This is a genomic window from Micromonospora sp. NPDC050397 (assembly GCF_044901685.1).
In the GTDB taxonomy this organism is placed as follows: Bacteria; Actinomycetota; Actinomycetes; order Mycobacteriales; family Micromonosporaceae; genus Micromonospora_G.
In genome coordinates this window covers 1-115,343 of sequence record NZ_JBJDPS010000017.1, presented here as the reverse complement: position 1 = coordinate 115,343, position 115,343 = coordinate 1, and the positions used below count along the sequence as shown (strand labels likewise).

The following is a 115,343-nucleotide window of genomic DNA, read 5'->3' as shown; positions in this document are numbered from 1 at the left end:
GACGTACTCGGGCCCGGCCAGGTGGTGCTGCGCGTCCGGCGGAAAGTGCGGTGCGAACGCCGACTCGACCATCTCCCGGGCGAAGGCGACCAGCGCCATCGAGTGCGGGGTGGGCGAGTAAACGAACAGGTCCCCGCCGAAGAGCTTGCGCCGCCGCTCGTCGTCGGACATGGGAGAGTCGAAGTACACCACCGTCATAACGGCCTCCTGCGGCAACGGGATCCCAGCCGGGGGTCACGGTAAGCCGCGCCACCGGAATGCCGGAAGGACCTGAAGGCCGGACCCGGGCCGGTTGTCGACAATCCGACTTCGCCTGCCCCGGGCGGTGATGTCGGAGGCGTACCCGGGGCCCGCCCACCTAGAGTCGGGCGATGTCCACGCTCCCGTTCCGGTTCACCGCCTCGATGCCGCCGTTGAACCGTCCGGTGCCGCAGTGGCGCGACGAGATCCGCCGGATCGAGCAGCTCGGTTTCAGCTCGGTCTCCGTCTCCGACCACCTCACCGGCGGCTGGGCGATGGACCCGCTGGTCGCGATGACCGTGGCGGCCGAGGCGAGCAGCACGCTGCGGGTGCTCGGCATGGTCTTCTGCAACGACTTCCGGCACCCGGTGCTGCTGCACAAGTCGATGGCGAACCTCGACGTCTTCTCCGGCGGCCGGGTGGAGGTGGGGTTGGGGGCCGGATGGCTGCGCGACGACCACGACGCCGTCGGCCTGCCGTTCGATCCCGCCGGGGTACGGGTCGACCGGCTGGCCGAGGCGATCGACGTGATCACGGCCCTCTTCGGCGACAAGCCGGTCACCTACACCGGCCGGCACTACCAGCTCACCGAACTGGACGGCCTGCCGAAGCCGGTGCGGCGCCCCCGGCCGCCGTTGCTGGTCGGCGGGGGAAGCCGGCGGGTGCTCGAACTCGCCGGGCGCACCGCCGACATCGTCGGGGTGAACCCCCGGCTCGCGCCGGAGGTCGACCCGCTGGCCGCGGTGGCCGAGATGAGCCCGGAGCGGATGGACCGGAAGGTGGCCTGGGCCCGGGACGCCGCCCGGAACGCCGGCCGCGACCCGGCGGCGCTGGAGTTCCAGTTGCGCCTCTTCGACGTACGGGTGACCCACCGGGGCGTGGAGCACCGGTCAACCTCCAGTCACGCCGCGCTCGCCGACCCGGCCACCCTCGCCGCCTCCCCGTCGGTGCTGCACGGCGAGGTCGAGGAGTGCGTGGACCAGCTCTTCGCCCTGCGCGAGCGGTTCGGCATCAACTATCTGCACCTGGGCGGCAACCTGGAGGCCGCCGCCCCGATCGTGGCCCGGCTCGCCGGACGCTGAGCCCGGCCCGTCGGACGTCGAGCCCGGCCGTCGGACGTCGAGCCCGGCCGTCGGACGTCGAGCCCGGTCCGCCGACTCCGGCCCGCCGACACGGTGTGCCGGTATCCGGACGGACCTCCGCCAACGTCTATTCGGATCACTCGCCGATTGTCTTTCTGCCGGTTCGATCCAGGTCTATTCGCTCGTTCCGCTCTACTTCGGGAGTCGTTAGGACGTACGTCAGTAAAGAAGCGGCGACCGGTCCGCGTGACCGGCGGCGCGGCCGGCGCCGGCCCCCGGGAGCTGCCAAGATCACGCCAGGGTACGCCAGGCCGACCGGTCCTCGTTGACCATGTGAACGGCGCGTGATAACGCCGGTCAGCTCTTGCGGTGGACCCCGGTGTGTCTGCCAGTATGTCCCAATGCCCCAGCAGCAGTCCTCCCCTCTTACGTTCTTCGAGAACGCGAACTCACAGCCCGACTTCACGGTTGCCCTTCGTGGCTACGACCGCGAGCAGGTCAACGGCCACCTCGGGCGGCTGACCGCGGCGTTGGCCCAGTCCGAGCAGGCGCGCGCCGAGGCCGAGCAGCGGATGAACGACGCGCAGCGTCGGCTCCGCCAGGCCGAACAGCGCCTCGCCTCGGTCGAGCAGAAGCTCACCGACACCAACAAGCAGCTCGAAGAGAACAGCCGGCCCACCCTCTCCGGGCTCGGCACCCGGGTCGAGCAGATCCTCCGTCTCGCCGAGGAACAGGCCAACGACCACCGCAGCGAGGCCAAGCGGGAGTCGGAGGGCATCCTCTCCGCCGCCCGGCTCGAGGCGCGCGAGATCACCGACAAGGCACGGGCCGAGGCCGCCGCGATGAAGGCCACCGCCGAGCGGGAGGCGGGCACCGTCCGTACCACCGCCGAGCGGGAGGCGGCCGAGGTCCGGGTGCAGGCCCGTCGCGAGGCGGACACGCTGCGCGCCGACGCCGACCGGGAGACCAAGCAGTTGCGCACGGTCACCGCGCACGAGGTGGCCGAGCTGAAGTCCACGGTCGAGCGTGAGGTCGCCACCCTGCGCGCGACCGCCGAGCGTGAGATCACCCAGCAGCGCGCGAAGGCGGCCCGCGAGGCCGAGGAGAAGCGCGCCGAGGCGACCAAACTGCTCACCGACGCCCGGGACAAGCGCGACAAGGACCTGCAGGCGCTGGAGCTCCAGTTGGCCGAGCGCCGGGAGAAGTCCGAGCGCGAGGAGTCCGAGCGGCACGCCGCGCAGGTGGCGCAGACGCAGAAGCTGGTCGGCGAGGCCGAGCAGCGCGCGCGGGCCGCCCAGGACCGGGCCAAGGAAATCGAGCAGCGCGCCGAGGCGCGGCGGGTCGAGTCCGAGCGCACCGCGGCGGAGACGGTCGAGAAGGCCAAGGCTCTCGCCGACAAGACCCTGAACGAGGCACGGGCCGAGTCGAACCGTCTGCTCAACGAGGCGCGTACCGAGGCGGACCTCACCACGCAGGCGGCTCGCCGCGAGGTCGAGGACCTGACCCGGCAGAAGGACGCGGTCACCTCCCAGCTCGGGCAGATGCTGTCCGGCCTGGCCGGGATCGTGCCGACCGCGCCGGCCAAGCCGGAGGCCAAGAAGGACGACGCGGAGGAGCGGAAGACCGCCGACGCGGCGAGCTGACCGGACTTCTCCGGCCGTCGCCGGATTTTGTCGGGAGCTGTCGGCCCGGACCGTCCCGGATTCCGGGAGGATCCGCCGAACGGGGCAGGAGAGTACGTGGGGCCGTACCGGGTTTCGCCGGTACGGCCCTGCGGGCTGTCCGGGCACACCCTGCGAGCAGGCCGGCAAGCCGGGCCCACCCTACCGAAACGGGCAGACGGAACATTAAGCAAGTACGTACCTTCATCCCATCGGGCCGGACCGTATCGCCGCGAGACGCCACACCGCATGTGAGGATGGGGACATGTCGCACGGCGAGGAACTGTTTGCTCTTGGCGGGGAAGTGGCTACGGAGCCCAGCTTCGACACTGCCCTGCGGGGTTACGACAGACGACAGGTGGAGCGGTACGTCGTCCGCGCGGAGAACGAGATAACCACGCTCGCCGCCGAACGCGAACAGGCGTTCACGCAGATCCACAAGCTTGCCGGGCAGGTCGAGCAGTTGCAGCGCGAACTCACCGACATCCGGCGCCACTCCAACGAGGTGGATCCGGTCTCGCTGCGGCACCTCGGCCCGGCGGTCGGACAGATCTTGGCCCTCGCCGAGGACCAGGCCAAGGTCCACCTCTCGGAAGCGATGCGCACGGCCGAGATCCAGCGCAGCGAAGCCAACCAGATCCTGAACGAGGCCCGTGAGCACGCCGCCACGGCGCTGCGCGACTTCGAACTCGCCCTCGCCGCCCGCCGCCGCGAGGAGGAGCAGGCCGCGTTGGCCCGCAAGGCGAAGAGCGACGCGGAGCTGAAGGCCACGGCCGAGGAGTCCGCCCGCCTCCGCGAGGCCGGCAAGGCCGCACACGAGCAGGGCCACCGGGAGGGCGTACTGCTGCGCCAGGCCGGTGAGACGGCGCTGGCCCAGGCCCGTCAGGAGAGCGAGGCGACCCTGACCAGGGCCCGCAAGGAGAGCGAGGCGACCCGGGCGAAGGGCAAGCAGGACGGCGAGGCGGCGCTCGCCAAGGCCCGTCAGGAGAGCGAGGCGACCCTGACCAAGGCCCGCAAGGAGAGCGAGTCGATGCTGGCCAAGGCCCAGCAGGAGGCGACCCGGCTGCGCGACACCGCCCAGGCCACGCTCGCCAAGGCCAAGCAGGACAGCGAAGCCACGATGGCCAAGGCGCGCCAGGACGGCGAGACCATGCTGGCACAGGCCCGGCAGGAGGCGACCCGGCTGCGCGATGCCGCCCAGGCCACGCTGGCCAAGGCCAAGCAGGACAGCGAGGCCACCATCGCCAAGGCCAAGCAGGACAGCGACACCAGCCTGGCCAAGGCCCGGCAGCAGAGCCAGGCGATCCTGGCCAAGGCCCGGCAGGACGGCGAGGCGGCGCTCGCCGAGGCCCAGCGGCAGGCCGCACAGCACCGCGAGGCGGGCGAGGCGGCGCTGACCGGGGGCCGGCAGGAGGGTGCCCGGCTGCGGGAGGTCGGCGAGGCCGCGCTCGCCCAGGCGCAGCAGGAGGCGCAGCAGGTCACCGAGCAGACCGCCGAGATCGTCCGGCGTTCGCGGGTGGACGCGGACGCGTACGTGGAGCAGGTCCGCACCCAGACCCAGCGCGAGCTGGACGGTTGGCGGGCCAGCGTGGACCACGAGATCGAGCAGAAGCGGGCCACCATCGACGACGAGATCGCCGCTCGCTGGGGCGTCGCCGAGCAGGAGCTGACCGCCCGGCGGGCCGCCGCCGAGCAGGAGTTCACCCAGTGGCGTACGAGCATCGAGCAGCAGCACGCCGCGCAGCGGGCGGAGTTGGAGCGGGAGGCCGAGGAGATCCGCCGCCAGGCCGACGAGCACGCCGTACAGGTGCAGAAGCGGGCCGAGGAGCACCTGGCCACCGCGCAACGCGAGGCCGAGGAGCACGCGGCCGCCGCCCGCCGGCAGTTCGAGGAGTACACCGCCACCGCCCAGCAGCACCTCGCCAGCACCCAGCAGCACCTGGCCACCACCCAGCAGGAGGCGGCCGCCGGGCGGCAGCAGCTCGCCGAGGTGATGCAGGAGATCGCGAAGGCCCAGCAGCAGCTTGCCGACCTGCGGCAGGAGACGGTGGCCTCGCGGCACGAGTCGGACCAGATCCAGCGCCGGCTGGCCGAGGCACAGCAGCAGCTCGCGGGCGAGCAGCAGCGGCTGACCAGCACGCAACGCTCCGCCGAGCACGCCGAGCAACTGGTGGCGGAGGCCGGGGCGGAGGTGCAGCGGGCCGCGGACACCGCGGTGGACCGGCCCGCCCGGACCAGCCCGACCGCACCGGCCGACGCCCCGGTGAACCCGGACGCGATCACCACGGACGTGAACGGCGAGCCGACCGTGGCCGCGGTGCCCGGCGAGGGTGGGCGGGAGGCGACCGCCACCAAGATCACGAGCACCGGTGACAGCGGCAAGCTGAGCGCGAAGCCGACCACCGACGAGCGGAGCGCCAAGCCGACCACGGACGAGCGGAGCGCCAAGCCGACCACGGACGAGCGGAGCGCCAGCCCGAAGAAGGTCTCCGTCGACGCCGAGCAGAAGGTCTCGGTGGAGTCCGAGTAAGCAGTCGCGGGGCGGACCGGAGCGGCCCGGACCGCCGATGAGAGCCAGCGACAGGGCCGCGCTGGAGCGCGACCCGGAGGGCTCCCGCCGGGTCAGCCTCCTGGAACTCTTCTTCGACCTGGTGTACGTCGTCGCGCTGGCCCTGGTCTCGGGTCACCTCGCCGCGCACCCGCACTGGACCGGCGCGCTCCAGTCGATGCTGCTCCTGATGGCGATGTGGTGGGTCTGGTCGATCACCGCCTTCCTCACCGACCTCTACGACCCGCAGCAGATCTCGATCAAGCTCCTCACGATCACGGTGATGCTGGGCAGCCTGCTGATGGCGTCCGTCCTGCCCCGGGCCTTCGGCGAGTACGGCCTCGTCTTCGCCTGCGCGTACGTCGGCATCCACTTCAGTCGTGGACTCTTCCTCGTCCCGTTGCTGCACGGACAGCAGGCACAGACGCGGGCGATCCGGATCTTCTTCTGGTTCGCCCTCTCCGCCGTACCGTGGATCCTGGGCGGAATCCTGGACGGGCCGACGCTGCGGGCCGCGCTCTGGGCGCTGGCGCTCGCCATCGACTACGGCGCGTTCAGCCTCGGCTACCCCACCCCTTGGCTGGGCCGGCTGCCGAAGACGCAGTACAACGTCACCGCCGAGCACCTCGCCGAGCGCTACCAGCAGTTCATCATCGTCGCCCTCGGCGACGGGATCCTGGTCATCGGCCTGACCTTCAGCCGGACCGACTTCGACCTCGCGCGGTCCCTGGCCTTCCTCGTCTCGTTCACCAGTGCCCTGCTGCTCTGGCGGATCTACTCCCACCGGGCTGGCGAGGTGCTGCCGCTGGCCATCGACTCGGTGGTGGAGACCCGGCGGTTCTTCCGGGTGGCGCCGTACACCCACCTGGCCATGGTCGCCGGGATCGTGATCACCGCCGCGAGCTACGAGGTCATGCTCCGCAACCCGCTCGGCCACACCGGCTGGGGGATGGTGCTGATCCTGGCCGGCGGACCCGCGCTCTTCGTGGTCGGCCGCTCCCGGTTCGAGTACGAGGTGTTCGGGCGGGTCTCTCGGTCGAGGGTGGTCGCGTTGCTGCTGCTGCTCGCGCTCGTGCCGGTGATGATCCTGCTGCCGCCGTTGGCGATCGGTGCCGCCGCCACCCTGGTCCTGGCCGGCATGGCGGTGTCGGACACGGCTCGGAGTTGGGGACGGGCCCCGGAGGCCCCGGCGCCCCCGATCTGACCGACGCCCGCGACGGCGCCACCGCCGGGCGCGTCGGTGTGGGCGTACCCCGGTCGGCCCGGCCGCCCCGCGGTCGGGCCGCTACCGATAACCTGCCGGAACAGGAAGCGCGACGCGGGAGGGGCCGGTGACGGGCAGGGAGCCGGAGGCGGGGGCAGCCGAGGACGAGCAGTCGGCGTCGCCCCCGGCACAACGCCGGGTCGACGTGCCGGCGGGGACGGGTGCCCCGGGCGGGACCGCGCCCGGGGTCGACGGGTCGACGCCGACCGGTGGCGTGGAGCGGGACCCGGACGATCGGGACTACCCGACCGGCGGTCGCTTCGGGCAGCCCGGACGGCCACTGCGCCGCAGCCCCTTCCTGGTCGGCTTCACCGGCGGCCTGGGACTGCTGGTGGCGTACGCGACCTTCCTCGCCGTACGCGGCGCCGCCTCGATGTTGATCCTGATCTTCATCGCGCTCTTCCTCGCCATCGGGCTCAACCCCGCGGTGGACCGGCTGCGCCGCTGGGGGCTCGCGCACGGGTTCGCCGTGACGGTGGTCGCGCTGACCGTGCTGCTGGTGCTGGCCGGCGGGATCTTCGCACTGGTTCCGCCGGTGGTGACCCAGACCGGTCAGTTCCTCGAGCAGGTCCCCACGTACGTCGAGGAGCTGCGCCGCAACGCGACCGTGAACCACCTGGTCGAGCGGTACGACCTGATGGAACGGGCCCAGGCGGCGGCGAACCCGGAGACGATCGGACAGGCGGTCGGCGGGGTGTTCGGCGGCGCCCAGTTCATCTTCGGCGCCATCTTCAACGTGCTGACCGTACTGGTCCTGACCATCTACTTCATGTCCGCCTTCGACCGGTTGAAGACGCTCGGCTACGCGCTGGTGCCCGCGTCACGGCGGCACCGGGTCACCCTGATCACCGACGAGATCCTCGCCAAGGTGGGCGCGTACATGGTCGGCGCGCTGGCGATCGCGGTCCTCGCCGGGCTCTGTACGTTTGTCTTCGCCATCATCGTCGGGTTGGCGTACCCGTTCGCGCTCGCCGTCGTGGTGGCGGTCTGCGACCTCGTACCGCAGATCGGCGCGACCCTCGGCGCGGTGATCGTCAGCCTGGTGGGATTCGCCACGGATCTGCCGGCGGGAATCGCCTGTCTCGTCTTCTTCGTCATCTACCAGCAACTCGAGAATTACCTGATCTACCCCAAGGTGATGGAGCGGTCGGTCAAGGTGAACGACGTCGCGGCGATCGTCGCGGCCCTGGTGGGAGTGGCTCTCTTCGGCGTCATCGGCGCCCTGGTGGCGATTCCCGCGATGGCGGCGATCCAACTGATCCTGCGCGAGGTGGTACTGCCGCGTCAGCAGAGACGGTGACCGGATCGGGTCAGTCCGCAATTTGTCAGAACGAACAATTCCTCGCTTCCGTACCCACTTGTAGGATCATTCTTGATCTCTGAGGGGGGCATCGATGACCGGTGACGAATCGCTACCGCCGGCCACCCCGTCCACCCCCGACGAACCGGGCCTCGACGGCACCACCGACGCGGACGGCCCTTCCCCGGCCCGCGCGTCCCGGCGCCTGCTCGTGGTTGTCGTCGGCATCTGTCTGGCCGTGGTGGCCGGCGCCGGCTATCTCGTCGTGACCATTGCCGGACCCGGGCGGGACGGTCCACTGGTGATCGACGAACCGGACACGGTGGTCTGGGGACAGACGATCAACCGGCCGATCGAGATCGCCGCGGACCGCGTGACGCTGCGCCGGGTCACCGTCGCCACCGATGGCGACGCCGCCGTACGGATCCGGGCCGGGGTGCGCGACACGGTCATCGAGGACACCCAGATCGAGTGTGCCGACGACCAGACCGACGGCATCGTCCCCGGCGGCTACTCGGCACTCCGGGTCCGGGTGAACGGGTGCCGGCAGCCGTTCCGGCAGACCGCCGAGGCACCGGCCGACATCGTGGACTCCCGGGCGAACGGCCGTCCGTTCACGCCGGACCGCTCGGTGGCCGCCCTGCCGAGCCCGAAGGACTTCGGCACCGAGACACCGGCCGGCGAGCGCGCCGCCAGCGCGCCGACCCCGATGAGCTACTGGCCGGGCGCGCAGAGCACCGGCGTACCGCCCGGCACGCAGTTGCGGCCGTCCGGCTCGTTGGACCTGCGCGAGCCGGGCGCGGTGGTCAGCAACCTGGACATCGTCGGCTGCGTCACGGTACGGGCGAAGAACGTCACCATCCGCAACTCTCGGATCACCTGCGACAGCGCCACCTTCTCGATCCGTACCTACGAGTCGGTCCGCGACCTGGTGGTGGAGGACGTCGAGATCAACGGGATGGGCAAGAACTCGTCCGCGGTCTGCTGTGCCAACTACACGCTGCGGCGGGTGAACATCCACAACGTGATCGACGGCCCCCGGCTGAGCGCCAACACCACCGTGGTCGACTCCTGGATCCACGACCTCGCCCGGACGCCGGACTCGCACAACGACACCCTCCAGACCACCGGCGGGGACAACATCGTGGTACGCCACAACCGGCTCGAACCGCACAGGCCCGGCACCAGCGACCCGCTCAACGCCTGCCTGATGATCGGCTCCACCACCAGCGACTCCGTCACCAACCTGCTGGTGGAGGAGAACTACTGCGACGGCGGCAACTATTCGATCGGGGTCCGGGACGACCTGGTGGCGTCGAACATCGTGATTCGGGGCAACCGGTTCGGCCGTAACTTCCGCTACGGCGTCATCGCCCGCTCGGACCACGTCGGGATCACCTGGGACCGGGGCAGCAACGTCTGGTTCGACAGCGGCCAGCCGGTCGTCCGCTGACCCGGCCCGGGCGCGACGCACCCGCCGCCCGGTTCGCGCACCATCGCGCCCACCAGGGCCCGGCCGGCGGGTGGAGCGCCTATCCGCTGACCGAGCGGTCGTAGGGGGTGTCCCGGTACGGGGTCAGCACGGCCGGCTCACGCAGCCGCTTGCGCCTGATCCGGCGTACCGTACCGACCGTCGACTGGAGCTTCTCCCGGGTGGAGAGGTGCCGGAACCACATCCGGGCCATCGGCAACCGGCGCAGTCGCGGCGTCATCAGACCGGCCGCCCGCAGCGTGCTCATCCGACCCCAGACCGCACCCCGGGCCCGGAGCAGGTTCGGCTGCGACGCCGGCAGGATCCGCGCCGCCACCGGCTCCAGCACCAGCGCGCCGGCCGCGATCGCCGCCTCGATCAGGCGTACCCCGCGCTCGGTGCGGGCGAGCACGAGCGAACGCCCCGGGTCGTCACCGGTCGGCCGGTACCACGGGTCGCCGACCGCCACGTCGGCGAACTCGCCGGTGTGGTCGGCGCAGAGGTAACAGCGCCACTGCCGGTGTTTTTGCAGGATGTCGCCCCAGGACTGCTCGTAGGTGAGCGTGCGCGACTCCCCCGGCGGGTCGTCCACCGTACGGGTGCGGGCCAGTCCCGGCCAGCCGTTGCCCCGGTAGTGCACGGACTCCGCCCGGTCCGGGTCGGTCACCCCGAGTTGACGCATCATCTCCAGGGTGCCGGCGGTGCTCGGGGTGCCGGCGCAGAAGACCGCGATGGTCAGGCCGACCTTGGCGTCCAGCGCGGGGCGTACCCGACGGGCCATCCGTACCGCGGCGACGTCGCAGGGCTTGCCGATGAAGACACACGGGGACTCGGCCGACTCGATCAGGTCGAGCCGGTCGGCCGGGCTGGCCGGGGCGTACCGGGAGCCGGCGGCGGCCAGCAACTCGTCGCGGCCGCGCGACAACCGGGTCTCGTTCAGGTACGGCACGTCCGCTCGGGCACCGATGTGCAGCGCCCCGGTCATCCCCTCCCGCTCCAGGCAGTACGCGGCCAGCGCGGTGGCCACCCCGCCGCTGGAGCCGGCGAACCGGATCTCCGGGTCGGCGGCGTACCCCTCCCAGATCTTGCGGACCGGACCCCAGGCGGCCCGCAGCTCCGGGATCTCGCCCGGTGCCGGCGCACCCGTCTCGTGCTCCAGCTTGACCCCGGGGCAGCAGGCCAGCGCGGCGGCGGCGCCACCGGTGCCGCCACCGACCGGCGTGATCGGGATCGGGCGACGGCCCTGGTCGAGCACGTCGACCATCCGGATCTCGTCCGGGGCGAGGTAGGCGCAGACGCCACAGCCGGTGCAGAGCTTGTGCTCGGCGACGTCGTGCACGGTCCGCGGCCGGCTCATCGGCGTGCTCCCGCTCCGCGCCGGGCCCGCTCCGCGCGGGCCAGCGCGACAATCTCGTCCATCTGCTCCCCCGCGCGGGCGACCGCCACCGGGATCCGCTCGGCGAGTTCGACGGCGGTGGCCGCGCGCGAGGTCCACGAGGTCCAGAGCGCGTCGAGCAGGTCGTCGTCGGCGAGCTTGCGGGCATCCGCCACGTGCCGCTCCTGGCCGACGCTGGCGAACACACCACGTGCCTTCAGGCTGTACGCGATGTTCGCCACCGGCACGCCGGTGGAGAGGGCGGCGATGGTGGCGTGCATGCGCATGCCGCAGAACCAGGTGGTGCGGGCGATCACCCACTTGGTCTGGTGCGGGTCGAGGCCGGGCGGGCTGACCGTGATCCGGTCGCCGTAGCGCCCCACCAGGGCGGCGTGCAACCGCTCGCTCGCGGCGGTGTCGTCGTCGGTGCCCTGCGGCGTACGCACGTGCGGCACGATGATCACGCGGGTGTCCGGCTCGTCGAGCAGCCGCTCGCAGAGCCGGCGGGCCACCTCGGCACTGTCGGCGGCAAGACCGAACTGGGCCCTGCCCTCGGCCCGCGCCATCAGCCCGCTGACGTTGATCCCGACCACCGGGCCGGGCGCGGCGGCGAACCACCGCTCCAGCGTGTCCAGCGCCGGGGAGTCGGGTTGCCGCTGCTCCAGCGCGAACGCCACGTCGACCCCCTCGCGGTGCCGGGCCGGATCCAGGTCCGGGCCGAGCAGCTCGCCGAGGGCCAGGTAGCTCTCCGGGTCCCGGGCCCAGGCCATCGCGGCGCCCCGGGTGAGCGCCGCCGCCTCGGCCCGGATCCGGTCGGAGCGGAACGGCCCGTAGGTCTGCGGCAAGAGCACCAGCGGGCGGCGGCGGAGCAGGGTGAGCCGCTTCGGCCAGGCCACCGTACGGAACCGGTGCTCGCCGTAGATGTCGCTGAAGCTGTCCCCGCCGCTGACGTCGAGCACCACGTCGGCCCGGTCGATCCGGGCCACGCCGGAGTTACCGAGTCCCCCCAGAGCGGCACTGACCCGCATGTTCAGGTACGACTCGGGCCGGTGGTAGCGGCGGGAGTGGCGGGCTCCGGCGAGGGAGATCGACACCGGGCGACCGCCGACGAAGGCGTGCCCGGAGCGCTGGCCCCAGCCGTCGTCGAAGACGGTGACGTCGGCCTCCGGCTCCCGTGCCAGCAACCCGCCGAGCGTCGCCGCGCGCAACGCGCCCACCCCGAGGTTGAGGTGGGCGCCCGGTACGCCGAACAGGCAGGCGGAGAGCGCCTCGCCGCTCATCGGGCCGGCTCGCTGTGCTGGGTCATAGCTCGATTACCGCTTTCTCACACCGGAACGCCTCGGCGTACCGGGATCGGCATTCCATACCCCGCAACCGGGCCAGCCCGAGGAAGACCTCGTCGTCCCACCAGTCCCGGTCCTTCTGGGACGGGTAACTGGTGTGTAGCAACTCCACCTTGCGCCGGGCCTGCTCGTCGGTGAGCGGCAGGTAAAGGTTGCGCCGGCCCAGGTCACCGTCCCACTTCGGGATTTCATAGTGCAACACCGACGCGCGGCGAAACGAGGTGGGTACCAGTTCGGCCAGGGTGCGGTGGTCCTGGTGGGCATCGTCCGGCGTCGGAGCCAGCACCAGGTCGGGGTCGCTCGCGGCGGCGGCCGCGTCCACGGCTGCCTTGGCCCGCGCCCAGTGCGCCGGGACCCGCCCGTCGGGCAGGTCGTGCAGGTCGAAGTCGATCCGGGCGCCGGGCAGGAAGGCGGCCGCAGCGGCACGGGCCTCGGCCTGCCGGGCGGGGCTGCCGGTGAGCAGGAGGTAGCGCACCCGCAGCCCGGGGTTGGCCGCACCGAGCGCCAGCAGCAGTCCGCCGGCGCCGATCTCGATGTCGTCCGGGTGCGCCCCGACCAGAACCAGTGAGCGGACCCCGCTCAGCCGCAGCGACGCCATCAGTGGATCAGGGCCGGGACGTCGGTTCCGGTCGGGGGGTGGATGCCGACACCGAGCGGCGCGGGGATCGGCGCCCCGCTGTGCCGGTTGGCGTCCCAGAGCATCCACGGGCAGGAGGCGGAGTGGTAGAGCTGTTCCAGCTCGGCCCGGTCCTTAAAGGTGTCGGCGGCCCGCCAGAAGCCGGTGTAGCGCTGCGCCATCAGGCGCCGCTGCGGCAACAACCGGTCGAACGCGTGCGGCACCATGTCCTCGCCCTCGCGCAGCTCCTCGAAGATCTCCGGCCGGAGCACGAAGTAGCCGCCGTTCTCCCACTGCATCAGCTCGCGGATCGGCCGGACCCGGCTCACCTGGTCGGACTCGTCGATGTCGATCACGTGGTGGGTCGACTGCACCGGCACGGCGAGCAGGCTGGCCGTGGCGGTCGAGGCCCGGAACCGGTCGATCATCGCCGGCAGGGGCGCGTCGGTGAGCGTGTCGGCGTAGTTGGCGAGGAACATCTCCTCACCCTCGACGTGCCGGCGCACCCGCATCAGCCGCTCGCCGATGGTCGCACCGAGGCCGGTGTCGATGAAGGTGATGTTCCAGTCGGTGATGTCGGTGGCGAACAGGCGCACGTCCCGACCCCCCATGGTGAGGGTGAAGTCGTTGGAGAGCGTCTCGTCGTAGTGCAGGAAGTAGTCCTTGACGGCGGCGGCGCCGTAGCCGAGACAGAGGATGAAGTCTTTATGTCCGAAGTGGGCGTAATAGCGCATGACGTGCCAGAGCAGCGGCCGATCGCCGATCATGGCCATCGGTTTGGGCGCCGACGCGGCACCTTCCCGCATCCGCATTCCGAGTCCGCCGCAGAACAGGACGACCTTCATCAGACCACCTCTAGCTCCGGGATGGGGTAGACCAGCCGGCCGCCCCACTCGCGGACGTACGCCAACTGGGCGGAGATCTCGGTACGCAGGTTCCACGGCAGGACCAGCACGTAGTCCGGGCGGTCCTGGGCCAGCCGCTCGGGCTGGTGGATCGGGATGTGCGTACCGGGGAGGAACTTGCCCTGCTTGTACGGGCTCCGGTCAACCGTGTACGCCAGCAGGTCCGACCGGATGCCGCAGTGGTTGAGCAGCGTGTTGCCCTTGCCCGGGGCGCCGTACCCGACCACCCGCTTCCCCTCCGCCCGCGCGGTGAGCAGGAAGTCGAGCAGGTTGCGCTTGATCGTGAAGACCGCCTCGCTGAAGCCCCGGTGCCCGTCGAGCGTGTGCAACCCGGCCTCGGCCTCGGCCTCCAGCACCGACTTGACGTTGCTCGACGGTTCCCAGCCCAGGCTCGGTCCGGTCGGGTCGACGCCCACCGTCTCCGACCGACCCGGTTCGGTGCCGGCCACCGGCGCACCGACCGGGAGCGTCGCCGGCCGGGCGTGCACCCGCAGCGAGCCGCCGTGCGAGGAGAGTTCCTCGACGTCGGCCACGGCCAGGCCGGCGGTGGCCAGCGCCCGCTGCGCGGTGAGCAGGGAGAGGTACTGGTAGTGCTCGTGGTAGATGGTGTCGTACTGCCGGCGCTCGATCAGCCGGAGCAGGTGCGGGAACTCGAGCGTGACCAGGCCGGTCGGCTTCACCAGGGCGGCCAGGCCGGCGGTGAAGCCGATCAGGTCCGGGACGTGCGCGTAGACGTTGTTGCCGGCGACCAGGTCGGCCCGGCCGTACCGGGCGGCGAGCGTGGCCCCGGTCTCCGCCCCGAGGAACTCGGTCTCGGTCCGGATGCCCTTGGCCCGGGCCACCTCGGCGATGTTGGCGGCCGGCTCGACCCCGAGCACCGGGATCCCCCGGGCAACGAAGTGCTGCAACAGGTAGCCGTCGTTGCTGGCGACCTCGGTGACCAGACTCCCCGGCCCGAGACCGAGGGATTCGGTCATGGTGTCGGCGTACCGCTTGGCGTGCGCCACCCACGAATCGGAATAGGAGGAGAAATAGGCGTAGTCGGAAAAAATGTCCTCTCCGGGCACGTACGCCGGTAGTTGCACGAGCAGACAACGGGAACAGATCCGCACGTGCAACGGGTAGAACGTCTCGGCGCTGTCCAGGCGCTCGGCGGGCAGGTAACTCTCACAGAGCGGAGACATGCCCAGGTCGACGAACGTCTCGGTCAATCCCGTGCCACAGAGCCGACATTCCGCAATGGTCATGCCATCCACCCCGAATATTCGCCCACATCCGCGCGGCGCCCGCCGGCACGCTTCGGACACGCTAGTTCCGACGATTAAGGGCCGGGGTCTTCAGTAAAAAGTCCGACACTACTCGGCCCTGATCTACCGGCCCTCATAAACTCTGCTTCTCACCCCCGCGGACCCTCGGGAGCTTTGCCGTGCGCGTTCTCGTCACCGGTCATCACGGCTACCTCGGCAGCGTCCTGACGCCGCTGCTCCAGGCGGCGGGTCACCAGGTCACCGGACTCGACACCGACTTCTTCGCCGACTGCCTGCTCGGTCCGGCACCCGCCGAGGTGCCCACCCTCCGGCTGGACCTGCGCGACGTACGGCCGGAGCACCTCGCCGGTTTCGACGCGGTCTGCCACCTGGCGGCCCTCTGCAACGACCCGATCGGCAACCTCAACCCCGAGCTGACGTACGACATCAACCACCGGGCCACGGTGCGACTGGCCGAAGCGGCGAAGGCCGCCGGTGTGACCCGATTCCTCTTCTCCTCCTCGTGCAGCCTGTACGGCGCCGGGCTGGACGACCGGCCGCTGGACGAGAACGCCGGCTTCGCACCGGTCACCCCGTACGGCGAGTCGAAGATCTTCTCCGAGCAGGGGCTGGCCGCGCTCGCCGACGACAACTTCTCCCCGGTCTTCCTGCGCAACGCCACCGCGTACGGCTTCTCGCCCCGGCTCCGGGGCGACCTGGTGGTCAACGACCTCACCGCGAGTGCGCTGCTCACCGGTGAGGTGCGACTCCTCTCCGACGGCACCGCGTGGCGTCCGCTGGTGCACGCCGAGGACATCTGCGCCGCCTTCCTGGCCCTGCTCGAAGCGCCCCGCGAGCGGGTGCACGCCAAGGCGTACAACGTCGGGGTCAGCTCCGAGAACTACCTGATCCGGGACGTCGCCGAGCTGGTCGCCGAGGTGGTGGACGGGTCGACCGTGACGTTCGCCGGGGGCGCCTCGGCGGACTCGCGCAACTACCGGGTGAGCTGCGATCTGATCGCCGCCGAGGTGCCCGGGTTCCAGCCGCGCTGGACCGTGCGCAAGGGCATCGAGGAGCTGGTCGAGGCGTACCGCCGGCACGGGCTGACGATCGAGGTGTTCCGGGGTGAGCGGCACCAGCGGCTGCGCCGGATCCAGGCCCTCCAGGGGGCCGGGCGGCTCGACACCGGACTGCGCTGGACCGCTGGCGTCCCGGCGTGAGCCGGACCTGTGACGCGTGCGGCGACGCCGCGCTCGTCCCCTTCGCCGACCTGGGTCGGATCCCGGTCTTCTGCGGGGTGCACTGGGCCAGCCGGGAGGAGGCCCTCGCCTCGCCGCTCGGCGGGATGGAGCTGGCCTACTGCCCGGAGTGCGCGTACGTGCGCAACCTCGCCTTCGACCCGGCGGCGCTGGTCTACGACACCACCATGGACACCAATCTGCACCACTCCCCCGCGTTCCAGACCTTCTCCGCGGAGCTGGTCAAACACCTCGCGTCGCGCTATGCGCTGGCCGGCGCCACCGTGCTCGACGTCGGTTGCGGGCAGGGCGAGTTTCTCCGCGAGCTGTGCCACGTGGCCGGCTGTTCCGGGCACGGCTACGACGCGATGTACGCCGGCCCGCTCGGCCCCGACCCGTCCGGCGCGGTCTTCCACGCCGGGCACGCACCGCTGGACGAGCAGACCCCCGCCTTCGACTTCGTCACCTCCCGGCACTGGTTCGAGCATCTCGACGACCCGCACGGCTTCCTGGTGCGCCTGCGCGAACTGGCCGGCGACCGGCCGGTACGCGGCTACCTGGAGGTGCCGGACGCCTGCTACGACCTGGCCACCGCCGGCTGGGAGGTGATCTACCCGCACGTCTCCTACTTCGACGCGTACTCGCTGCGCCGGATCGTGGAGCGGGCCGGCTGGCAGGTGACCGACACCGGGCCGCTCTTCTCCGGCATGTTCCGGTTCGTGGAGATCGCGGTGAACGCGCCGGGAAGCGCCGCCCGACGGGAACTGCCCGGTCCGGCCGACCGGGACCGCCAGCTCGAATCGATCTCCGGGTTCGCCGCCCGGCACACGGCCGAGCGGGAACACTGGCGCTCCACCATCGACCGGTTGCTCGCCACCGGTGACCGACCGGTGCTCTGGGGGGCCGGCTCGCGCGGCGTACAGTTCCTGCACCTGGCGGACCCGGACGGCCGGCTCTCCGCCGTGGTGGACGTCAACCCGCGCAAATGGGGCAGATACCTACCGGTGACCGGACACCAGGTAGGCTCCCCTGCGAGCCTGACCGACCTGGGCACGCGTTCGGTGATCATCACCAATCCGGCCTATCGGGACGAGATCGGCGCCGCGCTCCGCGAGCTCGGTGTCGAGGCCGAGCTGATGGTCGCCTGAGGCGACGGGACATGCCCCCGACCGTCGCGCACCAACACCACACCAACATCCCTGTCCACGATCACTCCGAGCTGAGGAGAGTGATGGAAGGAGCGCCTCGGGTAAGTCTCGGCGTTCCCCTCTACAACGCCGAGCGGTATCTCGAAGGCTGCCTGGACGCGCTGCTCGCGCAGGACTACCAGGACTTCGAGATCATTGTGAGCGACAACGCCTCGACCGACCGCACCTGGGACATCTGCCAGCGCTATGCCGCGACCGACCCCCGGTTCCGGCTGTACCAGAACCCGCGCAACTTCGGTGGCCACGTCAACTACGCCCGGGTCGCGCAGCTCGCCCGGGGCGAACTGTTCAAGTGGGTCGCGTACGACGACGTCTGTCTCCCCTCGTTCCTGAGCACCTGCGTCGCCGCCCTGGACGCCGCGGGGCCACAGGCCGTGCTGGCCTATCCTCGTACCGTGCTGATCGACGAGGCGGGGACGGTGATCGGTCCGTACGCCGACCGGCTGGACCTGCGCGACCACCGTCCGTGGCGACGGGTGGCCGGGGTGGCCAGCAACATCAACCTCTGCCATGCCCACTTCGGCGTCTTCCGGCTGGCCGAGTTGCGGCGGACCGGGATGATCCGTCCCTTCCTCTCCTCCGACTACACCCTGGTCGCCGAGGTGGCCCGACTCGGCGAGATCCACGAGGTGAACCAGTCGCTGTTCCTGCGCCGGATGCACGGGGCGTCCAGCCGGCAGGCCAAGGACGCCACGGCCGCCTCCGCCCTCTCCTGGTACGCGCAGGAGAACGGCAAGGTCCGCGCGCCCCGCCAGCGGATGCTGCTGGAGACGTTCCGCACGCTGCTGACCGGGGACGACCCGCTCGGCACCCGGGTCAGCTCCGCCTGCGCCTTCCTCGGCGCCTGGTGGGCCCGGCGGGTGCGGGTCTTCCTCGGCCGGTGGCGTCGGCGGCTGAGCCGACGCTCGCGGACCAGCCCCGCCAAGGGGAACGCGTAGTGGTCGACACCACGTCAACCGAGACGACCGCCTCGCCCCCGGCACCGAGCCGGGGTCGGGTGCGTTCGGCGATCGGTTGGTCGTACCTGCTCACCGCCGGTCGGGTCGGCTCCTCCGTCATCGTCACCTTCCTGCTCGCGAAGCTGCTCGGGCCGAACGAGTTCGGGCTGGTGGCGATGGCGACGGTCTTCATCCTCATCGCCCAGACGATCATCCAGCAGGGCCTGGTCTCGGCGATCGTGCAGCGGGACAACCTCACCCCGGAACACCTCGACGCCGCGTTCGGCGTGACCCTGCTCGGCGGGCTCGGGGTCGGCGCGCTCACCGCGCTGGCGAGCCCACTCTGGTCGCTGGTCAACGGTCGCCCGGACGGGCTGACCGAGGTCTGCCTCGCGCTCTCCCCCCTGGTCCTGTTGCAGGGGCTGGCCATCGTGCCGGAGGCGGTGCTCCGGCGCGAGTTGCAGTTCCGCTCGGTCGCCATCCGTACGCTGCTGGCCGCCGCGATCAGCGGCGTCGTCGGCATCTCGCTCGCGCTGGCCGGAGCGGGCATCTGGGCCCTGGTGGCCCAGCAGCTCACCACCAGCGTGGTGAGCCTGATCGTGCTCTGGGTGGTCTGCCCGTGGCGCCCCAGCCGCCGCCCCCGGCTCGGCGCCATCCGTGACCTCTGGGCCTTCTCCGCCCACTCGGCCAACGCCGGCCTCGGGCTGATGCTGAGTTCGAAGGCCGACGTGATCTTCACCGGGATCTTCTTCGGCCCGGCCGCCACCGGCATCTACCGGCTCGCCTCCCGGCTGCCGGACATGCTGGTCGACGTCACGGTCCGTTCGCTGCAACAGGTCGCGCTGCCGTCGCTGTCCCGGTTGCAGGAGGAGCGGCGGGCGTTCGCCGTACACCTCACCAAGCTCCAGCACCTCGGCGCGATCGCCGGGCTGCCGGTGCTGGGCGTACTGGCGGCGACCGCGCACCCACTGGTCGGTTTCCTCGGCGACGACTGGGCCGGCACCGAGATCCCGTTGCGCCTGCTCTGCCTCTTCGGTGCGATCAACGTCTACGGCGTCCTGCTCGGTCCGGCGCTCCAGGCGATCGGGCAGCCCGCGAAGCTGGCCGCGATCCTCTGGACCCGGGGCATCCTCGGCGTGGCCACCCTGGCCGCCGTCGGCACCCTGCTCGACGGGCGCGACGACGTGACCGAGGCGAGCGCGGTGGCCATCGCCGGCATCGGCCTGCAACTCCTGGTGAACTCCATCTCGATCTGGGTGACCGTGCACAAGGCGGTCGGCGCCTCGGTGCTCCGCTTCCTCGCCCCGACCCTGCCCGCCCTGCTGGCGGCGGTCGCCGCCGCGCTCACCCCGCTGGCCACCGACCGACTCGGGGTGAACCGGCTCAACCCACTGATCGAGGTCTTCGTGCTCGGCGCCACCGCCGGTCTGGTCGCCGCGACCCTGCTGCTGGCTATCGACCGCCGCGCCCGCCAGCTCGTCCTGGACCGGCTCCGCCGCCGCCCCTGAGCCCCTGCGGCGAAAGGAAGGGCCCCTTATTAACGCATAGCGTTAATAAGGGGCCCTTCCTTTCACTCGGGGCGGAAGACGAGGGCTTTGCCGTTGCCCAGGACGGGCTGGTTGAGGGAGTGCTGGACGGCGGCCGTGCCGGCGGGGTTCTCGATCCCGACGGTGGCGCCGCCACCCAGTTCGGCCGGCTTGGTGGTGGCCAGGTCGGCGTAGTTGAACACGATCTCGCCGTTAGGCGAGAGGATCGCCTCCAGGGTGATCCGGGCCGACGACGAGCCGTACATCCCGATGTTGCGCCACTCGATGACAAATCTGCGGTCCGCCCCGGAGCCGGTGGTGGCGGTCCGGATCGTGGTGTCGGCGCGGATGACCAGGTCGTCCCAGAACGGGTAGAGCGCCGCGTTCGGCAGGCCGGCGTCCGGCAACCCGGTGTTGATCGGCTGGGCGCCGCCGGGGTTGACAAACGAGACAAACCCGTTGCTGGAGATCCAGGCCGAGTTCTGGTTCTGCCCGTAGAACGGGAAGGCGAACGGGAGCGTCACCTGCGCCACCGAGTCGTCCCCGGTCAACGGCACCAGCGTGCCCTCCACCGGGACGAACGCCCGGGTCTCGACCGACGTGGTGTAGTCACCGTCCCCGGGGGGTGGTTCCACCGGCGGCGCGGTCAGCGCCAGGTTGACGGTGTACGAGCCACCGGCCGCCACGGTCACCGAGGCCGACCCGGTCAGGTTGCCGGTGGCCGTACCGGCGACCGTGTAGCTGCCCGGGGCCAGGTCGCCCAGGGTGTAGGTCCCGTTCGCCGCGGTGGTCGCCGTACGTCCGCCGGGCGACAGGGTCACCGTCGCACCGGCGACCGGGGTACCGCCGGCCGCCCTGGTCACCGTGCCGCTCACGGTGCCGGTGGTCGGCGGCTGCGGCGGCTCCGTCGGGGGGCCACCGTTCGGCGGGGTGAAGACGATCGCCTTGTTGTTGGCCAGCAGCGGCTGGTTGATGCCGTACTGGGTGGCGACCGTGCCGGCGGCGTTCTCGATGCCGACCGTGGCGCCGCCGCCCAGCTCGGCCGGTTTGCTGGCGGCCAGGTCGAGGTAGTTGAAGGTGATGTGCCCGGTCTCGGAGATGATCGCCTCGAAGGTGACCCGGGCCGAGGAGGAGCCGTACATGCCGACGTTGCGCCACTCCACGACGTACCTGCGGTTCGGCGCGGTGCCGAGCACACCGGTACGGACACTGGAGTCGGCCCGCATCACCAGGTCGTCCCAGAACGGGTAGATCGAGGCGTTCGGCACCGTGGGGTCCGGGATCGGGGAGTTGACCCCCCAGGCCGGACCGGGATTGACAAACGAGATCTTGCCGTTCGTGTCGATCCAGGCGCTGGTGTAGCTCTGACCGTAGAACGGGACCGCGAACGGGAGCGTCACCTGGGTGATCGCGTCGTCCCCGGCCAGCGGCAACACCGTGTCGTCGACCCGTTCGAAGGCCCGGCCGGCGGCGGTGGCGCAGGTGTACCCGAAGGTGTCACCGCACTCTCCGCCGCCGTAGTCGGCCGTGTAGGTGGCGGTGTACGTGGTGGCGGTCGCCGGCGCGGTCACCACGTGGGTACGGGCCCCGCCGTCCGACCACCGGTCGAAGTCGAAGGTGGACGCCCCGACCGCCTGCGGTGTCGGTGCGCTCACCGTGTTGGTGGAGCCGACGATGACCTGCCTGGTCGCCGGGGTGGTGACGTCGGCGCCGTTGAGGTTGAGCCGCAGTCCGCTCGGGCTGCTGGCCAGGTTGAGGTTGACCGTACGCGGGTCGAGGCGTTTGGTCGTGCTGCTGGTGAGCCCGCCGCTGTCGGTGGCGGTCAGGGTCAGTTCCAGGTACGACGGGTACTCGTGGTCCGGTGCGACAAACGAGCCGGAGGCCACCCCGTCGAGGCTCTGCACCGGGTGGGTGTGGCAGTTGTCGGCCGCGTAGCAGTGCCGGTTGATCAGTTCCCAGTGCAGGGCCGACGGCGGCAGGTAACCCTCCTGCGGGTCGCTGGCCCGCCCGGAGAAGGTGACCGTCTCTCCGACCGACCAGTTGAACGAGGTGCCGGGTGTGTCGATCACCGGTTCTGGTGCGTTGGTACCGACCCTGATCTGCACCGTCCTGGTGTCGCTGGAGCCGCCGATGTCGGCGACCCGGAGTCGGGCGGTGTACGTGCCGACGCCCGTGTAGGTGAACGCGGCGGTGGCGCCGGTCGCGTCGACGGTGCCGTCGTTGGTGAAGTCCCACTGGTAGCTGAGGATGTCGCCGGGGTCGGGGTCGGTGGTGCCGGTGGCGTCGAAGGTCACCCGCAGCGGCGCGTTGCCGGAGACCGGGGTGGCGCTGATCGCCGCGACCGGCGGTTGGTTGCCCGCGCTGTAGTGGAAGCGGCGTACGGTGCCGCCGGTCAGGTCCACGTAGTAGAGGTCCTGGTCCGGTCCGACCTCCAGGTCCACCGGGCCGGAGACGGTGCTGGAGAACGGCATGATGCTGGCCGGGTCGGGGAGCCCGTTCGAGCCGGCGCGCATCGTCCAGATGCACTCCCGGGAGTAGTCGGCGAAGAAGAGCGCACCCGCGTACGCGGCCGGGTAGTTGCCGCCGCTGGCCGGGTAGAAGGCCACCCCCGAGGGCGCGGATCCACCGGTGGGGCAGCCGTCGCCGGGCGCCACCACCTGGCTGTGCGCGTACGTGTAGTAGGGCGGGGTGACGGTGCCGGCGGGCGCGCTGTAGAGGCTCTCGCAGAGCGTCAGGTTGGCCGAGTTGTAGCCGCTCTGCGGGTTGTTCCCCTCGTAGCAGGGCCAGCCGTAGTTGCGCAGCGGTCCGGCGGCCGGGTTGGTGATCCGGTTGATCTCCTCCCAGGTACGCCAGCCGACGTCACCGACCCAGATCTCGCTGGTGCCGGGGCGGAAGGTCCAGCGGGTCGGGTTGCGCAGCCCGTGCACCAGAATCCGCCGGTTGTTCGGGTCGCTGCTGGAGGCCAGCGGGTTGTCCGGCATGGCCGCACCGGTCGCCGGGTCGATCCGGATCAGGGTGCCGGAGAGCCCGGTCGGGTCGCCCGCGGTACGGATGTCCTGCGACCGCAGCGCGCCCCCCTCGGAGGTGGGCGGGGTCAGCGGGCCGCCGACCGGGGCCGGCGGGTCGCCGCACGGGTTGCTCGGATTGCCGGACTGGCCGTAGTCGGTGAAGGTGGCCGAGGCGCCCTCGCCACCGGTGACGTAGAGCGCGCCGTCCGGCCCGAAGTTGAGCTCGCCGATCGAGTGCGACTCGATCTGCTGGCACCAGTCGTGCAGCAGCACCTGTTCGCTGCCGGTCATCACGTTGCCGTCGGCCCGCAGCCGGGACACCCGGGCGCTGGACGGGCAGTTGCCGGTGACCGCGCAGGTGTCGTGGTACGTCGGCGCGCTGCCGCCGATCCTGCCGTCGTAGCTGTAGCTGACGTACACGTACGGGTCGGCCGGGAAGTTCGGGGCCAGGGCGAGGCCGATGAGGCCGAGGTCCTCGAAGTCGTAGACGTTCGCCCGGAGATCGGCGAATATCGTGGCGGTATTGTCGGAGAGGCTGTCGAAAACCTTTATCTGGCCGTTCTTCTGGGCGACGAACACCCGTCCGTCCGGCGAGAAGACCACTTTGGTCGGTCGGGTCAGTCCGGTGAAGACCACCTGTTCGGTAAAGCCGGCCGGAACGGCCGCGGCGGCCCTGTCGGTACGGGTCGACAAATCGGCGACCACCGGCAGACTCAGGGCCAGTGCGAGCACCATCGACAGTGCGCGCCGCAGTTGTTTGGGCATCACTGTTCTCCTAACTCACGGCGTGGTACCGAAATGCCGGTGGGACCTGCGCAAACGGAATCTGCGGGACTGATTCCGCAGTCAGGCTGCCAGTCCGGGGAGCGATACTCGCCCCCTTAGCGGCCCGTCTTGGCACCCGGTCAGCCGAACCGCATCACCCGATCGACGGTCATGGAAGGTCGGCCCACCTGGGACCGCGCCACTATAGCGGCACCGGTCCGTCCGATCAGGACAGTCGGAGGACCACTGAGCCACGACTCAAACTACTCACCGTGTTGCTGTTGACATGTTTCCGTGATGTCGGTTACCCCGAACCGCTCGGCCCCGAAACTTCGAAACCGCCCCGACCTCGGGTTTTGTGTATCCGACCGCGCGGACCAGCGTCACTGCCGGCCGCGCCGAATCACCGTGGCTCGCCCCATGCATCCACGTATGACGATTGTCCGGCGGTGGTCCCGCACCGCCGAAAATGGTGCCGTCCAAGAATTACCGGAACGCTTCCCGCCTGGCTGTCGGTTCGCCGACCGCCGGGGGCGGCCGACCGGGTCGACTTAACGACCGGTCAGCCGCCCACATCGGCCGATCAACCACCGTGGGTCGAGTGCCCGCTCAGGAGACCGGGTGGAAGATGATCGCCGTACCGTTGACCAGGGTGGGCTGGTCGAAGGAGTGCTGGACGGCGGCCGTACCGGCGGGATTCTCGACGCCGACCGTGGCTCCGCCACCCAGCTCGGCCGGCTTGGTGGTGGCCAGGTCGGCGTAGTTGAACGCGATCTCACCGTTGGCCGAGAGGATCGCCTCGACCGTGATCCGGGCCGAGGACGAGCCGTACATCCCGATGTTGCGCCACTCCACCACGAACTTCCGGTCCGCCCCGAAGCCGATCTCGGCGGTCCGGACCGTGGTGTCCGCCCGGATCACCAGGTCGTCCCAGAACGGGTAGATCGCGGCGTTCGGCGTGGCCGCGCCCGGCACCGCCGTGTTGATCGGTTGGGCGTCGCCGGGGTCGAGGAACGAGAGGAAACCGTTGCTGGAGATCCAGGCCGAGTCGTAGCCCTGGCCGTAGAAGGGGAACGTGAACGGCAGGGCCACCTGCGCCAACGACTCGTCCCCGGTCAACGGCACCAGCTCACCCTCGGCCGGGACGAACGCCCGGGGCTCGGTTGTCTTGGCATAACCCGGCTCCTCGGACGGGGGCAGGGTCAGCGCGAGGTTCGCGGTGTGCGTGCCACCGGCGGTGACGGTGGCCTCGGCCGAGCCGGTGAGCAGCCCGCCGAGCGCCGAACCGGTGACGGTGTAGCCGCCGGGCGTCACCGCGTTGAGGCTGTACGACCCGTCCAGGCCGGTCGTCGCGGTCCGGCCGCCCGGCGAGAGGGTGACCGTCGCCCCGACCACCGGCAGCCCGGTCGCCAGCGCCGTCACCACACCGGAGAGGGAACCGGTGGTCGGTGGCGGGGTGCCGCCGGGCGGGGTGAAGACCACCGAGGTGCCGTTGCGCAGCGCGGGCTGGTCGGTGGAGTAGCCCAGCGCCACCGCGCCCGTACCGTCCTCGATCCCCACCGTGGCCGAGTCGCCCTGCTCCCGACCGTTGCCGGCCAGGTCGGCGTAGCTGAAGGTGATCTCACCCTGCTCGCTGAGCACCGCCGCGAACGTGACCCGGGCCGACGAGGAGCCGTACAACCCGCTGTTGCGCCACTCCACCACGAACCGCCGGTTCGGCGCGGTGCCGACCACGTCGGTCCGTACGGTCGAGTCCGCGCGCTGGACGAGGTCGTCCCAGAACGGGTAGATCGCCGCGTTCGGCAGCTCGGCGCCGGGTATCGCCCCGTTGATCGGAGCCGCCGACGCCGGGTCGGTGAAGGAGAGGAAGCCGTTCGTGGAGATCCAGGCGGTGCCGTGCGTCTCGCCGTACAACGGGAAGCCGAACGGCAGGTTCACCTGCGCGACCCCCTCGTCGCCGGTGAGCGGCAGCACCGCCCCGTCGGCGGGCACGAACGGCCGCTCGGTGGTGGCGGCGCAGGTGTAGCCGAAGCTGTCGGAGCAGCCGGCGGTGCTGGTGTAGGTCGCCGTGTAGGTGGTCGGCGCCTCCGGCGCGGTGATCACGTGTGTCGCCGCACCCCCGTCGGACCAGCTCGCGAACGTGTGCGTGCTGGCGTTCGCGCTCTGCGGGCTGGGCGCGCTCACCGTGTTGGTCGAACCGACGATCACCGTACGGGTGAACGGCGTCGTCCCGGCGGTCGGCCCGACGCTGAGCTGGAGCCCGGCCGGGTCACTGGCGAAGGTCAGGTCGACCGTTCGCGGGTCCAACCGCCGGACCACCGTGTGCGACAGCCCGTCCGCGTCCCGCGCGGTCAGCTCCAGCTCCAGGTACGACGGGTACTCGTGGTCCGGTGCGACGAACGAGCCGGAGCCCACCCCGGTCCACTCCTGGAGCTGGTGGGTGTGGCAGTTGCCGACCGACTCGCAGTGCTCCATCCGCAGCCGCCAGGTCAACCCGCTCGCCGGCAGCGAGCCCTGCTGCGGGTCGCTGGCGTGCCCGCTGAAGCTGAGCGTGTCACCGACCTTCCAGGTGGTGCCGGCGACCGGGGCGTCGACCACCGCGGTCGGCGCGGTGTTGCCCGGTTGGACGGTGATGGTGGTGCTGGCGGAGACGCCGAGCGTGTCCGTCACGGTCAGTCGCGCCGTGTACGTGCCACCGGCGGCGTACGTGAAGCTCGCGGTCGGTGTGGTCGCGTCGACCGTGCCGTCGTCGGTGAAGTCCCACTTGTAGGTCAGTCGGCCCTCGTCCGCCGGGTCGGGGTCGGTCGAGCCGGTGCCGTCGAAGTCGACCGTCAACGGGGCGGTGCCGGTGGTCGGCTCGGCGTCGATCGACGCGGTCGGCGGCTGGTTGCCCGGGAAGTACCGGATCCGCCGGACCGTACCGCCGCCGAGGTCGACGTAGTAGAGCTCGGCGCCCGGCCCGACGGCGAGGTCGGTCGGGTTCGACGCGGCCTGGCCGAACGCCTGGATGTTGCCCGGACTCGGCAGCCCGCCGGGGGTGGTCGGGCGCACCGCGTAGATGCAGTTGCGCGAGTAGTCCGCGAAGAAGAGCGCACCGGCGTACGACGCCGGGTAGTTACCGCCGCTGGTCGGGTAGAACGCCAGCCCGGAGACGGCGTCCCCACCGGCCGAGCAGACCTCCCCGGGCACCACCTCGGCGCTGTGGTTGTACGTGAAGTACGGCGAGGTCTGGCCGGCGCCGCTGTAGAGCGTCTCGCAGAGGGTCAGGTTGGCGTTGTCGTAGCTCGACATCCGCCCCGCGCCCTCGTAACAGGGCCAGCCGAAGTTGGTCACGCCGCCGGTCGGGTTGGCCAACCGGTCGATCTCCTCCCAGACGTTCCAGCCCACGTCGCCGAGCCACACCTCGTTGGTGCCGGGACGCATGGTGAACCGGAACGGGTTCCGCAGGCCCTGCCCGACGATCCGGCGGGCGTTCAGGTCGGAGGAGCCGATCAGCGGGTTGCCCGGGGCGGCGGCGCCGGTGGCCGGGTTGAGCCGGATCACCGTACCGTCGAGCCCGGTCGGGTCCCCGGTGGTCCGTACGTCCTGGGAGCGCAGCGCGCCGCCCTGGGCCGACGGCGGGTTCATCGACCCGCCCGGCGGGTCGCCGCACGGGTTGTTGGGATTGCCGAGCTGGCCGTAGTCGACCGCGCTGAAGCTGGCGCCGTCACCGGCGCTGGCGTACAGCATGCCGTCGGCACCGAAGCGCAGGTCACCGACCGAGTGGCTGGGGTACTGCTGGCACCAGTCCTGGATCAGCACCTGCTCGGCGCCGGTCATCACGTTGCCGTTGGCCTGGAGCCGGGAGAGCCGGCCGGTCACCACGCACCGGCCGTTGTTGGCGTCGCCGCAGGTGTCGTTCCAGACCGGTGCGGTCCGGCCGGGCGGCGCGTCGTAGGTGTACAGCACGTACACCCACGGTGTGGTCGGGAAGTCGGGCGGCAGCGCCAGCCCGAGCAGGCCCCGGTCCCACTGGTTGTGCACGTTTGTCGAGAGGTCGGCGAAGACCGTCGGGGTGGGGTCGGCCAGGTCGTCGAAGACCTTGATCCGCCCGCCCTTCTCCGCCACGAACACCCGCCCGTCCGGGGCGAACTCGATGTTGGTCGGCTGGGAGAGACCGCTGTACACGATCTGCTCCTGGAACCCGCTGGGCAGCGTGACCGCCTCCGCCACGGTCGCCCGCAGCGGGGCCAGCACGCTGCCCAACAGGATCCCGGCCATGGTCACACGCATGATTCGACGCAGGCGCGTCATCGCACCCCTTCCCCACACCCCCACCGGGGTACGCGTGCCGCGTACCGCGCGCCACCGCCCGGTGCCAGCCGGCCGATCGCAGGCACAGGGTAGCCATCTCATCAACATTTACAAATGCCCCCGACTGACCTCGGACTGAACCCCACTGATCGGCCCTTTCGCGGCTCCGGACGTTTCAGCAGGCCGGGCCGGACAGGCTCGTGGAACTGCCAGTCAGGACGCAGGCCGTACGTACTGATGAAGTCCGGATGAACGCATGAAAGAGCAATCGGCCGATCGGCCTCCGCCTTGTAATTAAGTCGACATCACTCGCGAATCGCCGCTGCTTGCCCATCCCGCGTCGGTAAGGAAATGTCTTCGTAGAACAATGTCCCGGTACCCGGGAACCCTTCCGGTCGCGGCGCCCACGCGCCGCGATCTTCCATCGAAAACACTGTCCGAGCTGCGCGGATCGGAGTTGGGGATGGCCAGCCGACGTCCACATGTCGTCATCGTCGTGGTCAACCTGCCCGTCGAACGGGACCGCCGGGTGATCCGGGAATGCCTGGCACTGGAAGCCGCCGGCTACCGGGTCACCGTGATCTGCCCACGCGGCCCGGGGCGGCTGACCATGCTGCCCGGAACCGTCGACACCGCGATCCGGTCGTTCCCGCAACCACTCGCCGGCTCCGGGGTCCTCTCCTTCGCCGCCGAGTTCGCCTGGGCTCTGGTCGCGGTCACCACCCGGCTGCTTGGGATCATGCTGCGCGGCCGGGTCGACGCGGTGCAGGCGTGCAACCCGCCGGACGTCTTCTGGGTGGTCGCGCTCCTGATGCGGGCGCTCGGCCGCCCCTTCGTCTTCGACCACCACGATCTCAGCCCCGAGTTGTACGAGTGCAAGACAGATCGTCCGCGACCGGCCGTACTGCGCGTTCTGCGACTGTTCGAGAAACTCTCCTGGCGCTGCGCCTCGGCCGTGGTCTCCACCAACGAGTCGTACCGTGAACTGGCCATCTCCCGGGGCGGCTGCGATCCGGAACGGGTGGTGGTGGTCCGCAATGGACCCACACTGGCCGAAGTGGGACCGTCCAGGACAGAACAGGTCGGAACAGTTTCGGACTCACCGGAAACAAATCGGCAGACAATCGTTTACCTCGGCGTCATCAATCCGCAGGACCACGTCGACGCCGCGGTCCTGGCCGCCGAGCGCCTGGTCGGTCTGCGCGGCGGCGAGGACTGGCGCCTCGTCGTGGCCGGTGACGGGGAGTGCCTCCCCGAACTGCGCGAGCTTGCCGAGCAACGGGGCATCACCGACGTCGTGACGTTCACCGGCTGGCTCGAGGGCGACGAGGTCGACTCACTCCTGCGGTCGGCGTCGATCGCCATCCAGCCGGACCCACCGACCCGAATGGCCGAACTTTCCACGATGGCGAAGACCGTGGAGTACGTCGCCCGAGGGCTGCCGGTGGTCGCGGTCGACCTGCTGGAGACGCGACGTACCGCCGAGGACGCGGCCAGCTACGTGCCGAACGGCACCCCGGACGAGTTGGCCAAGGCGCTCGACCAGCTTCTCGGCGACGAGGCGGCGCGCAGCGCGATGAGCGTGGTGGCCCGGCGACGGTTCACCGAGCGACTAGCCTGGGACCACCAGGCCAAGGCGTACATCCGGCTCTGGGATCGACTGCTCCGGCGTGAACCAGGCGGTTACAACTCGGTTTCGGACGAAACCGGGACGGATGCCGCACGTCGGTCCAGCCCCCAGCATGGTACGAAAGAGGCGGTCCCGTGAGCCCGGACCGATCTCGCCACATCTCTGCCGCATCCGTTCGCGCACCTAAAGGGGTCGATCGATGGACCTTCTCGACCTGCTGAAACTCATGTTTCGGCGATGGTATGTCACGACGCCGGTCGTGGTCCTGACCCTCGCCGCCGCGTTCACGCTCGGTGCCGCGATCCAACCCGAATACAAGACCTCGGCGGCGGTCCTGCTGGTGCCGCCGACCACCAGCCCGGCCGCGCCCGCGCCGAACGCCAGCCCGCAACCGGGCAACCCGTGGCTGCGGGTCGGCGAGAACGCGATGGCCCAGGCCGTCCAGATCTCCATCTCCGCGCACGACGCCCGGGTCAAGGTGCAGGCGGCCGGCGGCAACACCGAGTACGAGGTCGGGCTGGTCAACCGCAGTCCCATCCTGACCATCGAGGTGACCGCCGCCAGCCACGGCGAGGCACTGGCCACGGTCACGTCGGTGACGAAGCTGATCGGCGAGGAGGTCGCCGGCAAGCAGGCCGAGTACAAGCCGAAGGCCGGCGAGCAGATCACCACGCAGGTGCTCGACCCGGGCCTGAACATCGTCCAGTCCCGGTCGAACGTACTCCGGGCCCAGATCGTGGTGGTCGCCATCGGCCTGCTGCTCGCCGCCGCCGCCGCGGTCGGATACGACGCGATCGTCCGTCGCCGCGACCGGGCCAAGCTGGCCGACCGGCACGGCGCCCGCACGTCGATGGCGTGGAACGCCGGGCAGGCGACGGTCGGTGGTGCCCGCCGGCCGATTCCCGGCCCGAAGGGGAGCGCCGACTCCGGCGACGCGACCCAGGTGGTCGGCAACCTCGGCGGCCCGACCGGGACCGGCCCGGCCTCCGGCACCGGCGAGCGGGCCGGCACCGCACCGCCGCAGATCTCGGCGGACTTCGTCCGCGCGCCGCAGTCCGACGACACGATCCTGCTCACCGCGGTCCGCCGTCCCGCCGACGACACGGGCAAATAGCCACGCCGCGATGACGTACCGACGGAGCGGATGACGTGCCCACCTACCTATCCTCGCGACGATCCGCCACCGTGTACGACGGGATCACTCCCGCCGTACGCCACTTCCCGGACGCCACCGCCGTACTGATCGCGTCGGTACTGCTGGCGTACCTGCTCCCCGCGCGGCTGATCTTCCCGCCGCTGACCACGCTCGGCCGGCCGGGCGTGATCGTCGGCTTCTTCCTGATCGTCTGGTGGAGCCTGACCCGCCTGCACCCGACCCTGGTCACCCGTGGTCAGCAGCCGATGCGCTGGGCACTGGCGCTCTACCTGGCCACCATCGGCGTGTCGTACATCGCCGGTGAGGCCCGGGGCATGTCGGTGCTGGAGGCGAACAGCGCGGACCGGACCATCCTGATGGCGTTGGCCGGGGCCGGTGTGATGCTCGCGGCGGCCGACGGGGTCCTCACCCGGGAACGGATCGACCACGTGCTCCGGGCGCTGGCCTGGGGCTCGACGGTGATGGCGCTCTTCGCGCTGGCCCAGTTCATCCTCCGGGTGGACTTCACCACCTACCTGAAGCTGCCGCCACTGCTGACGTTCCAGAAGGACCTGATCGGCTTCGACGCGCGCGGTGGCGGCGGGCTGGTCCGGGTCGCCGGCACCGCCGGGCACTACATCGAGTTCAGCGTGCTGATGGTGATCGGCCTGGTGGTCGCGATCCACTACGCCCGCTTCTCGGACAACCGGCGTGGGCGGCAGATCTACGGCGCCCTGGCGATGATCCAGGCGGCGGTCATCCCGATCTCGCTCTCCCGGACCGGGGTGCTCGCGCTCGCCGCCGCGATCCTGCTCTTCATCCTGGTCTGGCCGTTGCGGACCACGTTCAACGTACTGGTGATCGGGTTCTTCCTCGCCGCGCTGATCCAGGTCGGCAAGCCGGGGCTGCTGGCCACCCTGCGGGCGCTGCTCTTCGCCGGGGAGAACGACCCGAGCGTGCAGGGACGGCTGGAGGACTACGCGTTTGTCGCGCCGTACATCAAGGAACGGCCCTGGTTCGGTCGCGGTGTCGGCACCTGGTTGCCCGAGTTGTACCAGTTGCTGGACAACCAGTGGCTGGTCACCCTGGTCAGCACCGGCATCGTCGGGGTGGCCGGGCTGGCCCTCTTCTTCCTGGTGGGCATCGTGGTCGCCGGCCGGGTCCGCCGGTTCGCGGCCAGCGAACGGGACCGCGACCTGGCCGCCGTACTGGCGGTGACGATCGGCGTGGCGGCGGTCTCCGCCTTCACCTTCGACGCGCTCTACTTCACCACCTACTTCATCACGGTGCACCTGCTGCTCGGCCTCGCCGGCGCGCTGTGGCGACTGACCCGGGCCGAGCGGATCAACAGCGGGGCGTCATGACCGAGCGAACCACCGAGGTGTACGCGTGACCGGTATCGACATTCTCATGATCACGTACGACCGGCCGGAGTACGTGCGGCTCTCCCTGCCGCACCTGCTCGCCACCTGCCCGCCGGACGCCCGGGTCTGGCTCTGGCACAACGGCACCGACCAGGCCACCCTCGACGCCGTCGAGGAGCTGCGCGACCACCCGAGAGTGCACCGGTTCCACCACAGCGTCGTCAACGCCGGCCTGCGCGAGCCCACCAACTGGCTCTGGCAGGAGGCGACCGGGGACTACCTCAGCAAGGTGGACGACGACTGCCTGCCCGACCCCACCTGGCTCGGCACGCTGCGCCAGGCCCACGACGACGTGACCGAGTTCGGCGTGATCGGCACCTGGCGGTTCCCGGACGAGGACGTCGACGACGAACTCGTCGCCGCCAAGCTGGCCGACTACCCGAACGGGCACCGGCTGATGCGCAACCACTGGGTGCAGGGCAGCGGCTACCTGCTCAAACGGGAGGTGGTCCGCCAGGTCGGCCCCCTGACCGAGCAGGACACCTTCACCACATGGTGCCTGCGCGCGGCGCGACTCGGCTGGGTCAACGGGTGGTACCACCCGTTCCTGCCCGAGGACCACATGGACGACCCGCGCAGCCCGCACACCATCTACCTGACCGACGCGGACTTCATGGCCCGCCGCCCTCTCTCGGCGAAGCGGACCGGGGTCACCACCGTGGCCGAGTGGACCGAGCAGATGCGGCACTCGGCCCGGGTGGTCCAGGCCGCCTCGCTCGACCTTCGGGAGTACCAGGGCTGGCGGCGCCGACGGCGTACCGTCACGCGCCGGATCCGGCTCGCCCTGACCGGGCGGGCACCCTGGTGACCAGCGTGGTGATCGCCGCGCACAACGAGGCGGCGGTGCTTCCCGGGTGCCTGCACCGGCTGCTCGACGGCGCCGGGCCGGACGAGTTCGAGGTGCTCGTCGTCGCCAACGGCTGCACCGACGACACCGCCGAGGTGGCCCGGTCGGTCCCCGGCGTACGCGTGCTCGAACTCGCCGAGGCGTCCAAGTCGGCGGCGTTGAACGCGGGTGACGACGCGGCCACCCGGTTCCCCCGGATCTACCTCGACGCGGACATCAACCTCTCCGCGACCGGCGCCCGGACGCTCGCCGCGGCGGTGGTCGGTTCCCCGCCCGGCCCGGCTGGCGGGCTGCTCGCCGCCGCGCCGGGCCGCCGGCTGGACACCACCGGCCGTCCCCTTCCGGTACGCGCCTACTACGCGATCAACTCGCGCCTGCCGGCCTTCCGGGACGCGCTCTTCGGCCGGGGCGCGATCGTGCTCTCGGCCGCCGGCCGGGCCCGGTTCGACCGGTTCCCCGACCAGATCGCGGATGATCTCTTCCTCGACTCGCTCTTCGAGATCGGCGAGAAGCGGGAGGTCGGCCAGGTCACCACCGTGATCGCCACGCCCCGGCTGACCCGGGACCTGCTCCGCCGGCTCGGCCGGGTGCGCACCGGCAACACCGCGATGCGCGCCACCGACACCCGGGTACGCCGGGCCCGCCGGGCGTCCTGGCTGGTCGACGTCGTGCTGCCCCGGCCGTGGCTGCTGCCGGCCGGGATCTGCTACGCGGTGCTCACCATCGCGGCCGGCATCTCGGCCCGCCGAAACAGGCAGCAGACCTGGGGCCGGGACGAGTCGAGCCGTACCCCGGCGGAAGGAGCGTCCCGATGACCCCGTCGGTCAGCGTCGTGATCGTCTCGTACCAGACCCGGGACCTGATCCAGCGCGCCCTCTCCGCCCTGCGTACGGCGAGCCCGAGCGGGTCGTACGAGGTGATCGTGGTCGACAACGCCTCCACTGACGGCTCGGCCGACGCGGTCGAGACGGAGTTCCCCGAGGCGCGGGTGGTACGGCTGGCCCGCAACGTCGGGTTCGGCCGGGCGGTGAACGTCGGCGCGGCCCGGGCCCGGGGCACCTGGATCATGCTCCTCAATCCGGACACCGAACCGGTCGGCGACGTGGTCGGCGAGTTCGTCGAATACGCGCGGGCGAACCCGGAGCACCGGGTCTACACCGGGCGGACCCTGCGCGCCGACCACACCGACGACGGGCGGTCGGCGTTCGCACTCCCCTCGCTCTGGGGCTACGTCTGTTTCGCCACCGGGCTCTCCACCGTGTTCCGCCGCTCCCGGCTGTTCAACCCGGAGGAACTGCCCGGCCTGGACCGGTCGGTGCCGGCTTCGGTGCCGGCGGCGTCGGGGTGCCTGCTGCTGTTGCAGCGGTCGCTCTTCGCGGAGTTGGGCGGCTTCCTGCCCGACTACTTCATGTACAGCGAGGACATCGACCTGTGCCACCGGGCCGCCGGACTCGGGGCGTCGCCGGTGCTGGTGCCCGGGGCCCGGGTGGTGCACGTCGGCGGCGCGTCGTCGACCGGGGTGGGCAAGCGGGTGATGCTGCTCCGGGGCAAGACGACGTACCTGCGGCTGCGTTGGCCCCGGCGGCGAGCGGCGGCCGGTCGGGCCCTGCTCGCCGCCGGGGTGGCGGCCCGCGCGGCCGGCGCCCGGCTGACCGGCCGGGCCGGTTACTGGCGTGAGGTCTGGGCCGAGCGCCGGACCTGGCTGGCCGGTTGGCCGCCGGCGGCGGAGCTGCCGACGGTGGAGGTGGTCGAGTCGCCCCGCCCCGAGGCCGCACCCCGGCCGGCGGGCGCCACCCGGCCGGCGCAGAGCCCGGCCTGAGGACGGATCGGCCTCAGCCGGCGGCGGGGTCCTGGTCGACCCGGCGCAGCCCGGCCGGCGGCTCGCCGAAGGCGGCGACCGTACGGTCGGCGTACGCGCTGGCGTCACCGGTCGTCATCGGACCGTCCCAGGTGGACGGTAGCGGCACCGGCACGGCCGGGTTGACCCGACGGACCACCTCGTCGAGCACGGTCTCGGCGTCGCCGACCCAGAGGTGCTTGGCGCCGGGCACACCGACCACCTCGGCCTGGCCGATGGCGGCGAACCGCTGACCGGCCTCGTCCGGCCGGAGGTAGTCGTCGAACTCCGGCACCAGCGCGGTCACCGGCTTGCCCGAGCCGGCCCAGACGGTCAGGTCCTCCGGCGTCGAGAAGCGCAGCGGCGGGGAGAGCAGGATCGCGCCGGTCACGCCCGGGTCGCAGCCGTACTTGAGGATCAGGTCGGTGCCGAAGGACCAGCCGAGCAGCCAGATGTCCGGCAGTTCGGCGAACTCGGCGTACTCGATCGCGGCGGCCACGTCGAACCGTTCGGCGACGCCGTTGCCGAACTCGCCCTCGCTGGTGCCCCGCACGCTGCTGGTGCCCCGGGTGTTGAACCGGAGCACGGCCAGGTCGGCCAGGGCGGGCAACCGCCAGGCCGCCTTGCGCAGCACGTGGCTGTCCATCATCCCGCCGTGGGTGGGCAGCGGGTGCAGGCAGACCAGGGTGGCGACCGGGGGCCGGTCGGCCGGCAGGGCCAGCTCGCCGACCAGACGCAGGCCGTCGGCGGTGTGCAGTTCGATCTCCTCCCGCCGCGCGGGCAGGATGGACGACGCGCGAATCGCTGTGCTCACCGGACAAGTCTCGCTCGTACCGGTCCGTGGCGCCGGCCGGGACCGGTAAGGCGTGACAAAGATCCCCCGGATCGATCTGTTGGGTGGTTTGCCCGGTCAGCCGTACCGGGGGGCGCTACGCGAGCGCTGGATGTTGGGCGTACGCCGGTCGCGTGCCTTCCAGCAGCCGCTGTGCCAGTGCCGCCGGTCGGTCAGGTCCCCGCGTCCGTCGGCCGGCCACGCCACCAGGTGCGCCATGCCGGGCCGGATCTCCTGCTCACAGCCGGGGCAGCGGTACGTTTTGACCGCCGAGCCGGCGGTGATGGCCCGCACCTGCCAGTCCCCGTCCTGCCAGCTCTGCACTGCCTCCACGCCGCGTCGCGCCCGCTCGCCGTCCACTGGGGCGGCGTCGGTCGAGCGGGGGCGATTACGACGGGGACTCACGTTCAGAAGAATACGGCGTGACCCGGAGGAGCGGCAGTATGTACCCCTGCGCCCCGAATCCGTCACACGGTACGAATGTCAGATCACGGTCAGTAAGTTCCGGTTGTCCGCATAAACGCTCTAACGTCCGTGAACAGAGGTTCGGCTCTGCGGGGGCCGACCCGTGCGGCGAGGAGATCTTCATGTGGGGAAAGCGCGTGGCCGTGGTTGCCGTCGCGGCGACCGTGGCCGCTCTGGGTGCGGTGGCACCCGTTGCCTGGGCCGGGGGGCCAGGTGAGCCGATGTTCGGCGACCTGAACCGCGACGGGTTGGTCGACCAGGCCATCCTCGACAGCGCCCCGTCGGCCACCCGCGCCCCGGTGCTCGACTGCACGGTCGCCGTACGTCTGGGCAAGTCCGGGGGCGGTTACCTGCCGCCGACGGAGTACCCGTACCTCACCCTCGACGGGGCGGAGGCCAACTGCCCCGACCTGGGGGTGGCGGTCGACCTGGGTGGGGACAACGACCTCGAACTCGTCCTGGCCTGGTTCGCCGGACGCCCGCACCCGGTCGAACACGACCTGCTGGTGCTGGAGAACTTCAAACCGTCCGCCGGCTTCGACGCGATCTTCCAGCCCAGCTTCATGGGGCTGGCCGACTTCAACGGCGACGGCCGGCAGGACGTCTACCAGTGGACTGACCAGGGCAACGGCTTCGCCACCTACCTGAACACCACGGTCGGCGGGCTGACCCCGGGGCCGATCGCCTGGTGCTCCGGACGGCCGCAGTACCAACTCGCCGACTTCAACGGCAACGGGGCGACGGACGTGGTCATCGCGTACGTCGAGGGTTGCGCCGAATACTTCTCCGGCGTGGTGGCGATCCGCGACGACGGGATGGCCTGGCACCTCCAGGGCGACCCGTACGGCGACCATCTCTGGACGGTCAGGGTGCAGCACGTCAACTCCGACCGCGTCCCGGACGTGGTCACCAAGGACACCGCCACCGGTGAACTCACCTACTTCGTCGGCAACGGCGACGGCAGCTTCGTCAAGACGCCGAAGGCGGTGGCGGACCGGGTCACCGTGAGCCGGACCAAGAAGACGAGCATCCCGGTGATCACGAACGACGCCGCCAGCAAGCAGGCGAAGATCACCATCATCACCCCGCCGAGGTACGGCACCGTACGGGTCACCAGTGACCGCAGTGTGGTCTTCACGCCGAGCGGCAAGCCCGGCAAGACCGACCGCTTTGTCTACCGGCTGACCGACCACGGCCGCAGTTCCGAGGCCGGGGTGTCGCTGCGGATCGGCTGACCCGGCCCCGGTTCCGGGGGGGGGTACGGGGTGCCTGGCCCCGTACCCCCTGGCCGGCGTGGGTCGCGCCGGCGGCGTACCCGTTGGCGGATTCGGCCCTGATCCGCCGGTCAGGGTCGCCGCACCGGCCGATACCCGGTTGGCCGCGCGGTCAGGTCGAAAGACAGATCACCGTCACCGCGTTCCGGAACGGCCGCTGAACCGGCATCGTCTGTTAGCAGCCGGCCGCCGAGTCGGCGGGCACCCAGGCAACGGCCCGAACCAGCGCGGTCGACGGGTGGCAGGACCAGTTCGGCGGACCGGCATCGTCGGGTAACGGGCGGCTGGGAGAGCGGTCCGAAGGCGGGGAGGGTTACATCATGTGGCGAAAGCGCATCAGCGTACTGGCGGTGATCGCGGCGATGGCCGTGGTCGGCGCGGCACCGTCGGCCTGGGCGGGCGGACAGGGCGATCCACTCTACGGCGACCTGAACGGCGACGGGGTCGGCGACCGCGCGGTCCTGACCTCCCACGACCTGGTCAACACGTGCGGCGTCGAGGTGTCCCTCGGCAACGGAACCGGCGGCTACGGTCCCGCCACGGCGTACGCCTACGCGGTGCCCGGCGTCCCGGACGGCAACTGCCCGGACATGGGCGTCGTCGTCGACCTGGGTGGCAACGGTACGGTCGAACTGGTGGTGACCTGGTTCACCCACCCGGTCGGGCCCAGCCCCGACCTGTTGGTCCTGCGCGACTACTCCACCGTGGACGGCTTCGAGGCGATCGCCGACGCCAGCTTCATCGGGTTGGACGACTTCAACGGCGACGGCCGGCAGGACGTCTACGTCTGGACCGACCAGGGCGACGGCTTCATGACCTTCCTGAACACCGCCTCCGGCCGGCTGGTACGCGGCCCGGTCGAGTTCACGTGCGGTGGTTACCCGGACTTCGTGCTGGCCGACCTCAACGGCAACGGAGCCACCGATCTCGTGCTCGCCTACCACCTCTGCCCGAGCCAGTACGAGAACGGCGTGGTGGTGGTGCTCGACGACGGCACCGAGATCCAGTTGCACGGCACCCCCGACTACTTCTGGGCCGTGGCGGTGCTCGACGCGAACGGCGACGGTAGGCCGGACGTGCGTACCACCAACTACGACACCGGCGAGGTCACCCACTTCATCGGCAACGGGCGGGGCGGCTTCGGCGCGGCACCGCTGGCCGACGACGACACCGCCTCGACCAAGGGCAACAAGAAGGTGGACATCCCGGTGCTGGCGAACGACCTCTACACCAGCGCCTCGAAAATCGTCATCGTGACCCCGCCGAAGTACGGCAAGCTCCAGATCACCAGCCGCCGTACGATCCTCTACACCCCGAACGGACTGCACACCCAGAGCGACAAGTTCGTCTACCGGCTCCTCACCGACGGCAAGGACGACATCGCCGGGGTGACCGTACGGGTCAAGAGCTGACGGTCCACTCCCGGAAGCCCCGGCCGGTTCCGCGACCGAGGTGACCGACGGTGACCAGTTGTTCCAGCAGCGGCGCGGGAGCCAGCCCCGGCTCCCGCGTCGCCCGGTAGACGCTCCGCTGGACCTCCAGGGCCACGTCCAGCCCCACCTCGTCGAGCAGTTCGAACGGGCCGACCGGGTAGGCACAGCCGAGCCGCATCGCGTGGTCGATGTCCTCGACGGTCGCGTACGACGCCTCCAGCATCCGGATCGCGTCGTTCAGGTACGGGAAGAGCAGCGCGTCGACCACGTACCCGGGCCGGTCGGCGCAGACCACCACGGTCCGACCGAGACCCACCCCGAACGTACGCGCGGCCGCCACCGCCTCCACCGAACTGCGGACGGTCCGCGCCACCTCGACCAGTTGCCGCTCGCCGACCGGGCGGGGAAAGTGCAGCCCGACCACGTCCGCCGGGCGACCACTCGCCATCGCCAGGTCGATCACCGGCAACACCGAGGTCGTGGTGGCGAACACGGTGCCGGGCCGGCAAACCTGGTCGAGCCGAGCGAAGAGCGCCCGTTTGACCTGCGGGTCGTCGGCGACCGCCTCGACCACGAGGTCGACCTCGGCCAGCGGGGTCAGCTCCGACTCCTCCCCGGTCAGCGTGACCACCCGGTGCCCGGCGGCGGCGAAGATCTCGGCCAGCGCGTCGGCGAGCGGCCCCGCCCCGACCAGCCCGACCGGACCCCGCGCGGCACCGCCGCCGGAGGCGGTCGGGGTCTCGCCGACCGGCACCGGAACGGCGGGCTCGACCACGGGCGGGGTCGTCTCGTCCGGCACCACCACCCCCGAACCCGGGCGCTGGTAGGTGTAGAAACCCCGACCGGACTTCCGCCCGAGCAGCCCGGCGGTGACCATCTGCCGGATCAGCGGCACGGGAGCGTGCCGCCGGTTGCGGCCACCGCGCCGGTACATCGTGTCCAGGATCTCGTACGCGGTGTCGAGGCCGATCAGGTCCAGCAGGGCGAGCGGACCCATCGGCAGCCCGGCACCGAGCCGCATCGCCGCGTCCAGGTCCTCCCGGGTCGCGTACCGGCTCTCGAACAGCTCGACCGCCTGGTTGAGATAGCCGAAGAGCAGGGCGTTCGCGATGAAGCCGGCCCGGTCGGCGATGGTCACGGCGACCTTGCCGAGCCGGGCGCAGAGCGCCTCGACGGCGTCGACCACCTCGGCGGCGGTGACCACCGTACGGACCACCTCGACCAGTTTCATCACCGGCGCCGGGTTGAAGAAGTGCAGCCCGACGACCTGCCGCGGCCGGCTGGTGGCGACCGAGATCTCGGTGACGCTCAACGAGGAGGTGTTGGTGGCGAGGATCGTGTCCGGGCGGCAGATCCGGTCGAGTTCGCCGAAGACCCGCCGCTTCAGGTCGAGGCGCTCGGGCACCGCCTCGACCACCAGGTCGACATCGGAGAGTGCGGCCAGACCAACGACAAAACGAACCCGACCGAGCAGCGCGTCCCGCTGCTCGGCGGTGAGCCTCCCCCGGGCGACCGCGCGGTCGGTGGAGCCGGCCAGGGTGGCCCGGCCCCGCTCCAGCGCCTCCTCGGAGATCTCCACCGCCAGCACCTCGACACCGTTGCGAGCGAACACCTCGACGATGCCGGCGCCCATCGTGCCCAGTCCGATGACGCCCACGCTGGTGATCTCGCCCGCCACAGCCGCCTCCACCGTTCCCGGGCCGCCCGTGAGTTGAACGGCCGCTAAGTCCCTGCCGGCGCAGTTAACCATGCTCCAACCCGACCGGCCGGTACGGGTCAGCGTTCGGCGGCGCCGGCCCCGTCCCGCCCGGCGGTCCCGCCACCCTCCCGGACCGCCGCCTCGATCGCGGCGGCGCCGCTCTCACCAAGGGCGATGGTGTAGTGGTTCACCCCGGAGACCGTCCGCTCGACCACACCCGGCAGCCAGGCGGTGGCGTAACCGGCGGGATAGAGCGGCTTGTCCGGCTCGTCCAGCAGACCCCGGGGCGACCGCAGGAAGACCGCCGGCACGGGCAGCGCCGCCGGCCGCACGCCGGGATAGGCGTACTGGTCGCGGGCGTCCCGGACGGCCGCCTCCAACTTGCAGGACGGACGCAGTTCGGGTGCCGTGCCGACCAGGTCGTAGTCGACGTACCGGACCATCGCGGGGGTCCAGTCGACGAAGGCCGGGTGCGTGCGCCACGTCTGTCGGTAGGACTCCGGGTCGGGAAAGGTCCTGCTCAGGCGGGTGAAGGCGGGGCCGACGGTGGCCGAGATGGCGGCCGACACGGCCTGCTCGTCGGCCGTCGGGTCCAGGCCGGGTGGGGCCGGCAGCGGGGCGCCGCCGTCAACCAGCACCAGTCGCCGGACGAGTTCCGGGTGACCGCGGGCCAGCTCGACGGCGACAAATCCGCCCATCGAGTGGCCGAGCACGACGGCCGGACCGCCGCCGTACGCCTCGATCACCCGGACCAGGTCGGCCGCGTGCCGGGCCATACCGTACGGACCCGGCAGGTCCCGGCTCCCACCCCGGCCGCGCAGGTCGACCGCGACCAGCCGGTGGTCGTCGCCGACCCGCTCGCCCACCACCGACCAGGCCAGGTGGGAGGAGGTGATCCCGTGTACGGCGAGCAGCAGCGGCCCGTCGCCGCCGCGTCCCCACTCGCCGACGGTCAGCTCACCACCGTCCACCGGCACCGTCCGCCGCAGGTACGGCACCCGCTCCCGCCCGGTGCCGGCCGCTCGTTCCGAGGTGCTGACGTCACCCGTGCCCGACCCCGCACCCGCGCCCGTTCCGGTCACGCGATCAGGTCCAGCAACGCGGCGGCGAACTCGGCCGGGCGCTCGACGTGCGGCGAATGCCCGCACCCGCCGTAGACGATCTCGCGGTACGCCCCACCGGCCGCCGCGTACCGCTCCAGCACCGCCCGGGTCTGTCCGACCATCGGCTGCGGCGGGCACTCGTCGGCGCCGGGCCAGCCGGGGACCAGGCCGAGTGAGCCGAGGTACGCCAGATCGAACAGCGAGGTGTCCGAGACGATCGCGTCGGCGTCACCGCGTACCCAGGTGATCGGCGGCTTGACCGGCGCGGAGACCAGCCGGTCGGCGATCCGGAAGTGCTTCGGCGCCATGGTGTTCAGCACACCCCGGTCACCCGGTCCGACACCCGGCCAGGTGGCGGTCGTGGTCGCGTCGCCCGGGTAGTTCGCCTCCCCGGTGGCGGTGCTCAACATGCTCTCCAGAAGCAGGTCCTCGTCGTCGCCGAAGACGGCCGGGTCGGCCACGTACGCGGTCCGCATGACGTTGCGGGGGCTGGTCGGTCCGTCCGCTCCCCGGTCCTTCGCCGCCAACCGGGTGACAAAGTCCACATTGGCGGTGCCGGCGCCGGTGCCGGCGAAGTCGGCGCTGGTCGGGGTGCCGTCCAGGTCCCGGGTGCCGCCGAAGCCGTACGGCGAGAGCGGCGATTCGAGCAGCAGCGCGCGGATCCGGTCCGAGTGGTCGACCAGCAGTTGCATGGCGACGCCAGCACCCATCGAGTGGGCGGCCACCACCGGGCGGGCACCCGGGGCGCCGAACAGACCCGGGGCGTCGAGCAGCGCGGCCACGTCGTCGGCGAAATCGGCCAGGCCACGGCTGGCGTCGACCGGCGCGGTCTCGCTGGCGCCGTAACCGCGCAGGTCGGGCGCGATGATCCGGAGGGTGGGCGGCAGGTGGCGCAGCAGCGGGCGCCAGAAGTCGGCGGACGAGCAGTTTCCGTGGATCAGCAGCACCGGACTGCCGTCCGCCGGCCCGGCGACAAGCACGTTCTGGGTGATGCCCCGGGCGGTGATGTTCACCTGTTCGGTTTCCATCCCCGCGATGGTGCCACTCCTCGCCGGGGCCGGCAGTGTGGCCTCCCCACATAAGCCGGCGGCCCGGTCATGGCGCCGGACGACGCCCGATCCGGCGGGAGGATCCACCCGAATCCGTCAGTTCAGCACCAGGTACGCCCAAGTCGCCCAGCCGGCCAACACCGTGCCGCCGCCGAAGAGCCAGAGCACCCGGCCGGCACGGCGACCGGTCGCCATCAACTGGGTCGGCGCGCCCAACGCGGCGGCGGTCGCCCCGGTGGCCGGCGCCGCCGGCTCGTCGGCCCGCCAGCGGGGCTGCTGCGGCGCGGTCCGGGTGTAGCGGATGGTGCCGACCGGATCGGTGAGCGCCGCCGAGGGGTCGAAAAACCGCAACTCCACGTGTCCGACCCGGATCCGGTCACCGTCTCGTAGCTCCCTGACCCGGTTGACCAGTTCGTCGTTCAGCCAGGTGCCGTTGGTCGACCCGTTGTCGGCCAGCAGGGCACGTCCCTGCGACAACTCCATCGTGGCGTGCCGCCGGCTCACCTTCCGGTCGTCGATCAGGACGTCAACGCCCTCCTCCCGCCCGATCGTGCGGGCCCCCGGCCGCAGCCGGAAGCTGGCCCCACGCAACGGTCCGTTGACCACCGTCAGCAGCGGCAACAGGTGCAACTCGTCCGTCATCGAATCTCCGCACGGCTCGTTCGCCGGACCGGCCCTCCCCCGAAGGCCGGTCGCCACGCCCCCCTTGGCGCCCCCGGTCAGCCTGACATCGAGCGGCTCCCATCTCCATTAACCGCAGGCCGGAGTTGTTCGTCCGGTGGGTGAATTCGAGTCACCGGTTCGGGTGGGGTTTGTCGATGTGTGTCGTGCGTTGGCCCACCGTGCCCGGCTTCGAGCGGTCAAGCTTGATCTCTGCGCCGGGCACGGTGGGCCAACGCCCTGCCCTCGTCGGGGAGGCGCGGTGGTTGGCGGCTACCCGTGAGTAATATTCGGGTTTAGACTTCCGCCATGACGGCTCTGCACGGTCCGGGCGTACTGGTGGTCGATCGCGGCGAGTTGGTGTCCACCCATCCCGCCACCGGGGCCGAGGTGGGCCGGTTCCCGGTGCTCGACGCGGACGGGCTGACCGGCCGGGTGGACCGGGCACGAACGGCCGCGACCTGGTGGGCCGGGCTGGGATTCACCGGGCGCCGAAGGCTGCTGCTGCGCTGGCGGTCACTGCTGGCGAACCGGATCGACGAACTCGCCGGGCTGGTCCACGCCGAGGGCGGCAAGCCGATCGCCGACGCCGTCGTCGAGATCGCCTCCGCGATCGAACACGTCGACTGGGCGGCCCGCAACGCCCGACGGGTGCTCGGCCCCCGCCGGGTCCGCTCCCGGCTCATCGTGGCCGAGTTCGCCGCCCGGCTCGAATACCAGCCGTACGGCGTCGTCGGCGTGATCGGACCATGGAACTACCCGGTCCTCACCCCGGTCGGTTCGATCGCGTACGCACTCGCCGCCGGCAACGCCGTGGTGCTCAAGCCGAGCGAGTACACCCCGGCGGTCGGGCAGTGGCTGGCCGACAGCTTCGCCGAGGTGGTGCCGGAGCAGCCCGTACTCCAGGTGGTGCACGGGCTCGGCGACGTCGGCGCCATGCTCTGCCGGGCCGGGGTGGGCAAGGTGGCGTTCACCGGGTCCACCGCGACCGCGCGCAAGGTGATGGCCGCCTGCGCCGAGTCGCTGACGCCGGTACTGCTGGAGGCGGGCGGCAAGGACGCGATGATCGTGGACGAGGACGCGGACCTGGACGCCGCCGCCGAGGCCGCGGTCTGGGGCGCGCTCACCAACGCGGGCCAGACCTGCATCGGCATCGAGCGGGTCTACGCCGTCGAGGGGATATACAACGACTTTGTGGCGAAGGTGGTGACGAAGGCGCAAAAGCTCACCGTGGGCTCCGAACCGGACGCACATCTCGGCCCGATCACCATGCCCGCACAGCTCGACGTGATCCGGCGACACATCGACGACGCCCTGGCTCGGGGCGGTCGGGCGGTGCTCGGCGGGGCCGACGCGGTGCAGCCGCCGTACGTGCGGCCGACCATCCTGGTGGACGTGCCGGAAGACGCGCTCGCGGTACGCGAGGAGACCTTCGGACCAACCCTCACCATCAGCCGGGTCGCAACCGCCGATGCCGCCGTGACCAGGGCAAACGCGGTGCCGTACGGGCTCGGCGGCTCGGTTTTCGGCAAGCGGCGGGCGGTCGAGCTGGCCGGTCGGCTGCGCTCCGGGATGGTGGCGGTGAACTCCGTACTCAGCTTCGTCGGCATGTCCACGCTCCCCTTCGGCGGAGTGGGTGACTCCGGCTTCGGCCGGGTCCACGGCGACGACGGGCTGCGCGAGTTCGGCCGGGCGAAGTCGATGACCGTACGTCGCGGACCGTCGCTGCTGCCCGCGATGACCTTCGAGCGCACCCCGGCACAGGTCGCGAAAATCGCAAAAGCCGTCAAAATAATGTACGGACGGTGACCCTTACGTGGCCGATCGTGGTCGATGAATAGGCGTTTCAGATATACCGGCTCAAGCTGACGTACCCCTACATTCCGTCAAGTGGGGATACACGCATTGCGATCTCGCCTGGTCGAGAACGAGGATTCGTTTGCTGCCCGCCGGCGCAGCAAACGGGCCACCTGGCTGGTCGAGACGTTCCCCGACCTGTCCCAGATGTCCATCATCGACCTCGGCGGTCGGGTGGAGACCTGGGCACGGGCGGCGGTACGGCCGAAGCACGTACACGTGGTCAACCTGGAGAAGCCGCCACCCGAGGTGCCGTCCTGGGCCGAGGTCGACCACGGTGACGCCTGCGCGCTTCCCCGTGACATCGCCGGCCGCCGCTACGACCTGGTCTTCTCCAACTCGGTGCTGGAACACGTCGGCGGCCACGAGCGGCGGGTACGGTTCGCCGAGTCCGTGCACCTGCTCAGCGACGCCCACTGGGTGCAGACCCCGTACCGCTACTTCCCGATCGAGCCACACTGGATCGCCCCGGGCATGCAGTTCCTGCCGGTCCGCTTCCGTACGCTGGTGGCCCGCCGGTGGCCGTTGGCCCACTCGCCGGCCAAGACCCACGAGGCCGCGATCCAGCAGGTGCTCTGGACCGAGCTGGTCGACCGCTCCCAGATGCGGCACTACTTCCCCAAGTCCGAGATCCGCACCGAGCGCCTGGTAACCCTCCCCAAATCCCTAATCGCCGTCCTAGGCGCCCCCAGGTGAAAGGAAGGGCCCCCTGTTATCGCTTTTTGTATAGGAAGGGGCCCTTGTTAACACCCGGGCGAGACCGCCGCCGAGCAGGCCGGCGGGCCGGCGGCATAGCGGGCCGGCGGCATGGCGGATCAGCGGCGCAGCGGGCCGACCGCGTGACGGATCAGCGGCGCAGCGGATCAGAAGAGGGTGAGTTCGTCGCGTTCGATGCCGCGTAGCCGGTCGTAGTCGACCGCGACGCAGCGGATGCCCCGGTCGGCGGCGAGCACCCGGGCCTGCGGCTTGATCTCCTGGGCGGCGAAGACACCGCGCACCGGGGCGAGCAGCGGATCGCGGTTGAGCAGTTCGAGGTAGCGGGTCAACTGCTCCACCCCGTCGATGTCGCCGCGCCGCTTCACCTCGACCGCCACCGTGGCCGAGGCACCGTCGCGGCAGAGCAGGTCGACCGGGCCGATCGCGGTCGGATACTCCCGGCGGATCAGGGTGAAGCCGTCTCCGAGCGTGGTCGGGTTCGCCGCCAGCAACTCCTGCAGGTGCGCCTCGACCCCGTCCTTGCGCAGGCCGGGATCGACCCCGAGCTCGTACGAGGTGTCCTGGAAGACCTCCTCCAGGGTGATCCGCAGCTCCTCGCCGGCCTTGTTCACCACCCGCCACACCCCGGGAGCCTCCTCCAGCCGACAGGGCGGGCTCATCCAGTTGAGCGGCTTGTACGCCCGGTCGTCGGCGTGGATCGACACCGACCCGTCGGCCTTGACCATCAACAGTCGGGTCGCCAGCGGCAGATGCGCCGAGAGTCGTCCGACATAGTCCACCGCGCATCGCGCTATCACCAACCGCACCCGACGAGGGTAGCGGAGCGGCCCGGCGACGCCCGCCGCGCACGCCGGCCGAACACCGACGTACGGGACCGGCCGATCGCCGACGTACGGGACCGGCCGATCGCCGACGTACGGGACCGGCCGAACACCGACGTACGGGACCGGCCGATCGCCGCCGGCCGGAACCCACCGACCGCCGCTGAGCGAAAGTCGTACCGCGGTGAGATGCTGACCGCGTGCTGGAAGCCCTCACCGGTACGGGTCTCGCCGCGTCGGCCGGCCTGAACGCGTACATCCCCCTCCTGACGATGGGACTGCTGTCCCGCTTCACCGGCCTGATCGACCTGCCCAGCGGTTGGCAATGGCTCTCCAACGGCTGGGTGCTGACGATTTTGGCGGTGCTCCTGGCGATCGAGGTCGTCGCCGACAAGGTGCCGGTGGTCGACCACGTCAACGACCTGGTCCAGACGGTGGTCCGACCGACCGCCGGTGGGCTGGCGTTCGGCGCGGGTTCCAGCTCCGAGACGGTGACGGTCAGCGACCCCGGCAGCTTCTTCTCCTCGAACCAGTGGGTACCGATCGTGGTCGGCGTGGTGATCGCGTTCGGCGTACACGCGGTCAAGTCAGCCACCCGGCCGCTGGTCAACGTCGGCACCGCCGGTTTCGGGGCACCGGTCGCCAGCACCGCCGAGGACGCGACCAGCGTCGTGATGTCGCTCGTCGCGATCGTCCTGCCGGTGTTGGTGCTGCTCTTCCTGGTCGGCTTCGTCATCCTGGTGCCCTGGGTGCTACGCCGCCGCCGAACGCGCAAACAGGAACGGGAGGCGGCCCGCGCCGCCGGCTTCCGCGTCTGACCGGTCCGGCCCGACCGACCCCCACCCCCCGGAGCGGGCGACCCCGCCCCGAACGGGTGACTCCGCACCCCCTTCCGGGTGGTGGGTTCCCTTGTGGGCGATGAGGTTTTCTCACCTCTGGCATGATCGGCGCCGTGAGCCGAACCCGGTCCCGTCTGCTGCTCGGCGCGCTGGTGCTGGCCGCCGTCATCGGCACCGCCACCAGCGCGGTCGCGCTGAGCAGGACGCTCTCGCCACCGGATCGCGCGGCCCGCGCGGGTTGGGTCCCGAGCGGCGTCGCCGACCCGGTCGGCAGCCCCACCGGCACTCCGGCGGGGCCGTCGAGCCGACCGGGCCAGACCGGCACGCCCACCCCGGACGGGTCCGGCGGCACCGGGCCGGGGCCGTCCCGCGCCGTCGCGCCGGGACCGACCGGAACCTCCGCGCCGGGCCCGGGTGTCCCCGGCGCGACCAGGGCGGGGACCCGGCCGCCGGTGGTCGACCACGGCCCGCGTACGGGAAACCGGGTCGCGCTCACCTTCGACGCCGACATGACCGACTCGATGCTCTACAACCTTCGGACCGGCAGGGTGAAGTCGTACGCCAACCTGCGCATCCTCGACCTGCTCGAACGCGAGGAGCTGCCGGCCACCTTCTTCCTCACCGGCAAGTGGGTCGAGCGTTATCCCGACCTCACCCGTCGACTGGCCGAGAATCCCCGCTTCGAACTGGCCAACCACACGTACGGACACCTGGCCTTCACCGGCAACTGCTACGACCTGCCCCGGGTCGCCACCACCGGGATGACCGAGGACGTGGCGAAGACGTTTCGGCTGATCGAGCCGTACGGCGGGCGGCAGACCCGCTACTTCCGCTTCCCGGGGCTCTGCCACGACGGCGCGGCGCTCGCCGCGCTGGCCCCGCTCGGTCTCACCGTGGTCGACGGCGACGTGGTCAGCGGCGACCCGTTCGCCACCTCGTGGCAGCCGATCGTCCGGGCGGTGCTGGACCAGGTACACCCCGGCTCAGTGGTGATCATGCACGTGACCGAGGCCAACGCGGAGATGACGGACGAGGCGCTGCCGCACATCCTGGCCGGGCTGCGCCAGCGCGGCCTGGTCCCGGCCCCCCTCTCCGAGGTACTCGCCGCGGCCTGACCCGCGCCGCCGGCCGGAAGCCGCCGGCCGGAAGCCGCGTCACTTTCGCCGGACCCCGGATCCTGGTCTTCGCGGGTCGGCGCGCATAGTGGTCGGCATGAGTGACCAGGCAGCGATCTCGGTGCGGGGCCTGCGCAAGTCGTACGGCGAGCACAGCGCCGTGGCCGGCCTGGACCTGACCGTGCGTACCGGCGAGGTGTTCGCCCTGCTCGGCCCGAACGGGGCCGGCAAGACCACCACGGTGGAGATCCTGGAAGGTTTCCGGCGCCGCGACGGCGGCGAGGTCAGCGTGCTCGGCGTCGACCCGGACAGCGCCGGCCAGGACTGGCGGGCCAGGGTCGGGATCGTGCTCCAGGGCACCGGCGAGTTCGACGACCTGACCGTGGGCGAGGTGGTCGATCATTTCTCCGCCTTCTACCCGAATCCAGACGATCCACAGCGGGTGATCGCCCGGGTCGGGCTGACCGAGAAGACCCGTGCCCGTACGCACACCCTCTCCGGTGGGCAGAAGCGCCGGCTCGACGTGGCCCTCGGCATCATCGGACGCCCCGAACTGCTCTTCCTGGACGAGCCGACCACCGGATTCGACCCGGAGGCGCGACGCGAGTTCTGGGAGCTGATCCGCGACCTGGCCGACGCCGGCACCACCATCGTGCTGACCACGCACTACCTGGACGAGGCGGAATCGCTCGCCGACCGGGTCGGCGTGATCGCCGCCGGTCAGCTCGTCGAGGTGGCCACCCCGGCCGAGCTGGGCAACCGCCAGCAGGCGCTTCCGGTCGTCTCCTGGCGTACCCCGGACGGGACGCCGCAGCACGCGGAGAGCGCGACGCCGACGGCGCTGATCGCCGAACTGGCCGGGCGGTACGGCGGCGAGGTGCCCGGCCTCACCGTGACCCGCCCGACCCTGGAAGACGTCTACCTGCGGATGATCGGACAGCGATGACCACCACCACGCGGACCGCCGACGTGGCGACCACGCCCCGCCGGACCGGCCCGGCGGCGCTCGGCCTGCGCCAGGGACGGCTGGAGCTGCGCCAGTTCCTGCGCAGCCGTGAGTCCGTGGTCTTCACCATGCTCTTCCCGGTGGTACTGATCCTGATCTTCGCCTCGATCTTCGAGGGCGAGATCGGGGGCGGGGTCCGGTTCACCCAGTATTTTGTCACCGGCATGATCGCGACCGGGCTGATGACCGTCGGGTTCCAGAGCCTGGCCATCCAGATCCCGATCGAACGCGACCGGGGTGTGCTCAAACGCCTGCGCGGCACTCCGATGCCGAAGTGGGTCTACTTCGTCGGCAAGATCATTATGGTGACCGTGATCGGCGTCGCCGAGACGGTCCTCCTGCTCGCCGTCGCGGTCCTCCTGTTCGACCTCGACCTGCCCGACACCGGCACGAAGTGGCTCACCTTCGCCTGGGTCTCCGTCCTCGGCATCACCGCCTGCACCCTCTGCGGCATCGCCTTCTCGTCACTGGCCCGCAGCGGCCGCAGCGCACCCAGTACGGTCACGCCGGTCGCCCTGATCCTCCAGTTCATCTCCGGCGTCTTCTTCGTCTTCACCGACCTGCCGACGTGGATGCAGCAGGTGGCGGCGATCTTTCCGCTGAAGTGGATGTGCCAGGGCCTGCGTTCGGTCTTCCTGCCCGCCTCGTTCGGTGCCCAGGAACCCGCCGGCTCGTACGAGTTGGGCAAGGTCGCCCTGGTGCTCGCCGTGTGGTGCGTTGTCGGCCTCGTCCTCTGCCTCCGCACCTTCCGCTGGACGACCCGTCGCGACGGTTGAGAACGTAGGTTGGGTTGGTTGTGGCCCACCGTGCCCGGCTCCGAGCGGTCAAGCTTGATCTCTGCGCCGGGCACGGTGGGCCACAACCCGGACCGCAAGCTCAGTACGAGTAGAAGCCCTGTCCGGTCTTGCGACCCAGGTCCCCCGCGTTGACCATGCGCTGGAGCAGCTCGGGCGGGAAGAACTTCGCGTCGCCGGTGTCGGAGTAGATGTTCCGGGTGGCGTGCAGCAGCACGTCCGCCCCGGTCAGGTCGATGGTGGCGAGCGGACCCATGGCGTGCCCGAAGCCGAGCTTGCAGGCGGTGTCGAGGTCCTCGGCCGAGACCACGCCGGACTCGACCAGTTTGATCGCCTCCATCACCAGGGCGGTGATCAGCCGAGTGGTGACAAAGCCGGCGATGTCCCGGTTGACCACGACACAGGTCTTGCCGATCCCCTCGGCGAAGGCACGGGCGGTGGCCAGCGTCTCGTCGCTGGTCTTGAAGCCGCGCACCAGTTCGCAGAGCTGCATCATCGGCACCGGTGAGAAAAAGTGGGTGCCGACGACCGATTCCGGCCGTTCGGTGACCGCCGCGATCTGGGTGACCGGGATGGCCGAGGTGTTGGTGGCGAGCACCGCCTCGGGACGGCAGATCCGGTCCAGCTCGCGGAACACCTCCTGCTTGAGCTCCAGCCGCTCGAACACCGCCTCGACCACCAGGTCGGCGTCAACCGCAGCCTCCAGGTCGGTGGTCGGGGTGATCCGGGACAGCGTCGCCTCAACCTCACCAGCTTCGATCTTGCCCTTGCTGGCAAACTTCTCCAGCGAGGCACGGATACCGTCGAGGCCGCGCCGGGTCGCCGCGTCGTCCAGGTCGCGCAGCGTCACCTGCCACCCTGCCCGCGCCGCCACCTGGGCGATGCCCGAGCCCATCAAGCCAGCCCCGATGATCGCGAGTCGACCCGCCATCCGCCTGCTCCTCCCCTGGTACGCCTGCTGTCCATCGCACTCTATCCGTCTACCTGAACGACACCTCAGGAGAGGCGAACGGCAGGGAAGGGGGACGGGACGACAGGGGAGGCGGGAGGGGGGATCGAGCGGCAGGAGAGGCGGGAGGGCGACAAACGGTAGGAGAGGCGGGAGGGGGAAAGAACGGCGTGAGGGGTGGGAGGGGGCAAAGGGCAGGAGGGGTGGGAGGCAGGAGGGCTCGGGGGTCAGAGGGTGAAGTTCTGTTCGGCGGGGGCGGTGGTCCGTTCCACCTCGACGCCGAGGGCGCGCAGGTCGGCGACGAAGTCCGGGTAGCCCCGGTCCACGTGGTGCACGTGGGATATCTCGGTCACCCCGTCGGCACAGAGTCCGGCGATCACCAGACCGGCACCGGCCCGGATGTCGGTGGCGCGGACCGGGGCGCTGGAGAGACGCTCGCGACCGCGTACGACCGCGTGGTGCCCGTCGGTCTTGATGTCCGCGCCGAGCCGGGCCATCTCGTTCACGAACATGAAGCGGCCGTCGAAGATGTTCTCGGTGATCAGCGAGGCTCCCTCGCTGACCGAGGCCATCCCGATCGCCATCGGCAGCAGGTCGGTGGCGAAGCCGGGGAACGGCAGGGTGACCACGTCCACGGCGGTCGGGCGCCGGTCCATCCGTACCCGGAAGGCGTCGGTACGGGTCTCGACCAGCCCGCCAGCGGAGATCACCTTGTCCAGCGCGATCTCCAGGAAGCTCGGGCTCGCCCCGGTCACGGTCACGTCCCCCTGGGTCATCGCCGCCGCGAAGGCCCAGGTGCCGGCGACGATCCGGTCCCCGACCGTACGGTGGCGCACCGGTCGCAGCTCGCTCACGCCCTCGATCCGGATGGTGGAGGTGCCGGCCCCCTCGATCTGGGCCCCCATCGCGGAGAGCATGGCGCAGATGTCGACGATCTCCGGCTCCCGGGCCGCGTTGTCGATCTCGGTGGTCCCCTTTGCCAGCACCGCCGCCATGACCAGGTTCTCGGTCGCGCCGACGCTGGGGAAGTCGAGCCAGATGGTGGCGCCGTGCAGCCCGTCCGGGGCCGACGCGATCACGAAGCCGTGCGAGCCGGCGATCTCCGCGCCCATCCGGGCCAGACCCGACACGTGCATGTCCAGACCCCGGGACCCGATCGCGTCGCCGCCCGGGTGGGCCACCCGGACGTATCCGCGCCGGGCGAGCAGCGGTCCGAGCACGCAGATCGACGCGCGCAACCGCCGGACCAGGTCATAGTCGGCGTCGGTGCCCGGTTCGTCCGGCACGTCGATGGTGACCGTACGGGCCCGGCCGGGTGCCGTGTCGAGGTCGACCGCCGCCTGCGCCTCGCCGGTGGGCGTCGAGGCGACGTCGCGGACCGGTCCGGCGCCGTCGACCGGCGGCACCTCCGCCGGTACGCCGTCCCCCACGCCAACCACCGGTATGCCCTCGATGGTGCCGGTCGAGGTGCCGTTGTCCTCGCCGAACGAGACCTGGCAGCCGAGCCGGCGGAGCACCTCTCCCATGATCGCGATATCGGTGATCCGGGGCACGTTCGTGATCACGGTGCGTCCGGGTGCCAGCAGCGCCACCGCCATCAGCTTGAGCGCCGAGTTCTTGGCACCGACGACATGTACCTCTCCGGCGAGCCGGGCGCCGCCGCTGACCCTGATCACGTCCACGTCGGCCATCGTAGGGTCGGCGGTCACACCCGCCGTCATGTCAGCCGTCACACCGGCCGCATCGGCGGTCGGCCGCCCGGCGGTCAGCGCGGCGGCGGGGTCGACCTCGCCACCCGTCGCGGTCTGGGTGGGCGGCTCACCGTCGGACCTCCGTACGCTGTCCGTCATGGCCGTTCACCTCACCCGCATCTACACCAGGACCGGCGACGCCGGCCAGACCAGGCTGAGCAACAACGAGCAGGTCGAGAAGACGGATCCACGAATCGTGGCGTACGCGGACGTGGACGAGTGCAACGCCGCGATCGGGGTGGCGATCGCGCTCGGCCAACTCGGCGACGACCTGCGCAGGGTGCTGGCCTGGGTCCAGAACGACCTGTTCGACGTCGGCGCCGACCTGGCCACCCCGATCGAGCCGGAACCGGCGTATCCGCCGTTGCGGGTCACCGAGGAGTACGTGACCCGACTGGAAGGCTGGTGCGACGAGTACAACGCGGAACTGGCCAAGCTCGACTCCTTCATCCTGCCTGGCGGCACCCCGGGAGCGGCTCTGCTGCACGTCGCGCGCACCGTGGCTCGACGAGCCGAACGTGCCGCCTGGGCACTGGTGAATCACGATCAGGACCGAACCAGCACTCTTCCGGCAAAGTATCTCAACCGGTTATCCGATCTGCTGTTCATCCTGGCAAGAACGGCCAATCCGGAGGGCGATGTGCTATGGGTGCCCGGCGGCAAGCGGGTGAATCGGAGGGAGGCTTGAGTTGCGTCGAGGTGAAGCTAGCTGAGCCTGATGATCATCGGTGCCGGGTGGAGTCCTGGTTGCCGATGCGCTGGTGATCCACCTGGTCACGGCTGGGCGGTGGACTGGTGACCGTGGGGCGGGTGTCCCGATCCCGGTGGGCGGTGACTGGTCATCGGTGGGCCCGGTCCCGGAGCGGGCGGACGATCCGACTGACCGGGTGGGTCCGACGCGGGTCGCGGTCGAGCCGGCGCAGCGGCGAGCGGCCGTCGCGTACCGCTGCTCGGCAACCTGTGGCGGGGTCCCGGTCGGTTCGGGTGGCCTTGCCGGCGCGGCGACCGCCGACGCCGGGCCGGCGTCGGCGCAGCCACGCCGCCGCCCCGACCCCGGCCGCCGCCGCGACCGCGACCACCGCCACCGTCGTGACCATCCCGCCCATCTTCAGGTACGACGCCCCGGCGAGGTAACCCATCAGGAAGATGCCGGGCACCCAGACCAGCACCGCGGCGGCGTCGAAGAGCACGAACCGCCGGTAGGGCAGGCCAGCCACGGCCGCCACCCGGGGCACCAGGGTCCGGACGTACGGTGTCCAGCGGCCGAGCAGGACCGCCGGCCCACCCCTGCTGGTGAACAGCCGCTCCGCCCGCTCCCACCGGTGGTCGGCGATCCGCCGGCCGAACCGGCTGTGCCGTAGGCGCGGGCCGACCAGTCGTCCCTCCAGGAAGGCGACCTGGTCGCCGACCATGGCGGCCACACTCGTCACCGCCAGCGCGGTGACGACCTCCAGGGCGCCGGTACGGGCCAGGAACCCGACCGTGAGCATGGTGGTGGCGGCCGGGAGCACCATTCCGGGCAGGATGGCGACCTCGGCGGAGAGCACCAGGAACACGGTGAAATAGAGCCAACCGGTCGGCAGGCCGGTGAGCCAGTCGACAAAGACGGCGAAGATCTCCATCGCACCACCGTCGCCGTCGGCGCCCCGGTCCGGCGTCGTCCGGCCAGCCGCCGCGCCTCCTCCGGGTGGCCGGCAAAGACCCTAGGGGCCGTACGGGTCCGGCTCGGGGTGCCCGTCCGGCTGCTGGACGACCGGATGGAAGTTGTCGTCCACCAGGCCCAGCCGGTGGGCCACCACGGCTGCCTGCACCCGGTTGCGGAGCTGGAGTTTCTCCATCGCGGCCGAGACGTGGGTCTTGACGGTGGTGATGCCCAGGTGCAGGCGCCCGGCGATCTCCGCGTTGGACAACCCCGCTCCGACCAGGGCGAGCACCTCCCGTTCCCGGGCGGTGAGCAGGCGGTGCCGTGGCTTCGGCTCCTCCGCCGGCCGCCGTACGTCCCGCTGGTGCGCGCGCAGCGCCCGACCGACGATCCGGGCCAGTACGGGCGGAGCCAGCAGCGCCTCGCCCCGGGCCGCCCGGAGCACCGCGTCGACCAGATCCTCCGGGGCACCGTCCTTCACCAGGTAGCCGATCGCACCCGCGCCGAGCGCCCCGTAGATGTCGGCGTCGTCGGCGAACGTGGTCAACACCAACACCCGGCTGGCGGGGTGGTGCTCGACGATCCGCCGGGTCGCCTCGATGCCGTCCATTCCCGGCATTCGCAGGTCCATCAGGACGACGTCGGGACGGAACCGCTCGGCCAGGCGTACGGCCTCACGCCCGTCACCGGCCTCACCGACGACCTCGAACCCACCGGCCGCTCGCAGCAGCAGGCAGACACCGGCGCGGACCAGCGCCTGGTCGTCCACGACGAGGACGCGGATCACGAGAACTCCTTGACCGGTAGGTGCGCGGTCAGCCGCCACCCACCCTCGGCGGCGGGACCGGCCGCAAACCTACCGCCGAGCAGCCCGACCCGCTCCCGCATCCCCGCCAGGCCGTGCCCGGACGGCGGCAGTGGCGACCGCTCCGGATCGGCCCGCGGCGGGCCGGTGTCGACGACCTCGACCAGCAACCCGCGCTCCTCCCGGGCCAGCCGCACCGACACCGAGGCACCGGAGCCGGCGTGCTTCAGGGCGTTGGTCAGCCCCTCCTGGACAACCCGGGCGGCGGTGGTACGTACCACCAGCGGCGCCCCGGCCACCAGGTCGGCTCCGGTGAGCACCACGGCGAGGCCGCCCGCCTCGACCCGGCGTACGGCGTCCCGGAAGATCTGCTCCGGCTCGACCAGCACCGTGGTCGCGTCGACCGCCTCGGGGTCACGCAGCACCTCCAGCAGCTCCCGCAACTCGTCCAGCACCTGTCCGGCCGTGCTCCGTACCTCGCCCAGGGCGGCCACCGCGTCGTCCACCCGGCCGGTGTGCCGGGCGGCGAACTGGGCGGCACCGGCCCGGAGCGCGATGGCACTGACATGGTGGGCGACGATGTCGTGCAGGTCGCGGGCGACGACGGTGCGCTCGGCGAGCCGGGCCGCGCGGTTCTCGGCCGCCCGCCGGCTCTCCACCTCCCAGATCCGCTCCTCGGCGACGAGGGCGGCATCCCGCTGACGCCGCAGGTAGCGACCGAACACGATCGGCGCGGCGACCAGTGCCGCGATCGCGAGCAGCCGCGCCACCGCGTCCTTGTCCGAGACCGGCAGCGGTTCCACGTCCGGATCCATCACGTCGACCAGGGTCGCGCCGAAGGCCAGCAGGAACGCCGACCCGGTGCCGAGCCAGCCGGCCCGGTAGGCGACCACGGCGAGCGCGACCGCCAGCCCGAGTTGGGTGATGATGCTGTTGGGCGGGGCGACGGCGTCCGCGACAACCAGCAGGGTGGCCTCGACCACCAGGGTCGGCCAGGGCCAGCGCCGTACCGCGAACAGCGCGAGCCCGGCGCCGGTGGCCAGGGTGGCGACCACCGGGTTGTCCTGGATCTCGGCCCAACCGAGCAGGCCGTTCGCCGCGATCAACGCGACGCCGACCAGTCCGAGCAACAGATCCGGCCCCCGCCGCCACCGCCCCGTCCGCACCTGCCAACCATACGAACGCCGACCGGCCGGGCGATCCCGCCACCGGCCGGGGCGGCTCCTCCGGGTGGCCGAGCTACGGGCCATCCGGACGAAGGGGCCGCCACGTCGATCGCCTATTTTGGTGGCCGTGGCCAACGAGAAGCTAACGTTCCTGACCCAGTTCGTCCGTCAGCCGATGTCGGTGGGCGCGATCGCCCCCAGCTCGGCGGCTCTGGCGGACAAGATCACCGCTCCGGTCCCCCGTACCGGTGACCCGGTGGTGGTCGAACTGGGGCCGGGCACCGGCTCCTTCACCGGTGAGATCCAGCGCCGGCTCGGTGGCCGGGGCCACCAGTTGGCGATCGAGATCAACACCGATTTCGCGGAGGCACTCAGCCGGCGCTACCCGGCGGTCGACGTCATCTCCGACGACGCCCGGAAGCTGCGGGAACTGCTGGCTGCCCGGGGCCACCGCCAGGCCGACGTGATCGTCAGCGGCCTACCCTGGGCGGCGTTCCAGGAGCGCCTGCAACAGAACCTGCTCGACGCGGTCGCCGACGGCCTCGCCGACGACGGCGCGTTCACCACGTTCGCCTACCTCTTCGCCATCTGGACCCCACCGGCCGCTCGGCTGCGCACCGCGCTGCGGGCCCGGTTCGAGGAGGTCACCCTCGGCCGTACGGTCTGGGCGAACGTCCCACCGGCGCTGGTCTACCACTGCCGCCGCCCCATCCGCACCCACGCCCACGGCACCGCCCACGACCCCGTCAGCGCCGCCACCACCACCGACTGACCCAGACCCGCTCCGGCCAACACAACAACGCCCGGTCTCCACCCCGGAGGCCGGGCGCTCACGTCTCGGAATCACGCTGGAATCAGGGTTTGGCCCGCCGTGCCCGGCGGAGGGATCAAGCCTGACCGCCCGGAGCCGGGCACGGCGGGCCAAACCCGCACCACCCGGAGCGAGCACGCGGACCAAACCCGCACTCCACAAGACAACCCTCAGGCAGCCGGCCAGTCGTTAGCCCCGAGACGCGGCGAGACCGCCCCCGGAGGGGCGGCCTCGAGCCAGGAAAGGAATCCGGTCACCGTGGATTGCGCCATCGCGATCTCCACCGGTGCCTGGTGACTGGTACAGCGAAGGATCACCCAGTCGGCCGGCATGGAGAACTGCTCCTGCCCCTCCGGCAGCCGACGCCGCTCGACCGCGAGGCCGCGCCGGGCCAGCACCCGTTTGGGCCGGATGGCGAAGCTGAACATCCGGTACCAGCGCAGCTCGTCATCGGTGAAGCGGCCAAACCCGGGCGACCAGCCACGGCCGTCGAGCATCGTCGACACCCGTACGCTGAGCCGGATGATGCCACCCGATCGGGTCACCAGTGCGCGCCGGACGAAGAGCACCAACAGGCCGGCGAGCACGACCAGAACGCCGACCCCGATCCATTCCAGAACCAGCACCGACGTGCCGGGTCAGCGGGTCGCTGCGGCGGTGACCGGGGTGGCGCTCTCGGCCAGTACGGTGACGCCCTCACCGGTCACCGAGAGGAAGCCTCCGGCGACCTCGTAGGTGACCTGCTCGCCACCGGCAAGTTTGATCCGGACCTGACCGGGCTCGGCCAACTGCCCCAACAGGGGGGCGTGGCCCGGCAGCACTCCGAGTTCGCCTTCGGTCGTCCGCGCGACGACCATCTCGGCCTCGCCGGACCAGACCTTCTCCTCGACGGCTACGAGCTCGACGTGTAGCTGATTTGCCACGCTGTCTCCTTGTGCGGCGACGGGATTGTTAAGAGTCTAGTCGCGTACCCGACCGACACCCACGCCGGGTGGTCGTAAGCACCGTCGGCGTGCCCCTGCGGCTCCGCCGGCCGGTTCCCGCCGACGTCCAACCCGGCCCGGTTCACTTGTCCTTGTTGATCAGATCGGGGTGGGCGGCCACGAACGCGTCGACGCTGTCGTCCTGCACCGAGGCGAAGAACTCCTCGGCCGGCGCCTTCAGCTCCTCGCCCTGGTAGTTGCTGCTGGAGCCGAGGGCGGCGTGCGGCAGTTTGATCAGGGTCATCGAGTCGGACCGGAGATCCCGCAGGGCGAAGGCCCAGTCCGCGACGCTGTGCCCCCGGCCGTTGAAGATCAGGGACTGACCGGCCGCGCGGAGTACGGAGTCGAGCTTGAGCGGGTTGGTCACCACGTCCCGGCTCAACGCCTGGCTGGCCATCGCCCGGATGAACTGCTGCTGGTGCCGCTGGCGCCCGTAGTCGCCGTCGACCAGGGTCTTGCGCTGACGTACGTAGTCCAGCGCCTGCCAACCGTTGAGGTGGGCCTCGCCCTTCTTGTACTCCCGCTGCGGGCCGACGTAACCCTCGCCGTTCGGGTTGCCGGGTCGTGGCGTGCCGTCCGGCTGGAGGTGCTCGGACTTCGTGTCGGCGTCGATGTACATGTCAACGCCGCCCATCGCGTCGACGATCTTCTTGAACCCGTTGAAGTTGAGGATCGCGCCCGCGTCGAACCGTTTGATCCCGGTGTATTCGCTGATCGTGGTCTGGAGCAGTTCGAAGCCGCGGGCGGCGTCCGGATTCTTGCCCGCCACGATGCTGCCGTGCGACATGGCCGAGTTGAGCCGGTCGTTGCCACCGGGGTAGTCGGCCTTCGGGAAGGCCGGGATGTCCACCCGCAGATCCCGGGGCAGCGAGAAGAGGTACGCCCGGTCCATCCCGGCCGGTACGTGCAGGATCATGATCGAGTCGGCGAGCGGCGGGGTCGACGGCTGTCGCGGGTCGATGCCGACCAGCAGGATGTTGACCGGCCCCTTGATGTCCGACACCTTGGGTGGCGGGGTGCCCGACGCCTCGTCACCGAAGAGGTCGGCGCTGGCCACCGCGCCCTGGTAACGGGAGAGCAGCGCCTCGAACCCGATCAGCACGACACCGCTGAGCAGCATGAGCACCGTACCGAAGACGACCGAGAGGCGTGCCCAGCGCGGCGCCCTCGACCCGCTGCGGCGCCTACCGTGCGTGGTTGCCGTACCCAGGTCGGTCACCCGGCATCTCCCGTCGTCGCCTGCTCTCGGGCGCCCTCCGGCGGGACGCGACCGTGGCAGAGCGTAGCGCTGCTTTCTGAGCGCCACCTCGGAAGATCAACTCACCCCGGCGCGATCGGGCCGGCACGAAAAAAGGGACCCCGCCGGCAACAGCCGACAGGGTCCCCCTCCTTGGTACAAAAACTAGTCCTTCATCAGCTCGCGAGCGTTGCGCTCCAGGTCGTCGAGCCCACCGCACATGAAGAAGGCCTGCTCGGGGAAGTGGTCGAACTCACCCTCGCTGATCTTCTTGAACGCCTCGACGGTGTCCTTGACCGGCACGTACGAACCCTTGATGCCGGTGAAGACCTCGGCCGCGTACGTGTTCTGCGAGAGGAAGCGCTCGATCCGACGGGCCCGGCCGACCGTGACCTTGTCCTCTTCCGAGAGCTCCTCGATACCGAGGATGGCGATGATGTCCTGCAGGTCCTTGTAGCGCTGCAGGATCCGCTTCACCTCGGAGGCGACGGTGTAGTGCTCCAGGCCGACGTACTCCGGCGCGAGGATCCGCGAGGAGGAGGCCAGCGGGTCCACCGCCGGGTAGATGCCCTTGTCGGAGATCGACCGCTCCAGGTTGGTGGTCGCGTCCAGGTGGGCGAAGGTGGTCGCCGGCGCCGGGTCGGTGTAGTCGTCCGCGGGCACGTAGATCGCCTGCATCGAGGTGATCGCCTGGCCCCGGACCGACGTGATCCGCTCCTGCAACTCGCCCATCTCGTCGGCGAGGGTCGGCTGGTATCCCACCGCGCTCGGCATCCGGCCGAGCAGGGTGGAGACCTCCGAACCGGCCTGGGTGAAGCGGAAGATGTTGTCGATGAAGAGCAGCACCTCCTGCTTCTGCACGTCCCGGAAGTACTCCGCCATGGTCAGCGCGGAGAGGGCGACCCGGAGCCGGGTGCCCGGCGGCTCGTCCATCTGGCCGTAGACCAGGGCGGTCTTGTCGATGACGCCCGACTCGGTCATTTCGGTGATCAGGTCGTTGCCCTCACGGGTCCGCTCCCCCACCCCGGCGAAGACCGAGGTACCACCGAAGTTGTTCGCGACCCGGATGATCATCTCCTGGATCAGCACGGTCTTGCCCACGCCCGCGCCGCCGAAGAGGCCGATCTTGCCACCCTTGACGTACGGGGCGAGCAGGTCGAGCACCTTGATGCCGGTCTCCAGCATCTCGGTCTTCGGCTCCAGGTCGGCGAAGGCCGGTGCCTTCCGGTGGATACCCCACCGGTCGGAAACCTGGAGCTTCTCGCCCTCCTTCAGGTTGAGGCACTCGCCGATCGCGTTGAACACGTGACCCTTGGTGCCGTCGCCCACCGGAACGGTGATCGGGCTGCCGGTGTCGCGCACCTCGGCGCCGCGGACCATACCGTCGGTCGGCTGCATCGAGATGGCCCGGATCATGTTGTCACCCAGGTGCTGGGCGACCTCGAGGGTCAGCGTCTTCTCTCCACCGGAGAGCGAGACGGTGACGTTGAGGGCGTTGAAGATGTCGGGCATCGCGTCGCGCGGGAACTCGGCGTCGACGACCGGGCCGATGACCCGTACCACCCGACCGGTGGCGGTCTTCGTCTCTACTGGTGCAGTCATCACACTTCACTTCCCGACGCGGCCAGCGCGTTGGCGCCGCCGACGATCTCACTGATCTCCTGGGTGATCCCGGCCTGGCGGGCCGAGTTCATCTCACGGGTGTACCTGCCGATCATGTCCTCGGCGTTGTCGGTCGCGCTCTTCATCGCGCGCCGACGTGCCGCCGACTCGCTCGCCGCCGATTCGATCAACGCCGCGTAGATCCGGGTGTTGATGTACTTCGGCAACAGCGCGTCGAGCAGCGCCTCCGCCTCCGGCTCGAACTCGTACGCCGGCAGCAGGCCCTGGGCCTCGGACCGGGGACGGTCCTCGACCTCCATCGGGCCGATGATCCGGGTGATCGGGTTCTGGGTCATCAGCGACTTGAACTCGGTGTAGACGATGTGCAACTCGTCCACGCCGAGCACGCCGTCGAGCCCGGCACCGGCACCCTCGTCGTCCGCGCCGTGGGTGAACGCCTTGATCAGCGTCTCACCCACCTCGCGGGCGTCGGCGAAGGTGGGCTGCTCCGAGAAGCCGGTCCAGCTCGCCGCGACCTGGCGGCCACGGAACTTGTAGAACCCGACACCCTTACGGCCGATGACGTAGAGCACCGGCTCCTTGCCGTCGTTGCGCAGCCGGGCCAGTAGCGACTCGGCCGTCTTGATCGCGTTGGAGCTGTAACCGCCGGCCAGGCCGCGGTCACTGGTGACCACCAACACCCCGGCCCGCCGAACCCGGGGACGGGCGGTGAGCAGCGGGTGGTCGATCGCCGCGTTGGACGCCAGCGCGGTGAGCACACCGGTGATGGCCTGGGCGTACGGCAGGGACGCCGCCACCCGGGCCTGGGCCTTGGCGATCCGGCTCGTCGCCACGAGCTCCATCGCCTTGGTGATCTTCTTCATCGACTTCGCCGAGCGGATTCGTTGACGAAGAACGCGAACCTGGGCCGCCATAGCTCAGCCCTACTTCTCTACCGGACGATCGGTCCCGCCGTCGCGGAACCGGGTCACGGTTTCGCGGTTCTCGTCGCCCTCGAGCGGTTCGGCGGCAGCCTCGTTGACCTTCACCTCGTTCTGGTTACCCAGGAACTGCTGCTTGAACCGGCCGATGGCCTCGTCAAGGGCGGTGGTGATGTCGTCGTTCCAGTTGTTGGCCGCGATCGACTGCATCGTCGGCGCGTAGTTGCGCCCGAGGAAGTCGAGGAACTCGGTCTCGAAGCGGCGGACATCCGGAACAGCGATGTCGTCGAGCTTGCCCTCGGTGCCGGCCCAGACCGACACCACCTGCTGCTCGACCGCGAACGGCGAGTAGTTCGGCTGCTTGAGCAGTTCGACCAGGCGGGCGCCACGGTCGAGCTGGTTGCGGGAGGCCCGGTCCAGGTCGGAGGCGAAGGCGGCGAACGCCTCCAGCTCGCGGTACTGGGCCAGGTCCAGCCGGAGCCGGCCGGCGACCTTCTTCATCGGCTTGACCTGCGCCGCGCCACCGACCCGGGAGACCGAGGTACCGACGTTGATCGCCGGCCGGACACCCTGGTTGAACAGCTCGCCCTCGAGGAAGATCTGTCCGTCGGTGATCGAGATGACGTTGGTCGGGATGAACGCCGAGATGTCGTTGCCCTTGGTCTCGATGATCGGCAGGCCGGTCATCGAGCCGCCACCCAGCTCGTCGGAGAGCTTGGCGCAGCGCTCCAGCAGACGGGAGTGCAGGTAGAAGACGTCACCCGGGTACGCCTCACGGCCCGGCGGGCGACGCAGCAGCAGCGACACGGCCCGGTACGCCTCGGCCTGCTTGGTCAGGTCGTCGAAGACGATCAGGACGTGCTTGCCGCCGTACATCCAGTGCTGTCCGATGGACGAGCCGGCGTACGGGGCGATGTACTTGAAGCCGGCCGGGTCCGAGGCGGGCGAGGCGACGATGGTGGTGTACTCCATCGCGCCCTGCTCCTCCAGCAGGCCCTTCACCGAGGCGATGGTGGAGGCCTTCTGGCCGATCGCCACGTAGATGCAGCGGACCTGCTTGGCCGGGTCACCCGACCGCCAGTTGTCCCGCTGGTTGAGGATGGTGTCGATGGCGACCGTGGTCTTGCCGGTCTTCCGGTCACCGATGATCAGCTGGCGCTGACCCCGGCCGATCGCGGTCATCGCGTCGATGGCCTTGATCCCGGTCTGCAGCGCCTCGGTGACACCCTGGCGGGCCATCACGTTCGGCGCCTGCAGCTCCAGCTCCCGGTAGCCCTCGTTGGCGATCTCGCCGAGACCGTCGATCGGGTCACCGAGCGCGTTGACCACGCGACCCAGGAAGGCGTCGCCGACCGGGACGGAGAGCACCCGGCCGGTCCGCTTGACCCGCTGGCCCTCCTCGATGCCGGCGAAGTCGCCGAGCACCACGGTGCCGATCTCACGGACGTCGAGGTTCAACGCCACACCGAGCGTGCCGTCCTCGAACTCCAGCAGCTCGTTGGCCATCGTCGAGGGAAGCCCCTCGACGTGCGCGATGCCGTCACCGGCGTCGGCGACGGTGCCGACCTCCTCGCGGGAGATGTCGGGCGAATAGGAGGAGACGTAGCGCTCCAGGGCGCCGCGGATCTCCTCCGACGAGATGGTCAGCTCGGCCATCCTCTGCTTCCTCTATTCAGGGCCCGGAGTTAACTCAGAGCGGCAGGCTAAGTACGGCGTTGTTCGTTCAGCGCTTGGTGAGCGCGTTACGGGTTTCGGTGAGTCGGCGCAGGATGGTGCCGTCGTAGAGATCGGCACCGACCTGGACGCTCAGCCCGCCGAGCACGTGCGGGTCGACCGTCTGCTTGACGGTGACCTCCCGACCGTAGATCTCGGTCAGCTTGGCGCTCAGCCGGCGCTCCTCTTCCTCACCGAGGGGCGCCGCGACGGTCACGTAGGCCACCTGCCGGTCCCGGCGGTCGGCGGCCAGCTCCACCAGGCGGGTGAGCCCGTTGGAGAAGGACCGTCCCCCGAACCCGGCGAGGGCGACCTCGGCCAGGCGGATGGTCGACGGCTTCGCCTTGCCGGAGAGCAGTGCCCCGAGCAGTTCGGACCGCTGCGCCACCGGCGCGACCGGGTCCGAGAGGGCGTTGCTCAGGCCGGAGTCTCCCCCGACCACCTGGCCGAAGCGGAACAGCTCGTCCTCGACCTCGCCGAGGTCGTCGGCCCGGTCGGCGCCGGCCAGCACGGCCTCGACACCGAGCCGCTCGATTCCCTCCAGCAACTCGGAGGGAGCCGACCAGCGACCGGTCACCAGGACGGTGAGCAGCTCCTTGGCGTCCGACGTGACCTTGTCGCCGAGCAGGCTGTCCAGCAGCCCGGCCCGCTCCTGCCCGGTGCGGGCCGGATCGGACAGGGCCCGCCGCAGCCGCACCTCTCGGCGCAGCAGGTCGGCCACGGCGAGGAGCCCGTCGGCGGTGTCGGCGATCGCCGACGGCTGGGCGGTCTGGGCGTACGCGTCCAGACGTTCCGCCGCGGCGGCGTACGACTCCCGGCTGGCGGCCTGCATCAGCGGGCCCCCGCGCTCTCGAGGCCGGTCAGGAACCGCTCGACCGTGCCCTTCTGACGCGCCTCGTCGGCCAGCGACTCACCGACGATCTTGCTGGCCAGGTCGACGGCGAGCGTGCCGACCTCCGCGCGCAGCTCGCGCACGATGGTCTGCCGCTCGGCGGCGAGCTGTTCCTTGCCGAGCGCGATGATCCGGTCGGACTCCTCGCGCGCCTTGGCCAGGACGTCCTGACGGATGCCCTCGGCGTCGGCCCGCGCGTCGTCGCGGATCTTGGCGGCGTCGGTACGCGCCTCCGCCAACTGTGCCCGGTACTGCTCCAGAAGCTCGTTGGCCTCGGCCTGTGCGACCTCGGCCCGCTTGATGCCACCCTCGATCGCGTCGACCCGCGCCTGGAAGGTCTGCTCCATCCGCGGGAAGACGAACTTCATCAGTACGAAGCAGAGGATCGCGAAGGCGACCGAGCCAACCACGATCTCCTGCCAGAGCGGCAGGATCGGGTTGTGCTCGGTGGCACCCTCAGCAGCGATGTAAAGCATGTGAACCCTCCGTTGACGAAGGCCGACGGGACTAGATCTAGCCTGCCCAGATGAAGCCGAACGCGATGCCGAGCAGGGCGAGCGCCTCGATCACGGCGAAGCCGATCCAGACGTAGGGCAGGGTGATCCGCGACGACTCCGGCTGGCGCGCGGTCGAGTTGATGTACGCGGAAAAGACCAGGCCGACGCCGATACCCGGGCCGATGGCGGCAAGGCCGTAACCGATGGCGGCGACGCTGCCCTCTACTGCGGCGATGTCCATTAGTTGGTTCCTCCTGGTTATCACGCGTGACGGTCACGCGGGACGACAACGGTTGTGCGTTTGTGGATCAGTGCTCTTCGGCGACAGCGCCCTGGACGTAGCTGGCGGTCAGCACGACGAAGACGTATGCCTGCAGGACGATGACCAGCGCTTCGAGGAAGGTCAGGCCCACGGTCATCACCCAGGAGAGCACCGAGACCGGCGCCAGCAGCGGGGTCGCGTTGAGCATCGCGAAACCGCCGAGGGTGAAGACCAGCAGGAGCATGTGGCCGGCGAACATGTTCGCGAACAGACGCACGGCCAGTGAGAACGGGCGGACCAGGAACGTCGAGAAGAACTCGATCGGGATCAGCAGCGGCAGGATGTACCACGGCGCCGGCGGGATGAGCGAGTGCTTGAAGAACTTGCCCGCCCCGTGGTGCCGGATGCCCACCCAGATGAACATCACGTAGCTGACCGCCGCGAAGATCGCCGGGAAGGCGATGTGCGAGTTCGGCGAGATCTGGATCAGCGGAACGATGCTGAACAGGTTGGTCAGCAGGATGAAGCAGAAGAGCGTGGTGAAGTACGGCGCGAAGGCGACCCCGCGGTGTCCGATCATCTCCACGGCTATGTTGTTGCGGACGAAGCCGTAGATCGACTCGGCGAGCCACTGCTTCTTCGTCGGCACGAGCTGCGGGTTCCGGTAGCTCAGCAGGAAGTACAGGATGAGCAGGCCGGCCGCGACCCAGACCAGCAGGGTGACCTTGGTGACCCACAGCGAATGTTCGCCCCAGGGGGCGATGCTGGGCAGGAAGAAGTCCCCCACGCTGGGTGGAAACGGGGAATCGCCCTCCGCGAGGACGACCGTTTGTCCGATCACCGCGTCCCTTCCCTAGTTAGGCGGCGCGCCGAGCCGGCGGATGACCAGGTAGATCCCCCCGGCCGCGCCGAGCACTACCCCGATCCCGATGGCGACGCCATCGGTTTCGAGCCACCGGTCGACCAGCCAGCCGATGAGGCCCCACACCCCCATCCCTGCGATCAGGTATGCGAGCGCGGTCCATCCCTGTCCGGCGTTGGGCGGCGGATAGTCGCCCGAGCCGTCAGCGGGTTGGGGGGTTTGGTCACCGGCCATGACGGGGCGAACGATATCAGCCAGAAATACGAGGCAAGGAGGCACCCCCCGCACAACCGTGGTGTGTGGGCGTTCTGGGGCGCAGCGTCGTCTGGAGGCACGGTACTCCGCTTCGGCCCGCTAAGAAATGACCGATCACGGACAGTTTTTTAAGCGCTGGTCGTCTCGGCGAGCCGTCGCAGGTGAACGGCACTGATCCACCAGATGTGCACTCCGGTCCAGACCGCCACGCCGACGGCGAGTCCGAGCGCCAGCGGCACCAGCCCTGGCCAGCCCGTAGCCGCTGCGGCGGCCATCAACACGCCGAACACCGAGAATTTGGCCACGTACATCGCGAGGCCGAACGGAAGGACGAGCTGCGGGTCCACCGAGTCGGCCCAGGCAACCACCAGCGTGGACGATGTGTAACTGAACGTGACCACGGCAACGCCGATTGCCGCACCGAGCGCGCCGGCCGTACCGACGGTCAGGCCACCGACCAGCGCGGCCAGCACGATCAGCGCGGCCGAGGCACCGAGCAGCGGTGGCAGGTGCCGCAGCCGCCAGTGCCGATCGGCCGGCGGCACCGGATACCGGGTACCGGTGGGCGGAGTCGGGCCGGCGCCGTCGCCGACCGGCGCGTCGTCCCCCTCGACGTCCGGCGTGCCGAGGTCGGGGACCGCGCCGCCGGGGGTCTCGGTGCCGGGGGCCTCGGTGCCGGAGACCGCGGCGTCGGGGTTCCCGTCGGGGGTCTCGTCCGGGACCGACCGGGCCCGGTCGCGCGTCAGCTCAGCCACGGGGGTACGCCGGGAACTCGGCGACCAGCTCCGCGACGTCGCGGGCGACCGTGGTCAGTGTGTCGGCGCCACCGGGAGCGCCCGGGTCGGCCCGGACCGCTCGTGAGATCAACGTGGCGATCTGCCGCATCTCGCCCTCCCGCATTCCCTGGGTGGTGACGCTCGGCGTACCGACCCGGATGCCGGAGGCGATCATCGGCTTCTGCGGGTCGTACGGCACCGCGTTCTTGTTCAGCGTGATCGTGGCTCGATCCGCCCGCTCCTCCGCGTCCCGCCCGGTGACGTCGAGTTCGCGCAGGTCGATCAGGGCCAGGTGGGTGTCGGTCCCGCCGGAGACGGGCCGCATCCCCTCCGCGGCCAGCCCGGCGGCGAGCGCCTGGGCGTTGCGGACCACCTGGGTCGCGTACGCCTTGAACTCCGGTTGCGCGGCCTCGCGCAGGGCGACCGCCTTCGCCGCGACGGCGTGCATCAACGGCCCACCCTGGCTGAACGGGAAGACCGCCTTGTCGATCCGCTCGGCGAGCGACTCCCGGCACAGGATCATGCCGCCGCGCGGCCCCCGGAGAACCTTGTGGGTGGTGAAACAGACCACGTCGGCATAGGGGACCGGGGACGGGATGGCTCCGCCCGCCACCAGGCCGATGAAGTGGGCCGCGTCCACCATCAGGTACGCGCCCACCTCGTCGGCGATCTCCCGGAACCGGGCGAAGTCGATCAGCCGTGGGTACGCGGTGGCGCCACAGATGATCAGCTTCGGTCGGTGCGCGATCGCCAGGTCCCGCACCTCGTCGTAGTCGATCAACTCGGTGTCCCGGCGGACGGTGTAGCCGACCGGCGCGAACCACTTGCCGGAGAAGTTGACCCGGCTGCCGTGGGTCAGGTGGCCGCCGTGCGGCAGCTCCATCGCCAGCACCGTGTCACCCGGCTGGACCAGCGCCGCGTACGCGGCCAGGTTCGCGCTCGCCCCGGAGTGCGGTTGCAGGTTGGCGTGCTCGGCGCCGAACAGCTCCTTGGCCCGGGAGATGCCGATCTCCTCGGCCCGGTCCACCTCGGCGCAGCCGCCGTAGTAGCGGCGGCCGGGGTAGCCCTCGGCGTACTTGTTGGTCAGGGTCGAGCCGAGCGCGGCCAGCACCGCCGGTGAGGTGAGGTTCTCGCTGGCGATCAGTTGCAGGCCGCCGCGCAGCCGGTCCAGCTCACCGAGCACCACGCCGGCGATCTCCGGGTCGGTGGCCGCCAACTCGTCGAAGTCGGGGCCGAAGAACTTGCTCATCGTGGTCTCCTCGTCGGGTGCGCCACCGCACTGGAGTGTACGGAGGCAGGCCCGGGTGATCCACGCATGCCCTGCTCAGGGACGTGCCCCGACCGGCCTCGCCGGGATCGTCCGCCCGGCGCGCTCAGGGCAGCAGCGTGGCGGCGAGCGGTTCCACCGTCTCCTCGATCTCGTCGGCGACCCGGCGAAAGGACTGGTCGCCACGCCCCCACGGGTCGTCCAGGTCGTCCGTCGGCAGCGGCTCGGCGCCCTGCCGGGCCGCGTCCACCGCCTCGACCAGGGCCACGCCCCGGGCGTACACCCCCTCCGGGGTGGCCGCCGAGGCCGGCAGCCGGGAGAGGTCGACGGTGCCGAGCAGCCGGCCGAACTCACCGAGCACGAACGTACGGGCGACCGCGTCCGGGCGGAGCGCGACGACGTACTCCTGTTGGTCGGCGGTGGCGGTCAGCACCAGGTCGGCCGCGTCGATCTGGTCCGACCGGAGTTTGCGGGCGGCAAAACCCTCGACGTCACCGCCGCGCAGCCGCACCTGGCGGGCGGCGGGCGGGTTCATCTCCTCCCCCGCGTGCCAGCCACCGGTGCCGGCGCTGTGGCTGTGCAGCAGCCCGTCGGCGAGTGCCTGGTCGACCGGCGCACCGTCGGCGTGTCTGGCGAGCCGTTCCCGGATCGCGTGGGCGAGCAGCCGTTCGGCCATCGGCGAGCGACAGATGTTGCCCATGCAGACGTGCAGGACGGTGAACGGCGGCACTCAGGCCCCCTGCGCCTGGAGGTCGGGTACGACGTCGCGCAGCTTCTCCAGCGGGATCGCGCCCTGGCGCACCACCCGGGGCGCCTCACCGGTCAGGTCGACGATCGTGCTCGGCACCGGATCCGGGCACGGCCCGGCCTCCAGGTAGGCCCGGACCGCGTAACCGAGCTGGTCGCGCGCCTCCTCGGCGGTGACCGCCGCCGGCTGCCCGTGCTTGTTGGCCGAGGAGACCGCCATCGGGCCGGTCTCGCGCAGCACCTCGATCGCCACCGGGTGCAGCGGCATCCGCACCGCGACCGTGCCGGAGGTGTCGCCGAGGTCCCACTGCAGGCTCGGCGAGTGCTCCACGATGATCGTCAGCGCGCCCGGCCAGAACGCCGCGACCAGGTCACGGGCGGACTGGGGCAGGGTGAAGACCAGCCCGTCGAGGGTGTGCCGGGAGCCGACCAGGACCGGCGACGGCACGTTGCGGCCCCGGCCCTTGGCGTTGAGCATCGCGGTGACCGCGTACGGCGTGAACGCGTCGGCGCCGACCCCGTAGACCGTGTCCGTCGGCAGGACGATCAGTTCGCCGTTCTTGACCGCCTCGATCGCGGCGGCGATCCCACGGTCACGCTCGGCCAGGGACCGGCAGTCGTAGAGCATCACGAGGAGCCAGTCTGCCACGCCGGAGCGGCGTCGTCGGCACGGGTGCCGCCGGACCGGCGGGCGGTAACGAAGCGGGCCCGACCAGCGAGGTCGGGATGGTCGCGTACCTCCTCGAAGCGGCCGTGCGCGCGCAGCAGCGCCGGCACCGCCTCGGCGTGGGTGTCATCGTGCTCGATGCCGAGCAGCCCGCCGGGGCGCAGCAGCACCGCGGCGCGGTCCAGCACCGGCCGGATCACCGCCAGACCGTCCGCCCCACCGAAGACCGCCTCCGCCGGGTCGTGGTCGGCCACCTCCGGCGGTACGGCGGTCGCCTCCGGAACGTACGGCGGGTTGCAGAGCAGTACGTCCACCCGACCGGTCAACTCGGCCAGCAGACCCGGATCGGTCACGTCGCCGGCCACCACCTCGATCGGCCGGTCCCCGGCGGCGGCCCGCTCGGCGGCGTTGCGACGCAGCCAGACCAGCGCCTCGACGGAACGCTCGACCGCCACCACCCGGGCACCCGGCACCTCCTCGGCGACGGCCAGCGCGATCGCACCGCTGCCGCTGCACAGGTCGATCACGATCGGATCACCGGCCGCACCGGACCCTCCCGTCCCACCTGCCAGGACCCGAACCGCGTCCACGCCCCAACCGGCGAGCAGTTCGGTCTCCGGCCGGGGCACGAAGACGCCGGGCCCGACCGCCAGTTCGAGATAGCGGAACGGGGCCGAGCCGAGCAGGTGCTGCAACGGTTCACGGGCCGCCCGCCGGGCCACGAGTTCGCGGTAACGCTCCAGTTGGGCGAGGGTGAGCCGGGCGGTCAGCGCCAGCCGCCCACGCGAGGTGTCCAGCACGTACGCGGCCAGCAGTTCCGCCTCGGCCCGGGCCGGTTCGATCCCGGCGGCGGTCAGCACCCCGGTCGCGTCGGCGACCGCGACCGAGGGCCGCAACCGTTCTGACCCTTCGGCGGGCTGCTCCAGGAAATCTGTCACGCCATAATCATGGGACGTCGGACCTGGCACCGGTGACGGGTGCCGGCCGTCCGCGATTCGTAGGAGGTTCCGCGTGAGCTGGCTCGACCAGGTCAAAGACCAGGCCGAGGTCCTCATGCACGCCCGTGCCCTGATGGAGGGCGGCCGGTCCGCGGCGGCGTGTCAGACCTTCGAACAGGTCATCGGGACCACCGAGGACCCCTACACCCGGGCCGACGCGCTGGTCCAGCGCCTCTCCGCCCTGATCAACCTGGGCCGGACCGCCGAGTACACCAGCGCGGTCGAGCGGGCCTTCGAGGCCGCCCGTGACCTGACCGAGCCGTACCTGCACGGGCACCTGCACGCGCTGGCCGCGCTCGCCGCGCACGACCACGGCGCGCTCGACCGCTGCGTCACCCACCTGGTCCGCAGCGCCCAGGCGCTGACCGCGGTGGACGACCCGGACCGGGAGACCGCGTGGGGCTGGCACGACCTGGCGATGGCCTACTCGTACCTCAGCTTCCACGGTTACGCCCTGGCCGCGATCGAACGCGCCCGACAGCTCGGCGCCGCCGCCGGGATTCCGGACGAGACCTTCGCGGCGCCCGGGATCCGGCTGCGCAACGCGGTCACCCTGGACCACCACGGCGACAGCGACGGCTGCCTGCGGGTGCTCCGGGACATCGGCGGTGACCTGGACCGGTTCGTCTCGATCGGCGGTCGGGACCGGCTCCGCCCGAGCAGCCTGGTGGCGTACGGCTACGCGGTCGCCCGTCGGGCCGCGCTCGGCGAGCCGACCGAACTGCCGCCGGGCATCTCCGCGACCGCACTGCTCGGCCAGGGCGGGGACAGCGCCCGCGCCCGGGACATGCGCCAGCTCGGCGAGGCGTGTCTGGCGATCGCGGCCGGACGGCCGATCGAGGCGATGACCCGGCTGGAACGGGTCACCGTCGCCGCCGAGACGCTCGGCGCGGCCGAGCACGCCCGGCTGCGCAGTCTGGCGTACAGCCGGGCCGGTGACCACCCGGCCGCCCACCGGGCGGACCGGTTCGCGTTCCGGCTCGCGGCCCAGCGCAACGACCGGCTGCGGGATGTCTACGTGGACGGCATCGCGGCCCGGATCGACCACGAGGAGCTGCGCCGCGAGGCGGCCCGGTACGAGGACGAGGCGCTCACCGACCCGCTCACCGGCCTGCCCAACCGGCGCCGGTTGGAGCGCTACATCGCGACGATGGTCGGCCGGGGCGAGCGGGCCGTGATCGGGGTCTGCGACCTCGACGGCTTCAAGGCGGTCAACACCGCGCACGGCCACCACTCCGGTGACCTGGTGCTGCAACGCGTCGCCGGGGTGATCAACCGGGTGATGCGGCGCGGTGACTTCGTCGCCCGGTTCGGCGGTGACGAGTTCGTGGTGGTGCTGCCGAGCGCCGGCATGGCCGAGGCCGAGGAGGTCGGCCGCCGGATCAGCTCGGCGGTGCAGGCCGAGGACTGGGCCTCGCTGGTGCCCGGCACCCCGGTCGGGGTCAGCGTCGGCTTCGCCGAGGTGAGCGGGACCGGCACCGGCCTGCGGGACGCCCTCGGCACCGCCTTCAAGATCGCCGATCGCGAGATGCTCCGCGCCAAAACCACCCGCCCCCGCGCCCCACTGCCCTGACCGAGGTAAGGAAGGGCCCCCTGTTATCGCTTTTTGTATAGGAAGGGGCCCTTCCTAACACTGGGTCAGCGGCGGGAGAGCTCGCTCTCGCCGGCCAGCCTGGCGGCCCGGTCCGCCTCGGTGAGCGCGCCAAGGACCGCCTCCAGGTCGCCCGCGAGCACCAGGTCGAGGTTGTAGGCGGTGTAGCCGATCCGGTGGTCGGTGATCCGGTTCTGCGGGTAGTTGTAGGTGCGGATCCGCTCGGAGCGGTCGACCGTACGCACCTGCGAGCGGCGGGCGTCGGACGCGGCCGCGTCGGCCTGCTCCTGGGCGGCGGCGAGCAGCCGGGCCCGCAGGATCCGCATCGCCTGCTCGCGGTTCTGGAGCTGACTCTTCTCGTTCTGGCAGGAGACGACGATCCCGGTCGGCAGGTGGGTGATCCGGACCGCCGAGTCGGTGGTGTTGACCGACTGGCCGCCGGGACCGGACGAACGGAACACGTCGATCCGCAGCTCGTTCGGGTCGATGGTGACGTCGACGTCCTCCGCCTCCGGCAGCACCAGGACCCCGGCGGCGCTGGTGTGGATCCGGCCCTGGGACTCGGTGACCGGCACCCGCTGCACCCGGTGCACGCCGCCCTCCCACTTCAGCCGGGACCAGACGCCGTTGCCACCCTCCGGTACGCCCTTGGTCTTGACCGCGAGCGAGATGTCCTTCACCCCGCCGAGGTCGGAGTCCTGTACCTCGAGCACCTCGGTCACCCAGCCGTGCCGTTCGGCGTACCGGGTGTACATCCGCAGCAGGTCACCGGCGAAGAGGGCGGACTCGTCCCCGCCCTCACCCGCCTTGATCTCCAGGATCACGTCCTTGGCGTCGTGCGGGTCGCGGGGCGCGAGCAGTTCGGCGAGCCGCTGCTCCAGCGCGGGCAGGGCGGCGGCCAGCGTCTCCGCCTCGGCGGCGAAGGAGGCGTCCTCGGCGGAGAGCTCCCGGGCCGCGTCGAGGTCGGAACGGACCTGCTCCAGTTCGCCGGCCGCCTTGTGGATCGGGGTCAGCTCGGCGAACCGGCGACCGACCCGACGGGCGACGGCCTGGTCGGCGTGGATGGCCGGATCGGCGAGCCGCTTCTCCAGCTCCGCGTACTCGTCGAGGAGTCCAGCCAACCGCTCACTGCTCATTGCCCGTACTCCTTAGGACGACCGGGGGAACGCGGCCGGTTCCGGCCGGGGGAACCGCGAAGACGGGGTCTTCCGCGGGCAGATACGGACGGCGCCCGCGACCCGGTACGAACCGGGACGCGGGCGCCGTCGACGCAGCTACTTGGCCTTCTTGGCCTGAACCTTGGCGTACTTCTGCTGGAACTTCGCAACCCGGCCGGCGGTGTCGAGAACGCGCTGCTTACCGGTGTAGAACGGGTGGCAGGCGCTGCAGGTCTCGACGTGGATCGAGCCGCCCTTGGCGGTGCTGCGGGTGGTGAAGGTGCTACCGCAGGAACAGGTCACCTCGGTGGTGACGTATTCCGGGTGGATATTGGGCTTCATGTCGCCTCGGTCCCTTTCGTCAAGTGGTCGCCGGGTCGCCGTCACCGCTCGTCACGATCGCGTGGCGCGCTCGGGCGTGAACCGGAACCGGTGGCCGATTGACCAGTGTGCCATGGGCCTCGACCCACCCCTAAATCGGGCTGCACACCGGATCCGTGGTGGTTAACGTGTGCGCACCCCTACGCATTCCCCTCCCGCCGGAAGGCACACCCCGTGACCGCCCCTGTCCACGTACCCGGTGTCCCGCTCGCCCATCTCTTCGACCCCTCGGCCCTGGCCGCCGCGCTCGCCGAGGGCCAGGTGCGCGCTCAACGCCACCCCGAGCTGCCGTTGAGCGTCTACAACTACACCGAGGCGGCGAGTTACGCCGGGGCGTGGACACCGGTGACGCTGGCCTGTCGGGGGCTGATCGTGGACGACGTGACCGGCACGGTGGTGGCCCGGCCGTACCCGAAGTTCTTCAACCACGACCAGGCCCAGGCGCCGGACCTCCGGCTCGACGCGCCGGCCACGGTGACGGACAAGGCCGACGGCTCGCTCGGTGTGATCTATCCGACCCCGGACGGGTACGCGGTGGCCACCCGGGGCTCGTTCACCTCGGACCAGGCCCGGCACGCCACCGCGCTGCTGCGCGCCCGCTACCCCGGATTTGTCCCGCCACCCGGCCTGACCGTGCTGGTCGAGATCATCTATCCGGCGAACCGGATCGTGCTCGACTACGTCGGCCTGGACGACCTGGTCCTGCTCGGCGCGGTGGAGATCGATACCGGCCACAGCCACGGGCCGGCGGCGGTCCCGCGGTGGCCCGGTCCGGTGGTCGACGAGCTGCCCTACCGGACCCTCGCCGAGGCACTGGCCGCGCCGCCCCGGGACAACCGGGAGGGCCTGATCGTGCACTGGCCGGACACCGACCAGCGGGTGAAGGTCAAGTACGCCGACTACGTACGCCTGCACCGGCTGGTGTTCGGCCTGAGCGCCCGTACGGTCTGGGAGATCCTGGCCCACGGCGGCAGCCTGACCACGCTGGTCGAGCCGCTGCCGGACGAGTTCCGCGACTGGGTGGAGCGGGTCGCGGAGGGGCTGGTCGAGGCCGTCGACGCCCACGCCGCCGCGATCGAGACCACGTACGGTGAGATCGTCGCCGGGCTGCCGGACGGCTGGACCCGGCGCGACTTCGCCGGGGCGGCACTGGCCCACCCGGAACGCGCCGCCCTCTTCCTCCGGCTCGACGGCAAGGACTACCGCTCGCTGCTCTGGCAGCGGGCCAAGCCGGCCGGCGACCGCACCCCGCACAACCCGGAGTGAACGATGACCCGACTGATCCTCACCCGGGGGCTGCCCGCCTCCGGCAAGACCACCTTCGCCCGCAAGCTCCAGCCGGGCGTGGTCCGGGTCAACCGCGACGACCTGCGGCGCATGCTGCACGGCAGCCGGCTGTTCACCCAGTGGGCCGAGGGGCAGGTGACCGCCGCGCAGCGGGCACAGGTCGAGGCGCTGCTCCAGGCCAAGGTCGACATCTGCGTGGACGACACCAACCTGCGGTCGAAGACCGTACGGGACTGGGCCGAACTCGGCGCCCGGTTCGGCGCCACGCTGGAGGTGCACGACTTCACCGACGTGCCGGTGGACGAGTGCGTCCGGCGCGACGCCGAGCGGCCGGAGGTCGACCGGGTCGGCGAGCCGGCGATCCGGCGGATGCACGAGCGGTACCTGGCCGGGCGCAACCTGCCCCTGCCGGTGCCGTACGTGCAGCCGGGCGGCCCGGCCACGGTCTACCGGCCGACGGCCGACGTACCCGAGATCGTGCTGGTCGACATCGACGGAACCGTGGCGCTGATGGGCGACCGCAGCCCGTACGACATGAGCCGGGTCGGCGACGACCTGCCGAACGCACCCGTCATCGCCGCCGTACGGGCGATGCACTCGGCCGGCTACGGCATCGTCTTCTGCTCCGGTCGGGACGACTCCTGCCGAGCCGAGACCGAAGCCTGGCTCGACCTGCACGTGGCGGTGCCGTACCTGGCCCTGCACATGCGCCCGTACGGCGACAGCCGCAAGGACGCGGTGGTCAAGCGGGAGATCTTCGAGCGGGACATTCACCCGCACTACCGGGTGGTCGGCGTCTTCGACGACCGGATGCAGGTGGTCCGCATGTGGCGCGCCCTCGGCCTGACCGTCTTCCAAGTAGCCGAAGGCAACTTCTGAGGTGTAAGGAAGGGCCCCTTGTTATCGCTTTTTGTATAGGAAGGGGCCCTTCCTAACCTGCGGGCGGGGCAGCGCGAGCTGAGGTGGGGAGTTGGTGCGGGGGGCGGGGGCGGCCGGGAGGGGCGTACGACGAAGGGCACGGCCGGTAGCGGCCGTGCCCTTTCGCTGTCGTGTCGCGGCGGACTACTCCCCCGGGGTCGACTTCGCGATCTGCATCAGGAACTCGATGTTGGTACGGCTCTGCTTGAGCCGGTCCAGCAGCAGGTCCAGTGCCGCCTGCGAGTCCAGCGAGTGCAGCACCTTGCGGAGCTTGTGCGTGATCGCCAGCTCCTCCGGCGCGAGCAGGATCTCTTCCTTACGGGTGCCGGACGGGTGGATGTCGATGGCCGGGAAGACCCGCTTGTCGGCGATCTTCCGGTCCAGCTTCAGCTCCGCGTTGCCGGTGCCCTTGAACTCCTCGAAGATGACCGTGTCCATCATGGATCCGGTCTCCACCAGCGCGGTGGCGAGGATGGTCAGCGAGCCGCCGTTCTCGATGTTGCGGGCCGCACCCAGGAACCGCTTCGGCGGGTAGAGCGCCGTCGAGTCGATACCACCGGACATGATCCGGCCGCTGGCCGGCGCGGCCAGGTTGTACGACCGACCGAGCCGGGTCACCGAGTCGAGCAGTACGACCACGTCGTGGCCGAGCTCGACCAGGCGCTTGGCCCGCTCGATCGCCAGCTCGGCGACCGTGGTGTGGTCCTGCGGCGGCCGGTCGAACGTGGCCGCGATGACCTCGCCCTTGACCGAGCGCTGCATGTCGGTGACCTCTTCGGGCCGCTCGTCGACCAGCACCACCATCAGGTGGCACTCCGGGTTGTTGTGGGTGATCGCGTTCGCGATCGCCTGCAACACCATGGTCTTACCCGCCTTCGGCGGGGAGACGATGAGCGCCCGCTGGCCCTTGCCGATCGGCATCACCAGGTCGATCACCCGGGTGGTGAGGATGTGCGGCTCGGTCTCCAGGCGGAGCCGTTCCTGCGGGTAGAGCGGGGTCAGCTTGTAGAACTCCGGCCGCCGCTTCGCCTCGTCCGGCTCCATCCCGTTGATCGTGTCGAGCCGTACCAGCGGGTTGTACTTGTCCCGCCGCTGCTCGCCGTCCCGGGCCGCGCGGACCGCGCCGGTGACCGCGTCACCGCGACGCAGGCCGTACTTCTTGACCTGGGACATCGACACATAGACGTCGTTCGGGCCGGAAAGGTAGCCGGTGGTCCGTACGAAGGCGTAGTTGTCGAGCACGTCGATGATGCCGGCCACCGGGACGAGCACGTCGTCCTCGTTGACCTGGGGCTCGCGGCCCCCGGTCTGCTCGGTGCCCTCGGGGCGGTCGTTGCGGCCCCGCCGCCGGTCCCGGAAGCGGCTCCGGCGGCTGCGACGGCCACCGTTCTCGCCGTCGTCGTCGCCGTCGTCGTTGCGCTCGTTGTTCCGGTCGTTGCCCCGCTCGGCGTTCCGGTCGCTGCCGCGCTCGTTGTTCCGGTCACCGTTGCGCTGACCGCGCTCGGCCCGGTCGTTGCGCTCGGCCCGGTCGCCACGCTCGGCCCGGTCGCGCTCCCGACCGCCGCGGGACTCGCCCCGCTCGGCGCGGTCGGTGCTCTCCGCCGCAGGCTCCTCGGCCTTGGGCTCGGCCGCCGTGGGGGCGGCGGCGTTGGCCGCGGCGGCACGGCTGGACCGACGGGAGGAGCGCTCGCGTCCGGTCGGCTCGGCGGTCGCCGGGGCCGGGGACTCGTCCGCGCCACGCCGTTCGGTGTTGTCGCGCACCTCGGCGCGTACCTCATCACGCGCCGGGGCGGCCGCGGCCGCAACCTCGGCCCGGGGACGCGGCGGGCTACCCGCGGCGGCGCCGCCCTGTCGCTCGGAGATAGCGCTGATCAGCTCGCCCTTACGCATCCGGGCGGTGCCGGAGATGCCGAGCGACGCGGCCAGGCTCTGCAGCTCCGGCAGCAGCATGGCCGACAGGCCGGTGCCAGTCCGGCGGCGACGGACGGGACCCGCGGTGGCTTCGCCAGCGACGTTGGAAACATCCGACGTCACGTCGGTGGTGTCGCTCAATGGATTCCTTCCCTCGATAAGGCCGGGGCTGCCCGGGATCGACTAACAAGGTGGCCGGGCGGCCTCGGTACACCCGCCTCGCGTCGCGCGTAACGGGAGTCTGTAACACAGCAGCCGGTTTTTCCGACTCACCAACGTCGGTGAGCAGTCTCGCCGTCTGCGGCGACCGGTTGGAAAAACTGCGGTGCGGCGTGGGCCTAGGCAAGGGTGAGACGGGCTAACCGCCGAAAGCTTCGGGGGTGCACCGACCCGCAGGAGATCGCATGCTTCGCGGCTGTGCTAAGTCTAGAGCGTAATCAACTCTTCCGACCTGCGGCAACAGGGTCCCGCTCGGCGTGTCCAAGTCTAACCCTATCAACCAGGGCGCCGGTCACGTCTACTGGCAACAAGCGGACCGACCAGCCCATTCCCGGGTCGAAGCCGGCCGGGGGCGTCGAGAGCGCCAGCACGGTCGGGCCGGCACCACTGACCACGGCGGCCACACCAGCCCCACGCAGGGCGCTGAGCAGGGCGGCGGTGCCCGGCATCCCGGCCGCGCGGTAGTCCTGGTGCAGCCGGTCCTCGGTCGCGGCGTAGAGCAGGGACGGGTCGGCGGTGAGTGCGTACACCAGCAGAGCCGCCCGTCCGGCGTTGCTCGCGGCGTCGGCGTGCGGCACCGTCGCCGGCAGCGACGCGCGGGCCACCGAGGTCAGCCCGCGTTCCTCCGGCACGAAGAGAACCGGCGCGATCTCGGGCGCCGGCCGCAGCACGACCGCCCGCGCCCCACCGACCAATCCCACCCCGCCGACCGATCCAGCCCCGCCGACCGATCGCGTCCCGTCCACCGATCGCGTCCCGTCCACCGATCCAGCTCCAGCGAGCGATCCCGCCCCTTCCACCGGTCCGGCCTCGCCGACCGATCGCGCCCCGTCAACCGATCCAGCCCCGCCAGCCGGAGAAGCCGCGTCGGTCGATCGGGCCCCGAACGTCGATCGAGTCCCGGCACCCGAAGTGGTCCCGCTGGTCACGGCGCTCACGCTGTTCACACTGGTCGCAGGCGTATCGGAAGATCCGCTCACGGCGCCCGCAGTCCAGGCCGGGGTCTCAGTCCGGGCCGGAGTTCCAGTCCCGGCCGGGGTGTCGGTCCGAGTCGGGGTGTCGGTCCGAGTCGGGATGTCGGTCCGAGTCGGGATGCCGGCCCGAGCCGGGCTCTCGGTCCAGGCGATGGTAAAGCCGCCGAGCAGGCAGGGCGCGACGTTGTCCGGATGTCCCTCGATCTCGGCCGCCAGCCGGAGCGCGCCCGCGTCGTCGAGCCGCTCGTCACCGTCGACCACGAGCGCCCTCGCCAGTGCCACCCCGGCGACGATCGCGGCCGACGACGAGCCCAGTCCACGGGCCTGGGGAATCCGGTTGAGGCAGTCCAGGGCCAGCCCGGTCGGCTGGCCGCCGAGCAGGTCGAAGGTGGCGCGCATGGCGCGTACGACCAGGTGGGTGTCGTCTTCGGGAAGCTCGCCGGCGCCGGCCCCGGTCACGGTGACCTGGCAGCCTCGGGGTGCCACCCGGGCGCCGACCTCGTCGTGCAACGCCAACGCGAGACCTAGCGCGTCGAAGCCGGGCCCGAGGTTGGCGCTGGTCGCGGGCACCCGCACCCGGACCGGCTCGGAAACGAAGGACAACCCCATCCGGACATGCTAGAGCGGGCGGCCGGCACAACTGCCGGTCGCCCGCACGTGATCAGCATTCGGACGGCGAGTCGCCACGTTCGCTACTCGTCGGACTCCCCGACCGGCGGGTCCGAACCGGCCGGGGAGTCCGATTCGGTACGGTCGCCGGCTTCGCTACGGTCAGCCGAGCCGGCCGAGCCGGCCGAGCCGGTACGGTCAGCCGAGCCGGCCGAGCCGCTACGGTCAGCCGAGCCAGCCGAGTCAGCCGAGTCAGCCGAGCCAGCCGAGCCAGCCGACGGCCGAGGCTGGCGGCCGACCGTACGAAGGGCGAGCCGGAGCGCGTACTCGATCTGGGCGTTGACGCTGCGCAGGTCGTCGGCGGCCCAGCGGGCGATGGTGTCGTACACCTGCGGATCCAGTCGGAGCAGGAGTTTCTTGCGTTCGGCCATCAGCCGGACCGCCTCTAGCTGTAGAGAGACCCGGCGTTGACCACCGGCTGGGCCGCCCGGTCTCCGCAGAGTACGACGAGCAGGTTCGCCACCATCTGTGCCTTGCGCTCCTCGTCGAGTTCGACCACGTGCTCCTCGCGCAGCCGCTCCAGAGCACTGGAGACCATGCCGACCGCACCCTCGACAATTTTGAACCGGGCCCCGACGATCGCGCTCGCCTGCTGCCGGGCCAGCATCGCCTGGGCGATCTCCGGAGCGTAGGCCAGGTGAGTGGTACGCGACTCGAGCACCTCGACACCGGCGAGTTCGGACCGTTCCCGCAGCTCGTGCGTCAACTCGTCACTGACCACGGCACTGTCGCGCAGGCTGGCCCGACCCGAGTCGTGCGCCTCGTACGGGTAGCTGGTGGCCAGGTGCCGGACCGCCGCCTCGGCCTGTACGGCGACGTACTCCACGTGGTCGTCGACGGCGAAGGTCGCCTTTGCCGCGTCGACCACCCGCCACACCACCACGGCAGCGATCTCGACCGGGTTGCCGTCCGCGTCGGAGACCTTCAGCCTCGCCGTCTCGAAGTTGCGCACCCGCAGGGTCACCTCGGTGCGCGCGGTCAGCGGCCAGGTCCAGTGGAACCCGGCCTCCCGGATGGTGCCGAGGTAGCGCCCGAAGAACTGGATGACCTGCGCGTTGTTGGGGTTGACGATGATGAAGCCGGTGGCCACGACGGCAAGCACCACGAGGTAGCCGACGGCGGTCGCGATGAGCGCGGTCGCCTCCGCGCCGCTGGCGGCGACCGCACCGGCGGCGGCACCCGCGAGCACCAGCAGCAAACCGACCATGAGGAAACCGGACATTCGGAAGACGGCTCGCTCCATGACATCTCCTCGCTAGCAAAGTGATATCACTAAGATAGCGATCCATCGACCACCTGGCAATGGCCGGACCGGTACGCGCAGAATGCCGACAGAAACCCGGCTACGCCGGACGGCCCTCGACCGGCTCAGACTCCGCCCCGACGACCAGCCCAGCCGCCCCGGCAACCGGCTCGACCGCCCCGGCGACCAGCCCGACCGAACCGGCGACCGGCCCGACCGCCCCGGTGACCTGCTCGACCGCCCCAGCGACCGGCTCGGCGTCGGGACTGCTCAGCGAGAGCCGGCGGGTGGCTATCCGCCAGCCGACCGCGTAGACCACGGTGACCAGGCCACAGCCGGCGAGCACCACCCGCTCGTCGACGTGGTCCACGATCGCGGCGACCGCGAGCTGGCTGATCGAGATGGCGAACGTGGCGAGCATCAGGTCGGTGGCGAAGACCCGGCCCCGCAACCGGTCCGGCACCTCGCCCTGGAGCGCGAAGTTGGAGAGCACCCAGTTGCTGCCGCCGGCGAAGTGCGCGACAAAGATCAGGGCCAGGACCAGCGGGAACCAGTTGACCAACGAGACGCCGAGATAGGCCAACCCGTAGCCGGACATCGAGAGCGCCAGCCCCGGCAGCAGCCAGGACCGCCGGGTCAGCACCCGGCGCATCAGCACCGGGCCGGCGAGTGCCCCGGCTCCCCGGGCGGCGAAGAGCAGGCCGGCGCCGAGCGCGCCGACGCCGTACACGCCGGCCAGCAGCGGGAACACGGTCAGCACGCCGTTGCCGAGGCCGACCGCCGACTTCACCGTGACCAGGGCCCGCAGCCGGGGCCGGGCCGAAATGTAACGCAGCGCCTCGCCGAGCGCCGCCCAACCCCGCTGCGTCGGCTCGGCGTGGTCGCGCGGAGCCTGCAACGGACGGCGGATCAGCCCGGCCAGGCCGGCGGCGACGGCGAGCGCCACCGCCGCGATCCAGAAGCAGGCGTACGGACCGACGGCCTCGCTGAGCAGCCCGCCGAGCGACGCCCCGACCACCGCCATCGTGCCCCAGGCCGCACCGGCGACCGAGTTGCCGGTGGCGAGGTCCTCCGGTGCCAGCACGTTCGGCAGGGCCGCCTGTGCGGCGGGCGAGTAGAACGCCTTCGACACCGCGACCGCACCGACCGCTACCAGTGCCAGCCAGGCGGTGCCGGCGCTACGCACCCCGAGCAGCAGCAGGATCGCGGCCAGCGCGCTCAGGTTCGCCACCATCATGATCTTCTTGCGGTCGATCCGGTCGGCGATCATGCCGCTGTACGGCAGCATCAGCGCGGTCAGGCCGGTGTCGACGGCAAGCACCAGAGCGCCCCAGACCCCACTGCCGGTGAGCTGGGGCAACAGCACCAGCAGCGGCACCATGACGAACCAGTCGGAGCCGAACACCACCAGTTGGGCGAGGAAGAGGTTCCGGAAGTCACGGTTTCGGGCGAGCACCCGCAGCGGAGACGACGACACGTACCGGCACCCTACCCGCGCCCCGCGACGCCACAGACGGGTCGTCCCGGGCCGGTGGATCACCGGCCCGGGACGACTTCACGCAACGCTGAACTGGCTACTCCGCCGGCGGCAGCGGCGAGCGCTTCGTCCTCGGCAGCCGGAGCACCTCGAACTGGTCGGTGCCGTCCACCAGCGCACCGGACGGCCGGGGCGCCGGCTCGGTGCCGGAGCGCTCGGCAGCGGAGCCGGAGGCAGCCGTCGTACCGTCGGCCGCCGCAACCGGCGCACCCGCCCCGACCAGCACCGGCTCCCGCTCCGCCTCGGCCGGCACGGCAGCCTCGCCGCCACCGGCACGACGCAGCCGACTCCGCTCCTTGCGGCCCTCCACGATCGTGTAGAGGGTCGGCACCAGCACCAGGGTGAGCAGGGTGCTGCTGAGCAGACCGCCGATCACCACCACGGCGAGCGGCTGCGAGATGAAGCCACCCTCACCGGTGAGGCCGAGCGCCATCGGCAGCAGGGCGAAGATGGTCGCGATGGCGGTCATCAGGATCGGGCGCAACCGCCGCCGAGCCCCTTCCACCACCGCGTCCTTCACGCTCAGACCCTGCTCCCGGTACTGGTTGATCAGGTCCAGCAGCACGATCGCGTTGGTCACCACGATGCCGACCAGCATCAGTGCGCCGATCATCGCCGGCACGCCCAGCGCCGTACCGGTGACCAGCAGCAGCACGATCGTGCCGGTCGCCGCGAACGGGATCGAGACCAGCAGGATCAGCGGCTGGATCAGGCTCTTGAACGTCGCGACCATGATCACGAAGACGATCGCGATCGCGGCGAGTACGGCCAGACCCAGGTCGGCGAAGGCGTCCGCCTGGTCGGCGCTGACCCCGCCGATGGTGAAGCTGGCACCCGGTACGTCCAGCGCGTCCAGCTTCTTGGTCAGCTCGGCGGTGGTGGCACCGAGGTTCGAGCCGGCCGCCGTGCCGGTGACCGTGACGCTGCGCTCGCCGTCGATCCGGGTCACCGAGACCGGACCGGCCACCTCGTTGACCGTGGCGATGTCGCCGAGCCGGGCCGGGCCGACCGGAAGCGCCTTGAGCGCGTCCACCGTGGCCGGGGCGGGGCCGAAGCGGAGCACCACGTCCTGCTGCTCGTTGTCGAACGAGACCTGCCCGAGCGGGCTGCCCCGGAACGACTGGGCGACAAGCTGTCCGACGGCGGCCTCGGAGAGCCCGAACTGGGCCGCCTTGGCCCGGTCCACGGCCACGTCGATCCGGGGAGCGCTGTCGGCCAGACCCGACTCGACGTCCTCCACGTCCGGGATGGCGGCCATCGCCTGCCGTGCCTGCTCGGTCGCCCGGGCCAGTACGTCGTTGTCGGACGCCTGCACGACCACCGCGAGCTGGTTGGTCGACTGACCGCCGCCGCCGAAGGTGATCTCACCGACGTCGCTCAGCTTGTCGAACTCGGCCCGCAGGATGTCCTTGAGCGGACCCGCCTCGGTGCCCTCCTTCAGCGCCACGGAGAAGCTGGCGTTGGCGGCGCCGCCGTCACCTCCGAAGGGGCCCCCGCCGCCACCGGCGGTCACCTGGTAGGTCTCGATCCCGTCGTGCCGGGCCAGGATCGTCTCGACCTGCTTGGCCGCCGCGTCGGTGGTGGCCAGGCTGGTGCCGACCGGCAGCTTCTGGCTGATGCTGATGGTGTCCTGGCCGGAGTCGTCCAGGAAGTTGGTCTTGAGCTGGGTGGCCAGTCCACCGGTCACGATCAGCACGACCAGACCGATCGCCACGGTGGTCCAGAGCCGCCGGGTGGCGAACGCGATCACCGGCAGGTAGGCCCGCTGCAACGGGCTGCGCAGCTCCTTCTCCTCGGCCGCCGCGCGCACCGCCGCCTCGCCCGCGCCGCCGGCCGCCGGCTTGAGGAACCAGTACGCCAGCACCGGGATGACGGTCAGCGAGACCAGCAGGGAGGCGAGCAGGGCCACCGTGACGGTGATCGCGAACGGGGCGAAGATCTGCCCGACGAACCCGCCGACCAGGGCGATCGGTGCGAACACCGCGACCGTGGTGAGGGTGGAGGCGGTCACCGCGCCGGAGACCTCCCGGACGCCGGTGATGATCGCCTTCCGCTTGTCCTCGCCGTACCCGAGGTGTCGTTTGATGTTCTCAAGTACGACGATCGAGTCGTCCACCACCCGGCCGACCGCGATGGTCAGCGCGCCGAGGGTGAGCAGGTTGAGCGAGTAGTCGCCGATCCAGAGCGCGATCAGCGCGACCAGCACCGACAGCGGGATGGAGACCGCGGTGACCAGGGTCGACCGCACCGAGAGCAGGAACACCAGGATGACCAGGACCGCCATCACCAGGCCGAGCAGGCCCTCGGTGGTCAGGCTCTCGATCGACTTCTCCACGTACGGCGCCTGGTCGAAGACCACGGTCAGCTCGGTGCCGGACGCCTTGCCGAGGTCGGCGAGCTTCTCCCGGATGTCGTGCGAGATCTGCACCGCGTTGCCGTCCGGCGAGGCGGTCACCTGGATGCCGAGACTCTGCTTGCCGTTGGTCCGGGTGAACGCCGTCGCCGGGGCGAGCTGCTCGTCGACGGTCGCGATGTCGCCGAGCTTCGCCGCCGGGGCGCCGGGCGCGGTCGGGCTGACGTAGATGCCGCGCAGTTCCTCGATGGTGGCGATCCGGGTGCCGATCTGGACCGTACGGGCCTGGGCGCCGTCGACCAGGGTGCCGGCCGGAATGGCCACACCGTTGGCCTTCAGCGCCGCACCGATGGCGGTCGGGGCGATGCCGGTCGCCGCCAGCTTGGCCGGATCGGGGGTGATCACGACCTGCTGTTCCGGTGCGCCGGTCACGTCGACCGTGCGTACGCCGTCGATGCCCTCCAGTTCGGACACGACCGACGTACGCAGCTTCTCGGCCAGCGCCTGCGGGTCCTGGCTGCCGCTCGCCGCGAGCACCACGGCCGGCAGGTCGTCCGTGCTGCCGGCGAAGACCATCGGGTCCACACCCTCGGGCAACTGGGCGTCGATCCGGTTGAGCGCCGTCTCCATCTTGTTGACCACGGCGTCGAGGTCGGTGCCGAACTCGTACTCGACCTGGACGGTCGCCGCGCCCTCCCGGGAGGTCGAGGAGACCTTGGTCAGGCCGGCGACGCCCTGGATGCCGTTCTCGATCGGCTCGGCGACCTGCGCCTCGACGATCTCGGGCGAGGCGCCGGGGTAGCTGGCGATGATGAAGGCCGCCGGGAACTCCAGCGACGGGAGGAGTTGCTGCTTCAGCGAGGGGACGGCGAACAGCCCGAAGCCCGTGATCACCACCGCTATGAGGGCGACCAGCCCTCGGTTGGCAAGACTGAGTCTGGCAAACAACGACATGGGCGAGCTCTCCTGGGGAAAGTCAGGGCGCGACACGAACATTTTGCCTGACGTGAACAATTCGCGTGGGGCCGGGGGTGACTGCTAACGTCCGGTGGCCAGTGGCAGCGACCTCCGTCACCGCCACCACGTCAGAACGAGCAGGCGGAGGAAGAGTTGACCGACCGGGCCCGGCTCATCGCGGCCATCATGGATGGTCAACGCCGGATGCAACACCTGTTCGCCTCCGACCGCTCCGATCCGCTCCTCTCGCTCCACCTGACCCTGCCGCAGCTCAAGATCCTCCTGCTGCTCGCCATGCGCGGCAGCGCCTCCGGCCGGGAACTCTCCGAGACCGTCGGGGTCAGCCTGGCGACCATGACCGGCATCGTCGACCGCCTCGTCGCGCAGGATCTCGTCGTACGGGGTGAGGACCCGCGCGATCGGCGGGTCCGCCGGGTCGAGCTGAGCCCGTCCGGCCGCACGCTCATGGAAGGCATCGTGACCGCCGGCAACGCACGGATGCAAAACATCCTCAGCCGGCTCTCAGTCGACGAACTGGCGACCGTCGAGCGGGCCACCAGCCTGCTCGCCACCGCCGCCGAGACCCAGCGCGAAACCGAGAACTAACCCCGCCCCAAACCACCGCTGACCGCGACGGTCACCGCTGCCGCGACCGGCACGGGGTTCGGGGGCGGCGTGCCCCACGACGGGATCAAGCCTGACCGCCCCGAGTGGGGCACGCCGCCCCCGAACCCACCCCAAAAACCAGGTCAAACCAGATCAAGCGCCCGAGCCGCCGCAACCACATCGTTCCGGATCGTGATCGGCGAAGGCGCGGTCGAGATCGCCCACTCCGGATCCTTCAACCCGTGCCCGGTAACCGTGCAGACGATCGTCGACCCGGCCGGCACGTTGCCCGCCTCGGCCTGCTGGAGCAGACCCGCGACACTGGCCGCGCTGCCCAGCTCCACGAACGCGCCGACCTCCCGGGCGAGCAACCGGTACGCCGAGAGGATCTCCCGGTCGGTCACCGCCGCGATCAGCCCGCCGGAGGCGTCCCGGGCGTCGAGCGCCCCGGTCCAGCTCGCCGGGTTGCCGATCCGGATCGCGGTGGCGATGGTCGACGGTTCCCGGACCGCCTCGCCGTGCACGATCGGCGCGGCGCCGGCCGCTTGGAAGCCGTACATCCTGGGGTGGCGGGTGGCGTTGCCGGCGGCCACGTCCTCCCGGTAACCCAGCCAGTACGCGGTGATGTTGCCGGCGTTGCCGACCGGCAGGCAGTGGATGTCCGGGGCGTCGCCGAGCGCCTCGACGATCTCGAAGGCGGCGGTCTTCTGCCCGTGCACCCGGTCCGGGTTGACCGAGTTGACCAGCGCCACCGGGTAGTCCTGGGAGAGCTTGGAGGCGAGCGCCAGGCAGTCGTCGAAGTTTCCCTCGACCTGCAACAGCTTCGCCCCGTGCACCAACGCCTGGGCCAACTTGCCCAGCGCGATCTTGCCCTGGGGCACCAGCACCGCGCAGCTCAGCCCGCCCCGGGCGGCGTACGCGGCGGCGGAGGCGCTGGTGTTGCCGGTGGAGGCGCAGATGATCGCCTTGTTGCCCTGCTCGACCGCGCGGGAGACCGCCACGGTCATCCCCCGGTCCTTGAACGAACCGGTCGGGTTGGCCCCCTCCACCTTCAGGTAGACGTCACAGCCGGTGCGGGCGGAGAGCACCGGCGCGGGCAGCAGCGGGGTGTTGCCCTCGTGCAGGGTGACGACCGGGGTGGCGTCGGTCACCGGCAGCCGGTCCCGGTAGGTCTCGATCAAACCCCGCCACATGTCGAACTCCTCGTCGATGCGTTGCCGCCCGCGCGGACGGACACCGGGTGCAGGTGGGTCAAGCGTGACCCAGGGTGCCGGTCGCGACGCCCACGCACCCGTGGTTACCCACCTGGCGGGACGGCGCGATCCGGCTCGGACGCCACCCTCGACACAGCGCGAACCGGCTCAGACGCCACCCTCGACCCGGAGCACGCTGGCGATCGAACGGACGATGTCGAGCCCACGCAGCTCCTCGACGGTCGCGGCGAGCGCGGCCTCCGGCGCGGCGTGGGTGACGACCACCAGGATGGCGTCACCGCCCCGCCCGGTGGGCGCCGGCCCGGCGGTGTTCGGGGCGGCGGAGGCGGACGCCTGGCGGACGGTCGCGATCGACACCTCGTGCCGGGCGAAGACCCCGGCCACGGTGGCGAGCACCCCGGCGCGGTCGGCCACGTCGAGGCTGATGTGGTAGCGGGTGACCGCCTCCCCCATCGGCCGGATCGGCAGCGCCGCGTACGACGACTCGCTGGGCGCGCGGACCCCGGCCAGCCGGTTGCGGGAGACCGCCACCACGTCGCCGAGCACCGCACTCGCGGTCGGGCTGCCGCCCGCACCCCGGCCGTAGAACATGAGCTGACCGGCCGCCTCCGCCTCCACGAAGACCGCGTTGAACGCGTCCCCGACACTGGCCAGCGGGTGGCTGCGAGGGATCATCGCCGGGTAGACCCGGACGCTGATCGACTCGGTGCCGGTGGCGTCCGGGCCGCGCGAGGCGATGCAGAGCAGCTTGATCGTGCAGCCCATGGCCTTGGCGCTGGCCACGTCGGCGGCGGTGACCTCGGTGATGCCCTCGCGGTAGACGTCGGCCGCGCCGACCCGGGTGTGGAAGGCCAGCGAGGCGAGGATCGCCGCCTTGGCGGCGGCGTCGAAACCCTCGACGTCGGCGGTCGGGTCGGCCTCGGCGTAACCCAGCTCGGTCGCCTCGTCCAGCGCCTCGGCGAAGCCGGCACCGGTGGCGTCCATGGCCGAGAGGATGAAGTTGGTGGTGCCGTTCACGATGCCGGTGACCCGGGTGATGGTGTCGCCCTGCAACGACTCCCGCAGCGGGCGCAGCAGCGGGATGGCACCGGCCACCGACGCCTCGTAGTAGAGGTCGGCACCGCTCTCCGCGGCGGCGTCGTGCAGCGCCCCGCCGTCCTCGGCAAGCAGCGCCTTGTTCGCGGTCACCACGCTCTTGCCGGCCCGCAACGCCTCGACCAGCCAGGTGCGGGCCGGCTCGATCCCGCCGACCATCTCCACCACGACGTCAACGTCGTCCCGCTTGACCAGGCCGAGCGCGTCGGTGGTGAAGACCGCCGGGTCGACCGGTAGACCGCCCCGGTCCCGCCCCTGCCGGCGGACCGCGATGCCGGCGATCTCCAGCGGGGCGCCGATCCGGGCGGCCAGGTCGGCCGACTGCTCGTGCAGCAGCCGCACCACCTCGGCGCCGACCGTGCCACAGCCGAGCAGCGCCAAGCGGAGAGGTCTTGTCATCCCACATCCAATGCCAGCAGATCGTCTTCGGTCTCCCGCCGGACGATCACGCGTGCCTCGTTGCCGCGGACCGCCACCACCGGGGGCCTCGGCACATGGTTGTAGTTGCTGGCCATGCTCCGGCAGTAGGCACCCGTGCCGGGCACGGCGAGAAGATCTCCAGGCTGTACGTCGGCGGGCAAGAATTCATCCTTCACCACCACGTCCCCGGACTCGCAATGCTTTCCCACCACCCGGGCGAGGATCGGCTCCGCCGTCGAGGCCCGGTTGGCCACCGTGGCGGAGTACGAGGCACCGTACAGCGCGGTACGGATGTTGTCGCTCATCCCGCCGTCGACGCTGACGTACGTCCGCAGCCCGTCGACGTCCTTGACCGTGCCGACCTCGTACACGGTGAAGACCGCCGGGCCGATGATCGCGCGGCCGGGCTCGAAGCTCAGGTGCGGCTTGGCCAGCCGCAACCCCTCGCACTCACCGTCGACGATCTTGTGGATCCGCTTCGCCAGCTCGTGCGGCGTGGACGGGTCGTCCTGGGTGGTGTACGCGATACCGAAGCCGCCGCCGAGGTCCAGCTCGGGCAGTTCGACGCCACGGGCATCGCGGATCTGCGCCTGGAGGGAGAGCACCCGCCGGGCCGACACCTCGAAACCGCTGGTGTCGAAGATCTGCGAACCGATGTGCGAGTGCAGCCCGCGCAGCTCCAGCACGTCGTCGTCGAGAATCCGGAACGCGGCGGCCGCCGCCGCCCCGCCGGCCAGCGAGAAGCCGAACTTCTGGTCCTCGTGCGAGGTGGCGATGAACTCGTGCGTGTGCGCCTCGACCCCGACGGTGACCCGGATCAGCACCCGGGGCCGGACCCCGCGCTCCCGGGCCAGCGCGGTCAGGCGGTCGATCTCGTCGAACGAGTCGACGATGATCCGGCCCACCCCGGCGTCCAGTGCCCGGGTCAGCTCCGCCACCGACTTGTTGTTGCCGTGGAAGCCGATCCGCTCGGCCGGCATGTCGGCGGCGAGCGCCACCGCCAGCTCGCCGCCGGAGCAGACGTCGAGGTGCAGCCCCTCCTCGGCGATGATCCGGACCACCGCCTTGCAGAGGAACGCCTTGCCCGCGTAGTAGACGTCCTCACCGGCGAAGGAGGCCCGGAAGTCGCGGCAGCGCGAGCGGAGGTCGTCCTCGTCGAGCACGTAGAGCGGCGTGCCGAACCTCCGGGTCAGCTCGCCGATCCGCAGCTTGCCGACGGTCAGCTCACCGTCGCCGTCGCGGGTCACGGTCCGCGGCCACAGTTGCGGCAGGAGGGCGTTCACGTCCTCGGGCGTACGCAGCCAGGCCGGTCCCCGACTGCCGAGGTCGCCGTGCAGCGCCCCCGCCTCGTGAGCACGCATCATTGTCCTTTCACTGGTGACCCGTGGACTGGCCGCCCCACGCTCGGATGACCGCTACATGCTCTCCGGGGCCGAGACCCCGAGCAGTTCCAGGCCGTTGACGATGACCTGACGGGTGGCGTCGACCAGCCAGAGCCGGGCCCGGTGCAGGTCGGTGATCTCCTCGTCGCCCTTCGGCGTCACCTGGCAGTTGTCGTAGAACCGGTGGAACGACTGCGCCACGTCCTGCTCCAGGTAACGCGCCACCCGGTGCGGCTCGCGCAGCTCGGCCGCCGTCGCGAGCACGGCCGGGTACTCGGCCAGCGCCTTGAGCAGCTCGTTCTCCTTGTCATGGCTGAGCAGCTCGGGCCGGAACTCGTCCGGCGTTCCCCGGGTCACCCCCCGCTCGACGGCGCGCCGGCTGATCCCGGCGGTCCGGGCGGCGGCGTACTGGACGTAGTAGACCGGGTTGTCGCTCTTGGCCCGGGTCCAGAGCTCCACGTCGATGTCGATCGGGGAGTCGCTGGAGTAGCGGGCCAGCGCGTACCGCGCGGCGTCCACCCCGATCGCCTCGACCAGGTCCTCCAGGGTGACCACGGTGCCGGCCCGCTTGGACATCCGGACCGGCTGACCGTCCCGGACCAGGTTGACCAGTTGCCCGATCAGGATCTCCAGGGTCTGCTCCGGGTCGTCGCCGAAGCAGGCCGCCATCGCCCGCATCCGGCCGATGTAACCGTGGTGGTCGGCACCCAGCATGATCACGACCCGGCCGAAGCCCCGCTCGCGCTTGTCCAGGTAGTAGGCGCAGTCGGCGGCGAAGTAGGTCCACTCGCCGTTCGACTTGCGCAGCACCCGGTCCTTGTCGTCACCGAAGTCGGTGGTCCGCAGCCAGGTCGCGCCCTCCAACTCGTACGTCCGACCCTGCTCGGTCAACCGGGCCAGGGCAAGATCCAGCTCGCCCCGGTCGTGCAGGTCCTTCTCGTTGAAGTAGACGTCGAACCGGACCCCGAACTGGTCCAGCGAGGAGCGGATCTCGTCGAACATGAGGGCGACCCCCTCGACCCGGAAGACCTCCTGGGCGACCGGGTCGGGACGGTCCAGCACGTCCGGGTGCAGCGCCCGGACCGCCTCGGCGATCTCGGCGATGTACGCCCCGCCGTAACCGTCCTCCGGCGCCGGCTCGCCCTTGGCGGCGGCCAGCAGGGAACGGGCGAACCGGTCGATCTGGGATCCGGCGTCGTTGAAGTAGTACTCCGTGGTGACGTCGGCACCGGTGGCCCGCAGCAGCCGGCTGAGCGCGTCGCCGACCGCCGCCCACCGGACCCCGCCGATGTGCACCGGGCCGGTCGGGTTCGCCGAGACGAACTCCAGGTTGATCCGCTCACCGGCGAGGACGTCGCTGCGGCCGTACTCCCGGCCAGCCTCGACCACGACGCGGGCCAACTGCCCGGCGGCGGCGGCGTCGAGTCGGATGTTGAGGAAGCCGGGGCCGGCGATCTCGACCGATTTGATGCCGACCGCCCGGCTCAGCTCGTCGGCCAGGCCGGCGGCCAGGTCACGCGGCGGCACCCCGACCCGCTTGGCGAGTTGGAGGGCGAGCGTCGAGGCGTAGTCGCCGTGCTCGGGGTTTCGGGGTCGCTCCAGGACCACCGAGTCCGGCAGCAGGGCGGGATCGAGCCCACGGGCGATGAAGACCGCCTGGGCGGCGGTACGGACGACCTCGGCGAGATTGGCGGGAGTCACCGAAACATGTTACCGGGGGTAGACTCGGTCACTCGGCGGACACCCTGCGCCTTCGTGACCCGCCACCCCCTGACCGACCGACCTGACGAGGCACCATGAGCATCAGCACCCAGGGTGGCGATCAAAGCCGTCCGTCCGTGGTCAGCACCGGTAAGAAGCCGGCGGCCGGTGGAAAGCCGGCAGCGGGTGGCAAGCCAGCGGCCGGGAACTCCGGTGGCGCTCGGCCCGGCGGAGGAGGTCGGGGCGCGGCCGGCGGGGGCAAGGGCCCGCGCAAGCCGATCACCCCGGTCAAGGTGAGCCAGGGCCGCAGTTGGGGTCCGATCGCCCTCATCGTCGCCGTCGGCGTGCTCGCCGTCGGCATCATCGGCTGGGGCGCCGTGGCCGTGTACCAGGGCGCCAAGCCCTGGGAGGACCAGGCCGCCGGCATCGACGGGATCAAGAACTACCGGGAGTCGGGGGACAAGTCCCTGACCGCCTCGGAGCACGCGTGGGGTCCGCTGACCTACGCGCTCAACCCGCCGGTCGGCGGTAAGCACAACTTCAACTGGCAGAACTGCATGGGCGACGTCTACGACGCGCCGATCGCCAGCGAGCACGCGGTGCACAGCATGGAGCACGGCGCGGTCTGGGTGACGTACAAGAGCGGGCTCCCGGTCGAGCAGGTCTCCAAGCTGGCCGAGAAGGTGCGCGGCAACGAGTACATGCTGATGAGCCCGGTCGACAACCTGGACAAGCCGATCTCGCTCCAGGCGTGGGGGTACCAGCTCAAGGTCGACAACGCGGACGACGGCCGGATCGACACGTTCATCCGGGCGCTGCGTACCAACGCCACCATCGAGCCGAACGCGACCTGCTCCGGCGGCATCACCGCGACCGGCACCACCCCGCGTGACCTGGGCAAAGACGGCGCGACCCAGTCCGAGCAGTAGGTAGAGGGAAACACCGATGGGCGCACCAACTCGCTCCGACGCGCCGGTTCCGGCCGGCGCGTCGGAGGTCGGGGAGACCGACGTCGACAACAACGCGTACGACACCACCGACGACGGTGGCGACAACTTCGACGGCCCGGGTGACGGCTCGGCGGTCGGCGAGGGTGGCCGCCGGTTCAGCACCGGCTGGGTGGCGGTCGGCCTGGTGGTCGGCCTGGTCCTCGGGGTCGCCGTCGGCCTCCTCGTCCCGGGCCTGATGCGGCCGGGCGACACCTCGGTCGAGGCCGGCTTCGCCCGGGACATGTCGACCCACCACGCCCAGGCTGTCGAGATGTCCCTGCTCGCCCACGAGAAGGCCACCGACCCGGACGTACGGACCCTGGGCGCGGACATCGCGCTGACCCAGCAGGGCCAGATCGGCACCATGCAGGCGTGGCTGCGGGAGTGGCACCTGAGCCCGACCGGCACGCAGCCCCGGATGGCCTGGATGCCGGACGGCGGCGGCACGATCACCGACGGCCTGATGCCGGGCATGGCGACCGACGCGGAGCGGGCCCAGTTGCGTGCCGCAACCGGTCGGGACTTCGACGTGATGTACCTCCGGCTGATGCTCGACCATCACCTGGGCGGCATCCACATGGCCGAGGAGGTGACGGATCTCTCCGACGACGAGGAGGTCCGCTACCTCGCCGGGACCATGGTCGCCGGCCAGAAGAAGGAAATCGCCGGAATCCAGGCACTGCTCGACAAACTAGGCGCGAAGTAGTCCCTTCTGGCCCGATACGGGGCGTTATGCCCGGCTGTGCACTTTAGGGAGTTTTCTCCGTAGATATCGTGACCAGTCATGATCCGGGCTCGTTGCCCCAGACGTGGGGGTTGTTCTCAAAGACGCGCGACGTTCGGTCACCAGTTGGTGCCGGCGACACACCATCGGTGGCGACGGCGCGGTGGCCGCTCGTCGCGGGCAGCGGTCAGGCCCAGCGGAGGCGCTCAGCCGCGATCAGGAGCTTGACCTGATCGACGCGCTGCGGGGCCGGTACCCGGACCAGTTCGGTCTCGACGATCCGCTCTGGACCCGACAGGGCGTGGCCGCCCTGATCGAGCGCCTGTTCGGGCTGGTCATCGAGCCGGCGGTGGTGGGAGAGTATCTGCACGCCTGGGGCCTGGGACCACGCGAGCCCACGGACCGGGCCTGTGGCCTCTGCGTCGACGCCGTACGCCTCTGGATGCGCCAGGAGTATCCGGCCATCGTCCGCTCCGCCCTGGAGCACCGGGCGGAGCTCTGCTGGCTCGGGCGTACCCGGTTGCACGGGGTGGCACCGGCGGCCGACGTGATCTCGGCGATGTCCGAGCGGGGACGGGTCAAGTTCATGATCACGACGCCGACGGTGGACCCGCCGTTGCCCCGGGACTTCCTGCTGCGGTTGAGCGGGGCGGACGGGCGGCTGGTGCACGTGGTGGTGGACGGGTCGTGGGGGCGGGGTGAGTGGCCTCGTCGGTTGCCGCCTCGGATCGCGCCGTACGCGTTGCCTTCTTGTGGTCGGTCTTAGGTTTGGGTGTGGGGTGGTGGTGGGGGGCGGCGTACCCCACTCTGGGCGGTCAGGCTTGATCCCGTCGTGGGGCACGCCGCCCCCCACCACCTGTGGGCAGCACCGCCTGAGGGATACCGATTCGGTCATCGGGGCGGGTGTTTGCTACTCTTTCCCGGTCGCTGAGCCCCCGTAGCTCAGGGGATAGAGCACCGCCCTCCGGAGGCGGGGGCGCAGGTTCGAATCCTGCCGGGGGCACACTTGCTAAAGAAGCTTCAACCAGCACGAGAACGCCCCTGACCAGGCGGAGACCCGGTCAGGGGCTTTAGTCGTCTGTCCGGCTGTCTACGGCTCTAACCGACCAGCCACGCCAAATACGCCAAAGTTCCGGAGCCCTTCACGTCGTTCCGGCTAGGCCACGGGTTCGGCAACGCTCAGCGGGGGTGCACCAATCACAGGCGCCCGGCACAAAAAGAGTCCAGGGCTGTGTAGCCAACCCCATCGGCTGTGGAAGTCGATCGCTTGGCTGCACCAGCGACACGTTGAGCGATAGATGACCCGATCATCCCCAAGGCGGCTCGGAACGAGCGGCTCAACCTCGCGGCAGGCGTCAACGAGCATGCATACCGCGTCCTCGTACGGCCGGCACGGCCAGCGGTGGAAGCAGGTGCCGCAGTGACCCAACCGGTGAGGTTGGTGAGCGGCGTACGTGCGGTAGCCCTCGATCCAACCTGCGGGGTTCGTACACCCCGCAGGCGGATCAGTTGGCGGGCGTCCGACATCCCACGACAGCCACGCGGGGATCTCCATGTCGCTAGACAAGGTAGAGCCGGTCTACGGAGCCGTCAGGCTTTAGGAGGGCAATACTCCCGCCACCAGGGTCAAAAAGGTCGAACACGATGTTGTAGACCGGCAGAGCGCGGTTGATGATGTCGGTCTTCGTGTCGCGGGTACACGCCATTGAAGCGCCCAGGACATCCACTGCCTGCGGCGTCAGGTTGGTCGTCACCTTCAGCATGCTGCTCACGTCGGGCACGGTGGCTCCGCCTGAACCTCAGCTTCTTCGGGCTGGTCAATGACGATGGTGAGCGCGAGCATGGCGTCTACGGTCAGGTTCCGACGCCACGCCTCGGCGGCGAGCCGGTGCATGGCGGCGTAAAAGTTGGCTTCGACAGTCAAGTCTTGGAGCAGGTTCACTTGCTCCCCTTGGGTATCAATCGTTTGAGCCCCGAAATCAAGACGAAGATCTCCCGGCGGGTCACGGCCTCGTGCTTGTCGTTCAACACGTAGCCCGTCAACCACGCCCAGCCGTCGTAGGTAATCCCCTTGTCAACGGCGGTGATGCGGAACGTAAACCCCTGGCCTTCGCCAAACTGGACACTCGCCGCCCTGCTGACGATCACCAGGTCGCCCGGCTCAGGCTGGCGGCCGGGAGTCTGCTTGCTCGCCATACCTTGATCCACCGTCAACTGCTGCGACATGAGCTACGTAGGCACAAACCGGTTGTCGGTTGAATCCCATGAGCTGGCGGGCGAACCCGACGTCCCCGGCCTGCTTCGGGGTCAGGATCAACGGCGAGGCACCCCCTCGGTAGACATCGCCGTTGATCCTGACGCTCATCGGTACGCGTGCCACGTACGTACGCGGGTCGCTCACTTGTGACCCTTCCGAAGTTCAGGACGAAGCATCCGGATCTCCGCCCGGCGTAACCCGGCGCGGAACGCGTGAACCTGCCGCTTCCTGCTGGCTGTGCCGCGCGTGTTGATCTCGTAGCCGTACAGCCAGACACGCCCCAGCTGGGTTGCTTCGGCGCGGATGACACGCAGAAGAATCTGACCGTTGCGGAATTCAGGGTTAGCCGCGCCGCCGATGAGCAGGGCATCGCCCGGCTTGGGGTCAAGGCCGGCCATGAGTGGCCTTGTAGGCGGAGCTGCTTGTTGTCTGGCCGCAGGTCGGGCACCACCTGCTCTTGACGCGGAAGCTGAACAGCCCCGCCAAGAACCCCAGAAGTACGCATCCGACGACGGCACCGATGATCGCCACGACGACCTCCTTCTCAAGGGGGCTCCGGCGGCCGGTTGCCGCCAGCTGAGGCCGGAGCCCCCACCTGGGAGCGGCCGGACGGATCGTGTTCGAGCGGAAACACGCACCACCAGCCCATGCCACCCTGGGCGGTTGCCCTGTGACATGCTGTGCCTATCGTGCTACTGCCCATGGGAAAATGCAAGGTAGGCATTTGCGCTTCGATCATCTGACACCCCGGCTTGTCTGTGCAGATGCACGGCAGGGACACTCTCAAGTAGGACGGAGCAAAGGGGATGGACTTGTCGGCCAGGCGGCAACCACCAACGGTGCGGCTACGCAGACTCGCCGCTGAGCTGCGCGGTTTGCGCACGGCCGCCAGCCTCACCCGCGAGGAAGTCAGCGAGCAGACCAACATCAACAGCGCAACGCTCTACCGGATCGAGACAGCCAAAGTCCGGCCTCAGCGACGCACGTTGCTCGCACTCCTCGATAAATACGGCGTAACCGATGAAACCAGACGCAACGAATTGATCGACCTGTCGAAGCAGGCCACCCAGCTCGGTTGGTTGCAGGCGTTCGAGTCGGAGCTGCCGGATGAATACACGGCCTACATCAGCTTCGAGGCCGAAGCGTGCGGCGTGCGCAACTACGAGTGCCTGTTCGTTCCGGGGTTACTTCAAACCGAGGACTACGCCCGCGCCGTCATCGCCGGCGCAGTGCCGATCGCTGACGATGGGTACGTCGAGCGGCGAGTTGAGGCGCGACTCAAGCGCCAGGCATCGCTCCAGAAAGACGACCCGCTGAACCTTTGGGCGATCATGGACGAAGCGGTGCTTCACCGCATGGTAGGCGGCACGAAGGTTATGGTCGAACAACTGACCGCCCTGGCCAACGCCTCGAAACAGCCGCACATCGTGGTGCAGGTCGTCCCGTTCAGCGTCGGCGCTCACCCGGGCATGCCAGGCTCGTTCGCCATCATGGACTTCCCGGAGACCGCCGACCCCGACTTGGTCTACATCGACAGCATGGCCGGCGAGCTGTTCTTGGAGCGTGACGCCGATGTCCGGCGCTTCACGGTGATCTTCGAGCACCTGCGCGCCGCCGCACTCAGCCCCGTGGATTCCGCTCGACTGATCCGCGAGGTAGCCGACAGAATGAAGTAGGCAAGGAGGAACTGATATGGGATCTATCCCTACTCATGCAGCTTGGCGGAAGTCGAGCAGATCATCATCCAACGGGCAGTGCACCGAGGTACGCGACCGCAGCGTTGCCATCGACGTACGCGACTCGAAGGATCCACGCGGCCCGATGCTGACCTTCAGTCCAGCCGCCTGGGCCGCCTTCACCGGAAGCATCAAGGACGGCGTGATCACCCCGTAAGGTCGTCCCCATCCGGCCTCAACTGTCAGCGACTCCCTGTCGATCTTGAAAGGGGGTCGCTGCCCCATGTCGTCGAACGGGACCAACGCGTGCTCACAAATTAGCGCCCGAGCGCAGCAGCCCGTCGACGCTTCCAGCGTCTAAAGGGAATACAGACATCGTTACCGTACGTGGTTTACTCGACTTCCGAGCACAGGCGCGCCAACGCCCACTTGAGACCGGAAGATACCTCGACTTCCGATAAGTCGACAGCGAGGGCGATTTCAGATTTCGGGAACTGATCGAAGTAGTAGAGATATAGAAGTTCCTTTTCCTCTGCGGCGAGCCGGCGAAAGCGGCCGATAAGCGGGTCGTCGTTTTCCACCCACAGTTGGCTGGCAATGCTCATCTCGGCAACGTCCTGCAACAGGAGTTCAAGGTTGTCAGTCAGGACCGTATCGCTCACGAGGAGAGCTTGGGATACCTCGCGAACCACCTCGGCGGGGACGTCTAGATATTGAGCGATCTCAGCTTCGCTCGGGCTCCGGCCGAAGTCTTGTAGCAAAAACTCCTCAGCCTCTCTGACCATGAGACTATAGTCACACAGAACAGTGCTAGTGTTCACGCCGGTCTGTCTCCGAGACCACAGAATCCCTCGGGCCAACCCCTCAATCCGGGCCTTCAGGTAGCCAGGCAGGTATCCTCGCCGAGGATCATGATCCCGCACCGCACGAACCACGCCCTCACCCCATATCTCCTCGGCCAGCTCTCGTCTCCGGTATCGCCAGGCGACTGCATTGGCGATACCCTTAGCCATCGGTATGCAGTCCTCGATGATGGCGTTCTCCATCGCCCTTCTCGTTGGATCGTTCTTCGGAAGATGCTGAAACTTGAGGAACCGCTCCCGAAGTTCTTGCTCCCATGCGTCTGGCCGCAACTGAGGGAACGCCGCGATCACATGTTTGCGCGAGTACTCGGGTCGCAGGAAGGTCCTGACGAACTTCCTGATCACGACCTCGTCGGGCAGCACCCCGTGCTCCATCTCCCGCACCTCCTCGATCGCGAGACCCAACTTGATCGCAAACTGGTCCCGGCTGCGCCGCTCCAGGATCCGAATGGCCGCGAAATAGTCGGCGAAGCTCCGATAGCGGCCCGGATCTCTGCTGCCGTTCCAAAAATGGCCGAGCTTCGGCGCGATCTGATCGAAGGTGAGGCCCGCGTTGGGGGCCTTGTCCAGGAGGTCCAGCAGGAAGACCTTCGTCGGCACGCGCTTGCCGGCTCGGTAGCGCGAAATCGTTACCGAGGCATGTCCGGTCAGCCTGGACAACTCGGCTGGTCGCATGTCCAGTGCAGACAGAACGGCCTCGATGACATACCCGCCCGCTTGCCGGCGGGAAAGATTAGGCGGAATTGCGCCGCCCGACCGAACACGAGTCATGTTGCAAATTTAGAGGGTGTATGACCTCGATGTCGGACAGTGTGTCCGTCGGCAGGGGTGAGTCGGCGAGCAGGCTGTGGAATGTATCCCTCGTCGCCCCTTGGAGCTGACGGACGAGCAGTGGGACATCATTGAGCCCATGTTGCCGCTGGCCAAGCGGCTCAGCAGGCCGGAAAAGACCCTCGGCGGGCGATCGTGGGCGCGATCCCACCGTGCTCCGGACCGGACTGTTCCTGCGGCAGTTGGCGGACGACTTTCGCCATGGTCGAGGGTGTACCGGCACTTCAATCACATTAAATGGCGGGGGCGACTAGGTTTCGGATACCTGCTGAGCTGCGAGCCAGGACCGTACCGCGAAAGCGTGGTCGTGACCCGACGGACCCGATAGATCGACAGATTCAAATTTTTTGGCGCGTAGCTAGTCGACCGGCATTCACCAGGAGTGATCGACGGTAGTGGCTGCGCGTGCCCGATGGGCGGCAGGACGGCGAACTACGGTCGAGAGCGGGTCGAGGTCGCGGCTGTTAGAGTGGGTGGCGAGTGATCGGGAAGTAAGGGGAGACCAGACATGGCGGGTGACGTCGACATCTCCGGGTTATTCCGGATGTGAGCGGCCACGGCGGACGCGGAGTGAGCGTCGGCGCCGGGCCTTGTCGTCGTTCCACCAGTCCCCCTTCCGCTGGGCGGTTCTGTCGCGCCCGCATCACATCCGAGGACTTCCGTCATGTCCGAATCCTTTGTCATCTGTTCGAACCTCTCCTTCTCCTGGCCCGACGACACCCCGGTCTTCCAGGAGTTGTCCTTCAGCGTGGGCGGCGGCCGTACGGGGCTGGTCGCGCCGAACGGGGCCGGTAAGAGCACCCTGCTCCGGCTGATCGCCGGTGACCTGCGGCCGGGCGGCGGCTCGGTCTCGGTCAACGGGGTGCTCGGCTACCTGCCGCAGACGCTTCCCCTGGTTGGCGACCTCACCGTGGCCGAGTTGCTGGGCATCGCCCCGGCGTTACGGGCGTTGGAGGCGATCGAGTCCGGGGACGCCAGCGAGGAGCACTTCACCGCGATCGGGAACGACTGGGACATCGAGGAGCGGACCAGGGCCGAGATGGACCGGCTCGGTCTCGGGGACGTGTCGCTCGGGCGGCGGCTGGAGACCCTCAGCGGCGGCCAGGTGGTCTCGCTCGGCCTGGCCGCGCAGTTGTTGAGGCGGCCCGACGTGCTGCTGCTGGACGAGCCGACCAACAACCTCGACCTGGACGCGCGGCGCAAGCTCTACGGGGTGCTCGACGACTGGAACGGCTGCCTGCTGCTGGTCAGCCACGATCGGGAGCTGCTCGACCGGATGGAGCAGATTCTCGAACTCGACCGGGGCGAGGTCCGCACGTACGGCGGGAACTACACCGCGTACACCGAGGCGGTGGAGGCCGAGCGGGAGGTTGCCGAGAAGAATGTGCGCAACGCCGAGCAGGAGGTCAAGCGGGAGAAGCGGGAGATGCAGCAGGCCCGGGAGCGGGCCGAGCGTCGGGCCAGCAACGCCTCCAAGAACCTGAAGAACGCCGGTCTGCCGAAGATCTTCGCCGGGACGATGAAGCGGGGCGCCCAGGAGTCGGCGGGCCGGGCGAACACCACCCACGCCGCCCGGGTCAGCGACGCCAAGGCGCGGCTCGACGAGGCCGCCCGCGCGCTGCGGGACGAGCAGAAGATCAGCCTGGAGCTGCCCGGTACGAACGTACCGGCGGGACGGACGGTCTTCCTCGGCGAGCGGATGCGGGTCCGGTACGGCGACCGGGTCCTCTTCGCCGGGCAGGGTGCGGACCTGACCATCCGGGGGCCGGAGCGGATCGCGTTGACCGGGCCGAACGGTGCCGGCAAGTCGACCCTGTTGCGGCTGGTCAACGGCGAGTTGGAGCCGGAGGGCGGCGGGGCCACCCGGGCGGTCGGCCGGGTGGCGTACCTGTCCCAGCGGCTGGACCTGCTCGACCTGGACCGGACGGTGGCGGAGAACCTGGCCGCGTTCGCGCCGACGATGCCGGAGGAGCGGCGGATGAACCTGCTCGCCCGGTTCCTGTTCAAGGGACCCCGGATGCACCTGCCGGTCGGCGTCCTCTCCGGTGGCGAGCGGCTGCGGGCCACCCTGGCCTGCGTCCTGTACGCCGAACCGGCGCCACAGTTGCTGCTGTTGGACGAGCCGACCAACAACCTCGACGTGGTGAGCGTGGTGCAGTTGGAGAGCGCGCTCAACGCGTACCAGGGGGCTTTTGTGGTGGTCAGCCACGACGAGCGGTTCCTCTCCGAGATCGGGGTGGATCGCTGGCTGCGGCTGACCGACGGGCGGCTGACGGAGATCGCGGCGCCGGACGGCGACTGAGGCCGCACGCGGCAGCCGCTCCGATCCGGGTCCGGGGAGTCTCGGCCCTGGGTCGGAGCGGCCCCGGGTCGGGGCGGTGTCGGTGGCGTGTCGGGGCGGTGTCAGCCGGGCCGCGCACGCTGGTCGGCATGACAGTTGATCTGGTGATCGAGGCCGAGGGCCTGGTCAAGAATTTCGGGAAGACGAGGGCGCTGCGGGGCGTGGACCTCGCGGTGCCCCGGGGGACGGTGCTCGGGGTGCTCGGCCCGAACGGCGCCGGCAAGACCACCGCCGTACGAATCCTCTCCACGCTGCTGACCCCGGACGGCGGGACCGCCCGGATCAGCGGCTTCGACGTGGTACGCGACGCCGAGCGGGTCCGCCAGAGCATCGGCCTCACCGGCCAGTACGCCTCGGTGGACGAGGACCTGACCGGGCGGCAGAACCTGGAGTTGTTCGGCACGCTGCTGGACCTGGGACGGGCCGGTGCCCGGCGCCGGGCCACCGAGCTGCTCGACTGGTTCGACCTGACCGACGCCGCCGGACGGCCGGCGAAGACCTACTCCGGCGGGATGCGGCGGCGGCTGGACCTGGCCGCCAGTCTGGTCGGCTCACCGGACGTGATCTTCCTGGACGAGCCGACGACCGGGCTGGACCCGGCCAAGCGCGAGGACATGTGGGACGTGGTCCGGTCGCTGGTGACAAACGGCTCGACCGTGCTGCTCACCACGCAGTACCTGGAGGAGGCGGACGCGCTCGCGGACGCGATCACGGTGATCGACCACGGCCGGGTGATCGCGTACGACACGCCGGAGGGATTGAAGCGGGTGGTCGGCGGACAGACGCTCGAAGTCCGCCCGTCCGACCCGGCCCAACTGCCCCGGACCTCGGCGATCCTCTCCGAGGTCGGCTCGGGCGCGCCGGCCGACGAGATCCGCAAGGGTGTGCTGGCGGTGCCGGTGGCCGACGACCGGGCGATGACCGACGCGGTCGCCCGGTTCGCCGCCGCCGGCATCTCGGTCACCGAACTCTCGCTCCACCTGCCGAGCCTGGACGAGGTCTTCTTCACCCTCACCGGGCGGACGGCCTCCGACGACGACACCACCCGGACCGAGGACGACAACAGCAGCAGCAAGGCGAAGGAGGTGGCGGCATGAGCGACACCCTGGTCGGCGCACCGCCCACGGCGAGCCGCGCGATCCCGGCGGCGGCCACCCAGCCACGGCCGTTCCGACTGGTACGACACTCGCTGGCGCTGGCCAAGCGCAGCCTGATCAAGACCTGGCGTACGCCCGAGGCGCTGATCGACGTCACCCTGCAACCGGTGCTGTTCCTGGTCATCTTCGTCTACATCTTCGGCGGCGCGGTCGCCGGATCCACCCACGACTACCTTCAGTTCCTGCTGCCCGGCATCCTGGCGCAGACCATCGCCACCGGGGCGATCGCGATCGGGGTGAACCTCAACACCGACATCGCCAAGGGGATTTTCGACCGGTTCCGGTCGCTGCCGATCCCTCGTTCGGCGCCGCTGGTCGGGGCGGTCCTGGGCGACGTCGTACGGTACGTGATCGTCACCGTATCGACCCTCGCGATCGGCTACCTGCTCGGTTTCCGGATCGAGACCGATCCGCTCCGCGCGATCGCGGGTTGCCTGCTCGCGGTGCTGTTCGCGCTCTGCCTGAGCTGGCTGCCGGTCTTTGTGTCGATGAAGGTACGCACCCCGGGTGCCGTACAGGGACTGATGTTCGCGCTGATCATGCCGTTGAGCTTCGCCTCCAACGTGTTCGTCGACGCCGGCACCCTGCCGGGCTGGATGCAGGCGTTCGTCCGGGTGAACCCGATGACGCACCTGGTGGAGTCGGTACGCGGACTCTTCCTCGGCACGCCGGTCGGCGCGCACGTGTGGTGGACGCTGCTCTGGTGCGCCGGCTTCGTGGCGGTCTTCATGCCACTCGCGCTGCGCGCCTACCGGCGGAAGATCTAGCCGGGCCGGCGGAAGGTCGATCTGGCCGGGCCGGCGATCCTGGCGTACCAGCGAAGATCTAGCCGAGCAGGTCGTCCATCAGTTCGCGGATGCGGGCGCCGACCGCGCCGACCGGCCGGTCCCGCCACCCGGCCAGCAACGGCTCACGCTGCTCCTCGTCGCCGAGGGCAGCGCTGAGCCGTTCACCCTCCCTCGGTGGCACGAACATGCCGATGTTGCTGCCGACCCGGGTGCCGAGCGCCCAGAGTTCGCGGGCGGTCTCCGGGTCGTCCCGGTACGCCGCGAGTTCGGCACCGCCGAGCGCCCAGGTCCCGATCACCGGCAGGTCGTTCGAGGAGAGGGCCTCCTCCCGGGTCAGGGTGAGCAACGCGGTCACCCGTGCGTCGGCGTCGTACGCCAGATCCGGCCGCGCGGGTGCCACCCGCAGGTAGAGGACCGCGACCGCGACCCGGAGCACGACCCGCGGCTGGGGTTGCGGGTCGGTGGAGCCGGCCACCACCCGGACCACCGCGTCGGCGTGGTCGAGCACCTCGTCGTACCGCTCGCGCCGGCAGGCGAGGTGGGCCAGCCCGAGGGACGCCTGCGCGGCGTCCATCTCGTCGGCCTGGCCCGGCGTCGCCGTCTCCCGTAGCCGTCGCTCCGCCTCCGGGTCACCGCCCAGAGCCAGTTGCACGTCGAGCAGCACCCGGATCGACCGGGCGTCCTGTGCCGCGCCGACCAGCTCCATGTGCCGTACGCTGCGCGCCAGCCACTCGGTGGCCCTCGGGTCGCCCCACGGGGTGTAGAAGTGTCCGACCCCCTGCGCCGCCATCGCCATGCCCCAGTGGTCGCCGGCCTGCTCGAACCGGTGGTACGCCTGCTCCGCGTCGACCATCGACTCCGCCGGCTGGCCGCCGTTCTCGCGTACGGCCGCGCGGGCGAACAGGCCGAGCCCCTGCACGTACGGGTCCGGGTGGGCGATCATCTCCTCGGCGCCCTTCAGGCTCTCCTCCGGGTCGAACGCGTCGAAGCCGGGCAGCGCCGAGGCGAGCACCGTCTGCCGGGGCGACACCTCCTCCGGCCGCTCGGCGAGCAGCACCCGCAGCGCCCGCCGGGCGAGTACGGCCAGCCGGAGCAGCCCGCTGATCCCGGAGTTGACCCCGACCAGCAGGCAGAGCCAGGCGAGCCGGTCGGCGTTCGGCAGTGGTCTGCCGCTGAGCCGGCCGTGCATGATCGCCGAGCGGCGCCGCCGGTCCGGGTCGTCGACCCGGAACAGGTCCCGGGCCCACCCGATCACCTCCAGGTGCAGGCCGCGCACCGACCAGAGGTGGAACAGCGCGACGGCGATGTCGACCACGGCCGGTTCGTCGTCGTACCCGTTCGCCCAGCGCAGCCCGGCGACCAGGTTGTCCTGCTCGGCGGCGCACCGGGCGAGCGCGTCGAGCTGGCCGGGTCCGACGAACCGGGCGGCGAGCGCGACGGAGCGGTCCCGGGACCACCTGACCAGACCGGCCATCGCCGGGCCCCGGTCACCGGCCGCGTCGAGGCGGGCCTCGCCGTACTCGCGGACGGTTTCGAGCATCCGGTAGCGGGGCGGGCCGTCCCCCTCGACCAGGGTCAGCAGGGACTGTTCGACCAGTGTCGCCAGCCCGCGCCGTACGTCCGGGGTTCGCGCGACCTCGGCGGCCAGGTCGGCGGTGAACGGCGCCGGGATCACCGCGAGACGTTGCAGCAGTTCGCGGTCGTCCGGGGCGAGCAGTTCCCGGCTCCAGTCGACCATCGCCCAGAGGCTGGCGTGCCGTTCCGGCAACCCGCGCAACGCGTCGTCCAGCAGTGCGAACCGGTCGGTCAGGCCGGCGAGCACGTCGTCGATCGGCATGTGGCGCAGCCGCGCGGCGGCGAGTTCCAGCGCCAGCGGCAGGTTGTCGAGCCGGTGGCAGAGTTCGAGCGCCCGTACGGTGTCCCAGGTCGGCACGGCGCCACCGGCTCTGGCCCGGGACTCGACCAGGCCGAGCGCGTCGGCGTCGGGCAGCGCGGCCAGCCGGTGCACCAGTTCCCCGGCCAGCCCCAGCGGGGCCCGGCTCGTCGCCAGCACCACCACCTCCGGCGAGGTCGCCGCGAGCAGGTCCGCGACAACGACGGCCACCGCGTCGAGCACGTGTTCGCAGTTGTCCAGCACCAGCAGCCCGTCGAGGTCCGGCGCGACCGCGCGCAACCGGTCCTCGGGGCTGAGCACCCGGCGTTCGAGGCCCAGGTTGCCGCCGGTGGCCGAGGTGTCGGCGCCGCCCAGTGCGGCCAGCACGGTGGGCAGCACCTCGTCGGGCGAGCGGAGGCCGGCGAGTTCGATCACGCGTACCGATCGGCCGGTCGCCGCCGCCCGGCGGGTCACCTCGGCGGCCAGCCGGGTCTTGCCGGCACCGCCGGTGGCGACGATCGTCACCAGCGGCGCCTCGGCGATCGCCTCGTCCACGGCGTCGACGTCCCGCTCCCGGCCGACGAGCGCGGTGACCGGTCGGCGCCAGGCGGCGGGCAGGTTGATCCGGGCCGACTGCCGGCGCGCGGGGGTACCGCTGACGTTCTCGGTGAACGTCGCGACCGGTGGGCTGGTCAGCTCGCCGCGCAGCAGCGCCAGGTGGACCTGCGTGATCACCGGCGACGGGTCGGTGCCGTACCGGTCGGCGAGTTCGGCGCGGAGCCGCTCGACCACCTCCAACGCCTCCGCGTCGCGCCCCTGGGCGGCGAGCACCCGGACCAGCAGGGCCGCCGACGGCTCGTCCGGCGGGGTGTGTCCGACCAGCCGGCGCAGGTCCGGCTCCGCGAACGGCCCGGCTCCGGCGAGGGCCGCCTGGGCCAGTACCCCGGTGACGTCCGCGAAGAGGCGGGTCTGTTCGGCGGTGGGCAGTTCCGGGACCTCGGGGAAGAGCGCGCGGGCCTGGTCGGCCACGCGCCGGGCGGCGGCGACGTCACCCGTACGGAGAGCGGCCCGCGCCCGCTCGACCAGTGCCCGCGCCTCGACGGCGTCGACGGTGACCTCGTCGGCGGGCAGGCGGTACCCGCCCGGCACGGCGACCACGGGCAGGCCGAGGCGGCGTACCCGGGAGACGAGAGCCTGGACCGCCCCGGTCGCGTCGTCCGGCGGCGTGCCGTCCCAGACCGCGTCCACGAGCAGCGGGGTGCTGACCGCCCGCCCGCGCGCGTCGACGAGGGCGCGGACCACCGCCGCGAGCCGCTCCCCCCGGACCGGCAGGCCGTCGACGGCAAGCGGGCCGAGGATCGTGATCTGCACGGACCCAGCATCCCCCACCCGTGCACCGGGCGGCCGGGACACCCGGGACCATCGCCGGGCGGGCGTCGCCGGCCGAGGCTCACCGTTTGTCGTGCTCGGCGCGGGCGGCGTCGATCTCCGGTACGTGTCGGTCCGCCCAGTCGACCACGACCAGCATGGCCTGGAGCAGACCCGCGCCGAGCGGGGTGAGCCGGTAGTCGACCTGGGGCGGCGTGCCGGCCCCGACCGTACGGGCGACGAGTCCGTCGCGCTCCAGGCCGCGAAGGGTCTGGGTGAGCATCTTCTGGCTGGCACCGGCGACCGAACGGGCCAGCTCGCCGTGCCGCCGGGGACCGTCGCCGAGTTCCTTGAGCAGCAGGCTGACCCACCGGTCACCGAGCCGGTCGAGCACCCGGTGCCCCGGGCAGACCGCCACCGCCGCCCGGTGCGACTCCCGTGCCGCCTCCCGCCGTTGCGCGGCACCGCGTGTCACCACCGCCTCCTCCGATCTGTCGTGGGCACCCGAAAGTGCCTACTACCTGCGGCCGGAGACCAACCGTAACGTCGGCGACGTCCTCCCCCCACCCCGACACATCACCTGAGGAGACGCGGATGACCCGCATCGCGATTCTCGGTTCCGGCAACGTGGCCCGTGCGCTCGCCGGCCCGCTCGCCGCCCACGGCCACCCGGTGACGATCGGCTCCCGTACCCCGGCCGGAGTGACCTGGGCCGGCGACGGCGTCGACGTGGCGCTCCCGGCCGATGCCGCCGACCGGGCCGAGATCGTCTTCAACGCACTGCCCGGGGCGGTCTCGCTGCGGACGCTGACCGACCTGCGCCCGGCACTCGCCGGCAGGACCCTGGTCGACGTGGCGAACGCGGTCCGGACCGGCGCGGACGGCTTCGCCAGCGAACTGCTCCACCCCGGCAGCAGCCTGGCCGAGCGGCTCCAGGCGGCGCTGCCGTCGACCGGGGTGGTCAAGACGCTCAACACCATGCACGTGTCGCTGATGGCGGACCCGGCCAGCCTGCCCAACCCACCCACGGTTTTTGTCTCCGGCGACGACCCGGAGAACCGCCTGGCCGTCCGCCGGCTCCTGGGTGATCTGGGCTGGCGGCGGGAGTGGGTGGTCGACCTCGGCGGCCTGGTCACGGCCCGGTGGACCGAGACCTTCCCGCTTGCCGTACGCCCCCTGGTGCACGCTCTCGGACCGGTCCCGTTCGGGCTCGCCGTCGCCCGCTGAGTCACCGCCGCCCGCCGAGTCACCGCCGAATGCCGAGTCACCGCCACCCGCTGAGTGACTGTCGAATGCCGAGTCGTCGTTGACCGGCTACTCCGCCCCGGAGAGGCGGTCGATGGCGTCGAAGAGGCCGAGTTCCTGGGCCGCGTTCGCGGCGAGCAGGAAACCCGCGATGCCGAGAATCCAGCCGGTGGTCTCGGCGGCGTTGCGGGTCATCCACCCGTTCACCCAGACCAGTACGGGCTGCACCACGTTCGCCGCGACCAGGCGCAGGCCGAGCAGGAGCAGTGCTGGCAAAATCATCACCAGGCAGTACCCGCCGAGCACGGCCACGGTGCCGGGCAGACCCAGGTCGGCCGCGCTCAACAGCCCGATCGCGGCCAGGTAGGGCAGCATCGTCGCCGCCTCCAACGTGACCGCGGCCAGCGCCAGCGCGATCAGCGCCCGGGGCGAGCCCTCGCCGCTCATCGCCCGCTCCCGCCAGCGCAGCAGCCGGCCCGGCTCGCCGCCCGACCGCTTCTTGTTGAAGCGGAAGGAGAGGGCGAAGAGCGCGACGCCCAGGACGAGCTGCGCCACCTGGAACGGTCCACTGCTCAGCACCGGCTGGAGGTCGTCCAGGAAGGCCAGCACACCGGCGGTGAGGGCGATGCCGAGCACCAGGTAGAAGATCGCCACGGTGGCGAGGAAGACCAGCAGTCGCGAGGCGCGCAGCCGGCCGGGGGCGAGCATCATCCAGATCGGGATCAGCAGCGTGCCGAAGCTGGTGCTGTCGATCAGGGCCAGCAGCACCAGCGGACCGATCAGGGCCGGGTCCATCAACCATCCTCTCGTGGGGTGTCTGGTGGGGCGTCGTCTAGTGGGGCGTCTGGTGGGACGGCGTCTAGTGGGGCGGCGTCTCGCAGGGCGGATTCGAGCGTTTCGAGCCGCCGCCGCAGCAGGTGACGCACCCGCTGCGGCGGCAACTCCTCGCGGAAGGTGGCGCCCTGCAGGGCGAGGCCGTCGACAAAGGTGTGCAGCTCCGCCGCCTCGGCTTCCAGGCGCCCGTCGGGCAGGGGCGCGACCAGGTCCGCCGGCCACGGGCAGCCGGCCAGCTCGGCGACCGCGCCCCGGCTGACGTACCGCTCGCCGCGCCAGGCGGTCTGGCGCAGGTCGTCGAGGCTGGCGTCGACCCGGGCCCGGCCCAGGAAGGCGAGCCAGACCAGGACCTCACCGAGCCGTTCCTGGTCCAGTGGCAGCAACTCCTCCAGCAGGCCCTGGGCCAGTTCGAGACCGCCGCGCCCGGTGGCGAGACGGGCCTGGAGCCGTTCCGGCGTACGGCGAAGCATCACCTCCAGCGCGAACCGGAGCAGGCCGTCCTGGGTGGCGAAGTAGTGGCGCAGTGCCCCCATCGACCAGCCGGCCTCGGCGGCCACCGCGCGCACGGTCGCGCCCTCGACGCCGGCTCGGGCGACCACCGCCCAGACCGAGCGGGCCAGTTCCTCGCGACGCTGATCATGGTCGACAACCTTGGGCACGCCCCTTTGTAGCAGCCATCGGCCCGGGTTTCAACACAAGTGTGCGAAATAAAATCGTCGGCTCCGCGACCAAGCTGGACCACAGCGGCCACAGCCGTCACCGACCATGCCGGCCACAGCCGCCACCGGGGATCGCGAATACGGTTGATTCGATCGGTCGGATCGTCAAGGGTCGACGGGGTGCGCGTCCTCTTCGGCTTTGTCGGCGGCCCCGGACACCTGCTCCCGCTCGTACCGATCGCCCGCGCCGTCGAGGCGGCCGGTCACACCGTCGCGTTCGGTTGCTCGCCGGCCATGGCGGCCAGGGTCGAGAAGCAGGGCTTCACGGTGCTGACCCCATCTGCCCCCGTCACCGCTGGCGGCGCGCGGGCCGCCGGACCGGACATCGCCGCCGACCGCCCGCCGTTGCAGCCGGTCGACGTGGCGCAGATCGAACGGGAGATCCGGGAGATCTTCGCCGGCCGGGCCGCCCGCGAGCGCGCCGCAAGGATGTCCGACCTGCTGCCCGCCTGGCGGCCCGACCTGGTGGTCTGCGACGAGGCGGACTTCGGCAGCATGGTCGCGGCCGAACACCACAACCTGCCGTACGCGACCGTGCTGGTGCTCGCCGCCGGCTCGCTGATCCGGCCCGAACTCGTCGCCGAACCGCTGGCCGAGCTGCGCGCCGCGTACGGTCTGCCGCCCGATCCCGGGCTCGCCATGCTCCGCCGCCACCTGGTCCTCTCCCCCTTTCCGCCGAGCTTCCGCGATCCCGCGTTTCCGCTGCCCACCACGGCACACTCGGTCCGCTCGGTCAGTCCCGAAGCAGTCGAGAACCAGGACGTGTCACCCTGGATCGGGCGCGGGGACGGGCGACCGGGCGTCTACCTGACCCTCGGAACAGAGTTCAACGTCGAATCCGGAGACCTCTTCCCACGGCTCATCGCCGGAGTACGGAACCTGGAGGTCAACCTGCTCGTCACCGTGGGACGGCAGATCGATCCGGCCGAGTTCGGACCCCAGCCCGCGCACGTACGGATCGAGCGTTACGTCCCGCAGGCGCTGGTCCTGCCCCGCTGCGACCTGGTCGTCTCGCACGGCGGCTCGGGCAGCGTGATGGGGGCGCTCGAACACGGCCTGCCGATGGTGCTCGCCCCGATGGGCGCCGACCAGCCGTACAACGCCGAACGCTGCGCGGCGCTCGGCGTCGGCCGGGTGCTCGACGCCCGCACCGTCACCCCGACCGAGGCCGCGACGGCGGTGGCGGCGGTGCTCGCCGATCCCGCCTACCGACGGGCCGCCCGGCGACTCCGGGACGAGTCGGCCTCCCTTCCCGGACCGGAGCACGCGGTGCCGCTGCTGGAACGGGTAGGGCTGGGCATACCGGAGGTCTAGCGCCAGCCCGATGGATCCGCCCTGGGCTGCGAATTAGCGTCGTCACCGTGATTCCCGACGCGCCTAGCGACCCGATCGACAGCCCCCACGACTCGATCGACCAACCACGCGACCCGATCGACAGCCTCCACGACTCAATCGACCAACGACGCGATCCGGCCGGCGGACCTCGCGATCTGGCCGACCGACCCCGCGATCCGGCCGGCAGACCCGGGAACCCGTTCGAATCGGTGACCCGTGGACGGTTCCTGCTCGGCTCCTGGCCGTGGCGGTCACTGACCTACCTGCTGACCACGCCGGTCGTGGTCGCCGTCGTCGCCCTACCGGCGCTGGTGCTCGGTGCCCCCTGGCTGGTCGTGGCCCGGGGCTTCCACACCGGGCAGTGGCCGCCGGCCGGTGGCCTGCTGCTGGCCGTACTGCTCGGGATCGCGCTGGTCGCGGCGTTCGGGCCGCTGGTCGCGCTGCCGGTGGCCGTCGTGGAGCGGCAGCGGCTGCGACTGGTCGAGACCGAGCAGCTCGACACCGGGCACCGCGCTCCGACCGGTCCCGGTCTCTGGCCCTGGCTGCGCACCCGGTACGCCGAGCCGGCCACCTGGCGAGCGGTCGGTTACACCTTCCTGCTGGTCACCGCCGTCCCGGTGCTGTACGGCGCGCTGCTCGCCGTACCACTGCTGATCGTGATCTTCCTGGTCAGTCCGATCCTGGTGGGACAGGACTCCGGTCCGGTCTCGCTCGGACTCGACACCGTCGACTCGGTCGACTCCGCACTCTGGTACTCCCTCGCCGGTCTGGTCCTGCTCCCCGTCGTGCCGTACCTGCTGGCGGTGCTGGCCGGCGCGCACGGCTCGGTGGCCCGGTTGCTCCTGCACGACAGCGGCGCCGAACCGCTGCGCGCCGCGCTGGTCGAGGTCTCCCACTCCCGGGCCCGGCTGGTGGACTCGTTCGAGTCCGAGCGCCGCCGGATCGAGCGCGACCTGCACGACGGCGCCCAACAGCGGCTGGTCAGCCTCACCCTGCAACTCGGTCTGGCCCGGCTCGACCTGCCCGCCGACTCACCGTCGGCCGACACCCTGGCCAGCGCACACGAGCAGGCGAAGCAGGCGATGGTCGAGCTTCGGGAGATCATCCACGGGATCCACCCGCAGATCCTGGTCGAACGCGGGTTGCCGGCCGCGTTGGGTGAACTCGCCGATCGCTGCCCGATCCCCACGACCGTCCAGAGTGAACTCACCGACCGGCTGCCGGGCCACGTCGAGGCCGCCGCCTACTTCGTGGTCGCCGAGGCGCTCACCAACGCGGCCAGGCACAGCGACGCCACCGGCATCCGGGTGAGCACGACTCACCGGAGCGGTCGACTCACCGTACAGATCAGTGACGACGGCCACGGCGGCGCCGACCCGGCACGCGGCACCGGACTGACCGGGCTGGCCGACCGGGTCGCGGTGGTCGGCGGCCGGATGCTTCTCTCCAGCCCGCCCGGCGGACCCACGCTGCTCCAGGTGGAGTTGCCGTGCCCCCGATGACGGATGATGTCCCGGTGACCGGTGCGGTCGCGGGTGCGCCCGTGGGTGGGGCCGCGACGACCAGGGTGGTGCTGGCCGAGGACGGCGTGCTGCTGCGGGAGGGGCTGGTCGGGCTGCTCGACCGGTTCGGGTTCCAGGTGGCGGCGGCGGTCGGGGACGGCGAGGCACTGGTCGCGGCCGTGGCCGAGCACGACCCCGACCTGGTGGTCACCGACGTACGGATGCCGCCCGCCTTCACCGACGAGGGGATACGCGCGGCGGTACGGCTGCGTCGCGCCCGGCCGGACCTGGCGGTGGTCGTGCTCAGCCAGTACGTCCGGCCGGGTTACGCCGCCGAGTTGCTCGACTCCGGCCACGGCCGACGGGTCGGTTACCTGCTCAAGGACCGGGTGGTCGACGTGGCGGAGTTCGTCGACGCACTACGCCGGGTGGTGGCCGGCGGCACCGTGGTCGACCCCGAGGTGGTACGCCAGTTGCTGCGTCGCCACCGTGACCCGCTGGCCCGGCTCTCCGTACGCGAACGCGAGGTGCTCGCTCTGATCGCCGAGGGACGCTCCAACGCCTCGATCGCCCGGACGCTGGTCGTCTCCGAGGCTGCGGTGGGCAAGCACGTCGGCAACATCCTCGCCAAACTGGACCTGCCCCCGACCGAGGACGGCAACCGCCGGGTGCTGGCGGTGCTCGCCTACCTCGGCAGTGGCGGCGGATCGGCCGGGGATTGAACCTTTCCCGGGCCCGGTCCGAACTACAGGGCAGGGGCACGGGTACGCGTCGAAGGAGGCCGCTGATGGCGGGATCGGTACGGAGCGGAGCAGTCCCGGCGGTACGTGCCGCCCTGGTCGGCGGGGCGGCGGCCGGTATCCTGGCCGGCGGGCTGATGTTCGCCGCCCCGGCGCTCGCGGACGTCACCGTGACACCGGCCCAGGCGTACCGGGGTGACGCCGCCCGGCTCACCTTCCGGGTGCCGGACGAGCGGGCCGGCGCGTACACCACGAAGGTGGAGTTGCGGCTGCCCGAGTCGACGCCGATCGCCGAGGTGTATCCGATGTCGGTGCCGGACTGGGGGCCGAGCACCACCACCCGCTCGCTCGACCAGCCGCTGCGCGGCGTGCACCACGGCACGGTGACCGACGTGACCTCGACCGTCACCTGGGTCCGTACGGCACCACCGGCCACCCCCGGGGTCGCGGAGTTGGTGCTGTCGCTGGGTCCGATGCCCGAGGCCGAATGGCTCGTCTTCGACGTGACCCAGACCTATTCCGACGGCACCCAGGTGCGCTGGAACACGCTGCCGGGCGCGGCGGTCGCCGGAGCGAGCCCGGCCCCGGTGGTCGCCCTTGCCGCGCCGCCGGCACCGGCCCCGGCCGACCCCGGCGCGGGCCCCGAGGCGACGGCGCAGGACGAACCCGCGACGGACGGCTTCTCCGACGTGTTGCGCGTCGGGCTGCTGATCGTCCTGCTCGTCACCGCCGCGCTCGCCGGTGCGGCGATAGCCCGCCGCCGTCAACCGGCCACCCTGAACGCGGACCCCGAGCCCGAGCCGGCAGAGGCGGACGAACCCGACGCACCGGCCGACCCGACCAGCGAGCCCCGGCTGCGCCCCGCGTCCACCGCCCCCGAAGCCGGCTCCGACCCCCAGCCCATCCCCCACCCCGAAACGGACCGCGATCCGCAGGCGACCCCCCACCCCGAAACCGTCGCCCCAACCCCGGAACCCGCCTCCGCCACCCGCTGGCGCCTACGCCCCTAACTCGAAAATCGAACCGCAGGCAGACGCGCGGCAGCATCCCGCGTAGCGAAGCGGAGCGGGATGGGTGCTTGCCGGGTGGGCGGCTGTT

Annotated in this window: 99 protein-coding genes, 1 tRNA gene and 1 pseudogene (1 of these 101 running past the window's edge); 44 read left to right on the top strand and 57 right to left on the bottom strand. The window is 70.8% G+C overall.

What is annotated here, in order from left to right; genetic code table 11:
* On the bottom strand, window positions 1-198 hold the 5' end (the start) of the coding sequence (locus tag ACI2K4_RS31875; protein ID WP_404516661.1) for a hypothetical protein. The gene continues 684 nt to the left of window position 1, outside the view; 198 of the gene's 882 nt are visible here — the first part of the coding sequence; it begins with the start codon at window positions 196-198; the stop codon falls past the left edge of the window.
* Window positions 199-371: 173 nt separating this feature from the next.
* Here ACI2K4_RS31875 and ACI2K4_RS31870 point away from each other — a divergent pair, with 173 nt between their 5' ends.
* The 6 genes from ACI2K4_RS31870 (at window position 372) to ACI2K4_RS31845 (ending at window position 9,548) form a co-directional block, all read left to right on the top strand.
* Window positions 372-1,322 (top strand): TIGR03621 family F420-dependent LLM class oxidoreductase, encoded by a 951-nt coding sequence (locus tag ACI2K4_RS31870; protein ID WP_404516659.1) that lies wholly within the window; start codon window positions 372-374, stop codon window positions 1,320-1,322.
* A gap of 401 nt (window positions 1,323-1,723) precedes the next feature.
* Window positions 1,724-2,965: a cell division protein DivIVA gene (locus tag ACI2K4_RS31865; protein WP_404516657.1), complete on the top strand. Its 1,242-nt coding sequence runs from the start codon at window positions 1,724-1,726 to the stop codon at window positions 2,963-2,965.
* 322 nt (window positions 2,966-3,287) lie between these two features.
* Window positions 3,288-5,513, top strand: coding sequence for a hypothetical protein (locus ACI2K4_RS31860; RefSeq protein WP_404516655.1), 2,226 nt, complete (start codon window positions 3,288-3,290; stop codon window positions 5,511-5,513).
* 37 nt (window positions 5,514-5,550) lie between these two features.
* Window positions 5,551-6,735 (top strand): low temperature requirement protein A, encoded by a 1,185-nt coding sequence (locus ACI2K4_RS31855; protein WP_404516653.1) that lies wholly within the window; start codon window positions 5,551-5,553, stop codon window positions 6,733-6,735.
* 274 nt (window positions 6,736-7,009) lie between these two features.
* The gene (locus ACI2K4_RS31850) at window positions 7,010-8,095 is read left to right on the top strand and encodes an AI-2E family transporter (RefSeq protein WP_404516677.1); all 1,086 of its coding nucleotides are present in this window, start codon (window positions 7,010-7,012) and stop codon (window positions 8,093-8,095) included.
* A gap of 94 nt (window positions 8,096-8,189) precedes the next feature.
* Window positions 8,190-9,548: a hypothetical protein gene (locus tag ACI2K4_RS31845; protein ID WP_404516651.1), complete on the top strand. Its 1,359-nt coding sequence runs from the start codon at window positions 8,190-8,192 to the stop codon at window positions 9,546-9,548.
* Window positions 9,549-9,627: 79 nt separating this feature from the next.
* Here the strand turns inward: ACI2K4_RS31845 and ACI2K4_RS31840 are convergent, their stop codons facing one another.
* Genes ACI2K4_RS31840 through ACI2K4_RS31820 form a run of 5 tightly spaced genes read right to left on the bottom strand, consistent with a single transcriptional unit; the run spans window position 9,628 to window position 15,052 of the window.
* On the bottom strand, window positions 9,628-10,923 hold the full coding sequence (locus ACI2K4_RS31840; RefSeq protein WP_404516648.1) for a Coenzyme F420 hydrogenase/dehydrogenase, beta subunit C-terminal domain: 1,296 nt from the start codon (window positions 10,921-10,923) through the stop codon (window positions 9,628-9,630).
* The gene (locus ACI2K4_RS31835) at window positions 10,920-12,221 is read right to left on the bottom strand and encodes a polysaccharide pyruvyl transferase family protein (protein WP_404516646.1); all 1,302 of its coding nucleotides are present in this window, start codon (window positions 12,219-12,221) and stop codon (window positions 10,920-10,922) included. The genes ACI2K4_RS31840 and ACI2K4_RS31835 overlap by 4 nt, the downstream gene beginning before the upstream one ends.
* Before the next feature lie 22 nt (window positions 12,222-12,243).
* Window positions 12,244-12,882, bottom strand: a complete 639-nt coding sequence (locus ACI2K4_RS31830; RefSeq protein ID WP_404516644.1) for a PIG-L deacetylase family protein — start codon at window positions 12,880-12,882, stop codon at window positions 12,244-12,246.
* Complete coding sequence (locus tag ACI2K4_RS31825) at window positions 12,882-13,745, bottom strand: glucose-1-phosphate cytidylyltransferase (RefSeq protein ID WP_404516642.1); 864 nt, start codon at window positions 13,743-13,745, stop codon at window positions 12,882-12,884. Before ACI2K4_RS31825 ends, ACI2K4_RS31830 begins: the two co-directional genes overlap by 1 nt.
* Window positions 13,745-15,052 carry a methyltransferase domain-containing protein gene (locus ACI2K4_RS31820; protein ID WP_404516640.1) on the bottom strand — a complete coding sequence of 436 codons (1,308 nt, stop codon included), beginning with the start codon at window positions 15,050-15,052 and terminating at the stop codon, window positions 13,745-13,747. Before ACI2K4_RS31820 ends, ACI2K4_RS31825 begins: the two co-directional genes overlap by 1 nt.
* Before the next feature lie 179 nt (window positions 15,053-15,231).
* On the opposite strand from ACI2K4_RS31820, the gene ACI2K4_RS31815 reads away from it, so the two are divergent.
* The 4 genes from ACI2K4_RS31815 (at window position 15,232) to ACI2K4_RS31800 (ending at window position 19,944) form a co-directional block, all read left to right on the top strand.
* The gene (locus ACI2K4_RS31815; RefSeq protein WP_404516638.1) at window positions 15,232-16,272 is read left to right on the top strand and encodes an NAD-dependent epimerase/dehydratase family protein; all 1,041 of its coding nucleotides are present in this window, start codon (window positions 15,232-15,234) and stop codon (window positions 16,270-16,272) included.
* Window positions 16,269-17,438, top strand: a complete 1,170-nt coding sequence (locus ACI2K4_RS31810) for a methyltransferase domain-containing protein (protein ID WP_404516636.1) — start codon at window positions 16,269-16,271, stop codon at window positions 17,436-17,438. Before ACI2K4_RS31815 ends, ACI2K4_RS31810 begins: the two co-directional genes overlap by 4 nt.
* A gap of 83 nt (window positions 17,439-17,521) precedes the next feature.
* Window positions 17,522-18,436, top strand: a complete 915-nt coding sequence (locus ACI2K4_RS31805) for a glycosyltransferase family 2 protein (RefSeq protein WP_404516634.1) — start codon at window positions 17,522-17,524, stop codon at window positions 18,434-18,436.
* Window positions 18,436-19,944 (top strand): lipopolysaccharide biosynthesis protein, encoded by a 1,509-nt coding sequence (locus tag ACI2K4_RS31800; protein WP_404516632.1) that lies wholly within the window; start codon window positions 18,436-18,438, stop codon window positions 19,942-19,944. Before ACI2K4_RS31805 ends, ACI2K4_RS31800 begins: the two co-directional genes overlap by 1 nt.
* Window positions 19,945-20,006: 62 nt before the next feature.
* Here the strand turns inward: ACI2K4_RS31800 and ACI2K4_RS31795 are convergent, their stop codons facing one another.
* Together ACI2K4_RS31795 and ACI2K4_RS31790 are read right to left on the bottom strand one after the other, a co-directional pair.
* The gene (locus ACI2K4_RS31795) at window positions 20,007-23,735 is read right to left on the bottom strand and encodes a PQQ-dependent sugar dehydrogenase (protein ID WP_404516630.1); all 3,729 of its coding nucleotides are present in this window, start codon (window positions 23,733-23,735) and stop codon (window positions 20,007-20,009) included.
* A 609-nt stretch (window positions 23,736-24,344) separates the two neighbouring features.
* On the bottom strand, window positions 24,345-28,007 hold the full coding sequence (locus ACI2K4_RS31790) for a PQQ-dependent sugar dehydrogenase (protein WP_404516628.1): 3,663 nt from the start codon (window positions 28,005-28,007) through the stop codon (window positions 24,345-24,347).
* A gap of 484 nt (window positions 28,008-28,491) precedes the next feature.
* Here ACI2K4_RS31790 and ACI2K4_RS31785 point away from each other — a divergent pair, with 484 nt between their 5' ends.
* From ACI2K4_RS31785 to ACI2K4_RS31760, 6 genes are all read left to right on the top strand, one after another.
* The gene (locus ACI2K4_RS31785; protein WP_404516626.1) at window positions 28,492-29,796 is read left to right on the top strand and encodes a glycosyltransferase family 4 protein; all 1,305 of its coding nucleotides are present in this window, start codon (window positions 28,492-28,494) and stop codon (window positions 29,794-29,796) included.
* Window positions 29,797-29,857: 61 nt separating this feature from the next.
* The gene (locus ACI2K4_RS31780; protein WP_404516624.1) at window positions 29,858-30,772 is read left to right on the top strand and encodes a hypothetical protein; all 915 of its coding nucleotides are present in this window, start codon (window positions 29,858-29,860) and stop codon (window positions 30,770-30,772) included.
* Between the two features lie 35 nt (window positions 30,773-30,807).
* Entirely contained in the window at window positions 30,808-32,157 is a 1,350-nt protein-coding gene (locus ACI2K4_RS31775; protein WP_404516622.1) for an O-antigen ligase family protein, read from the top strand.
* A gap of 25 nt (window positions 32,158-32,182) precedes the next feature.
* Window positions 32,183-33,025, top strand: coding sequence for a glycosyltransferase family 2 protein (locus tag ACI2K4_RS31770; RefSeq protein WP_404516620.1), 843 nt, complete (start codon window positions 32,183-32,185; stop codon window positions 33,023-33,025).
* Window positions 33,022-33,879: a glycosyltransferase family 2 protein gene (locus ACI2K4_RS31765; protein ID WP_404516618.1), complete on the top strand. Its 858-nt coding sequence runs from the start codon at window positions 33,022-33,024 to the stop codon at window positions 33,877-33,879. The genes ACI2K4_RS31770 and ACI2K4_RS31765 overlap by 4 nt, the downstream gene beginning before the upstream one ends.
* On the top strand, window positions 33,876-34,883 hold the full coding sequence (locus ACI2K4_RS31760) for a glycosyltransferase family 2 protein (protein ID WP_404516616.1): 1,008 nt from the start codon (window positions 33,876-33,878) through the stop codon (window positions 34,881-34,883). The genes ACI2K4_RS31765 and ACI2K4_RS31760 overlap by 4 nt, the downstream gene beginning before the upstream one ends.
* 13 nt (window positions 34,884-34,896) lie before the next feature.
* On the opposite strand, the gene ACI2K4_RS31755 is transcribed toward ACI2K4_RS31760, so the two are convergent.
* Together ACI2K4_RS31755 and ACI2K4_RS31750 are read right to left on the bottom strand one after the other, a co-directional pair.
* A complete protein-coding gene (locus tag ACI2K4_RS31755) occupies window positions 34,897-35,715 on the bottom strand; it encodes an alpha/beta hydrolase (protein WP_404516614.1) in 819 nt (272 codons plus the stop codon).
* Between the two features lie 96 nt (window positions 35,716-35,811).
* Window positions 35,812-36,138: a hypothetical protein gene (locus ACI2K4_RS31750; RefSeq protein WP_404516612.1), complete on the bottom strand. Its 327-nt coding sequence runs from the start codon at window positions 36,136-36,138 to the stop codon at window positions 35,812-35,814.
* A gap of 182 nt (window positions 36,139-36,320) precedes the next feature.
* Here ACI2K4_RS31750 and ACI2K4_RS31745 point away from each other — a divergent pair, with 182 nt between their 5' ends.
* Together ACI2K4_RS31745 and ACI2K4_RS31740 are read left to right on the top strand one after the other, a co-directional pair.
* A complete protein-coding gene (locus ACI2K4_RS31745; protein WP_404516610.1) occupies window positions 36,321-37,433 on the top strand; it encodes an FG-GAP-like repeat-containing protein in 1,113 nt (370 codons plus the stop codon).
* A gap of 359 nt (window positions 37,434-37,792) precedes the next feature.
* Window positions 37,793-38,884 (top strand): FG-GAP-like repeat-containing protein, encoded by a 1,092-nt coding sequence (locus ACI2K4_RS31740; RefSeq protein ID WP_404516608.1) that lies wholly within the window; start codon window positions 37,793-37,795, stop codon window positions 38,882-38,884.
* Here ACI2K4_RS31740 and ACI2K4_RS31735 read toward each other — a convergent pair.
* The 4 genes from ACI2K4_RS31735 to ACI2K4_RS31720 all read right to left on the bottom strand — a co-directional run bounded on the left by ACI2K4_RS31735 (window position 38,874) and on the right by ACI2K4_RS31720 (window position 43,398).
* Entirely contained in the window at window positions 38,874-40,583 is a 1,710-nt protein-coding gene (locus ACI2K4_RS31735; protein ID WP_404516606.1) for a 3-hydroxyacyl-CoA dehydrogenase family protein, read from the bottom strand. The two genes, ACI2K4_RS31740 and ACI2K4_RS31735, sit on opposite strands and share 11 nt — an antisense overlap.
* Window positions 40,584-40,681: 98 nt before the next feature.
* Window positions 40,682-41,686 carry an alpha/beta fold hydrolase gene (locus ACI2K4_RS31730; protein WP_404516604.1) on the bottom strand — a complete coding sequence of 335 codons (1,005 nt, stop codon included), beginning with the start codon at window positions 41,684-41,686 and terminating at the stop codon, window positions 40,682-40,684.
* Window positions 41,683-42,735 carry an alpha/beta fold hydrolase gene (locus ACI2K4_RS31725; protein WP_404516602.1) on the bottom strand — a complete coding sequence of 351 codons (1,053 nt, stop codon included), beginning with the start codon at window positions 42,733-42,735 and terminating at the stop codon, window positions 41,683-41,685. The genes ACI2K4_RS31730 and ACI2K4_RS31725 overlap by 4 nt, the downstream gene beginning before the upstream one ends.
* A 117-nt stretch (window positions 42,736-42,852) precedes the next feature.
* On the bottom strand, window positions 42,853-43,398 hold the full coding sequence (locus ACI2K4_RS31720) for an FHA domain-containing protein (RefSeq protein WP_404516600.1): 546 nt from the start codon (window positions 43,396-43,398) through the stop codon (window positions 42,853-42,855).
* Window positions 43,399-43,725: 327 nt separating this feature from the next.
* Here ACI2K4_RS31720 and ACI2K4_RS31715 point away from each other — a divergent pair, with 327 nt between their 5' ends.
* Complete coding sequence (locus ACI2K4_RS31715; protein ID WP_404516598.1) at window positions 43,726-45,225, top strand: aldehyde dehydrogenase family protein; 1,500 nt, start codon at window positions 43,726-43,728, stop codon at window positions 45,223-45,225.
* Between the two features lie 81 nt (window positions 45,226-45,306).
* A complete protein-coding gene (locus ACI2K4_RS31710) occupies window positions 45,307-45,969 on the top strand; it encodes a class I SAM-dependent methyltransferase (RefSeq protein ID WP_404516596.1) in 663 nt (220 codons plus the stop codon).
* Between the two features lie 167 nt (window positions 45,970-46,136).
* Here the strand turns inward: ACI2K4_RS31710 and nucS are convergent, their stop codons facing one another.
* On the bottom strand, window positions 46,137-46,796 hold the full coding sequence (nucS, locus tag ACI2K4_RS31705) for an endonuclease NucS (RefSeq protein WP_404516594.1): 660 nt from the start codon (window positions 46,794-46,796) through the stop codon (window positions 46,137-46,139).
* A 215-nt stretch (window positions 46,797-47,011) separates the two neighbouring features.
* On the opposite strand from nucS, the gene ACI2K4_RS31700 reads away from it, so the two are divergent.
* The 4 genes from ACI2K4_RS31700 to ACI2K4_RS31685 all read left to right on the top strand — a co-directional run bounded on the left by ACI2K4_RS31700 (window position 47,012) and on the right by ACI2K4_RS31685 (window position 50,547).
* Window positions 47,012-47,629 (top strand): DUF4126 domain-containing protein, encoded by a 618-nt coding sequence (locus ACI2K4_RS31700; protein ID WP_404516592.1) that lies wholly within the window; start codon window positions 47,012-47,014, stop codon window positions 47,627-47,629.
* Window positions 47,630-47,763: 134 nt separating this feature from the next.
* Entirely contained in the window at window positions 47,764-48,765 is a 1,002-nt protein-coding gene (locus ACI2K4_RS31695) for a polysaccharide deacetylase family protein (protein WP_404516590.1), read from the top strand.
* 97 nt (window positions 48,766-48,862) lie between these two features.
* Window positions 48,863-49,711, top strand: a complete 849-nt coding sequence (locus ACI2K4_RS31690; RefSeq protein WP_404516587.1) for an ABC transporter ATP-binding protein — start codon at window positions 48,863-48,865, stop codon at window positions 49,709-49,711.
* The gene (locus ACI2K4_RS31685; protein ID WP_404516586.1) at window positions 49,708-50,547 is read left to right on the top strand and encodes an ABC transporter permease; all 840 of its coding nucleotides are present in this window, start codon (window positions 49,708-49,710) and stop codon (window positions 50,545-50,547) included. Before ACI2K4_RS31690 ends, ACI2K4_RS31685 begins: the two co-directional genes overlap by 4 nt.
* Before the next feature lie 100 nt (window positions 50,548-50,647).
* On the opposite strand, the gene ACI2K4_RS31680 is transcribed toward ACI2K4_RS31685, so the two are convergent.
* Together ACI2K4_RS31680 and murA are read right to left on the bottom strand one after the other, a co-directional pair.
* Entirely contained in the window at window positions 50,648-51,496 is an 849-nt protein-coding gene (locus ACI2K4_RS31680) for a 3-hydroxyacyl-CoA dehydrogenase family protein (RefSeq protein WP_404516584.1), read from the bottom strand.
* 245 nt (window positions 51,497-51,741) lie between these two features.
* Window positions 51,742-53,235 carry a UDP-N-acetylglucosamine 1-carboxyvinyltransferase gene (gene murA / locus ACI2K4_RS31675; protein ID WP_404516675.1) on the bottom strand — a complete coding sequence of 498 codons (1,494 nt, stop codon included), beginning with the start codon at window positions 53,233-53,235 and terminating at the stop codon, window positions 51,742-51,744.
* A gap of 127 nt (window positions 53,236-53,362) precedes the next feature.
* Here murA and ACI2K4_RS31670 point away from each other — a divergent pair, with 127 nt between their 5' ends.
* A complete protein-coding gene (locus ACI2K4_RS31670) occupies window positions 53,363-53,953 on the top strand; it encodes a cob(I)yrinic acid a,c-diamide adenosyltransferase (protein ID WP_404516583.1) in 591 nt (196 codons plus the stop codon).
* Between the two features lie 151 nt (window positions 53,954-54,104).
* On the opposite strand, the gene ACI2K4_RS31665 is transcribed toward ACI2K4_RS31670, so the two are convergent.
* From ACI2K4_RS31665 to ACI2K4_RS31655, 3 genes are all read right to left on the bottom strand, one after another.
* Window positions 54,105-54,887, bottom strand: a complete 783-nt coding sequence (locus ACI2K4_RS31665) for a DedA family protein (protein ID WP_404516581.1) — start codon at window positions 54,885-54,887, stop codon at window positions 54,105-54,107.
* An 81-nt stretch (window positions 54,888-54,968) separates the two neighbouring features.
* Entirely contained in the window at window positions 54,969-55,694 is a 726-nt protein-coding gene (locus ACI2K4_RS31660; protein ID WP_404516580.1) for a response regulator, read from the bottom strand.
* Complete coding sequence (locus ACI2K4_RS31655) at window positions 55,691-56,878, bottom strand: sensor histidine kinase (RefSeq protein ID WP_404516579.1); 1,188 nt, start codon at window positions 56,876-56,878, stop codon at window positions 55,691-55,693. Before ACI2K4_RS31655 ends, ACI2K4_RS31660 begins: the two co-directional genes overlap by 4 nt.
* Before the next feature lie 127 nt (window positions 56,879-57,005).
* On the opposite strand from ACI2K4_RS31655, the gene ACI2K4_RS31650 reads away from it, so the two are divergent.
* Window positions 57,006-57,650: a class I SAM-dependent methyltransferase gene (locus ACI2K4_RS31650; protein ID WP_404516578.1), complete on the top strand. Its 645-nt coding sequence runs from the start codon at window positions 57,006-57,008 to the stop codon at window positions 57,648-57,650.
* A gap of 209 nt (window positions 57,651-57,859) precedes the next feature.
* Here ACI2K4_RS31650 and ACI2K4_RS31645 read toward each other — a convergent pair whose 3' ends face one another.
* The 16 genes from ACI2K4_RS31645 to prmC form a co-directional block, all read right to left on the bottom strand.
* Window positions 57,860-58,315, bottom strand: coding sequence for a DUF2550 domain-containing protein (locus ACI2K4_RS31645; protein ID WP_404516577.1), 456 nt, complete (start codon window positions 58,313-58,315; stop codon window positions 57,860-57,862).
* A gap of 12 nt (window positions 58,316-58,327) precedes the next feature.
* Entirely contained in the window at window positions 58,328-58,612 is a 285-nt protein-coding gene (locus ACI2K4_RS31640) for a F0F1 ATP synthase subunit epsilon (RefSeq protein WP_404516575.1), read from the bottom strand.
* A gap of 142 nt (window positions 58,613-58,754) precedes the next feature.
* Window positions 58,755-59,891 carry an LCP family protein gene (locus ACI2K4_RS31635; RefSeq protein WP_404516573.1) on the bottom strand — a complete coding sequence of 379 codons (1,137 nt, stop codon included), beginning with the start codon at window positions 59,889-59,891 and terminating at the stop codon, window positions 58,755-58,757.
* A gap of 183 nt (window positions 59,892-60,074) precedes the next feature.
* Complete coding sequence (gene atpD, locus ACI2K4_RS31630; RefSeq protein ID WP_404516571.1) at window positions 60,075-61,511, bottom strand: F0F1 ATP synthase subunit beta; 1,437 nt, start codon at window positions 61,509-61,511, stop codon at window positions 60,075-60,077.
* Window positions 61,511-62,446, bottom strand: a complete 936-nt coding sequence (locus ACI2K4_RS31625) for a F0F1 ATP synthase subunit gamma (RefSeq protein WP_404516570.1) — start codon at window positions 62,444-62,446, stop codon at window positions 61,511-61,513. The genes atpD and ACI2K4_RS31625 overlap by 1 nt, the downstream gene beginning before the upstream one ends.
* Before the next feature lie 9 nt (window positions 62,447-62,455).
* Window positions 62,456-64,108: a F0F1 ATP synthase subunit alpha gene (gene atpA / locus ACI2K4_RS31620; protein WP_404516569.1), complete on the bottom strand. Its 1,653-nt coding sequence runs from the start codon at window positions 64,106-64,108 to the stop codon at window positions 62,456-62,458.
* A gap of 67 nt (window positions 64,109-64,175) precedes the next feature.
* Window positions 64,176-64,997 carry a F0F1 ATP synthase subunit delta gene (locus ACI2K4_RS31615; RefSeq protein WP_404516567.1) on the bottom strand — a complete coding sequence of 274 codons (822 nt, stop codon included), beginning with the start codon at window positions 64,995-64,997 and terminating at the stop codon, window positions 64,176-64,178.
* Window positions 64,997-65,533 (bottom strand): F0F1 ATP synthase subunit B, encoded by a 537-nt coding sequence (locus ACI2K4_RS31610; RefSeq protein ID WP_404516565.1) that lies wholly within the window; start codon window positions 65,531-65,533, stop codon window positions 64,997-64,999. The genes ACI2K4_RS31615 and ACI2K4_RS31610 overlap by 1 nt, the downstream gene beginning before the upstream one ends.
* 37 nt (window positions 65,534-65,570) lie before the next feature.
* Window positions 65,571-65,795, bottom strand: coding sequence for a F0F1 ATP synthase subunit C (locus tag ACI2K4_RS31605; protein ID WP_404516564.1), 225 nt, complete (start codon window positions 65,793-65,795; stop codon window positions 65,571-65,573).
* 67 nt (window positions 65,796-65,862) lie between these two features.
* Window positions 65,863-66,657 (bottom strand): F0F1 ATP synthase subunit A, encoded by a 795-nt coding sequence (gene atpB, locus ACI2K4_RS31600; RefSeq protein ID WP_404516563.1) that lies wholly within the window; start codon window positions 66,655-66,657, stop codon window positions 65,863-65,865.
* Between the two features lie 12 nt (window positions 66,658-66,669).
* A complete protein-coding gene (locus ACI2K4_RS31595) occupies window positions 66,670-66,912 on the bottom strand; it encodes an AtpZ/AtpI family protein (RefSeq protein ID WP_404516561.1) in 243 nt (80 codons plus the stop codon).
* A gap of 149 nt (window positions 66,913-67,061) precedes the next feature.
* A complete protein-coding gene (locus tag ACI2K4_RS31590) occupies window positions 67,062-67,478 on the bottom strand; it encodes a hypothetical protein (RefSeq protein WP_404516674.1) in 417 nt (138 codons plus the stop codon).
* Between the two features lie 202 nt (window positions 67,479-67,680).
* Window positions 67,681-68,958, bottom strand: a complete 1,278-nt coding sequence (gene glyA, locus ACI2K4_RS31585) for a serine hydroxymethyltransferase (RefSeq protein ID WP_404516560.1) — start codon at window positions 68,956-68,958, stop codon at window positions 67,681-67,683.
* Window positions 68,959-69,082: 124 nt separating this feature from the next.
* Window positions 69,083-69,706 (bottom strand): phosphotyrosine protein phosphatase, encoded by a 624-nt coding sequence (locus tag ACI2K4_RS31580; RefSeq protein WP_404516559.1) that lies wholly within the window; start codon window positions 69,704-69,706, stop codon window positions 69,083-69,085.
* Window positions 69,707-70,351, bottom strand: a complete 645-nt coding sequence (locus ACI2K4_RS31575; RefSeq protein ID WP_404516673.1) for an L-threonylcarbamoyladenylate synthase — start codon at window positions 70,349-70,351, stop codon at window positions 69,707-69,709.
* Window positions 70,351-71,328 carry a peptide chain release factor N(5)-glutamine methyltransferase gene (gene prmC / locus ACI2K4_RS31570; RefSeq protein ID WP_404516557.1) on the bottom strand — a complete coding sequence of 326 codons (978 nt, stop codon included), beginning with the start codon at window positions 71,326-71,328 and terminating at the stop codon, window positions 70,351-70,353. The genes ACI2K4_RS31575 and prmC overlap by 1 nt, the downstream gene beginning before the upstream one ends.
* A gap of 73 nt (window positions 71,329-71,401) precedes the next feature.
* On the opposite strand from prmC, the gene ACI2K4_RS31565 reads away from it, so the two are divergent.
* A complete protein-coding gene (locus tag ACI2K4_RS31565; protein ID WP_404516556.1) occupies window positions 71,402-72,961 on the top strand; it encodes a GGDEF domain-containing protein in 1,560 nt (519 codons plus the stop codon).
* A 65-nt stretch (window positions 72,962-73,026) separates the two neighbouring features.
* On the opposite strand, the gene prfA is transcribed toward ACI2K4_RS31565, so the two are convergent.
* Both prfA and rpmE read right to left on the bottom strand, forming a co-directional pair.
* Window positions 73,027-74,115, bottom strand: a complete 1,089-nt coding sequence (gene prfA, locus ACI2K4_RS31560) for a peptide chain release factor 1 (RefSeq protein ID WP_404516555.1) — start codon at window positions 74,113-74,115, stop codon at window positions 73,027-73,029.
* 138 nt (window positions 74,116-74,253) lie between these two features.
* Window positions 74,254-74,478 carry a 50S ribosomal protein L31 gene (gene rpmE, locus ACI2K4_RS31555; protein ID WP_121156762.1) on the bottom strand — a complete coding sequence of 75 codons (225 nt, stop codon included), beginning with the start codon at window positions 74,476-74,478 and terminating at the stop codon, window positions 74,254-74,256.
* A gap of 213 nt (window positions 74,479-74,691) precedes the next feature.
* Here rpmE and ACI2K4_RS31550 point away from each other — a divergent pair, with 213 nt between their 5' ends.
* Window positions 74,692-75,783: an RNA ligase gene (locus ACI2K4_RS31550; RefSeq protein ID WP_404516554.1), complete on the top strand. Its 1,092-nt coding sequence runs from the start codon at window positions 74,692-74,694 to the stop codon at window positions 75,781-75,783.
* Between the two features lie 3 nt (window positions 75,784-75,786).
* A complete protein-coding gene (locus ACI2K4_RS31545) occupies window positions 75,787-76,683 on the top strand; it encodes an AAA family ATPase (RefSeq protein ID WP_404516553.1) in 897 nt (298 codons plus the stop codon).
* A gap of 183 nt (window positions 76,684-76,866) precedes the next feature.
* Here the strand turns inward: ACI2K4_RS31545 and rho are convergent, their stop codons facing one another.
* The 6 genes and pseudogenes from rho to ACI2K4_RS31515 form a co-directional block, all read right to left on the bottom strand.
* On the bottom strand, window positions 76,867-78,774 hold the full coding sequence (gene rho, locus ACI2K4_RS31540; RefSeq protein ID WP_404516551.1) for a transcription termination factor Rho: 1,908 nt from the start codon (window positions 78,772-78,774) through the stop codon (window positions 76,867-76,869).
* Between the two features lie 296 nt (window positions 78,775-79,070).
* Window positions 79,071-80,435: a homoserine kinase gene (thrB, locus tag ACI2K4_RS31535; RefSeq protein WP_404516550.1), complete on the bottom strand. Its 1,365-nt coding sequence runs from the start codon at window positions 80,433-80,435 to the stop codon at window positions 79,071-79,073.
* 83 nt (window positions 80,436-80,518) lie between these two features.
* Entirely contained in the window at window positions 80,519-80,866 is a 348-nt protein-coding gene (locus ACI2K4_RS31530; protein WP_404516549.1) for a hypothetical protein, read from the bottom strand.
* Window positions 80,867-80,880: 14 nt separating this feature from the next.
* Window positions 80,881-81,738, bottom strand: a complete 858-nt coding sequence (locus ACI2K4_RS31525) for an SPFH domain-containing protein (RefSeq protein ID WP_404516547.1) — start codon at window positions 81,736-81,738, stop codon at window positions 80,881-80,883.
* Between the two features lie 250 nt (window positions 81,739-81,988).
* A pseudogene (locus ACI2K4_RS31520) lies at window positions 81,989-83,215 on the bottom strand (MFS transporter); the annotation flags it as partial.
* Window positions 83,216-83,312: 97 nt separating this feature from the next.
* Window positions 83,313-86,582, bottom strand: a complete 3,270-nt coding sequence (locus ACI2K4_RS31515; RefSeq protein WP_404516546.1) for an efflux RND transporter permease subunit — start codon at window positions 86,580-86,582, stop codon at window positions 83,313-83,315.
* Between the two features lie 156 nt (window positions 86,583-86,738).
* On the opposite strand from ACI2K4_RS31515, the gene ACI2K4_RS31510 reads away from it, so the two are divergent.
* Window positions 86,739-87,191: a MarR family transcriptional regulator gene (locus ACI2K4_RS31510; protein ID WP_404516544.1), complete on the top strand. Its 453-nt coding sequence runs from the start codon at window positions 86,739-86,741 to the stop codon at window positions 87,189-87,191.
* A gap of 143 nt (window positions 87,192-87,334) precedes the next feature.
* Here ACI2K4_RS31510 and thrC read toward each other — a convergent pair whose 3' ends face one another.
* The 4 genes from thrC to argS form a co-directional block, all read right to left on the bottom strand.
* A complete protein-coding gene (gene thrC / locus ACI2K4_RS31505; RefSeq protein WP_404516543.1) occupies window positions 87,335-88,384 on the bottom strand; it encodes a threonine synthase in 1,050 nt (349 codons plus the stop codon).
* Between the two features lie 168 nt (window positions 88,385-88,552).
* Window positions 88,553-89,899 (bottom strand): homoserine dehydrogenase, encoded by a 1,347-nt coding sequence (locus ACI2K4_RS31500; RefSeq protein WP_404516542.1) that lies wholly within the window; start codon window positions 89,897-89,899, stop codon window positions 88,553-88,555.
* The gene (lysA, locus tag ACI2K4_RS31495) at window positions 89,896-91,281 is read right to left on the bottom strand and encodes a diaminopimelate decarboxylase (RefSeq protein ID WP_404516671.1); all 1,386 of its coding nucleotides are present in this window, start codon (window positions 91,279-91,281) and stop codon (window positions 89,896-89,898) included. The genes ACI2K4_RS31500 and lysA overlap by 4 nt, the downstream gene beginning before the upstream one ends.
* Before the next feature lie 54 nt (window positions 91,282-91,335).
* The gene (argS, locus tag ACI2K4_RS31490) at window positions 91,336-93,003 is read right to left on the bottom strand and encodes an arginine--tRNA ligase (RefSeq protein ID WP_404516541.1); all 1,668 of its coding nucleotides are present in this window, start codon (window positions 93,001-93,003) and stop codon (window positions 91,336-91,338) included.
* 95 nt (window positions 93,004-93,098) lie between these two features.
* Here argS and ACI2K4_RS31485 point away from each other — a divergent pair, with 95 nt between their 5' ends.
* The 4 genes from ACI2K4_RS31485 to ACI2K4_RS31470 all read left to right on the top strand — a co-directional run bounded on the left by ACI2K4_RS31485 (window position 93,099) and on the right by ACI2K4_RS31470 (window position 95,719).
* Entirely contained in the window at window positions 93,099-93,932 is an 834-nt protein-coding gene (locus ACI2K4_RS31485) for a DUF3105 domain-containing protein (RefSeq protein WP_404516540.1), read from the top strand.
* A gap of 16 nt (window positions 93,933-93,948) precedes the next feature.
* Window positions 93,949-94,698: a DUF305 domain-containing protein gene (locus ACI2K4_RS31480; protein ID WP_404516539.1), complete on the top strand. Its 750-nt coding sequence runs from the start codon at window positions 93,949-93,951 to the stop codon at window positions 94,696-94,698.
* Window positions 94,699-94,801: 103 nt separating this feature from the next.
* Entirely contained in the window at window positions 94,802-95,482 is a 681-nt protein-coding gene (locus tag ACI2K4_RS31475; protein WP_404516538.1) for a winged helix-turn-helix domain-containing protein, read from the top strand.
* Between the two features lie 165 nt (window positions 95,483-95,647).
* A tRNA-Arg gene (locus ACI2K4_RS31470) sits at window positions 95,648-95,719 on the top strand.
* A gap of 556 nt (window positions 95,720-96,275) precedes the next feature.
* Here the strand turns inward: ACI2K4_RS31470 and ACI2K4_RS31465 are convergent.
* The 4 genes from ACI2K4_RS31465 to ACI2K4_RS31450 form a co-directional block, all read right to left on the bottom strand.
* Complete coding sequence (locus ACI2K4_RS31465; RefSeq protein WP_404516537.1) at window positions 96,276-96,488, bottom strand: hypothetical protein; 213 nt, start codon at window positions 96,486-96,488, stop codon at window positions 96,276-96,278.
* Window positions 96,485-96,658 carry a hypothetical protein gene (locus ACI2K4_RS31460; RefSeq protein ID WP_404516535.1) on the bottom strand — a complete coding sequence of 58 codons (174 nt, stop codon included), beginning with the start codon at window positions 96,656-96,658 and terminating at the stop codon, window positions 96,485-96,487. The genes ACI2K4_RS31465 and ACI2K4_RS31460 overlap by 4 nt, the downstream gene beginning before the upstream one ends.
* Complete coding sequence (locus ACI2K4_RS31455) at window positions 96,655-96,912, bottom strand: hypothetical protein (protein WP_404516534.1); 258 nt, start codon at window positions 96,910-96,912, stop codon at window positions 96,655-96,657. Before ACI2K4_RS31455 ends, ACI2K4_RS31460 begins: the two co-directional genes overlap by 4 nt.
* 201 nt (window positions 96,913-97,113) lie before the next feature.
* Window positions 97,114-97,371 (bottom strand): hypothetical protein, encoded by a 258-nt coding sequence (locus ACI2K4_RS31450; RefSeq protein ID WP_404516533.1) that lies wholly within the window; start codon window positions 97,369-97,371, stop codon window positions 97,114-97,116.
* A gap of 408 nt (window positions 97,372-97,779) precedes the next feature.
* Between ACI2K4_RS31450 and ACI2K4_RS31445 the strand changes: the two genes are divergently transcribed.
* Both ACI2K4_RS31445 and ACI2K4_RS31440 read left to right on the top strand, forming a co-directional pair.
* Window positions 97,780-98,649, top strand: coding sequence for a helix-turn-helix domain-containing protein (locus tag ACI2K4_RS31445; RefSeq protein WP_404516532.1), 870 nt, complete (start codon window positions 97,780-97,782; stop codon window positions 98,647-98,649).
* A 16-nt stretch (window positions 98,650-98,665) separates the two neighbouring features.
* Window positions 98,666-98,866 carry a DUF397 domain-containing protein gene (locus ACI2K4_RS31440; protein WP_404516531.1) on the top strand — a complete coding sequence of 67 codons (201 nt, stop codon included), beginning with the start codon at window positions 98,666-98,668 and terminating at the stop codon, window positions 98,864-98,866.
* Between the two features lie 175 nt (window positions 98,867-99,041).
* On the opposite strand, the gene ACI2K4_RS31435 is transcribed toward ACI2K4_RS31440, so the two are convergent.
* Entirely contained in the window at window positions 99,042-100,283 is a 1,242-nt protein-coding gene (locus ACI2K4_RS31435; protein WP_404516529.1) for a sigma-70 family RNA polymerase sigma factor, read from the bottom strand.
* Window positions 100,284-101,007: 724 nt separating this feature from the next.
* Here ACI2K4_RS31435 and abc-f point away from each other — a divergent pair.
* From abc-f to ACI2K4_RS31420, 3 genes are all read left to right on the top strand, one after another.
* Complete coding sequence (gene abc-f / locus ACI2K4_RS31430) at window positions 101,008-102,645, top strand: ribosomal protection-like ABC-F family protein (RefSeq protein WP_404516528.1); 1,638 nt, start codon at window positions 101,008-101,010, stop codon at window positions 102,643-102,645.
* Window positions 102,646-102,773: 128 nt separating this feature from the next.
* On the top strand, window positions 102,774-103,781 hold the full coding sequence (locus ACI2K4_RS31425) for an ATP-binding cassette domain-containing protein (RefSeq protein WP_404516527.1): 1,008 nt from the start codon (window positions 102,774-102,776) through the stop codon (window positions 103,779-103,781).
* Window positions 103,778-104,608: an ABC transporter permease gene (locus tag ACI2K4_RS31420; RefSeq protein WP_404516526.1), complete on the top strand. Its 831-nt coding sequence runs from the start codon at window positions 103,778-103,780 to the stop codon at window positions 104,606-104,608. The genes ACI2K4_RS31425 and ACI2K4_RS31420 overlap by 4 nt, the downstream gene beginning before the upstream one ends.
* 58 nt (window positions 104,609-104,666) lie before the next feature.
* Here the strand turns inward: ACI2K4_RS31420 and ACI2K4_RS31415 are convergent, their stop codons facing one another.
* Together ACI2K4_RS31415 and ACI2K4_RS31410 are read right to left on the bottom strand one after the other, a co-directional pair.
* Window positions 104,667-107,873, bottom strand: a complete 3,207-nt coding sequence (locus ACI2K4_RS31415; protein ID WP_404516525.1) for a BTAD domain-containing putative transcriptional regulator — start codon at window positions 107,871-107,873, stop codon at window positions 104,667-104,669.
* Window positions 107,874-107,952: 79 nt separating this feature from the next.
* Window positions 107,953-108,345 carry a winged helix-turn-helix transcriptional regulator gene (locus ACI2K4_RS31410; RefSeq protein ID WP_404516524.1) on the bottom strand — a complete coding sequence of 131 codons (393 nt, stop codon included), beginning with the start codon at window positions 108,343-108,345 and terminating at the stop codon, window positions 107,953-107,955.
* 119 nt (window positions 108,346-108,464) lie between these two features.
* Between ACI2K4_RS31410 and ACI2K4_RS31405 the strand changes: the two genes are divergently transcribed.
* Window positions 108,465-109,097 carry an NADPH-dependent F420 reductase gene (locus ACI2K4_RS31405; RefSeq protein WP_404516523.1) on the top strand — a complete coding sequence of 211 codons (633 nt, stop codon included), beginning with the start codon at window positions 108,465-108,467 and terminating at the stop codon, window positions 109,095-109,097.
* 87 nt (window positions 109,098-109,184) lie between these two features.
* On the opposite strand, the gene ACI2K4_RS31400 is transcribed toward ACI2K4_RS31405, so the two are convergent.
* Both ACI2K4_RS31400 and ACI2K4_RS31395 read right to left on the bottom strand, forming a co-directional pair.
* A complete protein-coding gene (locus ACI2K4_RS31400; protein WP_404516522.1) occupies window positions 109,185-109,910 on the bottom strand; it encodes a GAP family protein in 726 nt (241 codons plus the stop codon).
* Window positions 109,910-110,608, bottom strand: coding sequence for a TetR/AcrR family transcriptional regulator (locus ACI2K4_RS31395; protein ID WP_404516521.1), 699 nt, complete (start codon window positions 110,606-110,608; stop codon window positions 109,910-109,912). The genes ACI2K4_RS31400 and ACI2K4_RS31395 overlap by 1 nt, the downstream gene beginning before the upstream one ends.
* 180 nt (window positions 110,609-110,788) lie before the next feature.
* On the opposite strand from ACI2K4_RS31395, the gene ACI2K4_RS31390 reads away from it, so the two are divergent.
* The 4 genes from ACI2K4_RS31390 (at window position 110,789) to ACI2K4_RS31375 (ending at window position 115,255) form a co-directional block, all read left to right on the top strand.
* Window positions 110,789-111,982 carry a glycosyltransferase gene (locus ACI2K4_RS31390; protein WP_404516520.1) on the top strand — a complete coding sequence of 398 codons (1,194 nt, stop codon included), beginning with the start codon at window positions 110,789-110,791 and terminating at the stop codon, window positions 111,980-111,982.
* A gap of 230 nt (window positions 111,983-112,212) precedes the next feature.
* On the top strand, window positions 112,213-113,505 hold the full coding sequence (locus ACI2K4_RS31385; RefSeq protein WP_404516519.1) for a sensor histidine kinase: 1,293 nt from the start codon (window positions 112,213-112,215) through the stop codon (window positions 113,503-113,505).
* Complete coding sequence (locus ACI2K4_RS31380; protein ID WP_404516518.1) at window positions 113,502-114,227, top strand: response regulator; 726 nt, start codon at window positions 113,502-113,504, stop codon at window positions 114,225-114,227. The genes ACI2K4_RS31385 and ACI2K4_RS31380 overlap by 4 nt, the downstream gene beginning before the upstream one ends.
* A gap of 65 nt (window positions 114,228-114,292) precedes the next feature.
* Complete coding sequence (locus ACI2K4_RS31375; RefSeq protein ID WP_404516517.1) at window positions 114,293-115,255, top strand: DUF1775 domain-containing protein; 963 nt, start codon at window positions 114,293-114,295, stop codon at window positions 115,253-115,255.
* The last annotated feature ends 88 nt before the right edge of the window (window positions 115,256-115,343 follow it).

Bases quoted from the DNA above. Each gene is read 5' to 3' on its own strand.
- ACI2K4_RS31795 (WP_404516630.1), bottom strand. From the start codon at position 23,735: ATGCCCAAACAACTGCGGCGCGCACTGTCGATGGTGCTCGCACTGGCC.
- murA (WP_404516675.1), bottom strand. From the start codon at position 53,235: ATGACGGCGGGTGTGACCGCCGACCCTACGATGGCCGACGTGGACGTG.
- ACI2K4_RS31605 (WP_404516564.1), bottom strand. From the start codon at position 65,795: ATGGACATCGCCGCAGTAGAGGGCAGCGTCGCCGCCATCGGTTACGGC.
- ACI2K4_RS31625 (WP_404516570.1), bottom strand. From the start codon at position 62,446: ATGGCGGCCCAGGTTCGCGTTCTTCGTCAACGAATCCGCTCGGCGAAG.
- ACI2K4_RS31405 (WP_404516523.1), top strand. From the start codon at position 108,465: ATGACCCGCATCGCGATTCTCGGTTCCGGCAACGTGGCCCGTGCGCTC.
- ACI2K4_RS31530 (WP_404516549.1), bottom strand. From the start codon at position 80,866: ATGGCCGAACGCAAGAAACTCCTGCTCCGACTGGATCCGCAGGTGTAC.
- ACI2K4_RS31670 (WP_404516583.1), top strand. From the start codon at position 53,363: ATGGCCGTTCACCTCACCCGCATCTACACCAGGACCGGCGACGCCGGC.
- ACI2K4_RS31840 (WP_404516648.1), bottom strand. From the start codon at position 10,923: ATGAGCCGGCCGCGGACCGTGCACGACGTCGCCGAGCACAAGCTCTGC.
- ACI2K4_RS31610 (WP_404516565.1), bottom strand. From the start codon at position 65,533: ATGCTTTACATCGCTGCTGAGGGTGCCACCGAGCACAACCCGATCCTG.
- lysA (WP_404516671.1), bottom strand. From the start codon at position 91,281: ATGCGTGCTCACGAGGCGGGGGCGCTGCACGGCGACCTCGGCAGTCGG.
- ACI2K4_RS31690 (WP_404516587.1), top strand. From the start codon at position 48,863: ATGAGTGACCAGGCAGCGATCTCGGTGCGGGGCCTGCGCAAGTCGTAC.
- rpmE (WP_121156762.1), bottom strand. From the start codon at position 74,478: ATGAAGCCCAATATCCACCCGGAATACGTCACCACCGAGGTGACCTGT.
- thrB (WP_404516550.1), bottom strand. From the start codon at position 80,435: ATGGGGTTGTCCTTCGTTTCCGAGCCGGTCCGGGTGCGGGTGCCCGCG.
- ACI2K4_RS31715 (WP_404516598.1), top strand. From the start codon at position 43,726: ATGACGGCTCTGCACGGTCCGGGCGTACTGGTGGTCGATCGCGGCGAG.
- ACI2K4_RS31380 (WP_404516518.1), top strand. From the start codon at position 113,502: ATGACGGATGATGTCCCGGTGACCGGTGCGGTCGCGGGTGCGCCCGTG.
- ACI2K4_RS31745 (WP_404516610.1), top strand. From the start codon at position 36,321: ATGTGGGGAAAGCGCGTGGCCGTGGTTGCCGTCGCGGCGACCGTGGCC.
- ACI2K4_RS31725 (WP_404516602.1), bottom strand. From the start codon at position 42,735: ATGGAAACCGAACAGGTGAACATCACCGCCCGGGGCATCACCCAGAAC.
- ACI2K4_RS31685 (WP_404516586.1), top strand. From the start codon at position 49,708: ATGACCACCACCACGCGGACCGCCGACGTGGCGACCACGCCCCGCCGG.
- ACI2K4_RS31740 (WP_404516608.1), top strand. From the start codon at position 37,793: ATGTGGCGAAAGCGCATCAGCGTACTGGCGGTGATCGCGGCGATGGCC.
- ACI2K4_RS31780 (WP_404516624.1), top strand. From the start codon at position 29,858: ATGGACCTTCTCGACCTGCTGAAACTCATGTTTCGGCGATGGTATGTC.
- prfA (WP_404516555.1), bottom strand. From the start codon at position 74,115: ATGAGCAGTGAGCGGTTGGCTGGACTCCTCGACGAGTACGCGGAGCTG.
- ACI2K4_RS31830 (WP_404516644.1), bottom strand. From the start codon at position 12,882: ATGGCGTCGCTGCGGCTGAGCGGGGTCCGCTCACTGGTTCTGGTCGGG.
- ACI2K4_RS31820 (WP_404516640.1), bottom strand. From the start codon at position 15,052: ATGACCATTGCGGAATGTCGGCTCTGTGGCACGGGATTGACCGAGACG.
- ACI2K4_RS31450 (WP_404516533.1), bottom strand. From the start codon at position 97,371: ATGGCCGGCCTTGACCCCAAGCCGGGCGATGCCCTGCTCATCGGCGGC.
- ACI2K4_RS31865 (WP_404516657.1), top strand. From the start codon at position 1,724: ATGCCCCAGCAGCAGTCCTCCCCTCTTACGTTCTTCGAGAACGCGAAC.
- ACI2K4_RS31835 (WP_404516646.1), bottom strand. From the start codon at position 12,221: ATGAGCGGCGAGGCGCTCTCCGCCTGCCTGTTCGGCGTACCGGGCGCC.
- ACI2K4_RS31760 (WP_404516616.1), top strand. From the start codon at position 33,876: ATGACCCCGTCGGTCAGCGTCGTGATCGTCTCGTACCAGACCCGGGAC.
- ACI2K4_RS31595 (WP_404516561.1), bottom strand. From the start codon at position 66,912: ATGGCCGGTGACCAAACCCCCCAACCCGCTGACGGCTCGGGCGACTAT.
- ACI2K4_RS31500 (WP_404516542.1), bottom strand. From the start codon at position 89,899: ATGACAAGACCTCTCCGCTTGGCGCTGCTCGGCTGTGGCACGGTCGGC.
- ACI2K4_RS31805 (WP_404516634.1), top strand. From the start codon at position 17,522: ATGGAAGGAGCGCCTCGGGTAAGTCTCGGCGTTCCCCTCTACAACGCC.
- ACI2K4_RS31515 (WP_404516546.1), bottom strand. From the start codon at position 86,582: ATGTCGTTGTTTGCCAGACTCAGTCTTGCCAACCGAGGGCTGGTCGCC.
- ACI2K4_RS31855 (WP_404516653.1), top strand. From the start codon at position 5,551: ATGAGAGCCAGCGACAGGGCCGCGCTGGAGCGCGACCCGGAGGGCTCC.
- ACI2K4_RS31545 (WP_404516553.1), top strand. From the start codon at position 75,787: ATGACCCGACTGATCCTCACCCGGGGGCTGCCCGCCTCCGGCAAGACC.
- thrC (WP_404516543.1), bottom strand. From the start codon at position 88,384: ATGTGGCGGGGTTTGATCGAGACCTACCGGGACCGGCTGCCGGTGACC.
- ACI2K4_RS31785 (WP_404516626.1), top strand. From the start codon at position 28,492: ATGGCCAGCCGACGTCCACATGTCGTCATCGTCGTGGTCAACCTGCCC.
- glyA (WP_404516560.1), bottom strand. From the start codon at position 68,958: ATGAGCAAGTTCTTCGGCCCCGACTTCGACGAGTTGGCGGCCACCGAC.
- ACI2K4_RS31825 (WP_404516642.1), bottom strand. From the start codon at position 13,745: ATGAAGGTCGTCCTGTTCTGCGGCGGACTCGGAATGCGGATGCGGGAA.
- ACI2K4_RS31845 (WP_404516651.1), top strand. From the start codon at position 8,190: ATGACCGGTGACGAATCGCTACCGCCGGCCACCCCGTCCACCCCCGAC.
- ACI2K4_RS31375 (WP_404516517.1), top strand. From the start codon at position 114,293: ATGGCGGGATCGGTACGGAGCGGAGCAGTCCCGGCGGTACGTGCCGCC.
- ACI2K4_RS31485 (WP_404516540.1), top strand. From the start codon at position 93,099: ATGAGCATCAGCACCCAGGGTGGCGATCAAAGCCGTCCGTCCGTGGTC.
- ACI2K4_RS31445 (WP_404516532.1), top strand. From the start codon at position 97,780: ATGGACTTGTCGGCCAGGCGGCAACCACCAACGGTGCGGCTACGCAGA.
- ACI2K4_RS31440 (WP_404516531.1), top strand. From the start codon at position 98,666: ATGGGATCTATCCCTACTCATGCAGCTTGGCGGAAGTCGAGCAGATCA.
- ACI2K4_RS31665 (WP_404516581.1), bottom strand. From the start codon at position 54,887: ATGGAGATCTTCGCCGTCTTTGTCGACTGGCTCACCGGCCTGCCGACC.
- ACI2K4_RS31480 (WP_404516539.1), top strand. From the start codon at position 93,949: ATGGGCGCACCAACTCGCTCCGACGCGCCGGTTCCGGCCGGCGCGTCG.
- abc-f (WP_404516528.1), top strand. From the start codon at position 101,008: ATGTCCGAATCCTTTGTCATCTGTTCGAACCTCTCCTTCTCCTGGCCC.
- ACI2K4_RS31400 (WP_404516522.1), bottom strand. From the start codon at position 109,910: ATGGACCCGGCCCTGATCGGTCCGCTGGTGCTGCTGGCCCTGATCGAC.
- ACI2K4_RS31790 (WP_404516628.1), bottom strand. From the start codon at position 28,007: ATGCGTGTGACCATGGCCGGGATCCTGTTGGGCAGCGTGCTGGCCCCG.
- ACI2K4_RS31425 (WP_404516527.1), top strand. From the start codon at position 102,774: ATGACAGTTGATCTGGTGATCGAGGCCGAGGGCCTGGTCAAGAATTTC.
- ACI2K4_RS31420 (WP_404516526.1), top strand. From the start codon at position 103,778: ATGAGCGACACCCTGGTCGGCGCACCGCCCACGGCGAGCCGCGCGATC.
- ACI2K4_RS31870 (WP_404516659.1), top strand. From the start codon at position 372: ATGTCCACGCTCCCGTTCCGGTTCACCGCCTCGATGCCGCCGTTGAAC.
- ACI2K4_RS31575 (WP_404516673.1), bottom strand. From the start codon at position 70,351: ATGCTCTACGACTGCCGGTCCCTGGCCGAGCGTGACCGTGGGATCGCC.
- ACI2K4_RS31720 (WP_404516600.1), bottom strand. From the start codon at position 43,398: ATGACGGACGAGTTGCACCTGTTGCCGCTGCTGACGGTGGTCAACGGA.
- ACI2K4_RS31525 (WP_404516547.1), bottom strand. From the start codon at position 81,738: ATGGAGCGAGCCGTCTTCCGAATGTCCGGTTTCCTCATGGTCGGTTTG.
- ACI2K4_RS31680 (WP_404516584.1), bottom strand. From the start codon at position 51,496: ATGGCGGGTCGACTCGCGATCATCGGGGCTGGCTTGATGGGCTCGGGC.
- atpA (WP_404516569.1), bottom strand. From the start codon at position 64,108: ATGGCCGAGCTGACCATCTCGTCGGAGGAGATCCGCGGCGCCCTGGAG.
- ACI2K4_RS31615 (WP_404516567.1), bottom strand. From the start codon at position 64,997: ATGCAGGCCGCCAGCCGGGAGTCGTACGCCGCCGCGGCGGAACGTCTG.
- ACI2K4_RS31455 (WP_404516534.1), bottom strand. From the start codon at position 96,912: ATGGCGAGCAAGCAGACTCCCGGCCGCCAGCCTGAGCCGGGCGACCTG.
- ACI2K4_RS31435 (WP_404516529.1), bottom strand. From the start codon at position 100,283: ATGACTCGTGTTCGGTCGGGCGGCGCAATTCCGCCTAATCTTTCCCGC.
- atpD (WP_404516571.1), bottom strand. From the start codon at position 61,511: ATGACTGCACCAGTAGAGACGAAGACCGCCACCGGTCGGGTGGTACGG.